The sequence below is a fragment of the Pseudomonas sp. O230 genome (genome assembly GCF_045447035.1).
GTDB lineage: Bacteria > Pseudomonadota > Gammaproteobacteria > Pseudomonadales > Pseudomonadaceae > Aquipseudomonas.
On sequence record NZ_JBJGXN010000002.1, the window covers coordinates 573,621 to 677,719 of the forward strand.

The window sequence follows — 104,099 nt, forward strand, 5'->3', positions numbered from 1 at the left end:
GCCAGGGACAAGTTCACTGACACGTTAGTCTTCCCGACGCCACCTTTGCCGCCGGTCACCGCGATCACCTGTACGGGATGCATGCTGCCCATGTTATTTCTTTACCTTGTCTTGCATAGACGGAGGCCACATTACTGGCTGCGCGTTCATCATCTGAACAATGCATGGCAGACCATCGATGTAGGTACAAAAACTGTTCATTAATACCTCAGCCAACCTGCTTGGTCGGGCTGTGATAAATATCAGCGAACATGTCAGCCATGGCTTCTTCGCTGGGTTCTTCCTGCATTTGCACGCTGACGGCGCGACTGACCAACTGATGACGACGCGGCAGATGCAAATCATCCGGAATACGCGGTCCATCGGTCAGGTAAGCCACCGGCAATTCATGACTGATTGCCAGGCTCAACACCTCACCCAGGCTTGCCGTTTCATCCAGTTTAGTCAGGATGCAGCCAGCGAGCCCGCAGCGCTTGTAACTGTGATAAGCGGCGGTTAGAACCTGTTCCTGGCTGGTGGTTGCCAGAACCAGATAATTTTTTGATTTGATGCCACGGCCAGCCAGGCTTTCGAGTTGCATGCGCAATGCCGGGTCACTGGCCTGGAGGCCCGCGGTATCGATCAGCACCACGCGCTTGCGCAGCAACGGATCCAGCGCCTGCACCAGCGACTGACCCGGATCGACGTGCGTCACCGACACATTGAGGATCCGGCCGAGGGTCTTGAGTTGTTCCTGAGCACCGATACGGTAGCTGTCCATGCTCACCAGCGCGATATTCTGCGCGCCGTACTTGAGCACGTAACGGGCCGCGAGCTTGGCCAGAGTGGTGGTCTTGCCCATGCCGGCCGGGCCGACCATGGCAATCACGCCGCCCTCTTCCAGTGGCTCGACTTCCGGTGTGGCGATCATCCGCGCCAGGTGCGCCAGCAACATGCGCCAGGCCTGACGAGGCTCTTCAATGTCGGTAATCAGCTCCAGCAGGTCGCGGGACAACGGACCGGACAAACCGATGCGTTGCAGGCGACGCCAAAGGTTGGCCTGGGCCGGACGACTGCCTTGCAGTTGGTTCCAGGCCAGGGAGCCGAGTTGTACTTCCATCAGTTCGCGCAGGCTGTTGAGTTCGAAACGCATCGAGTCGAAAGCACGCGGATCAACGCCGGTCGAAGCAGGCGCAGGAGCCGGTGCCGGGCGACGAGGTTCAGTGTACGTAGGCTCGATCAACGGTTCAGCGGCAGTCAGCGGCAGGCCGGCGAACAACTGGCGATTGGTCGACTTGTCGCTCTCGCCCTCGCTGCGCAGGCTCAGTTCGGCCTGGGCGGTGACGATCCGCGACTGAGTCTTGCGCAGCTCGTCCTCGAGTTCCATGTTCGGAACACGCGGGGCCAACGCCGACAGCTTGTAATCGAGCGCGGCCGTCAGCTCGACACCACCGGCGATCCGGCGGTTGCCAATGATGGCGGCATCAGCGCCCAGCTCATCACGAACCAGCTTCATGGCCTGACGCATATCGGCGGCGAAAAAACGCTTAACTTGCATAAACCACTACCTCAGCCGTTGGGCCCTACTGTCGCAACGATGGTCACTTGCTTGTTGTCAGGGATTTCCTGGTAAGCCAACACGTGCAAACCCGGGACTGCCAGTCGGCCGAATCGCGACAACATCGCGCGAACCGGGCCGGCCACCAGCAGAATCACCGGTTGACCTTGCATTTCCTGACGCTGCGCCGCGTCGATCAACGAGCGTTGCAGTTTTTCAGCCATGCTTGGCTCCAGCAGAACGCCCTCTTCCGAGCCTTGTCCTGCCTTCTGAAGACTATTGAGCAATATTTGTTCCAACCTTGGCTCCAAGGTGATAACTGGCAGCTCGGACTCAGTCCCTACAATGCTTTGGACGATTGCACGGGATACGCCGACGCGCACCGCGGCCACCAGAGCGGCAGTATCTTGACTCTTGGCGGCATTGTTGGCGATCGCCTCGGCGATGCTGCGGATGTCACGTACAGGCACCTGTTCGGCCAGCAACGCCTGGAGCACCTTGAGCAGCTGCGACAACGACACCACGCCAGGCACCAACTCCTCGGCCAGTTTTGGCGAGCTTTTGGCCAGCAATTGCATCAGTTGCTGCACTTCTTCGTGGCCGATCAGCTCACTGGAGTGCTTGTACAGAATCTGGTTCAAGTGGGTTGCCACTACCGTACTGGCATCGACCACGGTGTAACCAAGGGATTGCGCCTGTGCACGCTGACTGACTTCGATCCAGACCGCCTCCAGCCCGAAAGCCGGATCTTTGGCGGTAATGCCGTTCAGCGAGCCGTAGACCTGGCCGGGGTTGATCGCCAGCTCGCGATCCGGATAAATCTCCGCTTCGGCCAGGATCACTCCCATTAGAGTGAGGCGATAGGCGCTCGGCGCGAGATCGAGGTTGTCACGGATATGCACAGTCGGCATCAGGAACCCCAGATCCTGGGACAGCTTTTTACGCACGCCCTTGATCCGCGCCAGCAACTGACCACCCTGGTTGCGGTCCACCAGCGGAATCAGGCGATAGCCGACTTCCAGGCCAATCATGTCGATTGGCGTCACATCGTCCCAGCCAAGCTCCTTGGTTTCCTGAGCGCGGGCCGGCGATGGCAGCAATTCCTGCTGACGCTTGACCTCCTGCAAGGCCTGAACCTTGACGGTGTTCTGCTTCTTCCAGAACAGGTACGCGCCACCGGCCGCCAGGGCCGCCATGCTCAGAAAGGAAAAGTGTGGCATGCCCGGCACGAGGCCCATCACCGCCATCAAACCCGCCGCCACGGCCAACGCCTTGGGCGAGGCGAACATCTGGCGATTGATCTGTTTGCCCATGTCTTCCGAACCGGAAGCACGGGTCACCATGATCGCTGCAGCTGTCGATAACAACAGTGATGGCAATTGCGCCACCAAACCGTCACCGATGGTCAACAAGGCATACACCCGACCGGCATCGCCGAAGGTCATGCCGTGCTGGAAAATACCGACCGCCATGCCGCCGATCAGGTTGATGAACAGAATCAGCAAACCGGCGATGGCGTCACCGCGCACGAACTTGCTGGCACCGTCCATGGAACCGTAGAACTCGGCCTCCTGGGCGACTTCCATCCGGCGCAGCTTGGCCTGGTTCTGATCGATCAGGCCAGCGTTCAAATCGGCGTCGATCGCCATTTGTTTGCCGGGCATCGCATCGAGGGTGAAACGCGCGCTCACCTCGGAAATCCGCCCGGCACCCTTGGTGACCACGACGAAGTTGATGATCATCAAAATGGCGAAGACCACGATACCGACCACGTAGTTGCCGCCGATCACCACCTCACCGAACGCCTGGATCACCTTACCGGCGGCGGCATGGCCGTCCTGCCCGTGAAGCATCACCACCCGCGTGGAGGCCACGTTCAGCGCCAGGCGCAACAATGTCGCCACCAGCAGAATGGTCGGGAACACCGCGAAATCCAGCGGTCGCAAGGCGTAGACACAGACCAGCAGCACGACGATCGACAACGCAATGTTGAACGTGAAGAACACATCCAGCAGGAACGGCGGCACCGGCAGCATCATCATGGCCAGCATGACCAGCAGCAACAACGGCACGCCCAGATTGCCCCGACTTAAGTCGGCAACGTTTGTGCGGGCACTGTTGAGTAACTGAGAGCGATCCACCGGTTTTCCCCGTTCCTTTAAAGCAAACTTTTGACGCCTGAAGCAGGCGCAGGGCGGCTATTGCAAGAAACCTTCCAACTTTTGCCGGGGCTTGAAACAGAGGGGGATATCGAGGGGGATTGGTGTTGTTTGAGCTGACGCCTTCGCGAGCAGGCTCGCGCCCACATTTGACGGTGCCCTACCAGAGAAACACGTTCAAAAGTGGGAGCGGGCTTGCTCGCGAAAAGCCCCTTGCTGATAGCACAAAACTCAGGAATCGCGGCGCAGATCCGGTGGAATCGGCAGGTCATCCTTGAGCGGATCCGGCCGCTTGCCCTTGCCGGCACGGTGCTGTCGGATCTGGTAGACGTAGGCCAATACCTGAGCGACGGCCAGATAGAGCCCGCCGGGAATTTCCTGCTCCAGCTCGGTGGAGTAATAGATCGAACGCGCCAGGGCCGGAGATTCCAGCAGCAACACTTCGTTGGCCACAGCGATTTCACGGATTTTCAGGGCCAGGAAATCACTGCCCTTGGCAATCAGCATCGGCGCCCCGCCCTTGTCCGAGTCGTATTTGAGCACCACGGCGTAGTGAGTCGGGTTGGTAATAACCACGTCAGCCTCGGGGATGGCCGCCATCATCCGACGCTGGGACATCTCACGCTGCAACTGACGAATGCGCTGCTTGACCTCCGGCCGCCCTTCCTGATCCTTGTGTTCGTCGCGCACTTCCTGCTTGGTCATCAGCAGCTTCTTGTGGCTTTCCCACAACTGCACCGGCACGTCGACGGCGGCGATGATGATCAAGCCGCAGGCCATCCATAGGGTGCTCCAGCCGACCACCTGCAGGCTGTGAATAATCGCCATGTCCAACGGCTCGTGCGCAATGCGCATCAGGTCGTCGATGTCGGAATTCAACACCGCCAGCGCGACGAACAGCACAATGAAAAACTTCGCCAGGGCCTTGAGCAGTTCCACCAGCGCCTTGGCCGAGAACATCCGCTTCAGCCCGGCGCCAGGGTTCATGCGACTGAATTTCGGCGCCATCGAGCCCGCCGCGAACAGCCAGCCACCAAGGGAAATCGGGCCGAGAAACGCCGCTAGCAACAGGGTGATCATCACCGGCTGAATCGCCACCAAGGCAATCTGCCCCGAGTGCAGCAGGAAGGCGCCCATGCTGCGCTGATCCAGAATCACTTCCCGCGACAGCGTGAAGTTCATCCGCATCAGCTCCATCATGTCCTGCGCCAAAGCCCCGCCGAAAATCAGCAGCGCACTGGCACCTGCGAGCATGATCGCCAAGGTGTTGAGCTCTTTGGAGCGCGCAATCTCGCCCTTGTCCCTGGAGTCCTTTTTACGTTTCTCCGTGGGGTCTTCTGTTTTGTCCTGACCGCTTTCGCTCTCAGCCATGACTCAGCGCGCCCGTGCCAGTTCGCGTAACCACTGCAAGGCCTCGGTGGCCAGCGGTTGATACTGATTGATGATGTCCGCCAGCCCGACCCAGACGATAAACAGCCCGAGCACCAGGGTCAGCGGGAAGCCGATGGAAAAGATGTTCAGCTGCGGCGCGGCGCGGGTCATCACGCCAAACGCGATGTTGACCACCAATAGTGCCGTGATCGCCGGCAGCACCAGCATCAACGCCGCGCCCAACACCCAACCGAGCTTGCCGGCCAGGTCCCAGAATTGTGAAACCATCAACCCGCTACCGACCGGCAACGTGGTGAAACTTTCAGTGAGAATTTCGAAGACCACCAAGTGGCCATTCATGGCAAGGAACAACAATGTCACCAGCATGGTGAAGAACTGCCCGATCACCGCCACCGAAACGCCGTTGGTGGGGTCGACCATCGACGCGAAGCCCATGCCCATCTGAATCGAAACGATCTGCCCGGCGACCACGAACGCCTGGAAGAACAGTTGCAGGGCGAACCCAAACACCGCGCCGATGAGGATCTGTTCGGCAATCAGCAGCAGCCCGCTCAAGTCCAGCGCATTGACCGGCGGCATCGGCGGCAATCCGGGAGCAATCACGACCGTGATTGCGAGGGCGAAATACAGGCGCACTCGCTTGGGCACCAGGGTCGTACCGAAGACCGGCATGACCATCAGCAAGGCACCGATGCGAAACAACGGCAACATGAACGTCGCCACCCAGGTGCTGATCTGGGTATCGGTCAGTTGCAGCAACGACGGCATGACTTAGCCGATGACCCGAGGAATGTTGCCGTACAACTGCAGGATGTATTCCATGAACGTCTGCACCAGCCACGGGCCGGCAACGATCAGCGTCACCAGCATGACCAGCAGGCGCGGCAGGAAGCTCAGGGTCTGTTCGTTGATCTGCGTGGCCGCCTGGAACATCGCGACCAACAGGCCCACCAGCAGGCTCGGAATCACCAGCACCGCGACCATCATGGTGGTCAGCCAGAGCGCTTCGCGAAAGATGTCTACCGCGACTTCCGGGGTCATGGCGAGACACCACCGAAGCTGCTCGCCAATGTCCCGATGATCAGCGCCCAGCCATCCACCAGCACAAACAGCATGATCTTGAACGGCAGGGAAATGATCAGCGGCGAGAGCATCATCATCCCCATCGCCATCAACACACTGGCGACCACCAGGTCGATGATCAGGAACGGAATGAAGATCATGAAACCGATCTGGAACGCGGTTTTCAGCTCGGAGGTGACGAAGGCCGGCACCAGAATCGTCAGCGGTGCCTGATCCGGCGTGGCGATGTCAGTGCGCTTGGACAGGCGCATGAACAGCTCCAGATCGCTGCTGCGCGTCTGCGCCAGCATGAAGTCCTTGATCGGCACCTGAGCCTTGGCCACGGCATCCTGTGCGGTGAGTTTTTCCGCCAGGTACGGTTGCAAGGCATCCTGGTTTACCCGGTCGAACACCGGCGCCATGATGAACAGGGTCAGGAACAGCGCCATGCCCGTAAGGATCTGGTTCGACGGCGTCTGCTGCAGACCCAGGGCCTGACGCAGGATCGAGAAGACGATGATGATCCGGGTGAAACTGGTCATCAGCATGACGAACGCCGGAATGAAACTCAGCGCAGTCATGATCAGCAGGATTTGCAGGCTGACCGAGTATTCCTGAGCGCCATTGGCGTTGGTGCCCAGGGTGATCGCCGGGATCGACAACGGATCGGCGGCGAAGGCCAGCGGCGCGGCCAGCATCAGGGCCAGCGTCAAGATGATGCGTAGCGCACCCATTACTTCTTATCCTTCTGATCCTTGCCCATCAGCTCCATCAGGCGCAGGGCAAACTCCGGGGTCGCTTTTTCGGTGACCGGTACGTGCACCGGCTCCTTGAGCACATGCAGAGCAGTAATGGTGCCAGGGCTCAAACCGAGCAGAATCTGCTCGTTGCCGACCTGCACCAGCATCAATCGGTCACGCGGACCCAGCGCCCGGGAACCGATCAACTCGATCACCTGCCCTTTGCCGGCAGGCCCGGCCTGCTGGACCCGGCGCAGCAGCCAGGCGAGGAAGAAGATCAACCCCAGCACCAGCAGCAAGCCGAGCACCAGTTGCGTCAACTGCCCCGCCACACCGCTGCTGACAGCAGGTGCGACGGTCGTGACGGCCGTCGCCACCGGCTCGGCCGCCAGCACGCTGAACGGCAAGGCCAGCGCCAGCCCCAGCAGAGAACCCGGAACCTGTTTCACTCAGCGCAGCTTCTTGATGCGTTCGCTTGGGCTGATCACGTCGGTCAGGCGGATGCCAAACTTCTCGTTGACCACTACTACTTCACCGTGAGCGATCAACGTACCGTTGACCAGCACGTCCAGCGGCTCACCAGCCAGGCGATCGAGCTCGATCACCGACCCCTGATTGAGTTGCAGCAGGTTACGGATGTTGATGTCGGTGCTGCCGACCTCCATGGAAATCGATACCGGAATATCGAGGATCACGTCCAGGTTCGGACCGTCCAGGGTTACCGGGTCGTTGTTTTTCGGCACGCTGCCGAACTCTTCCATCGGCAGACGGTTGGACGACGAACCGGAAGCGTCGGCAGCCAGCAAGGCGTCGATGTCATCCTGCCCGGCATCACCGGTTTCTTCCAGGGCCGCAGCCCATTCATCAGCCAGCGCCTGGTCGTCCTGGGTATTCATATCGTCAGCCATCTTGTGTCCTCGGCGGGCAGCCCTTCAAAAGGCGCCGTCAGTTAAAAGCGAATGTGGAGAGGCGCCGGTCAACGGCGCTCGATCGGCTCGATCACTTGCAACGCGAGGTTGCCTTTGTGCGAGCCCATCTTGACCTTGAACGCAGGCACGCCGTTGGCGCGCATGATCATTTCTTCCGGCATTTCGACCGGGATAATGTCCCCCGGCTGCATGTGCAGAATGTCCCGCAGGCGCAACTGGCGACGGGCAACCGTCGCACCGATCGGCACGTCGACGTCGAGCACGTCCTGGCGCAAGGCATTGACCCAGCGCTCGTCCTGATCGTCGAGGTCCGACTGGAAGCCGGCGTCGAGCATTTCGCGCACCGGCTCGATCATCGAGTACGGCATGGTCACGTGCAGGTCGCCGCCACCGCCATCGAGTTCGATGTGGAAGGTGGAGACCACAATCGCTTCGCTCGGGCCGACGATGTTGGCCATGGCCGGGTTCACTTCCGAGTTGATGTACTCGAAGTTCACTTCCATGATCGCCTGCCAGGCTTCCTTCAGATCGACGAAGGCCTGCTCCAGCACCATGCGCACCACCCGCAGTTCGGTCGGGGTGAATTCACGCCCTTCGATCTTCGCGTGACGGCCGTCGCCGCCGAAAAAGTTGTCCACCAACTTGAACACCAGTTTGGCGTCGAGGATGAACAGTGCGGTGCCGCGCAATGGTTTGATCTTGACCAGGTTGAGGCTGGTCGGCACGTACAACGAGTGCACGTATTCGCCGAACTTCATCACCTGCACACCACCGACGGCAACGTCCGCCGAGCGGCGCAGCATGTTGAACATGCTGATACGGGTGTAGCGGGCGAAACGCTCGTTGATCATTTCCAGGGTCGGCATGCGTCCGCGGACGATGCGATCCTGGCTGGTCAGGTCGTAGCTTTTGACGCTGCCGGGCTCGGCAGCGGTATCGGTCTGTACCAGACCATCGTCGACACCATGCAACAGCGCATCGATCTCATCCTGGGACAGCAGGTCCTGCACGGCCATGTCGTGTTCCTACTGCAGTACGAAATTAGTGAAAAGCAACTGTTCGATGACCACTTTGCCGAGCTCTTTCTGCGCCACTTCCTGGACGCTCGCCGTGGCTTTCTGGCGCAGCATTTCCTGACCGACCGGCGACGCCAGGGTCGCGAAATCCTGCCCGGAGAACAGCATGACAAGGTTATTGCGGATCACCGGCATGTGGACTTTGAGCGCTTCCAGGTCGGCCTGATTGCGACCCTGCATGGTGATGCTCACCTGCATGTAGCGCTGGCGGCCGTTCTGGTTGTAGTTGGCCACGAAGGCCGGCGCCATTTGCTCGAAAACCGCTGGCTGCTTGCCGATCGGGGCGGTTTCAGCCACGGCGACAGGCTTGCTCTGAGCGCTGTGCATGAAGAACCAGGTCGCTCCCACGGACAAGCCGATCGCCAGCAGCAGGGCTACCACGATCACAATGATCAGCTTGATTTTGCCTTTGGTTGCGGGGTCTTTTACTGCTGCTTCGCTCTTCGCCATGCCAATAATCCGTCACTATTCGGGTTTTCACAGTCGCACGGCAAGGCAAGAGCAAGTGTTATGCCATGTAGGAACGAGCTTGCTCGCGAAAAACCCGAGAACGCCCCGAGATGTCAGGTTTGGCGCGTTATCGTGGGCAACCTTCGCGAGCAAGCTCGCTCCCACAGGGAGGGTGCTGATTCAATCAGGCGTAGTAATCGACAGCGCTGGAACCGATGACGCTGGTCGTGCTGGCCGCCACGTCGGCAACGGTCGGCACGAGCTCTTCATCCGCACCCTCGAGGCGACCGCCGCTGGCGTTGGTGCGCCCGCCCTGCCCCTGTTGAGCCTGTTGTTCCTGACCCTGGCCCTGCCAGCCACGCGACTGGTCGGAAACGTTGACATCGACCTGACCCATGCCCTGCTGCGCGAACATGTCACGCAAGCGGTGCATCTGCCCATCGAGCGCTTCGCGAACGCTTGGATGCGCGCTCATGAAAGTCACTTGGGTCTGCTGATCCGGCACCATGTTCACCCGAATATCGAGGCGCCCCAGCTCGGCCGGTTGCAGCTGGATATCGGCCGCCTTGAGATTGGCGCTGGACAGGTACATGACCCGGTTCACCACTTCCTCGGTCCAGCCGCTTTGATTCATCGTAATCGGCTGATTCACCGGCACCGCGTTGGCGGTTTTCGGTGTGGCAGCCTGGGTCAGCGCCGCCAGGCGGTTGGCGAAGTCGTCGACACGGGTATCACTGCTGGCTGACTTCAAATCCTTGAGGCCATCATCGATCAGGCCACTGAAAGATTTCTCACCGCCCTGGCTGGTACTGTCCTTGTCTGCCTGCACATCGAACATGCCCGCCATGCCGGCGGCAAAGTTCTGCGCCGAGGTGGGTTCGCCGTCAGCCTGGGCCTGAGCAGCCGTTGGTGCTGCCTTGGGTTGCGCCTGACTGGCAGCGGAAATATGACCACCCTGCTCCATGGCCATACGCACGGCCGGCAGCGCATCCAGCGGATCGGCTTCAGGATCGAACGCGTCATCCGCTGGCGCAGCCACCTGTGCCGCCGTCACCGGCGCAGCAACAGGCGCCTGGACTTGCGGCTGCTCAGTGACCACCACTGGCGGCACCTGCGGAGCCGGAGCGGCCACCACGGCCTGCAACGCTGGCAGCAATGAAGGATCGAGGGCCGGATCAACCGGCGCCGTGTCGGCTACCGGGGTTTCTGCAGTATCCGCCGCATCATCGCTGGCGGTCTTGCCGTCGGCCGGTGCCGGTTTATCGGCGGGCAAGGATTTGCCGCTATCGGCAACCGTCGGTTCCGGGGCGGCAGCATTGTCGTTGCCGACGCTCTTTTTATCGGGACTGTCCGGGGTTTTATCGCGCACCGGCTTCGCCGATCCATCGGTGGCCGCAGAGGGCTTGTTCTGGGCTTGATTGGCGTAGACCTGAGCGAAGCTGGACGCCTTGTCCCCGGGCTCAGCGGACAGCGCCGGTGGATTGGCGGAGGCGGCTTGAGTCTTGGCCTGAGCGGCGGCCTGAAGAAGAATATTGGGGGTAACGGGCATGAAACGGTCTCCGCTGCACTGGGATCGTAGGTACAGTTGCGGAGATTACTGCAAGGGTTGCGCCAGTTTTGTCAGGCCAGCGTTAAAAGCGCCGGACGGAGGCACTGTCAGCGAGAGAGCGCTGGCGCTCTGCTTCGTAGAGAGGACGGATAATGGCAAATTCGCCATCGATGGCTCCGACCAGTTTCTCGATGCCTTTCGCAGACGTCTGCTTGCTTAGCTGTTCAAGTTCATCGCACAGCTGCGCGAGGCGAATGGCGCCCATGTTGCTGCAACTGCCCTTGAAACTGTGCGCAGTAGCACCGAGCGTCTCGGCATCAACTGCCTTGTGCAGCAGACTCAAGCGCTCTTGGGAATCGGCGAGGAAGGTATCCAGCAACGTCGGATAATCATCCTCCATGACCTCTTGCAACGCGCTCAGCACGTCGCGGTCCAGGTGTGTGTCAGCCACTTGCTCACTCCTTGATCAAGAATGCGCGGATTATGCCAGAGCCTCCCAGAAAAATTCCACGCGGGCACTACGACCATCGTCGGCCCAGTTGGCGTTACGGCCCAACTGGCGGATCAGACTGACCCCCCGTCCCGATAGACGGGCGCCATCGAGGGGGCGCGCCATCACCTGATCGACATCAAAACCCTTGCCGCTGTCTTCGACACGAATCGTCAGGCAACCGCCCTCATCGTTGGGCACGACCTGAAAATGCACGCGCACGTAGCCATCTTGCAGCGCGTCCAGGCGCGCATTGCGCTGCTGATAATAGCGGGTAAAACCTGACGCATCGCGTTTCAGACTTGAGTCCAGCCCCAGCACGCCATGTTCCAGCGCATTGGAGTACAGCTCCGCGAGCACGCTGTAAAGCGCACCGCTCTGTGCGCGCAAACCATGGACCTCCAACAGTAACTGCAAAAGATACGGCAGTGGATTGAAGCGCTTGAGGGTAGCGGCGCGAAACTCGAAACTCACCGACCAGTCCAGCGGGCAGGACTGACCGCTATCGGAATAAACCGGCGCCGGCGGACTCAGCTGTGCAGCCTCCAACAGGCTGACTTCGACCATGCTGACGTCGTCGCGAGCCTCACCGCGAAAATCCCGCAGCGCCTGCTCGATCTCCTCGAACAGCCGATCGGGCTGACGGTTGGCCGCAAACACCTGCTGCAATCGCTCGACACCGAACAACTGCTCATTGGCATCACACGTATCGATCACCCCGTCGGACAACAGAAACACCCGATCCCCGACCGCCATCGGAAACACTTCGGTGCGGTCATCGAACGTCTGCGGGCTCAGCACGCCAAGGGGCAAATGCCGAGCCGCCAGCGGTGTACGCTCGCCGCTGGCGATAGTGTGCAGGTAACCGTCCGGCATCCCGCCGTTCCAGACTTCCACCGAGCGCCGCTGAAAACTCAGGCACAGCAGCGTCGCACAACAGAACATATCCACCGGCAGGATGCGCTTGAGCTTGGCGTTCATCTCGCGCAGGGTTTCCGATAGGCCATAACCCTTGGCGGTCATGCCGTAGAAGACTTCGGCCAGCGGCATCGCCCCGACGGCGGCCGGCAAGCCATGGCCGGTGAAATCGCCCAGCAGCACGTGCATGTCGCCGGCCGGAGTGAATGCCGCGAGCAGCAAATCACCGTTGAACAGCGCATAGGGCGATTGCAGGTAACGGATGTTGGGGGCGTTCAGGCAGCCAGAGTGGGCGACCTTATCGAACACAGCTTTTGCCACACGCTGTTCGTTGAGCAGGTAATCGTGATGCCGGGCGATCTGGTCACGCTGCTCCAGCACGGTGGCCTGCAACCGGCGCAAGCGGTCCATCGCCTTGATTTTGGCGGCGAGGATCACCTGGTTGTAGGGTTTTGCCAGAAAGTCGTCACCGCCGGCCTCCAGACAGCGCGCCAGGGCTTCGCTTTCGGTCAGCGACGTCAGGAAGATGATCGGCACCAGGGTTTCCCCGGCCAGCGCCTTGATCTGCCGCGCCGCCTCGAAACCGTCCATCACCGGCATCATGGCGTCCATCAAAACCAATTGCGGTCGCTGCTGGCGAAACGCTTCGACCGCTTCGGCGCCGTTGGCCGCCGTCAGGACTTCATGACCCTGGCGACGGACAATGCTCGACAGCAGCATGCGGTCGGCCGCGCTGTCTTCAGCGATCAGGATCGTCAGCGGCTCGAACAACGATTGCACGGCCGTCACGCCACGTCGAAGATCTGTTCGAAGTTAGAGATGGCGAGGATCTTGCGCACATCGGCGTTGGCGTTGGTCAGCGTGATCTCGGCGTTCTCGCCACCGGCGTGATCACGCAACAGCAACAACATGCCTAGCGCGGAACTGTCGAGGTAAGTGGCGTCCTTCAAGTTCACTTCGAAGGACTCGGGTTTTGGCTCAAGATGCTCGTAGGATTCACGAAATTCCTGATGTTTGGCGAAATCGAATCGTCCCTTGATCGATATCGTCAGTTTTTGCCCATTCGGGGAGACTTCTGTAACAACTGACATTGAACGGCTTCCTTGTCATTGGTGAACATACTTGTACAAGGTTTAGCACTTGGTGGAGATGGGGGCAAGGCTGGAAGTTTGTGGAGTTTTCGAGCAGGTCTTCGCGGGCAAGCTCCGAGTGGCGTTCCGACGAAGAACGATAACGCGGTCAGACTGATTCAGTACGGACTCTCGCGCGGCAATCGCTGGGACAACTCGTCCAGCAACTTCTGCTCGCGCTTGTCTTCCAGCTGCCGCGCCTCATCCGCATAGCGCTGAACCAGCTTGCGCAAGCCTTCGACCCGGGCAAACGCCTGCTGCCAGGTTTCCCGAGCCTTGTTCAGATTGTTCTGATGCCACGCCAGGCTTTGCCGCTGCTGATCAATGGCGGTCCCCAGTTGCGCGAGGAAGCCCTGGTAACCCAGCAGCCATTGGCCCGAGACGCCGCTGCTGCCGCGCACGATCCATTGCTCCTGATAATCGAGTCGAAAGGCTTCAAGGTCGGCGAGCTTACTTTCAGCCAGGCGAACCTGACCCTGAAAATGGCCCAACCGCTGGACGGCGGTTTTCTCAGCCTTTTCGGCCATTTCAACCACCGGCGCCAAGCGCCCTGCCCGACTCTGGGCCATGATCGATTAGCCGCCAGCCGCAGGCGCAAAGATCGAGCCGAGATAGGCTTCGCTTTCACCCAGGCTGATGCTGTCGTTCAATCCCTGGCGCAGGTATTTGACCAGCTGCGGTTGCAGGGAAATCGCCAGGTCGGTCTCACGATCACCGCCGGGCACATAGGCGCCAACGCTGATCAGGTCGCGACTCTGTTGATAGCGCGACCACAACTGCTTGAAATACTGGGCGCGGGTCATGTGTTCCGGCGAGACCACCGACGGCATGACCCGGCTGATCGACGCCTCGATGTCGATGGCCGGGTAATGCCCTTCCTCGGCCAGACGCCGGGACAGGACGATGTGCCCGTCGAGGACACCCCGCGCGGCGTCGGCGATCGGATCCTGCTGGTCGTCGCCTTCGGACAACACGGTATAAAACGCGGTAATCGAACCGCCGCCCTTTTCGGCGTTACCGGCCCGCTCCACCAGTTTCGGTAACTTGGCGAACACCGAGGGCGGATAACCCTTGGTCGCCGGCGGCTCGCCAATGGCCAGGGCGATTTCCCGCTGGGCCTGGGCGAAACGGGTCAAGGAGTCCATCAACAACAGGACATTCTTGCCCTTGTCGCGAAAGTACTCGGCGATTCGGGTGCAATACATCGCGGCGCGCAGACGCATCAGCGGCGCATCGTCCGCGGGGGACGCCACGACCACTGAACGCTTGAGGCCTTCTTCACCGAGGATGTGCTCGATGAATTCTTTAACTTCGCGGCCCCGCTCACCGATCAGCCCGACGACGATAATGTCGGCCTCGGTAAAGCGGGTCATCATGCCCAGCAATACGGATTTACCCACGCCGGTACCGGCAAACAGTCCGAGTCGCTGGCCGCGACCGACCGTCAACAAGCCGTTGATGGAGCGAATGCCCACGTCCAGCGGCTCACTGATCGGGTGACGCTTGAGCGGGTTGATCGTCGGGCCGTCCATCGGCACCCAGTCTTCAGCCTTCATTCCGCCCTTGCCGTCCAGCGCACGGCCGGCGCCATCAAGCACCCGTCCGAGCATGCTCATGCCCATCGGCAGACGACCGGTATCGGCCAACGGCACCACTCGGGCACCGGGCGCGATGCCGGCGACGCTGCCGACCGGCATCAGAAAGACTTTGCTGCCGGAGAAGCCCATGACTTCAGCTTCGACCTGCACCGGATGGTAACTGTCGTCGTTGATGACCATGCAGCGGCTGCCCATGGCGGCGCGCAAGCCTTCGGCTTCGAGGGTCAGGCCGACCATGCGCAGCAAGCGGCCTTCAAGAATCGGTGCGCCGGCCAACTCCGTGGCCTCGACGTAACTGCCGAGACGCTTGGCGAAGCTGGTGCGATCAAGGCGCATCGGGAACGTCCGGTTCAGGCTCGACGACAGGCTTGGCGTCGGCCGGCAGCTCCAGGCTCAGGTCCGGCGCGGCAGGGTGCAGCGCCTGTTCGTGCAATTGATCGAACAGCTTGTCCATGACCCGGGCGACGCGGGTTTCAACGGTGGCGTCGATGCGACTGTGCTCAGTCTCGACCCGGCAACCGCCAGGCAACAACGCTTCGTCCTCGACGATGCGCCAGGTTTCTTCATGGCGTTCGCGCAGGGCTTTGACCTGTTCGAAGTCCTGCGGATTGATGTACAGCCGCACGTTGCCCACGCCCAGCGGCAATAGCTTGAGGGCTTCGCGCATGACATGTTCGATCTGCGTCGAGTCAATCGCCAGTTCGCGCTGAATCACCTGTTTGGTGATGTGCTGCACGAGGTCGACCAGCGACTTTTCGATCTGGGTGTCCTGCTCGGCGATGGGTTCGAACAGGTTGGCCATCAACTGCTCCAGGGCAGCGACTTTCGGCGCCAGGATCGCCTCGGCTTCCTGACGGACCTTGAGCGTCGTACTGTGAAAACCTTCTTTTTCACCCGTCGCGAAGCCTTCGTTGTAGGCCTCCTGGCGAATGCTTTCAAGCTCTTCGAGGGTCAGTGGCTGGACTTCGTCCAGCGGCACTTCTTCCATTTCCGGTGGCTCGGGCTCAGGTTCCGGCTCGGGTTCCGGCACATGCGGGTCGAAACTGGGCAGCGACCAGACATCGAAACCACCGACATCCTTGGCACGGATCAGGTCGGTGTTGGACTCATCATGTTTGGACGACATAGTGACCTTAGATCATCTCTTCGCCGCCCTTCCCGCCGAGAACGATTTCTCCGGCTTCGGCCATACGGCGAGCAATGGTGAGGATTTCTTTCTGTGCGGTTTCCACGTCGCTGACACGCACCGGGCCTTTGGCCTCGAGGTCGTCGCGCAACAGTTCGGCCGCCCGTTTGGACATGTTCTTGAAGATCTTCTCTTTAACGCCTTCGTCGGAACCTTTGAGGGCCAGGACCAGCACGTCGGAGGACACTTCGCGCAGCAACGCCTGAATCCCGCGGTCGTCGACATCGGACAGGTTGTTGAACACGAACATGAGGTCTTCGATCTGACCGGACAGGTCTTCGTCGACTTCGCGGATCGAGTCCATCAGCTGACCTTCGATCGAGCTGTCGAGGAAGTTCATGATGTCGGCCGCACGCTTGATGCCACCCAGGGTGGTGCGCGAGGCATTCGAGTTGCCGGAGAACTGCTTCTCGAGAATCTGATTGAGTTCTTTCAGCGCAGCTGGCTGCACGGTGTTCAGCGAGGAAACCCGCAGAATGATGTCCAGTCGCACCTTATGGTCGAAGTTGCCCAACACTTCGCCGGCCTGGTCCGGGTCGAGATACGCCACAACGATCGCCTGGATCTGCGGGTGCTCGTAACGGATCACGTCGGCGACGGCGCGCGGTTCCATCCACTTCAGGCTGTCGAGACCACTGGTGTTGCCACCCAGCAGGATCCGGTCGATCAGGCCGTTGGCCTTGTCTTCGCCCAGTGCCTGAGTCAGCATTTTGCGCACGTAGTCGTCGGAGCCGACGCCCAGGCTGGTCTGGTCGCCGACGATGTCGACGAACTCGCTCATCACCTGCTCGACCTGCTCGCGGTGCACGTTACCCATTTGCGCCATGGCCACACCCACACGCTGGACCTCTTTGGGCCCCATGTGGCGCAGCACTTGGGCGGCGTCGGTCGAACCCAGGGACAGCAGCAGAATCGCGGCTTTATCGACCCGGGACAGTTTGGCGACAGCGGCTCGGTTATCACTCATCTGCGTTAATCCACTCTTTCACGACCTGGGCCACACGACCCGGATCTTCTGCCACCAGACTCTTGATTGCGTTCAACTGTGCGTCATAGCCTTCGCTCGGGCTTGGCAGCAGGATGCTGGTCGGGCCGCCAAGGCTGACGCGGTCGTTGGCCAGTTCGCCATCCAGGCCGCCCATGCCACCGAGTTCCACGTCGCCGCCAAAACCGGCCAGCTGTTTGCCTTTGCCGCCATTGGTGATGTTGTTGAGCACCGGACGCAGCACGCCGAACACCAGTATCAGGATGAACAAGACACCCAGCACTTGCTTGACGATGTCCCAGAACCAGGGCTGGGAGTAAAACGGAATATCGGCAATCACTTCACCGCGCTCGGCGGAGAACGGCATGTTGATCACACTGACACTGTCACCACGGCTGGCGTCGAAACCGACGGCGTCCTGTACCAGACGGGTAAAGCGCGCCAATTCGTCGGCGCTCCACGGGGCACGGGAGGTTTCGCCGTTGGCTGCGTTGATCTTGACCTGATCGTCCACCACTACCGACACCGACAGGCGATTCAATCGGCCCTGCTGTTGCTTGGTATGGCTGATGGAACGGTCGAGTTCGAAGTTCTTGGTGGATTGTTGACGCTTGTCCGCCGGATACGGTGCGAGCATTGGCTGGCCGGTGGCCGGGTCCATGATTTGCTGACCGTTGGCATCCAGCAGTGGCTGGCCTGGCTGCACCATGCCGGCCGACGCCGTAGCGCCCCCGGTGGTTTGCGGCGCCGAGGCTGGCGATGGCGGCTGGTTGCTCAGGGCACCCGGCACGCCTTGCGGGCCATTGCTGGCAGTGCGTTGTTCGTTGACCGACTGCTCGCTACGCAACGCCGGTTGGTCCGGGTTGAATTGCTCGGAGGTCGATTCGACGGCGCTGAAATCCACGTCCGCCGAGACTTCGGCTTTATAGCGATCGTTGCCCAGCACCGGTTGCAGGATGTTGTGCACACGCTGAGTGAGCATGCTTTCCATGCGACGGCTGTAATCGAATTGCTTGCCGGCCATGGTCAGTTCGGAATTCTCCGCCTGATCCGAAAGCAGATTGCCCTTCTGGTCGACGACGGTGATCTGCGATTTGCTCAGTTCTGGAACGCTGGTCGCGACCAGGTTGATGATCGCCACCACCTGACCCGGCTCCAGAGATCGACCGGAATACAGCTCAACCAGCACCGAAGCGCTCGGTTTGCGTTCGTCGCGCACGAACACCGAGCTTTTCGGAATCGCCAGATGCACGCGGGCACCCTTGACGTTGTTCAGGCTGGAGATGGTCCGGGCCAGTTCGCCTTCGAGGCCACGACGATAACGGGTGGCTTCCATGAACTGGCTGGTGCCCAGCCCCTGATCCTTGTCGAGGATCTCGAAACCGATGTTGCCGTCGCTGGGAGTGACACCAGCGCCCGCGAGTTTCAGACGCGCACGGGACAAGTCATCGGCCTTGACCAGCAAGGCACCGGAGTTCGGTTCAACGGTATAGGGAATGTCAGCGGCCGCCAGGGTATCCATGACTTGCTTGGCATCCATACCGGCAAGGCTGCCGTACAGAGGCCGGTAGTCCGGCTGCTGGGACCACAACACCACGGCGAAGCCAATCGCCACGCTCGCAGCCAGGCCGACCAACAGGCCCACCTGACGCAACATGGTCATCTCGGAGAGGTTTTCCAGGAAGGACAAGCCGAACAGCGGCGGTTTGCCGTCTATCGGAGTGGCCTTGGCCGGAACATTATCGGCGACTGCTTCTGCCATGACTCAATCTCGTCCTTAAACCGGCATCTGCATGATGTCTTGGTAGGCCTGAACCAGCTTGTTACGCACTTGGGTCAACGCTTGGAAAGACACGCTGGCCTTCTGCGAGGAAATCATCACGTCCGTCAGGTCGACGCCACTCTTGCCGATCTCGAAGGCACTGGACAACTGACTGGAAGCCTGCTGGGTGTCGTTCACTTTATTGACGGCCTGACCGAGCATGTCGGAAAAGCTGCTGCCACTCATTTCAGGGACGACGGCAGTCGATTTCGGCGCAGACATGGCATCCATTTGCATGGACCGCATGTCCAACATCAACCGATTGAATTCAATACCTTGGCTCATGGTCTACTCTCGTTGGCGACCCGCAATTTTTTGACACTCACTCGGCGGGTAGTGAGGTCTTAGCAACAAGGGTGCCAGCTCCGTGGCCGCTCTGAACAAAAGCCTGTCCTTCGCTTTCGCTCCTACAAAATAAAATCAGGTGGCGAACAAGTACGCTTCAACGTCCATTCCGGCATCACGCATTTGCGCCAGCTTGTAGCGCAGGGTGCGCGGGCTGATGCCCAAACGCTCCGCCGCTTCTTTGCGACGCCCCCGCTCGGAGCGCAAGGTGTCGATGATCATCTGGAATTCGCGGCGACGCAAATCGTCGCCCAGCGCCCCGGCAGACTCGGGCTCGACCTCCAGGACCCGCACCGGCACGGCGGCCAACGCCGGTAACGGCGCACAGGCAACGGGCCCGGCCAGGCAGAAATCCTGCGGCTGGATCACACCGCCCTGCTGCAGAATCAATGCACGCTGAATCGCGTTATCCAGCTCCCGCACATTGCCCGGCCACGGGTAGCCGATCAGGCATGCCTGCGCCTCGGGCGACAGTCGCGCCGCAGCATGCTTCATTTTATTGACGTGTTTGGCCAGCAACCGCTCGGCCAGCGGCAGGATGTCGGCGGTGCGTTCGCGCAACGGACGCCAGGCCAACGGAAACACGGAAAGGCGATAGTAAAGGTCTTCACGGAAACGCCCTGCCGCCACTTCCCCGGCCAGGTCACGGTTGGTAGTCGCGACAACCCGAATATCCAGCGTGATCGGCTTGCGCGCGCCGACCCGCTCGACTTCACGCTCCTGCAACACGCGCAGCAACTTGGCTTGAAGACCCAGGGGCATTTCGGAGATTTCGTCGAGCAGAATGGTCCCGCCGTCGGCCTGCTCGAACTTGCCAGCCTGCGCCGCGATGGCGCCGGTGAACGAGCCCTTTTCGTGACCGAACAACGTGGCCTCGAGCATGTTGTCGGGAATCGCCGCACAGTTGATCGCGATAAACGGCTGACTCGCACGATGAGAATGCCGATGGATGTAACGCGCCAGCACTTCTTTACCGGTTCCGGACTCACCGGAGATCAACACCGTTGAATCACTGCGCGCCACCCGTGCAGCCAATTCCAGCAACTGCGCACTGGCCGGCTCGAATGCTATCGGCCCCTCAGTGTCGGCAGCGCCGAGGCTGCCCAACGCATGCCGCGCGACCAGATCCAGCAACGCCTTGGGCTCGAATGGCTTGACCAGATAATCCGCCGCCCCCTGGCGCATCGCATCGACCGCGCGCTCTACGGCGCCATGCGCCGTCATCAGCAACACCGGCAACTGCGGCTGGCGAGCGCGCAGCAATCCAAGCAGTTGATGGCCGTCCATGCCCGGCATGTTGACGTCGCTGAGCACCAGGTTGAACGCCTCGGCTCCGACGGCGTCCAGCGCTTCTTCCGCCGAACCCACGGCGGTGTAGTCATGCCCCGCGAGCAATAGCGTATCGGTCAGTGCTTCGCGTAATGCGCGGTCATCCTCGACCAGTAAAACCTTGATCCCCATGCCTCTCACTCCGCTCCCCGAGCACTGCGCTTCTCATCAGAAAAAAGCGGCAGGATCACCTGCGCACAGGTGCCGCGACCCAACCGCGAGCGCAGTTGCAATTCTCCCTGATGAGCACGAGCCACCGCCTTGACCACCGTCAGGCCCAGGCCGGTCCCGGTGGTTTTAGTGGTGAAAAATGGTTCGCCCAAACGCGCCAGCACTTTCGTTTCGATGCCGCTGCCGCTGTCGCTGACGCAAACACGCAGGTTGTTGTCACGACTGTAGAGATGGACTTTCAAGCGAACGTCGCCGGCACTGGCCTGGATCGCGTTCTCGATCAGATTCAGAATCGCCCCGACCAGCGTGTCACGATTGCATAGCAGCTCACCCGCGTGACTGTCGCACTGCCAGCGAACCGGCAAATCCTGCACGTGGGTCAGCGCGGCGGCCTGCAAGGACTGCATCAGCATTTTCGGCGTGACGCGATCGGTCAGCGGCAGCTCGCCGCGAGCGAAAACCAGCATGTCACGCACTTGGTGTTCCAGCTCATGCAAACGCTCTTTGAGCCGTCCGGCAAAACGCTGCTGCGTGGCAACCGGCAGCTCTTGCTCGGTCAAATGACTGGCGTAAAGCAATGCGGCGGACAACGGCGTGCGAATCTGGTGAGCCAGCGACGCGACCATTCGACCGAGGGAGGACAGGCGTTCGTGCCGAGCCAGTTGATCTTGCAGATGACGAGTTTCGGTCAGGTCGTTGAGCAACACCAACTGGCCGGGCTCGGCATCCAGCGAGCGAGTGGCGATCGACAGCCGCCGGCCGTCCTTGAGCGATATTTCATGCCCGTCGTCTTCACGCGGCGCAAAGCAACGGGCAATGACATGACGCCACAACTCGCCTTCGAGGGGCAGGCCGAGCAGTTCACTGGCAGCGGGGTTGGCTTCGCGGACGATGCCCTGAGCGTCGATGACGATAACGCCACCGGGCAATAGATCGAGGAGGTTTTGCAGGCGGTTGGCCAGGCGTTCTTTTTCCGCCAGCTCCTGCATGCGCTGAGCGCTGACCACCGCCAGCTCACCCTTGAGCTCGGTGACCCGGGCTTCGAGCATGCTGTAGGAATCGGTCAACTGGCTGGACATCTGGTTGAACAACGCGAAAGCCTGCTCAAGACTAAGCCGGCTTGCCTGCTCTACGGACGACGTTTGACCCGAAGCATCAGGGACAGGAGACATCTGGGCGGCTTGGGGCATCGGGCTCTCTCGCTTGGCTGACCGTCAGTTAAACGGAACGTTGCGAGGGATGTAGCAATACCCGTGCCTAAAAAAAACCGCCTATAAATGAACGACTTGAAAAACAGGCGTCAATCATCCGCCTGTTCATCACCGTCGCGACGGCTCATACCGTACTTGCGCATCTTCTCTACCAGCGTGGTGCGACGGATCCGCAGCCGCTCGGCAGCGCGCGCCACGATGCCATTGGCATCATCCAGCGCCTGCTGAATCAGGCCTTGCTCCAGACCACCGAGGTAGTCTTTCAGGTCCAGTCCTTCCGGCGGCAGCATGGCGCTGGCCGCGAAGTCCGGCGCGTGACCGTTGATGGCCACGCGCTCCTCGAGATCGCTGCGCAGGCTGTCGACCAACTGCTCGTCTTCGTCATCGACGTAGCGGAATTTCTTCGGCAACTCGACCACGCCGATCACCCCGTACGGGTGCATGATCGCCATGCGTTCCACCAGGTTGGCCAGCTCGCGGACGTTGCCCGGCCAGCCGTGACGGCACAGCGACATGATCGCCGCCGAGTTGAAACGGATCGAACCGCGCTTTTCGTGCTCCATGCGCGAGATCAACTCGTTCATAAGCAACGGGATATCTTCGACACGTTCGCGCAGCGGCGCCATCTCGATCGGGAACACGTTCAAGCGGTAATACAAGTCTTCGCGGAAAGTGCCGATCTCGATCATGTTTTCGAGATTCTTGTGAGTCGCCGCGATGATGCGCACATCGACGCTCTGGGTCTTGTTGCTGCCCACGCGCTCGAAAGTACGCTCTTGCAGCACACGCAGCAGTTTGACCTGCATCGGCAGCGGCATGTCGCCGATCTCGTCGAGGAACAGCGTGCCGCCGTTGGCCAGTTCGAAGCGCCCGGCGCGGCTGGTAATTGCCCCGGTGAAGGCGCCCTTTTCATGGCCGAACAATTCGCTTTCCAGCAACTCGGCCGGGATCGCCCCACAGTTGACCGGGACGAACGGCGCGTCACGACGCTTGGAGTGATAGTGCAGGTTGCGCGCGACCACTTCCTTGCCAGTCCCCGACTCGCCGAGGATCAGCACACTGGCGTCGGTGTCGGCGACTTGCTGCATCATCTGACGGACGTGTTGAATCGCCCGACTGGTGCCGACAAGGCTGCGAAAAAGGTTGGGCTCGCGGTGACGGCCGCGCTCGCGGGCCTGGTCGTACATCTCGCGATAGACCTGGGCACGGTGCAGCGAATCAAGCAGCTTGCTGTAGCTGGGTGGCATTTCGAGGGTCGAAAGCACTCGGCGACGCTGGTCTTCGGGCAGGTCAACGGAAGAATTATCGCCCATTAACAAAACCGGAAGGAACTCATCCCAGGTAGAGAGTGTCTTTAACAAGCCCGGAAGTGCACCAGGAGCATTGACCGTCCCGATGAGGACACAGATCACTTCACGACTTGATGACAAAGAGCCGACAGCCTGCTGCCAGTCATGGCTACCGCAGGGTAAATTTTCTTCGCCAAGAAAATTCAAAATCACCGCCAAATCGCGGCGGCGGACGCTATCGTCATCAATCAGCAGAATTTTGGTTTCACGCCACATGCAATAGCAACTTCCCTAGTCAACTCAATGCCCGAAATGATGGGGCAAGCTAGACGCTTGCAGACACGTTATGCCTGTAGACGCCTGAAATCTGGAACCAGCCACTAGTTAAGTCAAAAAACCGTGCACAGTCAAATTTATGGCGCACTATGTTTGGATTAACTGAGGATTAATTAACCAAACAGATGGTAAACCTTTGCCGCGTTCTGTGCTTGATGGATCTGCGACATCTCATCAACTATTGCTTGCCGCTCCCCTGTCGCCGCCTCCAAAAGCTGCTTATACACTCCCAACAGCTCCTCAAGATTGTCGCGCAAGGCGGCTTCGTCCACCGAAACTTCACTCAAGACGTCTTCCATGCAGGAACGACACGCCAGATCCAACTCACCAATGGCTTCCCAATTGCGCTCGGCCAAGGCACCGACGAGGGCATCACGGGTGTGTTCGATACGCTGCAATACAAGACTCATGGTGATCTCCTTAAAACTGCGGACCCGGCGCGGCGATAGCGTCCCAACCTTCTTTCACGGTGCGAAGCAAATCGGCGACTTCGTCGAGAATCTTTGGATCGGTTTTGATGTTGGCTTCTGTCAACCGCTTCATCATGTAGGTGTACAACTTGTCCAGTTCACCCACAGACTCAACAGAATTCTCCAGATCCAGGCCTTCACGCAAGCCACCGATGATCCCGATCGCCTTGCCGATGAAAATGCCTTTGTTGGGGATGTCCTTGCGCTCCATGGCACCTTTGGCCTGAGCGATGCGATCCAGACCGCCCTCCATGAGCATTTGCACCAGGCGATGGGGGCTGGCTTCGGAAGTCTGGGCCTGAGCGCCAATCTTCTGGTACTGCCGAAGGGCTAACATCGGGTTCATGTTGTACCTCATCAAAACTGTGTGATTCGTATAACCAGTGTATCGACACCGCGTCAAAAAACTTTAGATCGAAACAAAAAAAGCCCGACAAGCGGAATTCGCTGCCGGGCTTTTGGCGCATAGGCGCTATCAGGCGTTTTTCTGTGCGTTGATCGCGTCGAACATCGAGGTAATGTTATTCGCCGTTGCCTTGAGCTTGCCGACCAGGGTGTCCATGTCGTTGTACTTTTTGGTCAGCACGGTTGTCAGCGTCGCGACACGACGATCCAGTGCCTCCTGCTGGTTGGCCAGGCTGGTTTTGACCTTCGCCAGGTTGGCCGAACGCGCATCAAGGATGCCTTCGCTGCCAGTGACGGTATAAGGCGTAATCACCGCAGTCATTCGTTCCAGCAGCCCCTTGGCCGCATCACCGGTCGCCGCGGGATCACCCAGGAACAGCTTCTGAATCTCACCACCCAGTTTCTGCGTATCCATCGCCGCAGTGAACTTGGCGCTGTCAAAATCGAGCGCACCGGTTTTCTGGTTGGTGGTAATACCCAACTGCGAAAGTACGGTCAGCTTGTCGCCCGCACCGGTAGTGGCCAACGGTTCACGGATCGACGCCAGGACGCCCCGACCCAGCGAATCGCCGGTCAGTGCCGCGGCAACGGTTGGCTTGCCATCCTTGTCCAGGGTGGGCTTGCTCAGCGTATTGACGGTGGTGACAACCTGGTTGTAAGCGTCGACAAAGGCCTGGATCGATTTTTTCAAACCGTCACTGTTCGGCCCGACCGTCACAGTGGAAGTCGCCCCACCCCCAGCCACCAGATTCAATGTCAGGCCGGAAATGGCGCTATCCACAGTGTTGGATTTGCTGGAGATAGCCAGTCCGTCAACCGTGAAGCTGGCATTCGCAGCGAGTTCGCCGATGGCACCAGCCGAAGTCTCATCAGGCGTGGCACCCATTTTCTGACCCGCGGTAATTTCCAGGCCCGGAATACCACCGAGCGTGATATCGGAACCAAAACCGGTCGCGGTAGACCCCAGGACCAGACGCGACCCGAAGGAGTCAGTGACAATGTTGGCACTGAAGCCATTGGCGCCTTGCTGGGTGTTGATCGCATCCCGCACCGTCTGCAACGTAGCGCCAGGAGGAATGGTGACCGGTCGGGCAATGCCATTTTGAGTGATATTGAGCGTACCGTCCTGAACGGCACTGGTAGGGCCACCGGCAAACGCAGCGGTCGCCACCTTGGATGAAGTCGCAAGGTTGTTGACCTTGATAACATACGTGCCGTTGACCGCCGAGTTGCTGGCGACAGAGGTCAGCACTTTGGGATCGGAACTCGTGGCGTTGTAACCCAGGAACTGCGGGGTCTTGGTATCACCGAGGTTTTTGATCGCGGCCTGGAAATTCGCCAGCACACTCTTGAGGGTCCCGACACCGGAAATCTTCGAGGTATTGGTATTCGTCTGTCGGTTGATCTGACTCTGCTTTGCCGATTTGTCAGCATCAACCAAGGCTTTGACGATAGCCGTGGTGTCAAGGCCGGAGCCTAACCCCAGACCCGGTAGAATTGGACTTGCCATGTTGGACTCCCTTCAGTGTGTCGCCGGCCTTTTGACCATTACAACGCCCAAAAGAACATAGCAACAAAATTCGTGCCAGTTGTCAGGCTTTAGCGCTGAACAACAGACTGCTTGCATCATTCAAACTATTGGCCAACTTGAGCACTTCTTCGTTGGGGATCTGGCGAACCACCTCACCCGACTCGCTGGCGATGACTTTAACGATAACTTTGCCTGAAGGCTCATCGATCGAGAACTCCAGATTGCGCTTGATCGATTGGACGAACTTTTCGATTTCCTGAACGGCCATCTTCAGCTTGTCCTGCTCGGTTTGCGCGTCTTTTGGTTCATCCTTGACCGTTGCCACGGGGGCAGCATCGGTTCGAGGCTTCTCCACCGGATGGTCAGCAACAGTCGTCGCCGGCTTCGCGGCTGGATAAGACAAGTTCAGCTTCACGCTCATATCCATGTCCATCACCTCTTAAACTGAAAAAGCGAGAGAGCACGCGTACGCACTCCCCCGCCAAAACTCAACCGGCTATTACTGAAGCAGTTTCAGTACAGCGGATGGCAGCTGGTTGGCCTGGGCCAGAACCGACGTGGAAGCTTGTTGCAGGGTGTTTTGCTTGGTCAGCTGTGCAGTTTCAGCAGCGAAGTCGGTATCTTGTACGCGGCTCAGTGCAGCACTGGCGTTTTCGTTGATGTTCTGCAGGTTGGAGATGGTGGTGGAGAAACGGTTCTGAGCAGCACCGAGGTCAGCACGAGTGGCGTTGATTTTGTTCAGCGCGTTGTCGATGGCCGAGATGGAAGCCGAAACAGAGTTGTGGTTACCCGAGTTGGAAGTACCGGAGATGGTAGTACCGGTCATGCCCAGGGCGCTTGCGTCGAAGCTCGACGACAGGGTCAGGGTGATCTGGTTGTCGGAAGTAGTACCCGCACCCACCTGGAATTCCATCGCGCCAGCAGTACCGTCGATCAGTGCCTTGCCGTTCAGGTTGGTGGACTGAGCAATACGGGTCAATTCAGCGATCGACTGTTGGTATTCTTTGTCCAGAGCGGTACGGTCAGCAGTGCCGTTGGAGTCGTTACGCGATTGCAGTGCAATTTCACGCATACGTTGCAGAATGTTGGTCGACTCTTGCAGAGCGCCTTCAGCGGTCTGAGCGATCGAAACACCGTCGTTGGCGTTTTTGATAGCCATGGTCTGACCACGGATCTGCGAGGTCATACGGTTAGCGATTTGCAGGCCGGCGGCGTCGTCTTTGGCGCTGTTGATTTTCAGGCCGGAAGACAGGCGAGTCATCGAAGTCGAAAGCGCGTCGGAAGCCTTGTTCAGGTTTTTCTGAACGTTCAGCGACGTAGTGTTGGTGTTTACTGTCAAAGCCATGACGAATTCCTCGTTGGTTGGGTACTGCGGCTTCCGGCCCTGGCAACCGCCGGGTATGGCCTAGAGAACCTTCGTAATAGTTATCGTCGCGAATGCAGGTTGCTTTAGGGGATTTTGAAAAAAAATTGCCATCACACTGCCACCCCTCATGAAACAAGGGCTTGGCGGCAGCTCAATACAAAAGAATGACGTCAGGGAAATGCCGGTAACGGGACAGCGAGGACTCGCCTGTACCGGCACATTGTCAAAAAGTCTTAACCGGCCGTGGGCGCTTCCAGCAATTGGGGCAACTCATAATCGAGATAATCGGCCAGCGCCAACCAATCCTGCGCTTCCTGACAGGCAAGCATGTCAATGAGCACCGCCGTCCAGCGGGATTGGACCTCGACATTTTCACGCCCCATCGTGGATTGCACATCACTGCACACCTGGACCATGAGCAGCGCGGCTTCGACATCTCGCCCCAGACGGAACAAAACCGCACACTGGCGCGCCTCGGCAATCAAGGAAGATTCAGTCATCGCGTGAGCTCCGGGTGAAACGTCGTGCCAACGATCATTGCCCCGGCCCGACTGCTGTTATAAAAAGCCACCCGAGGATGCCCGGCGATGTACCGCTCCAGCTCGCACAAGTAACTGCGGAAATTGAGCTGCGTCTTGACCCGCTCACCGTGGCCATCGAGGACCCAGTGCCGGGCCGCACTCACTTGTGGCCCAAGATCACCGTCATTCCAGCCGGCGTGAGTCTTGTTGTTGGGGAAAGCAAAGTCGGCGCCGAACAGCGTGATCTGGCTGGCCCCCATGTGTACCGCCAGGTCCACCGCAGGGTGAATCACACTGCCACCGACAAAGAGTTGGGCCTTGGGCAACTGCTGGCGCATGTCCTTATAAACAGGACTGGCGGAATAGGCCGCGTAACGCTTGCCCTGCCAGCCCCCCAAAACCTCTGGGTCAGCCATCGGCATGTAGACCAGCGTGATATCGCTCGTGGCATCGGCCGGCAAATGTCGCGTCGAGATGCGCTGATCAATCGTGACCACCACATCCGGTTTGATCCCATGCTCGATAAGCGGTCGGTAGGCGGTATCGACGCAAATGAACAGCGGCCGCTGTGCCTGTTCGCGGACCGTGCGCAGTGTGTCGAAGTGCTGTTCCAGGCTCGGCCCGGTGGCAATGACAAACACCTCCCTGCCGGGACAGCTGGCAAACAGCTCGGCCGCATCGGCATCGGCGCGAACACGCTCGACACACGCCTGCAAACGCTCGGCAATTTCCGGATTGTCGGTATCGAATTCGCGATTATTGAAGGTCAGGTGGGTTTCGCTGATCAGCCGGTCACGGATCTTGGCGTTGAAGTCATCCGCCAGCACCAGCTCAGAAGGCAGCGCGAAATACGGCAACTGGATTTCCGCCAAATCGCCGGCGTACAGCAGCACCACCCGCGAATCGCCGAGCCACGGCAGTTGATCGAGCAGTTGCAGCACCAGGGCAAACACCGCGCCATTCAGAATGTGCACGTACAACCGCTCAAGCCCGACCCGCTCCAGCAATTGCAACTGCAAATCACCCAGCCCGGTGCCATAGACATGCACCACCGGACTGTCCACGGGCAGGCTGTCGGCCTGAAGCAACGCTTCGCGAGTACGGTCATGGCGACTGGTCAACTGAATGCCATTGATGCGCAACGTAGAACCCAGGCCCTCCACCAGATCAGCTTGCAAGGCGGCGCTGTTTTCCACCGACAGTCGATGCCAGACCTTGGGCCAGCGCCGTTGAATCAACTCGCCGTTGTGCTCAAACAACTCGCTCATGGAGCCTCGCTTTTCATTTGGGCAAAAAAATAGCGCTCAAGGTTACACCTTGAACGCTTTTTTTGTGCCTGGCTTTTGAAGGATCAAGGGCGATAGATAATCGCCGACCCCCATGACAAACCAACGCCGAAACCGCTCAACGCTACGCGTTTCCAAGTGGAAGCCAGCACGTGCTTTTCCAGCAGCAGCGGGATGCTCGACGACACGGTGTTGCCGGTCTCGACCATGTCCTTGATGAACTTCTCCGGCTCACCCTCGAAACGTCGCGCTACGGCATCGACAATCGCTGCACTGCCCTGGTGGATGCAGAACGCATCGATATCGTCAGCGGTCAGTTGCGAATCGGCGAGCAGTTCGTGCAAATGCGCCGGAACTTTAAGCAGTGCAAAATTGAACACCTGACGGCCGTTCATGAAGAACACCCCGTCGGTCACCTTCAGGTGCGGCGCGCCGGAACCGTCAGTGCCGAACTTGGCCTTGCCCAGTTGCCATGGCGCGTTTTCACCCATCCAGGTCGCGGTGGCGGCATCACCGAACAGCATGGTGGTGTTGCGGTCTTCCGGGTCGACGATCTTCGAGTACGGATCAGCAGTGATCAGCAGGCCATTCTTCAAGCCTGCGGCTTCCATGAACCCCTTGATGGCGTAGATACCGTAGACGTAGCCGGAGCAGCCAAGGGAAATATCGAACGCAGCCACGGTGGTCGGCAGGCCCAGTTTGTCCTGAACGATGGCGGCGGTGTGCGGCAGACCTTCTTCGTCGCCGTTCTGGGTGACAACGATCAGCACGTCGATGTCTTCACGTTTCAAGTCGGGATTGTTGGCGAACAGCGCGTTGGCCGCTTCGACACACAGGTCCGAGGTTTCCTGACCAGCGTCTTTGCGCGGCAGGAAGGCCGAACCGATCTTGCCCAGGATGAATTCTTCATCCTTTTCGAATTTTGCACCCTGTGCGTAATTGTCCACGCCGGCTACAGGAACGTAGCTCGCAATGCTTTTTATGCCAATCATTACGGCTTCCCAATAAGAAACAGCCCAATACCACCGCTCGTAATGATTCGAGGGGCGCCGACAAACGGAGAAAAACGTCGCCTCATTGAGGCGACAGCGGGAAGAATAAAAGGCTATCACTGGGCCAAAAACAGGCCAGGCGCCACCTTCCCGATTAATACAATACAGTGAAGATGCGCGTTATGACTCGTAGGTCACGCTATTTTGCCGAATCAGCGCCACAAGAGGCTATTCGACCAACGGGGGCAGCGGCCTGAAAGTGTGCGTCCAGGACCCCGGGGAGTGCGTCAAGGTCCGGGATGGATATTTGCGCATCGTAGCCCGGCAACGCCACGACGCTGCGATGTCCACCGGTCTGCACCCGAACGGTCAATGCCCCCAGAGGGTTGAGGTTGACGAAATCCTTGGAGGGGTTGTCACCGACGTACACCATGTCGGCCCAGCGACAGCCTTCTGCCTGGCGAATACGCTCGAAGCAGTGCAGGGACGGCTTTGCATGGCGGATACCAAAACGATGAGTGATCAGGACCCGTCGAAACGTTGAAAACAGCCCCAGTGCATCGACTTTGTTCCTCTGCACGATCTTGTGCCCGTCAGTGACGAGATAGAGCGGCACTTGCCCACGGTAGCGGTCAAGCACGACGCGGGCAGCGGGAAACAATTCGAGGCTCGGGCGATGATGCCGATAAACGTTCACGCACTCGGTCACGCGCGTCTTCGACAACTGTCCATGCGACTCAAGCCATCGGTCGAAAACCCGCCCTCGCCCCTCACGCTCCAGCACGTTCAGCATCAAACCCAGCGAACGTTCAGCGTTCCAGCCGAAGACATCCTCACCATGGCGGGCCACGGCGCCCAGCCCGCTGATGACGAAGCTGGTCTCGTCATAGAGCGTATCGTCAAGGTCAAAAATCAGGATCATGCAGCACCAGATCGGCAGGCAGACGAATCTGTCTGACCTCACCGGCAATACGTTTGAAAACAGGTGGCAGCCCCAGCCCGAAAGCCTCGCCAAGGCTCCAGTAAAGAACGTCCAGCCCAGCCGCGATGGCGGTGGTGGAGGCACCGCCAAATCGAGGATTGCATTCAATGATCCGCAGCGTGTCGTCGATGACGATGGCTTGCATCACCACGGGACCGCGCAGGTCCAGCGCCGCCAGGGCGCGAACCGCTTCATGCTCAAGCACTTCACTGCGAAAAGTGGTCGTTATCTGCGATTCGCCAGCGATCACACGGTCGCGTCGGCGCAGCAGCACGCCCACCACCGAACCACCGCGATCAAGCCAGCCGTCGATGCTGATTTCCGGCCCCGGCACAAACGCCTGAAAGATCGGAGCCACTAGGCTTTTCGCGTGATGACGGGCGGCATCGACAGGCAAATCAAGCCCGATTGCCCGGGAACCCGCGCCGTAACGCTCTTTGACTACGTAAGGTCCGGCTCCGACGGCCTCGGGTGTCATCGCCGCCTCAATGACAGGCAGGCCAACCTCTTTGCCGAAGCGAGCGAACGCGAGTTTATCGAGACAACGTTCAACGGCCTCGGGGTGGGAGACGACGACTGAGATCCCCGCTTTGCAGAGTGTTGCGCGGTGGCGCGCCCAAAAGGCCAACTCACCATCGCGGGTCGGAAAAACCACCGCGATCCCTCGCTCGTGACAGCCTTGAATCAGCCTAGGCAGTTCAGCGTCGGTCACGGGTGGCATCTGCCAGAACCCGTCAGCCACATAGCGTGCCGGCGCGTCAGGATCGAGGTCGCCAGCAATCACGCGAGCCTCGGGATGTATCCGCCGGACAGCGTCCTGCATCGCGCGCACCAGCGGTGCCTTACGCGACGCCGAGGTGATGAGCACGTGGCGAGCCGTGCCTTTCAAGGGAGTCTGACTGTCGCTCACTGGCCATTCTTCCATTCGAAGGCAAGCAAACCGTGGGCGAACGAGTCCGTGGGTGTGCCGTCAATCAGCACATGCTCGCGCAAGCGTCCCTCACAACGAAACCCCGAAGCCTCAAGGATCGCGATGTGGCGAGTGCGGTGCGCAAACGTTTCGGTGCTCAGGCGCCGCAGTCCGAGATCGTCAAAGGCCAGTCGTTTCATCAAGTCCAGGAAACGTGAAAACAGGGCGATGAGTTCGTCTGAGTTCTTTTCGAGCTCCGGGGTGAGCAAAAACGAAACCTCGGCCCGGCGGTTTGCCCAGGAAATGTGGACCAGCCCACCGTACCCGATCAAGACACCTGCACGCTCCAGCGCGACCAACACCTGCGAGGGCTCCAGGCTTTCGGTCTGCGGCCAGACATGCTCGGCAAAATAGTGCGCCTGCTGTTCAGGCGAGATCGGAGCCGTTTGGCGCAGCACGTCCATCTGGGCATTTCGCCATTGCCGGATCGCTTCGATGTCGGCCGGTTGAACCGCTCGAACCTCAAGCACCCCGTCCGATAGCGTCGAGTTCGGCATCACCCGGTATCGCACGGCCGTCGCACTCATTCGATCACCAGATAAGAGGTGAGCGGGTTGGAGGGGTCTCGCCGTATGGCGTAACGAGACAATCCGAGCACTTCGCGCAGGGCGATGGTTTCGCCGGGAAATTCCGGTGTATTGAGTTCGTCGAACGCCAGAATGCTGCCCTTGGTCAGGTACGGCAGGATCGCCTCGAGGCAATCATGAGTCGGCTTGTAGATATCGAAGTCGAAATAGGCCAGCGCCACGATGGTTTCGGGATGCGCCTTGAGATACCCGGGAAGCGACATCGTGGCATCTCCCGTGACCAGTTCGTGCTTTTTCTTGTGTGGAATCGGCGCGTTTTGCGCGTGAAAGTCGAGGATGCCCTCGAGTTCTTCCTTCCAGTTCTCCACGACGCCGTAGTCACCCGGCTGTACGCCGCCACCATCCTGCGGCGCGACCGCAGGAAAACCCTCGAAGGTATCGAAGCCGATGATCTTGCGGTTGTAGTTGAAGGGTTCGTGTATGCCCCGCAACGTGGAGAACAACGCCATGTTCTGCCCCCAACGCACACCAAACTCCATGATGACTCCGTGCACGGGCACGATCATCTGGTAGAGCATCTGCATGAAGTTGATCCGCGACAGCGTCTGTCGCGTGAGGTAAAGGCCGATGTTGTCCAACAGCTCGCGGTCGGGAATCCGTGAGGCGCGAAGTCGATCGACAAGCATCTGCTTGCGCTCAGTCTCGGACTGCGTCGAGCCCACCAGTGTTCGAATGGTTTGATCTGTCATGTAGTGACTCCTCAGGGTTTCGGTCTAAAGAACGCGGTCAGGTTGCGACCGAACCCCACATCAACAAGTGCCGCGTAAAAGCGGTTGGACGCTTCGATGCCTGCCTGGCCGATCAGCCGCTCAAGCATCAGGCGGGCCCGGTGGGCTTGCGCCCCTCGGGAACGATCAGCGACGTAATTCGAGCCTTCATGCGCGAGAAAAAGGTCGATCGGGAAATCGCCCTGAATCGCAAGCCAGTCCCAGTCCGTTGCTTCAGCCGTGCGGCGCAGGCTGTCAGCGGTGAAGTACGACAGGTGATCGGGCATGGCGACCCAGAACCGCTCGGGGATCGCTCCCGTCGCGTACAGCGCCTCGTGATAGGCCGTGCCATCGTTCGGCACCGTCACCACTAGCAGCCCGTCTGGCGCCACTAGACGGCGCAGTGATTGCAGCAGGCTCACGGGGTCCAGGACATGTTCGAGGACGTTGCCCAGCCAGACCAGATCGTATTGTTCTCCAGACGCGATACGCGCCTCGAGCAACTCGAAGACATCACCCTGCTCGACATGGTCGGCGTAGGCCGGATTGACTTGTTGCACGCCTGCGCGGCTGTAGTCGATCCCCTGAACCTGCCACCCGAGTCGCTCGAAGAACCTCAGCACGAAGCCTTCACCGCAGCCGACATCAAGAAGTCTGCCGGGTTGTTCATCACTCAAGAGCGTACGAATCTGCCCCGCCTTTTGCGCGATTCGAAGCTCGATGACCTGAAGTTCTTCTTCAGAATAGGATTTTCGAAAACTGCTACTGGCCGCGTTCTGAAAATAGGCCTGCGCGTAATATTCGCTCAAGGCCTCTGGCGTGGGGCGATCCACGACCTCCAGAAAACCGAACTCGTGCCGGCGTAGACGGGGGTCGTTCATCCAAACATCCTTTCATGTTTCAGCTCGGCAAGCGCCCAGTCATCCTCGGTATCGATATCCTGCACCTGCATGGCGGGCAAAATGATCGATCCGGTGTTCGGCCCCATCAGCACCTGGTCGCGCAGAAACGCCTCAGTGCGAAACCAGTACCACTGACCGGCGTCGTGGTAAGCGACCGGAAGGTCTTGTGACCGGGCGTTGAGGTGCTCAGGGAAGTTCAGGGCGATGCAACCATCGTCCTCACGTTGCAGCGATCGCCAGATCGGATAAGAAAAAGCGGCGACGGGCATGATGACGTCGAACCGGCTTTCCAGCAATTTCGCGCGTCCGTCAGCAAGGTCCTGTGCCCGCACGAACGGCGCCGTCGGATAGAGGCAGCAGGCAAGATCGAACTGCCCCCCCGCCTCGGCGTATTGATCCAGCACTTCAAGCAGAACCTGCGACGTTGTGGCGTGATCGTCCGCCGCCGCTTCCGAACGCAGGAAGGGCACCTCGGCGCCCAAGGCACGTGCGGCTTGGGCAATCTCTGCGTCATCGGTGCTGACCATGACCGTGTCGAAAGCGCCGCAGGCGAGTGCCGCTTCAATGGACCAGGCCAGCATGGGGCGCCCTCGGAACAGGCGGATGTTTTTCCGAGGGATCCGCTTGCTGCCACCTCTGGCAGGAATGATCGCAACGGCGCGAGGTGTGCCAGTCATGGATCAATTCCTCCGTCGATCATCGAGGCGTCGAGTGGCTCGCCAAAGGCCAGCGCGCGCGCGGCCCTGCGCCCAAGCACCCCATCAAGAAATTTGGGTTTGAGCCCGTTACCGGGACGGATGGAGCGCACGTTCGCCTCCGTGAGCATTTCGCCCTTGGCGACCGGTGCCACGACATAAAGCGAACGGCGATTTTTCAGGACAATCTGTTCCGACCGTGTGGGCTCGAATGCTGGAGCGCCGACCGCCACATGGGCAATGCGCGCCGTCGCCACGAGTTCGGCCAGCTCTGCGGGTTCCAGCGAGAAGGCGCTATCGACCCCACCTTCGGCGCGAGCCAGGGTGAAATGCTTTTCAATGAACGACGCGCCCAACCCGACGGCAATGGCCGACACCACGGTGCCGAGCGTATGGTCGGAGAGCCCGGCCACGACGTCGAAACGCCGGGCGATCTCGGCGATTGTTGCCAGGTTCGCCTCCTCTGGCGGCGCTGGATAAGCAGCCGTGCAGTGAAGCACCACAATCTCGGTGGCCCCGGCCGAACGCGCGGCCTCTACCGCTTCAGCGATTTCCTCAAGTGTCGCCATGCCCGTGGACATCACGATGGGCTTGCCCGTGCGCGCCACTTTACGAATGAGCGGCAGGTCGATCAATTCAGGCGAGGCAATCTTGTAGGCGGGTGCGCCAAGGGATTCGAGAAAATCCACCGCGGTGGCGTCAAAGGGCGATGAAAACACGGTAATCCCGACTTTGCGGCCATGCTCAAAGATCGCTTCGTGCCACTCCCACGGCGTGTGTGCTTCTTCATAAAGTTCATAGAGTCGACGGCCATCCCAGAGACCGCCGCTCACCATGAACTCTGGCCCGCAGTGATCGATGGTGATGGTGTCGGCGCGATACGTCTGAATCTTCACCGCATCCGCACCCGCCAGCTTGGCGGCTTCAATAATGCGAAACGCACGGTTGATGTCACCGTTGTGATTACCGGACATCTCGGCAACGATGTAAGGAGGCTCGGCCGGGCCGATGCGACGCCCGGCGATGCTCAGAACCGGTTGCCCAACGCTTGGCGTGCCTGTTCCCCGTGCTGCGTGCTGCCCTTTCACAAAGCCACTCCAGTTGTGTTGGTGATCTAAAAAAGTGTTCACGAGTTGCGGGCTGACACCGCGCGCCGGAACAACTGCCGCTCAAGCGTTTCTACGCTTCGAGCAACAGGCGCCGCAGCTGCGCCACCACATAGTCCTGCTGTTCATCGCTCAGCAAAGGAAACAACGGCAGGCTGATGGCCTCGGCGTAATACTGTTCAGCCTGCGGAAAGTCACCTTCGGCAAACCCCAGGTCGCGATAGTACGGCTGCAAATGCACCGGTATGTAGTGCAGGTTCACACCGACCCCGGCTGCTCGCAAGCCTTCGAACACCTGGCGATGACTGAGGTTGATCCGGTCGGTGTGCAACCGCACCACGTACAGGTGCCACGCCGATTCGGCCTCGGCCTGCGCGCCGGGCAAGGTCAGCGGCAAGTACGCCAGCGACTGCTGATAACGGGCCGCCAGTTCACGGCGGCGCGCGATGAAGCCATCGAGCTTGCTCAGTTGCGACAGACCGAGTGCGGCTTGCAGGTCGGTGATCCGGTAATTGAAGCCCAGCTCCACTTGCTGGTAATACCAGGGGCCGTGACTGGGTTCGGTCATCTGCTGCGGATCGCGGGTCATGCCGTGGCTGCGCAAGCGCTGCAAGCGCTCGGCCAGTTCAGGGCGGTTGGTCAACACCATGCCCCCCTCGGCGCTGGTGATGATTTTCACCGGGTGAAAACTGAACACCGTCATCGCTGCGAATTCACCGCACCCCACCGGACGCCCGGCATAGGAGGCACCCACTGCGTGGGACGCGTCCTCGATCACCGTGAAACCGTAACGTTCGGCCAGTCCGGCGATCATGCGCATGTCGCAGCTCTGGCCGGAAAACGCCACGGCCACCAGCACCTTCGGCAGCGTGCCTGCGCGCTCTGCGGCCTCAAGCTTCGACGCCAGTGCGTGAGCATCGAGATTCCACGTCAGTGGGTCGATGTCGACAAAGTCCACCTCGGCGCCGCAATAGCGGCCACAGTTGGCCGAGGCCAGGAACGTGTTCGGCGTGGTCCATAGCCGATCGCCCGGTCCAAGCCCGGCCGCGAGGCAGGCAATGTGCAACGCCGCCGTGGCATTGCACACCACCACCGCAAAATCAGCCTGGCAACGTTCGGCCATGGCCTGTTCGAAGCGCTCGATGGTCGGCCCTTGAGTCAGCCAGTCCGACTGCAACACGGCGACCACCGCATCAACGTCTGCCTGATCGAGGCTCTGCCGACCGTAGGGAATCATGCCGACAGCTTCGCGTGCAGATCAGCAATCTGGCTGACCGACAGGTAGTGCGGATTGGTGTCGGAACGGTACTCGAAGTCTTCACTGACCGGCCGGCCCTGCTCGCCCAGTTTGTCGACGGCAAAATCGACGTCGACGCTGGTGAAACGAATCGAGGGCTGAATGGTGTAGTGATCGGCGAACTCCAGGGTCATCCGCGCGTCGTCCAGTGGCACCATCAACTCATGGAGTTTTTCTCCCGGACGAATGCCGACGTTCTTGTGTGGCAAATGTTCAGCCATGCCCTGTGCCAGATCGACGATACGAATCGACGGGATCTTCGGCACAAACACTTCACCACCGTGCATGCGGGCGAAGCTGTCGAGCACAAACTGCACACCGTGATCGAGGGTGATCCAGAAACGCGTCATACGCTCATCAGTAATCGGCAGCTCCGTGGCGCCCTCGGCAATCAGCTTGCTGAAAAACGGCACCACCGACCCCCGCGAGCCGGCGACGTTACCGTAACGGACCACCGAAAAACGGGTGTTCTGGTCACCGGCAATGTTGTTCGCGGCAACGAACAACTTGTCCGACAGCAGCTTGGTCGCGCCGTACAGGTTGATCGGGCTGGCGGCCTTGTCGGTGGACAGTGCGACGACTTTTTTCACGCCGTTGTCGATGGCCGCAGCAATGATGTTTTCCGCGCCGTTGACGTTGGTGCGGATACATTCGGTCGGGTTGTACTCTGCCGCCGGCACTTGTTTCAGTGCCGCGGCATGCACCACGTAATCGATGCCGCGCATGGCCTGACGCAAACGGTCGGCGTCGCGCACATCACCGAGGAAATAACGCATGCACGGCGCGTTGAACGTCTGCTGCATCTCGTACTGTTTGAGCTCATCGCGCGAGAACACGACCACCCGCTTCGGCTGATATTGCTCCAGCAGCCGGCGAATGAAATTGCGCCCGAACGAGCCGGTGCCGCCAGAGATGAAAATCGATTTACCGTTGAACATGCCTTGAGTCCTTGTGCCTGTCAGTCAGGCTTATGCGAGCAACTGCGCCCAGTTCACCGGGGCCGGTTCACTCAGGGCAAAGCCCTTGCCGGTCAAGGCCAGGTTGTTGTTGTAAGCCTCGTCGTGGGCAAAACGCGCCTGCCACTTGTCGCGCAAGGCTGCCACTGTCTGAGGTGCGTTCGGCAACGTTCCGGGGTGCGCAATCTGAACCTGTGGCGTCCACACCGTGAGCAACCCGGCGTCGACGACTTTCAGGCACAGATCGACATCGGCGTACGCTTCATCGAAATGCTCCAGATCCAGACCGCCGAGGGCGTCGAATACTTCCTTGCGAATCATCAGGCATGCACCGGAGACGGCGGAATAATTCTGTTCGACGGCCAATCGGCGCATGTAGCCCGACGCATCCTTTTTCTCGCCGATGAAGGGCGAAGCGATCTCGCCGTTGAGCCCAAGAATCAGGCCGGCGCCGGTGACACTGCCTTCGCGATCCACCAATTTGCCACCGACCACGCCGACTTCCGGACGCTGGGCCTGATTGAGCAACGCCTCGATCCAGTTCGCGTTGACCACTTCGGCGTCCGCCGCCAGCAACACCAGGTATTCGCCCTGCGCCTGCTCGGCGGCCAGGTTCAGCAGTGCCGAAGTGCTCAGTCGCTGTTCAGCCTTGACCAGACGAATCCGGCCACGCCCGTTCTGTTCCAGATTGTCGAGCCAGGCGTGAAGCTCGGCGGACTGGCTGTGGTTATCGGCAATGACCACTTCATTGTTTTGATAGCGCGTGCGCTGCAACACACTGACGAGGCAACGCTGCAAATGCTCCAGGTTGTCCTGGCTGTGGATGACGATCGACACTTTCGGGCGATCGGCATGGCGGTAGTCGATATGGTAACCACCCGACGCTTCGGTGTTGACCTGCGCTTGATAACCGCGCGTCGCCAGATGACGAACCAGCGTCTGACGTTCGTGTTCGTTGGCTGCCAACTCCGGTGCTGCGGTGATCAGCAACGGCTCGGCCAGATGCGCAAAACCAGCAAGACCGCCGGTTTCGATCAGGCGCAGCAACAGGTCGAACTCAAGCGCCGAGGCGAACTCGCGGGCAAAACCACCAGCCTCCACCAGTACTTCGCGGCGGATCAGCCAGTGCCGCGCGATCAGTGCCGGCATGCTTTGCAACAGATCAAGGTTGAACGCTGGCCGGAAGACGTCGAGCAATGTGCCGTTGGCCTGGCGATGAATTTCGTCCATCGCCACCGCACGGCAACCCTCGGCGTTCTGCAACTCGAGGCTGGCACGCAGGAAACCGGCAGCGGTGAATTCGTCGCCCGCCTCGGCCAGCAGCAACCAATCCGAGGTTGACTGGCGAGCGATCTGGTTCAGTTTGTCGACGTAATTGGCCGCGCTGACCTTGACGAAATGCAGCGTGTTTTGAGCCGTGGTGACCGCCGGCAAGTCACCCGTGGTGAAGACCACCACTTTGAATGCCCGGAACGCACTCTCCATGAGGCTATCCAGGGTGACCTGGAGCTTGTCCATGTCAGCGTCCATATCCAGCAGCAGAATGCCGAACTGAGGCCCCCCTTCGTTGGCGGCCAGGTGCTGATTGATTTTCCTTACCGCGGTGTCGTTCGGTTGACGGGCCTGCAACCAGTTCCGCACACGGCCCGACGGCATCGTGTCGAGCAACTGACGACTGTCAAAAACGGGCACGCTGTCCAGACGCTGAACCCAGTCGGTCAGCACCTGGGCATCGGCGGCTTTATCCATATCCAGCAGTTGCTGCGCCAGTTTTTGCACCACCCGACGGTTGAAGGCCCCCAGACTAACGGCTTCAAGCAAACGGTACTGAATTGTCTCCGCAGTGTCATTGGAGTAAGTGCGCTGCAACGCCTCCTGCTTGAGCAATGCACCTTCCATTTCTTCAAGCTGCAAGCGCCCGGCCGGCATTGCATGAAGCAGGAACTCGAACTGCGCCAGTTGCTCGAAGAAGGCGCTGTTGTAGAACGGCATTTCGACGTATTGCTCAGCGCCAAAGACCCGTTTCGGCCCCACCGCCGGATCCGTCCAGTAAGACTCGAAAATCGGTTCGATGGTCAGCGCGTTACGGATCGTCAGGCTCTTGGCCAGGGCGGCGAAACTTTGCAGGGCAAGTTGCGCGGTCTGCTGTTCATTCAGGCCACTGATGCCGGTCGGCAGCGCTGCCAGAAACCCGGCAAAGCGCTCACGGTCGACAACAGACCGGGCATCCTTGAAGCTCAGGGTCGTCATGATTTCGGTGTTGTGATCCGAGCGGCCATAGTTGATCTCACGCACCACGTAAGGCATCGGAAGAATCCGCGCCTTGGCCCGGGCCAGCATGTAGTAGACATGCCCGATTTCCTGCCACTGGAAGATCGTGCCTTCCGGCATCGCGTCATACCAGTCACGCAGCAGCGAAGTCCGGTGCACCGCGTAGAACGGCGGAATGTACTGGCTCATGTAATCCAGGACACGATCCTGACCGTGCTCGGCGTTGTAGTCTTCGTGCACTTTCTTGTCACGACGGTAGTACTGCACATAGTTGGAGTGGGTCAGGTACATCAGGCAATAGCCATGGCACAGACCGTAATCGGGGTTGGCTTCGAGGAAGTTCACCGAGTCGGTAAGGGCACCGTGCAACAGGAAGTCATCGTCGGAAGCGAAGACCATGTACGGCGTGGTGACCTGCTCGACGCCGTACACCAGTTTGGCCTGGATGCCCCAGTAGCCAAATTGCGGCAAGTGCCGATAGTCGATGGTGTCCGCAACCGTCGCCGCGCCTTCCAGCGCGATGGCCGATGAATCGAGGACCAGGATCTTGCAAGGCAACGTGCTGTAGAACTGCAATGCCCTGCGCAGGAACGCCGGGCGATTGTGTGTAATCAGCACCAGAGTGAACAGTTCACTCAAGGGCCGCGTGTTTTCAGAACCGTAAATGCCTTGCATATCCTTCCCCACCACAAATCGATTGCCTGATGAACGCTTGAATAAAGGTGTCGCTTAACGCACTCGGCGCAGGTAGCCATCCGGCGCGACAGTGATCAGCAACTTGCTGTGAATGGCCTGGTCGATCTCGAAATCACGGTTCTCTTCCAGGTAGGCCCAGACTGCGGTTTTCGGGTTGTCACCCTTGCCCCACGGACGGTCCGGGAACGCATCTTCCGGCATGTCTTCGACCACGGTGTCCATGACCACGCAATAGCTGCCCACCGAAACCATCGGCGCGTAGAGGCGCAACTCTTCGAGCACGTGTTCGTGGGTGTGATTGGAGTCCAGGACCACCAGCACTTTCTTGCCCTGGATGCGCTCGCGCACCTGGTCGACGATGGCGGTGTCGATACTCGATCCCTGGATCATCTGGATGCGTTTGCTCATCGGGTGCGCTTCGATCGCTTCGCGGTTGTGCGGGCGAATGTCGATGTCGACACCCAGCACTTCACCATGGCCCATCAGTTCGAGGATCGAGGCGTAAAACACCAGCGACCCGCCGTGGGCGATGCCGGTTTCAACGATCACGTCCGGACGCAGGTTCCAGATGATTTCCTGCATCGCGACCATGTCCTGCGGGAACTGAATGATCGGCCGCCCCATCCAGCTGAAGTTGTAGGTGTACTTGTGTTTGGCCGTGGTGCCGACCCAGCCCAGCGACTCGGCTTGCAACGCCTTGTCCTGTTTCAGGCTTTCGATGTTGTCTTTTACTTCTTCGCGAAACTGCTCATGGGGATTCATTGAAACGCTCCAAAAAAATGAGGCAAACGGGTTACTTGAAGACCTTACCGTCGGGGTAAGGCACCGCGTTGGTCTTGATGATCCTGGCGGGATTGCCCGCCACGACTGAATAATCCGGGACATCTTTGGTGACGACGGCACCGGCGCCGATGGTCACCCAGCGACCGATACGCAAGCGCGGCAAAATCGTGGCGTTGGTGCCGATGAACGTGCCGTCGCCGATCTCCACGCACCCGGCAATGCACACGCCGGGCGCCAGGAACACCGAGTGGCCGATCTGCCCTTCATGCCCCACCACGCTGCCGGCGCTGATGCTGGTGTTGTCGCCCAGCGTCACCTCGGCTTGCAGGAGTACGCCTTCCTGCAGATAGCTGCCCTGCCCCAGGCGAATCATGGTCAGGTCGATGCCGGGATGGACGAACTGACCCAGCGTGGCACCGGCCTCGACCAGTTGACGGGTGGTCTCATAGCGCAGTCGGGTGCTGCCGGTGATCAGGTTGACGAAACGTGCGTCCGGCCCTTTGAGCTCACTGACCAACGCCGAACCGCCAATGACCGGTACACCAAAAAACGGTGTCCCGTGTTTGTTCGGGTCATTGTCCAGAAACGCAAACTCGACGTTCGGCGCGCTGCGCTTCACCGCGTGCAACATGCGCACGGCTTCCGGGTTCGCCGCACCCAGCAAGTACATCTTCACAGCGATTGCCTGTTTGCCAGCAGCGCACGGACCACATCCACCACACGCGCCTGATCGGCGTCAGTCATGTCGTGATAGCTCGGCAGGTTGAACGCACGCTCCGGCAGGGCAAACGAAACCGGCGTATCGACCGCGTGCTCGCTGAACATGGGCAACGACGACAGCGGCCAGAAGAACACTCGGGCGTCGATATCGGCAGCCTGGAACGCGGCGATCATCTCGTCGCGATGAATCCCGGTCTCGGCATCGAATACCACGGTGGGCATCCAGTAACCGTTGCGGGCATGGGTCGGTTCGGGGTTCAGCGAAACGCCCGGCAGCGATGCCAGCGCGTGGGCGTAATTGGCGAATATCGCTCGCTTGCGTTCGATCAGCTCATCGATCCGCTCGACCTGAGCGCAGCCGACGGCAGCCTGCAGGTTGCTCATCTTGTATTTGAAGCCGATGAACTCCGGCCAGAATTGTTTGGTGCTGCCGGCGACACGACCATGGTTGGACAAGGTCAGGACCCGCTCGTACAAGGCTTTGTCCGACGTGACGAAAATGCCGCCCTCGCCGGTGGTCATGGTTTTGGTGCCGTGGAATGAAAACGCACCGAATGCCCCCAGCGAACCGGCAGCCTTGCCGCGCCACTGCGAGCCGATGGCTTCGGCAGCGTCTTCGATGACCGGAATACCGTGTTCTTGGCCAATCGCCAGCAATGCATCCATGTCACACAGATTGCCGTACAGGTGCACCGCGAGGATCGCTTTGGTCTTCGGGGTAATTGCACGGCGGACAAGCTCCGGATCCAGGCACCAGCTATCCGCCAGCACATCGACAAACACCGGCGTAGCGCCCAGATACGTAATCGGTGCCGCCGATGCAATCCAGTTAGTGTTGGCCAGGATCACTTCATCACCCGCGCCGATGCCCAGCGCCGCCATGCCCATGTGCAGCGCGCCGGTGCAGCTTGACGTCGCGATGGCGTAGGTCGCACCAAGGTGTTCGGCAAACCCGTGCTCGAAACGCGTCAGGTATTCGTAGCAACGCGCGCCCCAACCGTTCTGCACGGCATCCAGGGCATACCGGGCTTCCAGTTCGCCGACACTCGGTTTGGTGTAGTGAATTCTGCTCATTGAATACTCAACTCCGGAACGGCAACGACAAACTGTGCGCCCCACTCTTTGACCGAGGCGAATTGCTGGGTGATTTCAGTCAACAGATTCCACGGCAGAACCAGGATGTAGTCCGGTTGTTCGAGGGCGATACGCTCGGGCGAAACCACCGGAATCCGGCTGCCAGGCAAGAACTTGCCCTGTTTATGCGGATTGGCGTCGGCGACCCAGGCCAACAGATCAGGCTTGACCCCGGCGTAGTTGAGCAGCGTGTTGCCCTTGGCGGCGGCCCCGTAACCGACCACTCGTTTGCCCTCGGCTTTCGCCTGCAGCAAAAAGCGCAGCAGTTCGTGCTTGATCCGTTCGGCGGCCGGCGCGAGGGTCGTGTAGTACTCGGGGGTTTTCACCCCGGCGACGAGTTCGGCGTGCAGTTGTCGAGCAACCGCAGGTTGCACCTCACGACGCACGCCATCAGCGCGCTGGACGAAAACTCGCAGCGAACCGCCATGGGTCGACAACTGGCTGACGTCGAAGACTTCCAGGCCATTGCGCTCGCACAAGGTGTGCACGGCAGTCAGGGACAGGTAGGAATAGTGCTCGTGATACAGCGTGTCGAACTGTTGCCCGGCCATCAGCGTCAGCAGTTGCGGAAACTCGAACGTCGCCACGCCCGTCGGTTTGAGCAGGGTCGCAAAGCCACCGAGAAAATCATTGATGTCCGGCACGTGGGCCAACACGTTGTTGGCAGCCATCAGGTCTGCAGACCAGCCTTCACCGACCAATTGCGCAGCGGTGCCTCGTCCGAAGAACAACTCGCGGATTTCCAGGCCTTTTTCCCGCGCCGCTTGCGCGGTGCTGCGGGTCGGCTCAACGCCCAGGCAAGGGATGCCGCGACCGGCGACGTACTGCAACAGATAACCGTCGTTGGCAGCGATTTCCACCACCCGGCTCTCGGCGCTCAGGCCGAAGCGCTCGACCATCTCGGCAACGTAGCGATCGGCATGCGCCAGCCAGGTGCTGGAGAACGAACTGAAATAAGCGTACTCAGCGTCGAACAGGGCGTCGGCGCTGGTGTAATCCTCGGTTTGCACCAACCAGCACTGCTGACACACCGCAACCTTCAGAGGCACCCATTGCTCGGCCTGCTCCATCTGATCGGCACGGACGTAGGCGTTCGACGGCGGCGAGGTGCCGAGGTCGATCAGCGGCAAGGCCAAAGGAGTACCGCAACCACGGCAGTTCATAGACGCACTCCAGCGAAGCGTTCATCGAGCAAGGGATGGCTGGCGTCCCTGGCTGACAGATTATTGACAGGCAACGGCCAGGCAATCGCCAGCCGTGGATCGTTCACCGATAAGCCACCTTCATGCTCCTGCGCGTAGTCGGCGCTGTGCAGGTAAAGCAATTCGGCGTCGTCGGTCAGGGTCTGGAAGCCGTGGGCGAACCCGGCCGGAATCAGCAGGCTGCGACCGTCGCCGGCCCGCAGGTGTTCGGCATGCCAGTGCAGAAACGTTGCGGATTCGGGCCGCAAGTCCACCGCCACATCCCAGACTTCACCGCGCAGGCAGGTGATCAGCTTGGCTTCCGGCGCGTTGGCATTCTGGTAATGCAAGCCACGCACACTGCCGCGTGCGCGGGTGCAGGAATGGTTGATCTGGCGAATGGAAAACGCTTGGCCGAAGGCGCTCAGGCTGCCCTCGCAGAACAACCGGGCGAAGTGCCCGCGATCGTCTTCGAAGCGTTTGTGCTGCACGCTGAACAAGCCCGCCAGCGGTAGCGCTTGCACTAAAAATTCGCTCACAACGCGCCTCGGTACAGGTTCAACTGGCCCAAGGTGACATCGCGCATGTCGGCGCCGCTTTTCCAGGCCAGATGCCAATCGAGGGTCTGAGTCAGGCATTGCTGCAACGACCAGCGCGGTTGCCAGGCCAACCGTTGACGGGCGCGGCTGCTGTCCAGGCGCAACAGGCCTGCCTCGTGCAGATCACTCGGCTCGATGCGCAATCCGCGCGCTTGTGGCCAGCGGTTGGCGAGCAGTTCGACCACTTCGCCAACGCTGCACATGTCTGCTTCGCTTGGGCCGAAGTTCCACGCACCGGCAAACTCGGGCCCTCGCTCGTAAAGATTGGCGGCCAGTTGCAGGTAACCGGCCAGCGGCTCCAGCGCGTGTTGCCACGGGCGTACCGCTTGCGGGTAGCGCAGGGTCACCGGCTCGTCGGCGGACCAGGCTTTCAGGACATCGGGAATCAAACGCTCAGGGGCAAAATCACCGCCGCCCAACACGTTGCCGGCGCGGGCCGTGGCCAGCGCCAGACCGTGTTCGGCATATTTTTCAGCCGGGAAGAACGACGCGGCATAAGACTGCGCCAGCAACTCGCAGCAGGCCTTGCTGCTGCTGTAAGGATCATGTCCGCCAAGGGCTTCGTCCTCGCGGTACGGCCACAGCCATTCTTTGTTCGCGTAAACCTTGTCGGTGGTCACCAGCACGCAGGCGCGCACGCCACCGACCTGACGGATCGCTTCAAGCAGGTTCAGGGTGCCCATGACGTTGCTGGAGTAAGTCCCCAGCGGATCGCGATAACCCTCGCGCACCAGCGGCTGGGCCGCCAGGTGCAGGACGATTTCCGGTTGGGTCTCGGCGATCAATTCGAGCAAGGCACCGAGGTCGCGCAGATCGCCGCGCTGATCATTGATGCCCTCGTGAACACGCGCCAGTTCGAACAGGCTCGGCTCGGTCGACGGATCAAGGGAAAACCCGCTGACTTTTGCGCCGAGGCTTTGCAGCCACAACGTCAACCAACTGCCTTTGAAACCGGTGTGGCCGGTCAGCAGAACCCGCTTGCCGCGCCAGAATTCCGGACTCAGTCCCATTGCTTCCATGGGGCCTCCCCGCTCAGCCACAACTGCTCCAGGTGGTTTTTGTCGCGCAGGGTGTCCATCGGGTGCCAGAAACCATCGTGCTGGTAGGCAGCCAGTTGCCCACTGCTGGCCAGGCCGACCAACGGTTCGGCTTCCCAAACCGTGTCGTCGGCGGTAATCAGCGGCAGGACCTTGGGCGACAGTACAAAGAAGCCACCATTGATCCAGCCCCCGTCACCGCGGGGCTTTTCAGTAAAACCGCGGACAAGGTGACCATCGCGCTCCAGGGCGCCGTAACGGCCGGGTGGCTGGACCGCTGTGACCGTGGCGAGCTTGCCGTGGGACAGGTGGAAATCCACCAGGGCACCGATGTTCAAATCAGACACGCCATCGCCATAGGTGAAGCAGAACGCGTCTTCGTTTTCCAGGTAGCGGCTGGCCCGGCGCAAGCGCCCGCCGGTCATGGTGTCTTCACCGGTATCGATGAGCGTGACACGCCATGGCTCGCTGTAGTTCTGGTGAACGTCCATGCGGTTATTGCTCATGTCGAACGTGACGTCAGAGGTATGCAGGAAGTAGTTGGCGAAGAAGTCCTTGATCGCGTAGCCCTTGTAGCCCAGGCAAATCACGAAGTCATGAATCCCGTGAGCGGAATACTGCTTCATGATGTGCCAGAGAATTGGCTTGCCGCCGATTTCAATCATCGGCTTGGGTTTGAGGTGCGACTCCTCACTGATGCGCGTGCCCAGGCCGCCCGCCAAAATAACTGCCTTCATCGTCTCCCCTCTTGTTCGTCACAGGGCTCAGCCAAGCTGTATCAAGCTTTTGCAGGCCTTCTGGATAAAACCTTCGATGCCGCTCAAGGCGCTTCTGGATTCACCGGAAGTGCTCGTTTTATGGCGATATCGGGGGGGCTTGCAGGAAACGCGCCAGCTCTTTCTCTGGGGAGGGGTGGAACGTAAAGCTGGGTTGAGGGGGCTTGCTTTGGGTGTATATCCGTCGTTGCGGTAATGGCTGCTATTGGTTCCGCCCTTACGGCGGGTCACTTGGAAAAGCGCCAAGTAACCAAGCGCTCTTACCCCTTTCGTTCGGCCTCTCGAGGGGGCGTGTACCGCAACAGCCAAAGCCAAAGCCAAAGCCAAAGCCAAAGCCAAAGCCAAAGCCAAAGCCAAAGCAACGGCATCTTCATATGGACGCGCCAATTGGCCATGACCCCCATCAACTGTAGGAGCTGGCTTGCCGGCGATAGCGGTGGGTCAGTCGATTTATTTACTGACTGGAGGGGCGCCATCGCCGGCAAGCCAGCTCCTACAGGGGAAATGCGTACGTGTCCGGAATGAGTTGACCGCAGTAGTGAAGGAGACCGTGTAAGCCTGAAGAACCAGGTCGGCTATCAGGCCGCCTCGCGGCGCTGTTGCGGTAGCCGCCCCCTCGAGAGGCCGAACGACAGGGGCAAAAGCCCTTGGTTACTTGGGGCTTTTCCAAGTGACTCGCTGTAAAAGCGAAACCGCCAGCCGCCATTCCCGCAGCAACGGATATGCCCCCAAAAAATCAGTTAGGCAACCAGGCCTCAGCCCAATAATTCAGGTTATTACCCCGCAGCATATAGTCGCGCAGCACTTCCTCACGCAGCGCGTCACCCATGCGATAACTCGCGTCCGGGTCAGCCAGGTGCTTGCGAATTGCCTCAAGCCATTCCTCGGTACTGTTGCTCACCACCTTGGTACACGGCAGGTAACCGCGATAAGCCTCAGTGTCCGTACAGATCACCGGATAACCGCACGCGCCATATTCCAGCAGGCGCAAGTTGCTCTTGCAGTCGTTGAAGATGTGAAACTCCAACGGCGCCAAAGCCAGATCAAGGTTCAGGCTCGCCAGTTTGGTGGGGTAAGCCTGCAGGCCAACGGCAGGATGGAATTCATGCACGTAAGGCTTGAGTGCCGGCGGGCACATACCGAAAAACACCCATTCAACTTCATCCGCCAGCAGGCGAACAACATCGGCAATGATCGCCAGATCGCCATCATGACTGGTCCCTCCCCCCCAGCCGACCCTCGGCTTGCGCGACGTCCGTCGCTGACTGCTCAGACCGGTCCACAAATAGGGAGCGAGCATGTTCGGCACCACGCGAATATCGTCATGCATGCCCTTGAGCGTATCGGCCAGCGGCTGAGTCGACACCACCACCCGGTCACACAGCCCGATTGCACGCCGCACGAGCTCTTCGACACCCACCATGGCCTTGCGCACGTGAGCATTTTTCTTGGGCACATCGATGACATAGTCATCGAGCTCGAAGATCCGGAAAGCCTTGGAGCTGTTCCTGACCCGCTCCACTTCATTCACCGCGCCCTCACTGTAGCGCCCCTGCAGGATGATGACGTCGGGCGACTGGCGCTCCAGCTCAATGTCCGAGGGCGTATGGTAAGAAAGGTTGCCGAGCACTTGCCCCGCGGCTTCCAGCTCCAGAAATGGCTGGGTGACCCGGTAATGGCCCACGGCGGTCTCGTTGATCGGTATCGCCAGCACCCGCGGCAGCATGTGCCGGGCGAACGGATTCCAGTCATTCTTGAAGCCAGGTTCAAGGCTGAAATTGTTGGTATTGAGGCTCAGGTTGACGTTGTACGCCGGATCTCTGGCAATGATTGGCAACCAGCGCTGATAAAAACGCTTGTGCTCGGCCACCAGTGTTGACGTCACCGGCCCACTCTGCGTCTCGACAACCACGCGGACCGATTCGGCATACGGCGTCCAGACCACCAGATACCCTTTCTGCCTGACACGCAGGCAAAAATCCGGTCCGTTGAGCATGTACGAAAAGGCCTGCTCGTCAAACCCCTGAAGGTCATCGAACACCTGCTTGCGGATCAGCAGGCATTCGGTGCTCACCGCGCTCAGGTTCTGCACCGCTTGCTGGCGCTGCATGTAACCCGGGGTGGTCACCACTTCCCCGCGCCAGGGCACGCCGACAGGACCGCGCATCCCCAGTACCAGCGCCGAACCTTCGATACGGCCCTGCGGGCTGACCATTCGGCCGCCCACCACGCCCACTTCCGGGCGCAAGCCGTGATTCAACAGTTCGCCAAGCCAGTCGCGGTTGACGATCAGGCTGTCCGGGCTGAGCAACAGCACGTATTCGCCGCGAGCCTGAGCCACCGCGAAATTCTGCGCCGCTGCCGGGTTGTCTGGGTAATCGCAGTGCAGCACGCGCAATTTTTCGCCGCCCATTTGCGACATCGCGGCCAGCCAGTTCCGCGCTTCGATCGAGGTGCTGGCATTGTCGACAATCAATAACTCGTAGTGCGCATACGCCGTGTGCTCCAGCACACTCTCGACGCAACGCTGTAGCGAGCCGAGCTGATTACGGGCCACCACCACAATAGACACCAGCGGTTGAAAGCCATGGTGATAGTCAATTCGATTGATCAGCGGCACGTTGCCCTGCCGGACTTCGTGTGCCGCACCGATACGCTCAAGGTGCGCGGTCAGGACACGGGGGTTTTGCTCGATCACTTGCGGCAATGCAAGCCATTGCGACATGCCGAACGAAGACTCGACCAACACCTGGGCGACATGCTCCACGACATGCGGGCCATGGCTTTCGACGAGGCGCCAGAGCAGATCATGAGGACTGAGCTGGGTGAAATCCGGGTTGAATCCACCGGCGTCCACAAAGCGCTGACGCTGAATGGCCAGTGTCCGCCCGATGTAGGGATAACTGCGTAACAGGTCAAGATTGAAATCGGGTTTTAAGATCGGCTCCACCGACAACTCGTTGCGCAGACCACCTTCATCGCTGTAAATGCACATCGCGCCGGCACTCTCGACCATGCGCTCGGCCAAAAGCAGCAAGGCGAGTTCATTCAGACGATCACCCGCCCGCAGGAGATAGAACCAGTCCGCACCGTCCATTTGCATCAGCAGGACATTGAGCTGCTCAAGTCCGTCGCCTTGCAAGGCCACACGAATCACGTGGCCTGCATGGGCACTGGCGCGATCTTCACCGCAGAGCACCAACACCGATTCGGCGGCATAAACCTGCCGTTCGATGCTGTCCAGCGTGACGCCCAGCGCGGCCTCGTCGGCATCAGCATCAATCACCACCGGCACAATGCGCGGTCGCGATGGCCACGAGGCTAGGCGCGCGGGCAACAGGCGCTGCTGGGCCGGGTTCAGGGTGCGACAGGCGAGCCATTGCTGGTACACATCAGCGAAGCTGTCACAGTTTTCACCGACCCGCGAACGTATCAAGGTCTCGGAAAAGCCCAGTGAGCGGCTGAGGGGCATTTCCTCCCAGGCATACGGCTCACCGAGGGCGGCGCTGGGCAGATCGAGGAAGCGCACATGCCCCGGCGCAGGTGCCGGCTCGCCGCTGCGCACCGCGAGCATCTGGGTCAGCCAGCCAAGTTCGACCGCCACGGCCTGCTCGACCTCCGGTTGATTGCTCAGGCGCGCCGGGTGCAAGCGTTCGAAGCTGAGCACCTGCGCTATTACCGCCAGATTGCCGCGACGCAACAGGCAGACAAACAAGGCGAAATCGAGACGCGCGACAAACCCTTCGCCGACCTGGGTCAATGCGGGCAGATACTCCAGCACCTGATGCGTACGCATCAGCGCGCCGCTCAAATTGCTGAGGAAGTTCAGGGCGGTGCTTTCCAGCACGTCCAGCAAGTCTTCGCCCTTGAACAGCGTATCCCCCGAGGCAAAGCTGGAGTTCTCCAGACGCTCGGGCAGCAGCAGGTAGTCGCCGTCGCAATACTGACGCTGGGCAATCACCAGATTCACGTCGTCATGATCGATGAAACCCTGCACCTGACGGGCAATGCACTCAGGCAGCAACTGATCGTCATCACAGAGCAGCTTGAGGTATTCGCCGGTTGCCTGCTCGGCGCAGGCGATCAGGTTCCCCTTGAACCCCAAGTGGCGATCATTGCGCACATAGCGCAGCGTCAAGCCTTGCGGCACCGTGCAGGCCTGGACCAGCTCATGGATTTCGTCGCTGTCGCTGTCGTCGCAGACAATCACTTCAAGCGGCGCATAAGTCTGATTCAGAGCACTTTGCAGCGCTGCCTGAAAGTACAGCGGGTTGTAGGCGGGAATGGCGATGCTGACAAGAGGCGTTGGTTTCACGGCGGGGTAACTCGCGAGCGGCGGGCGCTCACTCTGGAACGAGTGGAGCAGCCCTGAACCGCTGAAAAAAGACGGTTTGCACTCGGTGCCTCAGCCTCCGCGCCCACAGCGCGAAGGCCTCGACTCAGACTTTGTTGAACAGCCCCAACTGAGCGATTTTGCTGAACGCCAGTTGCGAGGCCTGCAGCATGGTTTGCTGCAAGGTCAGGCGGGTCATCACCGAGGCCGGGTCCGAATCACGGATCGCCCCCTGGGTCTGCGTGTTGGCCAGCACCAGGCTCTGGTTGATATCGGTCTGAGTGTTCAGCGACGCACCGCGACCACCCACGGAACTGAGGCCGGAGGTCAACTGGTCAATGCCACTGGCCAGGTTACCGACACCGGAACCAATGGCCGCGTTGAGTGCTTGAATGGCCTGCGGATTGTTGTTGGTCGGCGTCGACAGCGCGGTTTTCAGCTGGTTGACGGTGTCCAGAACGTTCTGCGTCTGGTGAGTGTTGACCGAGACGGAGAACTGGTCACCGGCCAGCATCGTCGGGGCGCCGCTCAGCGTAAAAGCGACACCCGATGCGGTGGCGACGTTGCCCGCCAGAACGCCGTTGGAAACCGGCTTGCTGTTTGCGGTCAGCGGCGCGGCATACAACTCGAAAGCCGTGGGGCTGGTGAACTTGAGAATCGCCCCGCCTTCCGGAAAGCTGGCGTGATAGGCGGCGCTGTTGGTGATTGACGTGTTGGTGACCACATCCGTCGACACGTTGCCTGGCGCGCGAGACGCATTGAAGCTGTCCGGCTTGGCCGCCAGGGTGAAGCTGTAGGCATTGGGGGACGGGGGCGGCGGAAACACGGTCGCCGGAACGTCGCCAGTCTTCATGTTGATGTTCAACTTCAAGTCAACGCCACGGAAATTGATCGTCTGCGTGGCGGCACCACCGGCGGAGCTGAACACGCCATTGCCAGAAGCCTCGGACGTGACGTCATTACCCAGCGAATCGCGGATTTCCAGTTGCGTAGGGCTGAGGAAATTCACGGTGTAGGGCTCGCCGCCGCGGAATTTGGCGTTGTAGGTCACGTCCGAATTCACCTGACCATTGGACAGCACCACACGACCACCATCGACGGCCGGCGTGGGCGAGGTCATGGTGGATTGCGTGCGACTGGTGTTGATGGCTTGCTGGAACACAGCCCAACCGGTGCTGTTGGTGGCCATCGACTGGGTATCGCCAATCGGCAGGTCCAGCGTGACCTGATCACCGTTATAGCTGTAGGTGCCGTCGGTATTGCGCGTGAACGGCACGGTATCGCCCTTGGAACCGGCGAAAATGTATTTGCCGTTTTCGTCCTTGGTGTTCATCAGGCTCAGCAACTGCTCTTCGATCTGGCTGAGCTCCGAAGCGTTGGCCTGGCGGTCGGAATCGGTATAACCGGCGTTGCCGGCACCCAGGGCCAGTTCCTTGGCGCGTTGCAGCACGTTGCCAATACTGGTCATGACGGCTTCAGTCTGGCCAAGCGTGGCTTTGATCGTCGTCATGTTGTTGGAGAACTGATCGAGCATCGAAGCCTGCTGGCCGAGTTGCAGCAGGCGCGAGGCGCCGACCGGATCATCGGCGGCGGTGTTGACGCGAACCAGGCTGCTCGCCTCTTCGCTGCTCTTGACCACGTTGGCGAAGTTCTTCGAATAGTTGGCAGCCGAGGACTCGTAAAACTGGGCGGTAGAAATGCGCATGGGCTACGACTCCTTAAAGACTGTTGATCAGTGTGCTGAAGATTTCCTGCGCAGCCTTGATGATCTGCGAAGACGCGGTGTAGTACTGCTGATACTTGACCAGGTTGCCGGTTTCCTCATCGAGGTCGACACCCGAGAGCGAGTCGCGCGCGCCCTTGGCATTCGCCAGGATGGCGCCAGTCGCCGCGCTGTCGAGCTTGCCCTGTGCGGCTTTGGAACCCACACCCTCGACCAGTTTGCCGTAGGCGTCGTTCAGCGAAATGCCTTTGCTGGCCGACCCGGTGTCCACGGTCTGTGCGGTTTGCAAACCGGCCAGTGCGGTGCCGTTACGGTTGTCCAGGCTGCCCGGCTGACTGAGCGAGACGTTGATGGCCGCGCCGCTGCTCGGAGCGCCGGCGAAGGTCATGCTGAAGGACGCGGTGTACTGAGTGGCAGGCGCAGGCGGGATCGGCGCACCCGTGGCATCCTTGAGCGGAATGCTCAGGTTCAGGGTGTTGCTCTCACCTGGCTTGATGGTACCGCCGCTGATCAACCCGCCCTTGGCATCCAGGAACTGGTAGGTCTGGCTGGTGCCGTCGGCGGAGACCGCACCAAAGACTACTTTGGTCGGCGTGGAGTTTTTCAGGCCGTTCTGCATCGCGGTGGCGGTCGCCGCGTCGTAGATATCGAACTTGGTGGTCAGGGTCGGTTGACCGCTGGCCGGGATCGTCAGGGTGCCGCTGCCACTGCCGCTCGCCGCAATCGCCGCGCCCAGCGGTGCCGCGATGGCCAGACGCTTGGAGTCGGTCATCTCGGTCTTGATGTTCGCCGCAGCATCGCGGGTCGGAGTGATCCTGAAGGTGTCGCCCGCCGTGGCAGAAGCCGCGTTGAACTTCATCTCGACGCCGTCGATGACCGGTGCCGTTGCCGGCGCTACCGTGCTGAAGGAGCCCATGGGCGTGTTGTCTGGCAGGCGCTGAACGGTGTAATCAGTCGCAGTGGTGAACGTGACCTTGTAATCGTTGATGGTCAGCTTGCCAGTGTCCTTGATGGTCACATCAAAGTTACCGGCGCCCACGTTGTTCAGGCTGGCAACGCTGCGTTCAGAGACCAGCTTGGCCGAATTGATATTGTTGAACAGGTTCGAACCGAAGGCGCCGTTCTTGTCGATGCCCTGGGCCTGCAGGCTGTTCATCTGATCGGCGACGACCAGGGCCACACGGCCCAATTCGTTCATGGCCGGGTCCAGCACGGTGCTGCGATAACGCAACAGCCCGCCGATCTCGCCGCCAGTCATGATCGAGGTGATATCAATGGTGCTCGAACCACGATTGAGCTGCAGCGACAAGCGGCCCGGATCGTCTTTGCCCGGTACCACTTCAAGTTTGTTGACCGTGTTACCCATGACCAGCGGCTGACCGCTGCCCAGATAAATATCGAGACTGCCTTCACGCTCCACCACTTGCGCACCGGTGAAGGTCGACAGCTGGCGCACGGTTTCGTTACGCGCATCGAGCAGATCGTTGGGCATGCCGCCGGAGTTGGAAACCTCAGAGATCTTCTGGTTCAACTGCGCAACGGTAGCGGCCAGCTTGTTGACCTGATCGGCCATGTTCGTCAGGTTGCCGTTGATGTTGGCATTCTGCTGGGTCAACTGCGTGGAGATCGAGTTGAACCGGTTGCTCAACGCCTGCGCATCGCTGAGCAGCAACTGGCGGGAAGCGTCGTCACCCGGCTTGGCGTTGACGTTCTGCACCGAGGCAAAAAACTTGGTCAGCGCGCCGTTCATGCCAGTGCTGGTGTCGGAGAGCAGTTTGTCCAGCGGCGTGACCTGATTCAGGTAAGCGGCCGAATCGCTGTTGAGCGAGGTGGTGGTCTGCAATTGCGCATCGAGGTAGCTGTTGTACACGCGACGCACATCGGCCAGGGTTGTGCCGGTGCCGATGTAGACATTGCCGAACTGCTGCGAGGCCTTGGTGCCCTGCACTGTTTGCTGGCGCGAGTACCCGGCGGTGTCGACGTTGGCAATGTTGTTGCCGGTGGTCATCAACGAGGATTGGCCAGCGGCCAGACCCGACATCCCGATATTGAGCAAACTCATGGTTCGACCTTAATCCTTGTGCCTATAAAGGCGTGGTGGAAACGCCCGCCGCAGCGTAGTTCTGGTAACTCGTCATCTGCTTGGCTATCTGCGAAATCTTGCTCGCGTAGTCCGGGTCGGTTGCGTAACCGGCCTTTTGCAACTCGCGTACAAACTGTTCTGGGTTATCGGCCGACTTCAGGACATCTTGATAGCGATTGTTGGTTTGCAGCAAAGTCACAAGGTCATGGAAGCTGTCCTTGTAAGAGTCGTAGGAACGGAACTCGGCCGTCTCCTTGACCATTGCGCCATTCCTGAATTCACTGGTAATCGCGCGCGCCGAATTGCCCTTCCAACTGCTGCTGGCCTTGATGCCGAACAGGTTGTGGCTGCTACTGCCATCCTGTGCGCGCATGACCGATTTGCCCCAACCGGTTTCCAGCGCCGCTTGAGCCACCAGGTAACGCGGATCGACGCCGATGCGCTCGGCGGCTTCCTTGGCCATCGGCAACATGGTGTTGACGAACTGGTCGGCAGAACTGAAGGCTTTCTTCGCGGGCGCCAACGGTATCTGAGCGATGGCACGACCATGAATCTGCAAGCCGGCGCCCGATGACGCTTGCGCAGTGGCCAGCCAATCACCGTTGAACAAAGGCCCCGCTCCGGTCGGCGTGGTGCGTTCGGGCTGTCGAGTGTTGTTGAGCGTCGCGGCGGTCGTCGTCGCCGAAGGCACCAGGCCTGCCAGCAAGCGGTCAGCCAGTTTCGGCGGCAACGCCAGGCGCCGCTGATTGATCAGCGCCATGTCGTTGCGATGTGCACCCTCGCCTGCCGCCTGTGGAGCGCTGATCGAGCGCGAAGCCCACAACGGACGCTGGCCATTGACTCGCGACAGCGGCCCATTGGTGCCGATCGTGCCGGCAGCCACCGGTGTCTGCGCCGCCGCTTTTGCCGCTTCCTGCTTGGCCGCCGACAGCGTTGCCGCTTCGCCCGGCGCCAGTGGTTTGTTCTTCGACATCTGACGCATCAGCACGTCCGCCAGACCAATACCACCGCCCTCGCGGGACATGGAAACGGCTAACTGTTGGTCGTACATTTCCTGGTACTGCTTGGCTGCCGGGGTGTTGAGCGGATTGCCCTCACCCAGCGTGTCGGTCGCCTTGCGCATGGACTTGAGCATTTCACCGAGGAACAGCGACTCGAATTCCTGCGCCACTTTGCGCAGGTTCTGGTCACTGTTCTTGTCGCCGACCTTGAGCTGGTTCAGGCGATTGAGGTCCGAATAGGAACCCGAATCGGCGCTGCTGACCAGACCACTCTTGTGCATATCCATGGTCGCTGGCCTCAGATCACGATCAGGTCGGCTTGCAACGCGCCGGCCTGTTTCAGTGCTTCAAGGATTGCCATCAAGTCACCTGGCGCCGCGCCGACCTGGTTCACCGCACGCACGATCTCGTCGAGGGTGGTGCCTGGGCCGAACTTGAACATCGGCTTGGCTTCCTGCTGAGCGTTGACCCGCGAACGCGGCACGACAGCGGTCTGACCATTGGACAGAGGGCCGGGCTGGCTGACGATCGGGTCTTCGGTGATGGTCACGGTCAGGCTGCCGTGGGTTACGGCCGCCGGGGACACCTTGACGTTCTGGCCGATCACGATGGTGCCGGTGCGGGAGTTGATGATGACTTTCGCCACCGCCTGACCCGGATCGACTTCAAGGTTTTCCAGGATCGACAGGTAGTCGACGCGCTGGCTCGGATCCAGCGGCGCACTGACGCGAATCGAACCGCCGTCGATGGCCTGGGCAACGCCAGGGCCGAGCAGGTCGTTGATCTTGTCGACGATGCGCTTGGCGGTGGTGAAGTCGGAACGGTTGAGGTTCAACGTCAGGCTATTGCCCTGATTGAAACCGCTCGGCACCGAACGCTCGACCGATGCACCGCCGGGAATACGACCGGCCGACGGAACGTTGACGGTGATTTTCGAACCGTCGCGACCTTCAGCATCAAAACCGCCGACCACCAGGTTGCCCTGGGCGATCGCGTAGACGTTGCCGTCGATACCCTTGAGCGGCGTCAGCAGCAAGGTGCCCCCGCGCAAGCTCTTGGAGTTACCGATGGAGGCCACGGTGATATCCACCTGCTGACCCGGTTTGGCGAAGGCTGGCAAATCGGCACTGATCGACACTGCCGCGACGTTCTTCAACTGCACGTTGCCCGAACCGGCCGGCACCTTGATGCCGAACTGCGAGAGCATGTTGTTGAAGGTTTGCAGGGTGAACGGCGTCTGCGTCGTCTGGTCGCCGGTGCCATTAAGCCCGACCACCAGGCCGTAACCGATCAATTGGTTGGAACGTACGCCGGAAATACTGGCGATATCCTTCAGCCGCTCGGCTTGAGCACCGAAGGCTGCGGACATCAGGAGCGCAGCCACCATCAGGTGTTTGAAATTCAACGTAGCCACCTAGAAAGGGAACAGCGGGCTGAGGAAGAAACGGTCGAACCAGCCTGGCTGACTCGCATCGGCAAACGAACCGGTGCCCGAATAGGTGATGCGTGCATCGGCGATGCGTGTCGACGAAACCGTGTTGTCGGTGGCGATGTCATCGGCCCGGACGAGGCCGGCGATTCGTACCAGCTCATCACCGGTATTGAGGGTCATCCACTTCTCGCCGCGCACGGCAATGATGCCGTTGGGCAAGACGTCGGCGACGGTCACGGTGATCGAACCGGTCAGGCTGTTGCCCTGCCCGGCCTTGCTGTCACCCTTGGTCGCGCGGTCGCCGCTGTAACTCGCATTCAGCGTGAGGTCGCCTTCACTCAACGGATTGTTGGTGTTGGGGATTGCGCCGAACAGCGACGTCAGGCCAATGCCGGCCTTGCTGTTCTTGGCCACTTGCGAGTTGGCGTTTTTACTCGCCTGGGTTCTTTCGTTCAGGGTAATGGTGATGATGTCACCGACCCGGAATGCCTTGCGATCGCTGTACAGGTTCTGTTCGAAACCGGCCTGGTAGATCGAGCCGTTATTCGCGGCGGCCGGCAACGGCGTACGCGGCAACACCGGGGCGTAGTAAGGGTCATTGGGCTTGGGCGTCGGACCGACGCAACCCGCCAGCGCGGCGACGCCACTCAGTGCCAGAACAGATACAAAGCGATTCATGACCCTACCTCACGGTGTTGCAGGCGACCTCATGGCCGCCTCATAGACTTGATTACAGATTCTGCGTTACGAACGAGAGCATCTGGTCGGCGGTGGAGATCACCTTGGAGTTCATCTCGTAGGCGCGCTGAGTGGTGATCATGTTGACCATCTCTTCAACGGTGCTGACGTTGGAGGTTTCCAGGGTGTTCTGCAGCGTGGTGCCAAAACCGGCCAGGCCTGGCGTACCGACCTGCGGCGCGCCGCTGGCGGCGGTTTCCAGGAACAGGTTGTTACCCACCGCTTGCAGGCCAGCCGGGTTGATGAAGTCGGCGGTTTGCAGGTTGCCGATCACCTGGGACGCCGGGTTACCGGCAATGGTGATGGACACGGTGCCGTCACGACCGACCGTGAAGGTCTGCGCGTCGTTCGGGATAACAATGGCCGGTTCCAGGGCGAAGCCGCTGGCGTTAACGATCTGGCCGTTGGAATCGAGGTGGAACGTACCGTCACGGGTGTAGGATGTGGTGCCGTCCGGCTGCAGAATCTGGAAGAAGCCGCGACCGTCAATGGCCATGTCCAACGGCTGCTCGGTGGTTTGCAGACTGCCGGCGGTGAAGTTCTTCTGGGTGCCGACAATGCGTACACCGGTACCCACCTGCAGACCCGACGGCAGTTCGCTGTCCTGGGTCGACTGGGCGCCAGGCTGGCGTTTGATCTGGTACAGCAGGTCCTGGAACTCGGCGCGATCACGTTTAAAACCCGTGGTCGAAACGTTTGCCAGGTTGTTGGAAATGGTCGTCAGGTTGGTGTCCTGGGCGGACAGACCTGTTTTGGCAACCCATAGAGCCGGAAGCATTCGATTCTCCTCGTGCGCCTGTTTTACGGCGCGACGTTCTGATAATTAGCTGATCTGCAAGACCCGAGCCATGGCCTGGTCATCGTCTTTGGCGGTGTTCATCATCTTGATGTGCAGCTCGAACTGCTTGGCCAGCGCCAGTACCGAGGTCATCTCTTCCACGGCATTGACGTTGCTCGACTCAAGGAACCCGGACACCAGTTTGACGTTGGCATCGGCTTGTGCCGGCTTGCCGTCCTTGGTGTGGATCGAACCGTCCAGGCCTTTGGTCATGTTCTTGAAGTCGGGGTTGACCAGCTTGATGCGGTCGACTTCGGCCATCACGCGCGGGCCTTCGCCCATCGCACGAATGCTGACGGTGCCGTCTTCACCCACTTCGATTTGCTGCTCGGGCGGCACGGAAATCGGCCCGCCATTGCCCATCACCGGCATACCGTTGCCGGCCCGCAGCACGCCCAGCGCGTCAACGTTCAGGCTGCCGGTGCGCACGTAGCTCTCACCGCCATCCGGGTTCTGCACCGCGATCCAGCCGTTGCCCTGCACCGCGACGTCGAGGTCGCGACCGGTTTGCACCAGGGAGCCCGCGGAGAAGTCGGTGGCCGGACGCTCGGACATCGCAAACGCACGCGCCGGAAAGCTGTCACCGAACACCGGCATCGAACGCGCCTGTTCCAGGTCTTTCTGGAAGCCGTTGGTGGAGATGTTCGCCAGGTTGTTCGCATGAGCCTTCTGCGCCAGTGCATTCTGGCTGGCGCCGGTCATTGCCACATAAAGGTACTTGTCCACACTCTTTCCTCTGCATGCCGGACGTTTGCCGCCCACCGCTGTACTGCTGAGCGATAAGCAATTTGCAGACCAACTTTTTTCTGGCGGCGCGAGGCCCGGCAAACAAAGGACTTGGGGGTTTCAGAGGGGAATGAGGGAATGTGTCAAAGACGAAAAACCGGCGGTGTTATGCCGTTATGTGGCAAGGCACGGCCTCTTCACTGACAGGGCTGACGCATTCGCGGGCAAGCCCGCTCCCACAGGGTTGTTGGTAGCTCACAGATTGAGTGACCACTGAAGATCCTGTGGGGGCGGGCTTGCCCGCGATGGGGCCGTCGAAGGCAGCACAGTTACTGGCTAAGACTCAGTCTTGCCGACTTCATACTCACGCAATTTGTTGGCAATGGTCGTATGCGAAACCCCCAACCGCTTGCCCAATTGCCGACTGCTCGGATGCTCGGAATACAGTCGCTCCAGCACCGCTTTTTCAAAGCGCCCGACAATCGCATCCAGCCCGCCCTCGAGTGAAAAATCGCCAAGCGGCTGACGCACGCCATAGTCGGGCAGTCGAATATGTTCAGCCTTGACCGTCCCGCCCTCGCACAACGAAACCGCCTGGAACAACACGTTTTCCAACTGCCGGACGTTCCCCGGCCAATGGTAGTGACTGAGCCGGTCCATGGCCGCCGGCGCCAGTTTTGGTAGCGGACAACCAATCTGCCGACTGGCCTGATCAAGGAAATGCTCCACCAGCGGCGTCAAACCATCCAGGCATTCACGCAGTGGCGGAATGTGCAGCGAAAGCACATTCAAGCGGTGATACAAATCCTGGCGAAACTCACCACGAGCGCAGAGTTCCGACAGGTCGACCTGCGTGGCACAGATCACTCGCACATCGAGATAAACCTCTTCATCACTGCCTACACGACGAAAGCAACCGTCCTGCAGGAAGCGCAGCAGTTTCACCTGTAGCCGCGGGCTCATTTCTCCCACGCCGTCGAGAAACAGCGTACCGCCCGCCGTCAGCTCCAGCAGCCCGAGCTTGCCCTCGGCCCGCGCCCCTTCAAACGCACCCGGGCCGTAGCCAAACAATTCGGTCTCAGCCATCGACTCTGGCAGGCCGGCGCAATTGAGCGCCATCAGCGGCGACTGCCCCCGCGGGCTGGCCAGGTGGCAGGCCCGCGCCAACAATTCCTTGCCGGTGCCGGTTTCGCCTTCTATCAATAGCGGCGCATCCAGCGGCGCCATGCGCCGGGCTTCACGCACCACCGCAGCCATGACTTTCGAGCTCTGGAAGATGCTGTCGAACCCGCGCAATTCCTGTTTGCGCACGTTGTAGATGCGCTCCCCCACCCGATCAGCGCGGTGCAGCGTCAACACCGCACCGGCCATCGCTTCGCTGTCGTCATGCTCCGATTGCAGCGGCGCGATATCGGCGAGAAACACGTCGCCCTTGACCTTGACCCGCAGCCCGTTGATCCGCGATTTGTTGGCGCGCACCAGCTCCGGCAAATCGAAATCCTCGGCATAACGCGACAAGGGAATGCCCGGCACCTCGTCGACACGCACGCCGAGCAACTGTGCCGCTGCGCGGTTGGCCGCGACAATCGAGCCGCCCATGTCGATCGACAACACCGGAAACTCCAGGGCGCCGAGCAAGGCATTGAGCTCCATGTGCCGACGCTCACTGGGCATCAGCCCTACACGCTTGACGCCGAAGACCCCGGCAATCGACTCGAATTTCGGACGCAGCGCCTGGAACTGAATGTTGATCAGGTTTGGGCAATGCAGGTAGATCGCGTTGCCATGCTCGCCACCCACTTCACCGCGAGCGACGTTGATTCCGTACTCGACCAGCAAGTTGAGAATGTCGCGCAGGATGCCGATGCGGTTCTGACAGTGGACTTTGATACGCATATAAAGACCCGAAACAGGAGTGACCGAGGTCCCGCGCGAGGAATTTTCTGCGTCGAGGCCAAGTTAGTCGTCAAGATTATGTGACACCCGTGCGCCTTTTCACACCCGAAAATCTCAATCACAGCGCCACAACGGCACATCCGTAACGAAAACTTTACGAAAATCGACGAATTTTCCTACGCACTGCGGCTTTCGTTTACTGCAACTGCGCATTGCCTGAGGTATTTCTAGGTCCATAGCAGGACATAACAAGAACGAAATCCCCTAGCAGGAGAGCAGCATGAAGCAGACGCAGTACGTGGCTCGCGAGCCCGATGCGCAAGGTTTTATCGACTACCCCGCCGAAGAACACGCGGTGTGGAACACGCTGATCACTCGCCAACTGAAAGTGATCGAAGGGCGTGCGTGCCAGGAATACCTGGACGGTATCGAAAAACTCGGTCTGCCCCACGACCGCATTCCGCAACTCGGCGAAATCAACAAGGTGCTCGGCGAAACCACCGGTTGGCAGGTTGCCCGAGTCCCCGCGCTGATTCCTTTCCAGACGTTCTTTGAATTACTGGCAAACAAGCAGTTTCCGGTGGCGACGTTTATTCGTACCCGCGAAGAGCTGGATTACCTGCAAGAGCCGGATATTTTCCACGAGATCTTTGGCCACTGTCCGCTGCTGACCAACCCTTGGTTTGCCGAATTCACCCACACCTACGGCAAACTCGGCCTGCAGGCCTCCAAGGAAGAACGCGTGTACCTTGCGCGCCTGTACTGGATGACCATCGAGTTCGGTCTGGTCGATACACCAGAAGGCCAGCGCATTTACGGTGGTGGCATTCTCTCCTCGCCGAAAGAGACCGTTTACTGCCTGTCGGACGAACCTGAGCATCAGACGTTCGATCCGCTGGAATGCATGCGCACGCCTTACCGTATCGACATCCTGCAACCGTTGTATTTCGTCCTGCCAAACCTCAAGCGCCTGTTCGACCTCGCCCACGAAGACATCATGGGCATGGTCAAGCAAGGCATGCAGCTGGGTTTGCACGCGCCTAAATTTCCGCCCAAAAAAGCCGCGTGATCCGCAGCTTTTAGAATCAAGTGAGCCTGTCAGGAATCGACGCTTTGGTTTAGCGTGGTTGCACTGACGGCCGATTTCCAATCATTCGAATTCAGGAACAGATCATGTCCACATTGAACCAAGCCCATTGCGAAGCCTGCCGCGCCGATGCCCCTCAGGTCAGCGACGAAGAACTGCCGGTGCTGATCAAGCAGATCCCGGACTGGAACATCGAAGTCCGCGACAGCGTCATGCAGCTGGAAAAGGTTTTCCTGTTCAAGAACTTCAAACACGCGCTGGCGTTCACCAACGCCGTCGGGGAAATCTCCGAGGCCGAAGGTCATCACCCAGGCCTGTTGACCGAGTGGGGCAAAGTCACCGTGACCTGGTGGAGCCACTCCATCAAAGGCCTGCACCGCAACGATTTCATCATGGCCGCGCGCACTGACGAAGTGGCCAAGGACGCCGAGGGCCGCAAATAATGCATTTCGACGCCATAGGTCGAGTACCCGGCGACCCGATTCTCGGCCTGATGGAGGCCTATGCGCAGGACCCCAACCCGCGCAAATTCGACCTTGGCGTAGGCGTTTATAAAGATGCCTTTGGCCTGACGCCGATTCCCCAGGCCGTGAAGCTCGCCGAGCAGCGCCTGGTGGATCGCCAGACCACCAAGACCTACATCGGTGGTCACGGCGAACCGGCGTTCGGCAAAGTCATCAATGAGTTGGTGCTCGGCGCCGACTCGGCGCTGATCGCCGAACAACGGGCCGGCGTCACCCAGACGCCAGGCGGCACCGGTGCGCTGCGCTTGAGCGCGGACTTCATCGCCCAGTGCCTGCCGGGCTGCGGCGTGTGGCTGAGCAACCCGACCTGGCCGATTCACGAAACCATTTTCGCCACGGCTGGGGTCAAGGTTAACCACTACCCTTATGTCGGCAGCGATAACCGCCTTGATGTTGAAGCGATGCTGGCAGCGCTCAACGAAGCGCCGAAGGGCGATGTGGTTTTACTGCACGCCTGCTGCCACAACCCCACCGGTTTCGATCTGTCCCACGACGACTGGCGCCGGGTGCTGGAGGTCGTGCGCAGTCGCGATCTGGTGCCGCTGATCGACTTCGCGTATCAGGGTTTCGGCGACGGGCTGGAGCAGGATGCGTGGTCGACCCGGTTGTTCGCGGCTGAATTGCCGGAAGTGCTGATCACCAGTTCCTGCTCGAAAAACTTCGGCCTGTACCGCGACCGCACGGGGGCGTTGATTGTCTGCGCGAAGACCGCTGACAAACTGGTCGATATCCGCAGCCAACTGGCCAATATCGCCCGCAACTTGTGGTCGACGCCGCCGGATCATGGCGCGGCCGTGGTGGCGACGATCCTCGGCGACCCGGAGCTGAAAAGCCTTTGGGCCAACGAAGTGGAAGCCATGCGCTTGCGTATTGCCCAACTGCGCAGCGGTCTGGTCGAGGCGCTGGAGCCTCATGGTTTGCGCGAACGCTTTGCGCACATTGGTGTGCAACGCGGGATGTTTTCCTACACCGGGTTGACGCCTGACCAGGTTAAACAATTGCGTGATCATCACAGCGTTTACATGGTCGGTACCGGCCGTGCGAACGTCGCGGGAATTGATGCGACGCGTCTTGATTTGCTGGCCGAGGCAATCGCCGAAGTCTGCAAATAACCCGCCCTGCAGGAGCGAGCTTGCTCGCGATAGAGTTTCAGTCGACACCCAAGTGTCTGACACACCATCGCGAGCAAGCTCACTCCTACACACACCTGTCTAGACAAGCCCACCCGTCGAAACAAATAGATATAAAAGTCTATTTGTCATTTCTCCTGCTGTATCCTGCCCAAGCTTTGTAAAAGCGCGGATCTACCAGATCTATCAACAGACTTTGCGAGGAGCGCGAAACATGCACGAGATCCCTAATCTCCCCTTCCCAAGCCTGCACGAAACTGAGCAGACACCCACGCAACAAGCCGGCGCCCAACAGCCCGAGCCGAAAGAAGCCACTGAACGCCGCCAGGCCGACAGCGAAGACTGAAACACCCGCAATGCCAGACCGTGTGGAAAGCGCTAACATGCGCTTTCCACACCGCCTGAACTGTGAGCCCCGCACCATGACCGATGATTTTAGCGAGACCCAGGCCAGCGTCCTGATTGGCACCGCCGAGAAGATGATCGAGATCTGGAATCGCCTGTCCCCCGAGAAACAAGCGGCATTGCTCGCCCGTTTCGGCAGCGAAGAAAATGCCCTGGCCGCCCTGGTCACGACGCAACTGGTCGCCCCCGCCAAACCCTGATCCGCCTCCACCTGGCAAATAGTTTTACTTTTCCACGCCCCGCCACCGCTCACGCCGCTATCATAAGCAGCCTATCTATCCTGCTTTCCCGTGGACCTTTACCCATGTCTGAAAACCAGCGCCCCCTGGCGGTCACGCTGCAAGTTGTTTCCATCGTCCTGTTCACTTTTATTGGCTACCTCAATATCGGCATTCCCCTGGCCGTGTTGCCCGGCTACGTCCACAGCGACCTGGGTTTCGGCGCCGTGGTCGCGGGTCTGGTGATCAGCGTGCAATACCTGGCCACCCTGCTCAGCCGTCCCTACGCCGGAAAAATCATTGATAACAAGGGCAGCAAACTGGCGGTGATGTATGGCCTCGCCGGTTGCGGCCTGAGCGGCGTATTCATGCTGCTTTCGGCCTGGACCCAAAGCCTGCCGATGCTGAGCCTGATCAGCCTGTTGATCGGCCGCCTGGTGCTCGGCAGCGCGGAAAGCCTGGTGGGCTCTGGCTCGATTGGCTGGGGCATCGGCCGGGTCGGCGCGGCGAACACCGCCAAAGTGATCTCGTGGAACGGCATCGCCAGTTATGGCGCACTGGCCGTTGGTGCACCGCTCGGCGTGCTGCTGGTCAGTCAGTTGGGCCTGTGGAGCATGGGCGTGAGCATCGTCTTGCTGGCCGTGCTGGGTCTGGCGCTGGCGTGGCCGAAGACCGCCGCACCGATTGTGGTCGGGGAGCGATTGCCGTTCATGCACGTGCTGGGTCGAGTGCTGCCGCACGGTTGTGGCCTGGCGCTGGGTTCGATCGGCTTCGGCACCATCGCCACCTTCATCACCCTGTATTACGCCACGCAACACTGGGACAACGCGGTGTTGTGCCTGAGCCTGTTTGGTGCGAGCTTCATCGGCGCGCGACTGCTGTTCGGCAACCTGATCAACCGTCTCGGTGGTTTTCGCGTGGCCATAGCCTGCCTGTCGGTGGAAACCTTGGGGCTGTTGCTGCTGTGGCTGGCGCCGGATGCTCATTGGGCACTGGCCGGTGCGGCGCTGAGCGGTTTCGGTTTTTCGCTGGTGTTCCCGGCGCTGGGCGTGGAAGCAGTCAATCTGGTACCAGCGTCGAGCCGTGGCGCAGCGGTCGGCGCTTACTCGCTGTTCATCGATTTGTCGCTGGGGATTACCGGGCCGTTGGCGGGCGCGATTGCTGCCGGATTTGGATTTGCCTCGATCTTCCTGTTCGCCGCCATCGCCGCGTTAAGCGGGTTGATGCTCAGCGTTTATCTGTACCGACAAGCGCCTAAGTATCGAGAAGAGCGCGACGCCCGCTAGAAGTCGATCTTGCCGCGTCCAGCCTTGATGCTGCCGCGCTTGGTCTTGGATTCGAGCCGGCGCTTCTTCGAGCCGAGGGTCGGTTTGGTCGGACGGCGTTTCTTTTCGACCTTGGTCGCGCTGAGGATCAACTCGGTCAGCCGCTCCAGCGCATCGGCGCGATTGGCCTCCTGCGTGCGGTATTGCTGGGCCTTGATGATCAACACCCCTTCGCTGGTAATGCGGCTGTCCCGCAACGCCAGCAGCCGCTCCTTGTAGAATTCGGGCAAGGACGAGGCCGGAATGTCGAAGCGCAGGTGCACGGCACTGGAGACCTTGTTGACGTTCTGCCCACCGGCGCCCTGGGCACGAATGGCGGTCAATTCGATCTCGGCATCCGGTAGGTGCACGTTGTTGGATATCACCAGCATAGGTATTTCACAGAGGCTCAGTCAGGCAGCGGCCATTATCCCTGTGTTTGATTCCATAGGCGTACTTTTTCATGGATGACCGAAAGTCAGACCTTCTGGCAACTTGGTTCTACGCTAAAGAATTCAGATCACGCCGGTCTGGTTTTTCAATCGGAGATACCTATGCCTCGTCGCTTGTTTGCCGCTTTGTGTTTGCTGATGTCATTCAGTGCTGTTCATGCCGAGCAACGCTGGGAAACACTGCCTGCTACCCCCGCACCGATCACCAGCGCAAAAACGGGGCATGCCGACGTCAACGGTATTAAGCTTTACTACTCGATAACCGGTCATGGATCGCCTGTCGTACTGCTCCACGGCGGTCTGGCCAATTCCGATTATTGGGGCCATCAGGTCAAGGCCCTCTCGGCAAAACACACCGTCATCACCCTCGACAGTCGAGGCCATGGCCGCAGCTCGCGAGATGCGCGACCTTTTGGTTATGACCTGATGGCGGATGACGTCATCGCAGTGCTCGATAAACTGAAGATCGCGCGGGCCGACTTCGTGGGCTGGAGTGACGGCGCCATTCTCGGGCTTGATCTGGCGATGCGTTATCCGCAACGCGTTGGCAAGGTTTTCGCCTTCGCTGCCAATACCCAGACGTCGGGCGTCAAGGAAGGTGTCGAGAAGAACCCAACGTTCGCCGCCTACATAGAACGAGCCGGCAAGGAGTACGCGAAGCTGTCGCCCACCCCCAAAGAGTACGACGCGTTCGTCGAGCAAATCAGCCATATGTGGGCGAGCCAACCGAACTGGACCACGGAAGATCTGGCGAAGATAAAAAGCCCGGTATTGATCGTCGATGGCGACCATGACGAAGCCATCAAACGCGAACACACCGAATACATGGCCTCGGCCATTCCCGGTGCGGGCCTGCTGATCCTGCCCAATGCCAGCCATTTCGCCTTTATCCAGGACCCGGAGTTCTTCAACGCTTCGGTGCAGAGCTTTCTGGACCACCCGTAAACGCTGATGCAAAAACGACAAACCCGGCACATGGCCGGGTTTGTTGTTTCTGCGCGTTGCGTTATTTCACAGCCACCTGCAACGCATGTTGAGCACTGCGTTTGTTCTTGATGCCGTAGCAAATCCACATGAACGCGACCCACACCGGAATCGCGTACACCGACACTTGGATGCCCGGAATCAGCAGCATCACGCCGAGAATGAACACCACGAAGGCCAGGCAGATGTAGTTGCCGTACGGATACCACAGGGCCTTGAACAGCGGCGTCTGCAGGGTCTTGTTCATGTGCTGGCGGAACTTGAAGTGCGAATAGCTGATCATCGCCCAGTTGATCACCAACGTGGCCACCACCAGCGACATCAGCAGTTCCAGCGCGTTTTGCGGGATCAGGTAGTTCAACAACACCGCAATCAATGTCACCGCCGCCGAGGCGAGGATCGAGCGCACCGGCACGCCACGCTTGTCGATTTTCGCCAGGGCTTTCGGTGCATCGCCCTGCTCGGCCATGCCCAGCAGCATGCGGCTGTTGCAGTAGGTGCCGCTGTTGTATACCGACAACGCCGCAGTCAGAACCACGAAGTTTAGGATGTGCGCGGCGGTGTTGCTGCCGAGCATCGAGAACACTTGCACGAACGGGCTGCCGCTGTACGAATCGCCAGAGGCGTTCAGGGTCGCCAGCAGGCTGTCCCACGGCGTCAGCGACAGCAGGATGACCAGCGCGCCGATGTAGAAAATCAGAATCCGGTAGATCACCTGGTTGATGGCTTTCGGGATCACGGTTTTAGGTTTGTCGGCTTCGGCTGCAGTGAAACCGAGCATTTCCAGGCCACCGAAGGAAAACATGATGATCGCCATGGCCATCACCAGACCGCTGACGCCATTCGGGAAGAAACCGCCGTGGGACCACAGGTTACTGACCGATGCTTGCGGGCCACCGTTGCCACTGACCAGCAAATAGCTGCCCAGGGCAATCATGCCGACGATCGCCACGACCTTGATGATCGCGAACCAGAACTCGGCTTCGCCGAAGACTTTGACGTTGGCCAGGTTGATCAAATTGATCAGCACGAAGAACCCGGCTGCCGAGACCCAGGTCGGGATGTCCGGCGCCCAGTAGTGGATGTATTTGCCGACGGCGGTCAGCTCCGACATGCCCACCAGAATGTACAGAATCCAGCAGTTCCAGCCCGACAGGAAACCGGCGAAACCACCCCAGTACTTGTGCGCGAAGTGGCTGAAGGAACCGGCCACAGGCTCTTCGACGATCATTTCGCCGAGTTGGCGCATGATCATGAAGGCGATGAAACCGCAGATGGCGTAGCCGAGGATCATCGACGGGCCAGCGGATTTCAGCACACCGGCCGAGCCCAGGAACAGGCCGGTACCGATCGCGCCACCGAGGGCGATCAGTTGAATATGACGATTCTTCAGGCCGCGTTTCAGCTCGCCTGAATGCGAGTTTTGTCCACTCATGAAAAGGGTCTCACGCAAGGTTTGATGATGTTCAATAGACGTTGCTGCTCGGTTGCGACGTTAAGCAGCGCCGATCAAACCCCAGCGCAGGCACCAGGAGTTCAGCGTATTTACAACGGTCATGCGTCACCTGTTTGTTTTTATCTGTGACGAAATCGAACCCGACACGCTCGTGACGCGGCGGAGTGAACAAGGCGGATAGCCTTGAAGTTTGCGCAGATGCGCAGGAGGTCACAGGTAAAACGCGGCGCATTGTACACCGCTAACCCCCTGCTGCCAGACACCGCTGGATCAGCGTGTCGGTTGCCGGGGTTGCACGTGTCCACCTCGAAGCGCTCGGGCGGCTGCAAAAAGGGAGTCAGACCTTTGCGGGTCGTCGGCGTGAGCGATAGGAAAGCCGCCCCGCGGGGAGAAGTGGAAATGAGTCACGGCGTACATTGCGCCTCCTTTTTGTTATGCACCTGCACGACAGGCATGGGGCGCATCTCACCCTGCATGGGGCGGTGAAACAAGCGGGCCAGAGCGCTGAAAAAGTTCTAAAGGCTCATAGAGCGGAAGATATTTCTTACAGTTATCGCCCAAGGTGGGTTTCTCGAGGGCAAGCCGGACAAATCGTCAGGTTTTCTTTACGCGGCGTAACATCTGTTTTCCATCCGGACTTTGGCAGTGCCCTCACTGTCGCCTTCGCGGGCAAGCCCGCTCCCACGGTTGACCGGGTTGTCGCACTGAAACGCGATCAAAATGTGGGGCTTGCCCGCGAAGAGGCCCTCAAGAACAACACCCAGCCAAAACCAGCGCAAAAAAAAACGCCAACCCCGAAGGTTGGCGTTTTTTAGTAGCGCTTACCGATTACTCAGGCTTGCGCCGACCGAAGCCCGGACGCTGGCCCGAACCGGCTGGCGCGCCGCGACGCTTGCCCGATGGCTTGTCTCCCTCGACCAGCTTGATGCCCGGACGTTTTGGCGCTGGCTTTGCCGGACGCTTGGTGTCCGAAGGACGATCGGCCACTGGCGTACCGCGACCCGACTCTCCACGACCAGCAGGAGCACCACGATCGCTGCGACCACCGCTTGGCGCACCGCGGCCTTCGCCACGTTCAGTGCGACCGTTGGCTGGACGCGGTGTGCGTGGACCGCGCTCGCCATCAGCACGTGGCGCTGCTGGTTTGCGGGCTGGACGCTCGCCTTCGATTTGCGGTTCACGGGAGTCACGCGGCGTCGCAGCGGTCTGGTTACCGATTGCTGGACGCAACGAACGCACGCGTTCGGTCTTGCCCATCGGACGCGACGATTTACGCTGCATGCGGTCGAGCTTGTCTTTGCTCTTGGCGTTCATCTGCGGCATGGCCACCGGCGTCAGGCCGACTTCCGCACTCAGAATGTCGACTTCGTACTGGCTCATTTCGCGCCAGCGACCCATCGGCAGGTCGGAGTTCAGGAACACCGGACCGAAACGCACGCGTTTCAGACGGCTGACCACCAGGCCCTGGGATTCCCACAGACGACGAACCTCACGGTTACGCCCTTCCATCACCACGCAGTGGTACCAGTGGTTGAAGCCTTCGCCACCGGGTGCTTGCTTGATGTCGGTGAACTTGGCCGGGCCGTCTTCGAGGACGACGCCTGCTTTCAAGCGCTCGATCATCTCGTCATCGACTTCGCCACGCACACGTACCGCGTACTCACGGTCCATCTCGTAGGAAGGGTGCATCAGGCGGTTAGCCAATTCACCGTCAGTGGTGAACATCAGCAGACCGGTGGTGTTGATGTCCAGACGACCGATGTTGATCCAGCGACCTTCTTTTGGTTTCGGCATCTTGTCGAAAACGGTTGGACGGCCTTCCGGGTCAAGGCGGGTGCAGATTTCGCCGTCAGGCTTGTTGTACATGATCACGCGGCGTACCGACTCGGCGGCTTCTTCGCGCTTGATCACCTTGCCATCAATGGTGATGGCGTCGTGCATGTCGACGCGCTGCCCGAGGGTGGCGTCTTTGCCATTGACCTTGATGCGGCCGTGGCTGATCCAGGCTTCTACGTCACGGCGCGAGCCGACGCCGATACGGGCGAGGACTTTCTGCAGTTTTTCGCCTGCTGGGCCGATTTCCTGGTCGTCTTTCTGGTCGTTGATACTCATCTGGGCACCTCCCGGTGTGGTCTGTTCAGGCTGCTCTGAAGTGAGGGTCCTGAAGCGTTGAAAGCTTGTACTCGGGCGAAGGGATCGCTCGAGGGCCGTGAATCATACGCTCATGGGAGCGTTTGCGCATCAGAGACTAGCTGATGAATGGCGAGTTACCTGGATTTCCGCCGACCGGTGGCGCCGAGTTTGATCAAGCGCAACGCCGCTTCGGTGAGGACGGTGCGTTTGTCGGTCTTGTCGAGTTTCTTCCAGGCCTTGATTTCGCGCTTGCTGCGGCCGCAATCGAGGCAGATGTCATCGGTGAATTTGCAGACGCTGATGCAGGGGGCTTTGGTTCAGCTCATCAAATCCTCGACCACACACACCCCTTGTAGGAGCTTGCCGGCGATAGCGGTGCGTCAGTCGAAATGTTTGGTGCCTGGAACACCGCTATCGCCGGCAAGCCGGCTCCTACGGGGAATTTCGGTGTCCACGGGGCTGGCAATCAATCTTCGAATTCGCGGCGTTCGGCTTCGATGGCTTCGGCGAGGGCCCGGGCTTCGGCTTCTTCGTCAGACAACTCGGGCTCGGGTTTCGGCTGTTCGAGCGCAGCGACGGCGGCCAGGAGTTTTTCGCGCGCCTCGGCGACGCCAAGCACGTCATCTTCCTGCTCTTCTTCGACAGTGGCTTCGGGCTCAACCGGAAGTTCAGCTTCGATCTCAGGCTCCGGCAACTCCAAAACCTCCTCGGTGCCGGTCACCTCGCCATCGCGCAGGATGTCATCAAAGTCGGTCTTGAGCCCCTCCTCCATGGTGTCCAGCTCCAGCAACAACGTATGGAAACTGGTTTCTTCCTTCGGCTCTTCCGGCTCGGCGCTGGCATCCGCCAGTTCCTGCAACCCGGCCGGCACTGGCGCGTCGTCGAAGTCGAGCACCGGGTCAGGCTCCAGCTCGCGCAGTTCAGCCAGCGGCGGCAGATCGTCGAGGTTTTTCAGGTTGAAGTGATCGAGAAACGCCTTGGTCGTGGCAAACATCGCTGGCTTACCGGGCACATCGCGATAACCGACGACGCGAATCCACTCCCGCTCCAGCAACGTCTTGACGATGTGACTGTTGACCGCCACGCCCCGCACGTCTTCGATCTCGCCCCGGGTGATCGGCTGGCGATAGGCGATCAGCGCCATGGTTTCGAGCATGGCGCGGGAATAACGTTGAGGCCGCTCTTCCCACAAACGCCCGACCCATGGCGAGAATTTTTCGCGGATCTGCAGGCGATAGCCGGAGGCGACTTCCTTCAGCTCAAACGCCCGGCCATCGCAGGACTTGGCCAGAATCGTCAGGGCTCTCTTGAAAACCGGTGGCTCTGGCCGCTCGCCCTCTTCAAAGAGTTCGAACAGGCGTTCAAGCGATTGCGGTTTTCCCGAGGCCAACAGAAAGGCTTCAAGCAGTGGCGCCAGCTCGCGGGGTTCAGTCAGGTTCATGATTCAACTCGTTATTCGGCTCGGGCTCGCACGTGGATGGCCGCGAACGGCTCATTCTGCACCAGCTCGACCAAAGATTCCTTGACCAGTTCGAGGATCGCCATAAAGGTCACCACGACACCCAAGCGCCCTTCTTCGGCAGTGAACAGCTCGATAAACGGCACGAAACCGCCGCCCTTGAGCCGCTCCAACACGTCGCTCATGCGTTCGCGCGTTGACAGCGCCTCGCGACTGACCTGGTGACTTTCGAACATGTCGCCACGGCGCAACACCTCGGCCATGGACATCAGCAATTCGTCCAGACTGACGTCGGGCAACAGCTTGCGCGCCCGGGCCTCCGGGGCATCCAGCTTGGGCACCACCACGTCACGACCGACGCGGCTCAGGCCATCGATGCCTTCGGCAGCAGCCTTGAAGCGCTCGTATTCCTGCAAGCGACGGATCAGTTCGGCACGCGGGTCGTCTTCTTCGTCTTCGATGGTTTCGGCGCGGGGCAACAGCATCCGCGATTTGATCTCGGCCAGCATCGCGGCCATCACCAGGTACTCGGCGGCCAGCTCCAGGCGCACCGACTGCATCAACTCGACGTAGCCCATGTACTGGCGGGTGATTTCCGCCACCGGGATGTCGAGGATGTTGATGTTCTGTTTGCGGATCAGGTACAGCAGCAGGTCGAGGGGGCCTTCAAAGGCTTCGAGAAAGACCTCGAGCGCATCCGGCGGAATGTAAAGATCCAGCGGCATTTCCAGCACGGCCTGGCCATAGACCATGGCGAAAGGCAGTTCTTGCTGGGCACCGGCTTGACTGTCGACAACGGGTTCTACTGCAGACATCTACGCCTCGGCCATGAACGGCGTCGGGTCGCCGCAACCGACACGGATCACTTCAGGCTCGCCGTCGGCGAGGCTGATCACGGTGGACGCCTTGATGCCGCCGAAACCGCCGTCGATGATCAGGTCAACCTGATGCTCGAGCAATTGGCGCATTTCGTACGGATCGGTGAGCGGATCGGTATCGCCGGGCATGATCAGCGTCACGCTCATCAGCGGCTCGCCGAGTTCCTCCAGCAGCGCCAGGGCAATCGGATGGCTGGGTACACGCAGGCCGATGGTGCGTTTTTTCGGGTGCAACAACAGCCGCGGGACTTCACGGGTGGCGTTGAGAATGAAGGTGTAAGGCCCCGGCAGATGCGCCTTGAGCACACGGAAAGTGCCGGTATCGATCTTGGCGAACAGCCCGAGTTGTGACAGATCGCTGCAAATCAGCGCGAAGTTGTGTTTCTCATCCAGTTGACGCAACCGGCGCACGCGCTCCACGGCATTCTTGTCGCCAATCTGGCAACCAATGGCGTAGGACGAGTCTGTGGGATAAATCACCACCCCGCCGTTGCGGATGATCTCGACTGCCTGTTTGATCAGGCGCGCTTGCGGGTTTTCCGGATGAATCTGGAAAAATTGACTCACATTCTCTACCTGTTCAGACGGCGGCAATAATTGGGTCATGTTTGAATCGACACCACAGTGGTGGCAGATCCTCCGGGAGCGGGCGGTATTCACCGATCTCGGACCAGCCTCCAGGGCCATGAAAATCACTGCCGGCGCTGACCAGCAGACCGAACTCGCGGGCGAGAATCGCCAGGCTGCCCACTTGTTCGGCGGGCTGATGGCCATTGACCACTTCGATAGCGTGGCCCCCAGCTTGAATATAGTCAGAAATCAGGCGGCGGCGCTTGCTGCGCGTGAAATCGTAGTGCCAGGGATGCGCCAGGCTCACCCAGGCCTTGGCTGCGCGCAGGGTTTCGACGGTTTCTTCCAGGGTCGGCCAGTGTTGCTTGACGTCCCCCAGCTTGCCGGCGCCCAGCCATTTGCGGAACGCTTCGGCGCGATCCTTGACGAAACCTTCGCGCACCATCCAGTCGGCGAAGTGCGGACGAGCCGGCGCGTTGCCGCTGTCGCCCAGTTCCTGCTGAATCGCCCGAGCACCTTCAAGTGCGCCCGGCATGCCCTTCAACGCCAGTTTGCGGCTTATTTCTTCGGACCGTAGCCAGCGGCCATCGTGCAATTTGGCGATGGCTTCGACCAACGGTGCAGCATTGACATCAAATCCGTAGCCCAGCACATGAATGGTCGCACCGCCCCAAGTGCAGGATAACTCGACGCCGTTGACCAATTGCATCCCCAGAGCCGTGGCCGCACTACGGGCCTCGTCGAGGCCTTCAAGGGTGTCGTGATCGGTCAAGGACAGCACTCGCACGCCTTTTTCGAATGCACGCGCAACCAGAACCGCAGGCGCCAGGGCGCCATCGGAGGCCGTGCTATGGCAGTGCAAATCAACATTCACAGGGATGTGTAACCTCAAATCAGCTGGCGCTATCGCGCGCCCATATGTTTGTTATTATGCCGCCACATCCTGCTTCTGGCTGCCACTGTGAAACAATTCATCGATTTCATCCCGCTCCTGCTGTTTTTCATCGTATTCAAAATCGATCCACGGGTCGTCGACATCGTCGGTCATCCCGTGACTGTAGGCGGTATTTACAGCGCCACCGCGATGCTGATCATCAGCTCGCTGGTGGTGTACGGCACGCTGTTCATCAAGCAGCGCAAGCTGGAAAAAAGCCAGTGGCTGACGCTCATCGCCTGCCTGGTCTTCGGCAGCCTGACGTTGGCGTTCCACAGCGAGACCTTCCTGAAATGGAAAGCCCCGGTGGTCAATTGGCTGTTTGCCCTGGCGTTCATCGGTAGCCACTTCATCGGCGATCAACTGCTGATCAAGCGCATCATGGGCCACGCACTGACCCTGCCGGACGCTGTCTGGACTCGCCTGAACATCGCCTGGATCGCATTCTTCCTGTTTTGCGGTGCCGCCAACCTGTTCGTCGCTTTCACGTTTCAGGATTACTGGGTCGACTTCAAAGTCTTCGGCAGCCTGGGCATGACCCTGTTGTTCCTGGTCGCTCAGGGTATTTACCTGTCCCGCCACCTGCACGACGCCGATACCACCACGCCAAAAACCGAGGACTGACATGCTTTACGCAATCATTGCCACAGACGTCGCCAACTCCCTGGAAGCCCGCCTGGCCGCACGGCCTGCACACCTTGAGCGCCTGCAAGTGCTCAAGGGCGAAGGTCGTATCGTATTGGCCGGCCCACACCCGGCGGTCGACAGCAATGATCCGGGCGCAGCGGGTTTCACCGGCAGCCTGATCGTCGCCGAATTCGACTCCCTGAGTGCCGCCCAGGCCTGGGCCGACGCCGATCCGTACATCGTCGCAGGTGTCTACGCCAACGTTTCGGTCAAGCCGTTCAAGCAAGTCCTCCCGTAAATGCCTCCCGCGCGATGAACCTTATTGGTTCATCGCGCGCTCAATCGCTCATTATTCTCGTTTGCCTGCCGACAACCTGCCCAATAATCGATTGGATTCAGGAGCTCCGATGCGCAAAGGTCCGTTGTGTCTGATGTTGGTCACGTTGTCGATCGTGGCGCCCGCCCACGGTGAGGAAAGTGCCGCCAGTGGCAATTCGACGCCTCTGTCCTTGAGCGCCGGGAGCCAGATCAGCGAGTTGCAGCAACGCTTGAAGGTGAGCGAACAGCAACGAGAAGAACTGAGCAAACAACTGCAAAGTGCCGATGGCGAACGCGAAAGCGCCCAGTTGAGCCGGTTGCGCCAGGAGAATCAGCGTCTGAAGCTGCAACTCAAGGAAGCCCAGGCCAGCAGTCCGCTGCCGCGCTTTTTGACAGACCAGCAGCAATGGTTCGTGATCGGTGCGGGAGTTGCGCTATTGGCCCTGCTCTGCGGTATCTTCGCCAGTGGTGCAAGTCGAAAACGTCGACAATGGCTAAATTGAGTGAGTCATGAGCGAGCTGTTATTAATTGATGACGATCAGGAGCTGTGTGAGCTGCTGGTCAGTTGGCTGAGCCAGGAAGGCTTTCAGGTCCGGGCTTGCCACGACGGTCAGAGTGCTCGTCGTGCGTTGGCCGAAACATCCCCTGCGGCGGTGGTGCTGGATGTGATGCTGCCGGACGGCAGCGGCCTGGAACTGCTCAAGCAATTGCGCAGCGACCACCCTGAGTTGCCGGTGCTGATGCTTTCGGCCCGCGGCGAGCCCCTGGACCGCATCCTCGGCCTGGAACTCGGCGCCGACGATTACCTGGCCAAACCGTGCGATCCACGGGAACTCACCGCCCGCCTGCGCGCCGTTTTGCGCCGCAGTCATCCGGCGGCGGTGTCCAGCCAGCTCGAATTGGGCGACCTGTGTTTCAGCCCGGTGCGTGGCGTCGTCAGCATCGATGAACAGGAATTCACCCTCACCGTCTCCGAAAGTCGTTTGCTCGAAGCATTACTCAAACAACCGGGCGAGCCGCTGGACAAACAGGAACTGGCGCAGATCGCCCTCGGTCGCAAGCTGACCTTGTACGACCGCAGCCTGGACATGCACGTCAGCAACCTGCGCAAAAAAATCGGCCCCCACCCCGACGGCCGCCCGCGCATCGTCGCCCTGCGCAGCCGCGGCTACTACTACAGCCTCTGAAATCCTCTGCCCCCTGTAGGAGCTGGCTTGCCAGCGATAACGGTGTATCTGACACACCCCGTCGTCTGCATCGCCAGCAAGCCGGCTCCCACAGGTCAGGTGCTGCTTCAGGCAGAGTTTGTCAGGAAGGTACAAAACCGTCTTTACCGAAGCTTTACGCTCCGCTGACCGCCGCTGACCTTGATCTCCGTAATCTGTATTCATCCGGAACGTACCGGGAACGAGACAAGGAGATTCACCATGCGCAAGACTCTTATCGCTCTGATGTTCGCTGCCGCCCTGCCAACCGTTGCCATGGCCATGCCTGAAGGCGCCGGTCCGATGGGTGGTCCGATGGACGGCCCGCGCCACGGCGGTCAGATGCACGAGCACGGTAAAGGTGGCCCGTACAGCCAACTGGATTTGAGCCGCGAACAGCGCGAGCAGATCCGCAAGATCATGGGCGAACAGATGCATGATCGTAAGCACCTGGTCGACAAATACCTGGAAAAACTCTCGCCAGCCGACCAGAAAGCCATGAAAGACGAAATGGTCGCTAAACATCAGAAAGCTCAAGCCGATGTGCGCGCCGTGCTGAAACCGGATCAACAGAAGAAATTCGACGAGATCGAGAAAAAACAGGCTGAGCGCCGTGCCGAATGGGCTGAGTTCAAAGCGTGGAAAGCGCAGCAACCGCAAAAAGCGCAATAATGCGCTGACCCAGGACCCAACGGCTGAACCACCGTTGGGTCTGACACCACTCGATTTATGTGGGAGCGGGCTTGCTCGCGAAAGCGGTGTGTCAGATACGGAGATGTCTACTGATACACCGCCTTCGCGAGCGAGCCCGCTCCCACACTGGTCTGTGTTTTTTGAGGATTTTCTGTGCGCTCATTGTTCTGGCGTATCCTGGCCAGCTTCTGGCTGGCCATCGCTCTGGTGGCAGGGCTGTCCATTTTGCTCGGACACATGCTCAACCAAGACGCGTGGATTCTCAGCCGCCACCCGGGCCTCAACACCCTGGCCGAAGAATGGACGCAAACCTACGAAGCCCAGGGCGAAGAAGCCGCCCAGGACATTCTCGAACAGCGCAAACGCCAGTATCACATCGACGTTCAGGTACTCAACGAAAGCGGCGACCCGGTCGTTCGCGGCACCTTTCCGCGCCGCGCGGCCGCCTTCGAAGCACGGCAGAACAACGATGACCGGCGTCTGCCGTGGCGTCGCCTGACGGCGGAGTACACCAGCGAAAAAACTGGCGACACCTACCTGCTGATTTATCGCATTCCGCACCCGGAGCTGGACTCATGGCACCGCGAAAGCCTGCTTTGGCCACTGAGTGCACTGGGCATCGCGCTCGTGGTGCTGACCCTGTTCAGCCTGTTCGTGACCCTGTCCATCACCCGACCGCTAAGCCGCTTGCGCGGCGCGGTGCACGATCTTGGGCAAACCACCTATCAACAGAACAGTCTGGTGAAACTGGCCAACCGTCGCGATGAGTTCGGCGTGCTCGCCAACGATTTCAACCGCATGGGCTCACGCCTGCAAAGTTTGATCGGCAGTCAGCGCCAACTGTTGCGCGATGTGTCCCACGAGTTGCGCTCCCCTCTCGCCCGGCTGCGCATAGCGCTGGCACTGGCCGAACGGGCCAACCCTGAGGAACGGGAAAAACTCTGGCCGCGCCTGACACGCGAGTGCGACCGACTGGAAGCGCTGATCAGCGAAATCCTGGTACTGGCGCGGGTCGATGCCGACAACGCCAGCGCGGAAGACGTTGATCTGAATGCGCTGCTCAACACCCTGCAAAAGGATGCACAACTGGGTTCGCCGGAGCAGAACGTTCGCCTCGACGCAGAACCGCAGCTGAATCTCAAAGGCTGGCCGACGATGATCGAGCGTGCCCTGGACAACCTGCTGCGCAACGCCCAGCGCTTCAACCCGGTGGGGCAATCGATTGAAATGCAGGCGGTGCGTCAGGGTGAGCGGATTGTGGTGAGTGTGCGCGACCATGGACCCGGCGTGGATGCCGAGCATTTGAGTCAGTTGGGTGAGCCGTTTTATCGGGCGCCGGGGCAGACGGCGGCCGGGCACGGTTTGGGATTGGCCATTGCACGCAGAGCGGCGGAGCGGCATGGCGGGAGCCTGGTGTTGGCGAATCATCCGGATGGCGGGTTTATCGCCAGCCTCGAATTACCGTTAGTGCCGGGGGCCGTCGTCCAACCGTGATCCTTTGTGGGAGCGGGCTTGCTCGCGTAGGTGGGTCAGTCGACATCATTGTTTTCTGACACACCGCCTTCGCGAGCAAGCCCGCTCCCACATTGATCGGCGGTGTCAGGCCTTGCCGGGCCAGGCGCTGACAAATTCGGCCAGATCAGCCTTCTCCGCTACCCGCGGTTCTTTCTGCGGCGTGCCCAGATACAGGAACGCAATCACCTCTTCCCCTTCCGCCAAGCCCAAGCCTTTGGCCACATGTGCCGAATACGCCAACTCACCAGTGCGCCAAACCGCGCCAATCCCTTGCGCGTAGGCCGCCAGTAAAATCCCGTGCGCCGCACAACCCGCCGCCAGCAACTGCTCGGACTTTGGGTACTTGGCGTGATCCTGCAACCGCGCGATCACCACGACCACCAGCGGTGCGCGCAGCGGACCATTGCGCGCCTTGTCCAAGGCCGCTTCGGACACATCACTGTCTTGCAGTTTCGCGGCTTCGGCCAGCAACTCGCCCATTTGCTCACGCGCAGCGCCTTCGACTGTCAGGAAGCGCCAAGGCTGCAAGTGGCCGTGGTCAGGCGCCCGCATTGCGGCGTTAAACAGCACTTCGCGCTGCTGCACGGTAGGGGCCGGGTCGATCAGTCGTGGAACGGAAACACGGTTGAGCAAAGCGTCGAGAGCCTGCATCGGCCACCTCCTGAAAAAAATGTCTGGCCATTCTAGCTGCAAGTGCCACGGGGATGCCGGTTTACATGCCCTGCCCCACGGGTAGAATGGCGCCCTTCCTACTTTCAGCCCGAGCGGACTTCATGGCGTTGCCGACCTTACGTCTCATTGGTTTCATCATCGGCCTCTTCCTGATCACGCTGGCGATCGCCATGGTCGTGCCCATGGCCACCCTGGTTATTTTCGATCGCACCGGCGACCTGCCGTCGTTCCTCTGGGCCAGCATGATCACCTTTGTCGCCGGCTTGGCGCTGGTGATCCCCGGTCGCCCCGAGCAGGTGCACCTGCGCCCGCGGGACATGTACCTGCTGACCGTCAGCAGTTGGCTGGTGGTGTGCATATTCGCGGCGCTGCCATTCCTGCTGACCCAGCACATCAGCTACACCGACTCGTTCTTCGAAAGCATGTCCGGGATTACGGCCACCGGCTCAACGGTGCTCAATCATCTCGATGACATGTCTCCCGGCATCCTGATGTGGCGCTCGTTGCTGCACTGGATCGGCGGCATCGGCTTTATCGGCATGGCCGTCGCGATTCTGCCACTGCTGCGCATCGGTGGCATGCGGCTGTTTCAGACCGAGTCGTCGGACCGTTCCGAAAAAGTCATGCCCCGTTCGCACATGGTGGCGCGGTTGATCGTCGCGGCCTACGTCGGCATTACCATTTTCGGCAGCCTGGCGTTCTGGTGGGCCGGGATGAGTCCGTTCGATGCGATCAACCACGCGATGTCGGCGATTTCCACCGGCGGTTTTTCCACCTCCGATCAGTCACTGGCCAAGTGGACGCAACCGGCGGTGCACTGGGTGGCGATCGTCATCATGATTCTCGGCAGCTTGCCGTTCACCCTGTACGTGGCGACCTTGCGCGGTAACCGTCGGGCGCTGATCAAGGATCAGCAGGTGCAAGGCTTGCTCGGCATGTTGCTGGTGACCTGGCTGGTGCTAGGCACCTGGTACTGGTGGACCACCCAGCTGCATTGGCTGGACGCATTGCGGCATGTGGCGCTGAACGTGACGTCAGTGGTAACGACCACCGGTTTCGCACTCGGGGACTACAGCCTCTGGGGCAATTTCTCGCTGATGCTGTTCTTTTATCTGGGTTTTGTCGGCGGCTGCTCGGGATCGACTGCGGGCGGGATCAAGATTTTCCGTTTCCAGGTCGCCTACATTCTGCTCAAGGCCAACCTTAACCAGCTGATTCACCCGCGCGCGGTGATCAAGCAGAAGTACAACGGCCATCGCCTCGACGAAGAGATCGTGCGTTCGATCCTGACCTTTTCGTTCTTCTTCGCCATTACCATCTGCGTGATCGCCCTGCTGCTGTCGCTGCTCGGCGTCGACTGGATGACCGCGCTGACCGGCGCCGCCAGTACTGTTTCCGGGGTCGGCCCGGGACTGGGCGAGACCATTGGCCCGGCGGGCAACTTCGCCACCCTGCCGGATGCCGCAAAGTGGATTCTGTCGTTCGGCATGCTGCTCGGCCGACTCGAGATCATTACGGTGTTTGTTCTGTGTATTCCGGCGTTCTGGCGTCACTGACCGGGTTCGGCGAATCCATCAGCCGCACCCGGTACTCGCCGGGGGTGGCATCGAACCAGCGTCGGAAGGCGCGGAAGAAGTTGCTCGGATCAGCGAACCCCAACAGGTAGGCAATTTCCAGCAGGGTCATGCTCGGTTGCGCCAGATACTGCTCCGCCAGTTCGCGCCGGGTGTCATCGAGCAACGTCTGAAAACTCGTGCCCTCTTCCTGCAAACGCCGCTGTAACGTCCGTTGCGACAAGTGCAGCGTCTGCGCCACGGTATCGCGCTTGGGCTCGCCCTGGGGCAGTAAACGGCACAATACCTGACGCGCCTTGTGGGTCACGCGGCTTTCGGAAAACCGCGCCAGGTATTCCCCGGCAAAGCGGTCATGCAGCAGCGCCATGGCCTCGTTGGCGGTCGGCAACGGTGCCTCCATGTCAGAGCGCTCGAAAATCAGCGCGTCATAGGGCGCGTTGAACACCAGCGGCGCATGGAAGGCTTGTTTATACGGTTCGAGATCGGCGGGCTGTTCGCCCTGCACCAGCACCTTGCGCGGTTGCAGGGTGCGCCCGGTCAGCCAGCCGCACAGCGCCAGCGCGCAGGCCAGCGAGGCTTCGGCACTTTGCCGGGTCGGCGGCAGGTGGTCGCCGTGGACCGTCAGAATCAGTGCATACCCTTCATCCAGCAGACGGAAACTCAGGTCGGCACTTTCGGCGATGATCCGCTGATAACGCACCAGCCGCTGAAAGCCTTCGGCCAGGGTCTGACTGGACATCAAGGCGTACCCAGCCACGTGGAAGGACGCGGGCCTCACCACCTTGCCCATGTTCAGGCCAATCGCCGGGTTGCCGGACAGCTCGACCGCGCGCTGCCACAGTCGTGTCATGGAATCTTGCGGGAAGCGCGCATCCGGATCGTCCAGGGACGCGTAGTCGAGCCCCAGCTGTTTGAACAGAACCCGGCAATCCAGGCCGTCCATCTCCAGTGCTTTGACAATCCCCATCGCCCAGCTTGCAGAAGTCGTTCGTTCGCTCATGGCGTTTACTTACATGGTGAGCCGCATGCTACGGCCAATTTCCGAAGGATACTAAAGTGGCGCCCATTGTCACTGGCTGATACCAATGATCACTCTAGACTCAAATAAGCTACCCGCAGAACAACTTGCAGCCAGAACAGCAACCACAGAGATCGCAGTCGTGGAAAACATCAAGCGTTTCAACAGCTTCGCTGAGTTTTACCCGTATTACCTCAGCGAACACAGCAACAGTACCTGCCGACGATTGCACTTTATTGGCACAACGCTGGTTATTTTCATTCTGGCGCTGACCATCGGTAAAGGCGCCTGGTTGCTGCTGCTGGCCATTCCGCTGGCGGGCTACAGCTTCGCCTGGTTCGGGCATTTCTTTTTTGAAAAGAATCGTCCTGCAACCTTTCAGCATCCGTTTTACAGCCTGCTCGGCGATTTCGTGATGTACCGCGACATGATTCTAGGTCGCGTACCGTTCTAGGTGCAGCCGCTGTTCAGAAATAAAAACAAAGAGAGACTAGCCGATGAATGCCAACGCCCGTTTCACCCACATGCAGGACGGCACGCAAGAAGACTGGGCGATCATCGCCGCCGACTTCAGTGCCTACGCGAGGCAATTACCGACACGGATTGTGGCGCACCTGAAATTGCTTGAGGGTGATTTTGGCGGCTTCCCGGTGGATCGTCTAACTCACTCCCTGCAAACCGCCAGCCGCGCCTGGCGCGATGGTCGCGACGAAGAGTACGTGGTGTGCGCCCTGCTTCACGACATCGGTGACACGTTGGGCTCCTACAACCACCCGGACATCGCGGCGGCGATCCTCAAGCCATTCGTCAGCGCCGAGAATATGTGGATGGTGGAGAAACACGGGATTTTCCAGGGTTACTACTTTTTCCATCACTTGGGGATGGACCGGCATTTACGCGAGCAATTCAGCGGGCATCCGCAGTATCAGGCGACCATCGAATTCTGCGCGAAGTACGATGCGGCGGCGTTTGATCCGGCGTATGAAACGCTGCCGCTGAGTTTCTTTGAGCCGATGATGGAGCGGTTGTTTGCTCATCCCAAGCATTCAATTTACACAGCGGCGATGGAGGAGCACGCGCCGGCCTGATGAATCAGGGGTGTCTGGTCTGGCCTCATCGCGGGCAAGCCCGCTCCCACAGTAATTGGGGTGAACCCAAAATCTGTGAACGCCCGAGAATCCTGTGGGAGCGGGCTTGCCCACGATGAGGCCAGCGCCGACATCCTGACTTTCAAGCCGGCTCCGCGATTTTAACGGTTTTCAACTCCGCCTCCCGCGCCTGGGCATCCGCCAACCGGTACAACTCGATCGAACCATCCCAGTGCTCGATCAGCGCCGTGCACGACTCCACCCAATCCCCGCAATTGAGGTAATCCACCCCGCCGACCTTGCGAATCTCGGCATGGTGAATGTGCCCGCACACCACACCGTGCAACTCGCGTTTGACGCATTCGTGGGCGATGGCTTCTTCAAAATCGCTGATGAAGCTGACCGCGGTTTTCACTTTGTGCTTGAGGTACGCCGACAAGGACCAGTAGCCGTAGCCATAGCGGGCGCGCCAATGGTTGAGCCAGCGGTTGAGGGTCAGGGTGAATTCGTAGGCCGAGTCACCGAGGAACGCCAACCAGCGGTGATAGCGAGTGATCACGTCGAACTGGTCGCCGTGGATCACCAGCAAATGACGGCCGTCGGCGGTCACGTGCACCGCTTCGTCCACCAACTGAATGTTGCCCAGAATCAGCTTCGAGTAACGGCGCAGGAATTCGTCGTGGTTGCCGGTGACATAAATCACCTCGGTGCCGCGCTTGCTCATGGTCAGCAGGCGACGGATCACGTTGGTGTGCGCCTGAGGCCAGTACATGCCACCGCGCAGTTTCCAGCCATCGATGATGTCGCCGACCAGATAGATCTTGTCCGCGTGGTAGCCCTTGAGAAATTGTGACAAGTGCTCGGCCTGGCAATCCCGTGTGCCCAAATGCACATCGGAAATCCACAAGGTCCGCACACGTTGCTTACGACTGGGTTTGGCGAGCTCGGCGCTGGTCATGGGCAACCCTCTGCGATTGTTTTTGCAAGCTTGCGCCGGTCGGGTTAATCGCCCATGACAGTGACAAGTCAGTCCGGTGACAACGCACGTGAGTGCTCGCGGTGTAGACTGGCGCCCTTAATCGGGAGACCTGCGATGAGACCGATTCTCACGCTGCGCCAATACACTCACGACCTGATCGTCCACAGCCACGACCACGCGCAACTGGTGTTCGGGTTGTCGGGCGCGCTGGATTTCGAAGTCGACGGGCGTGGCAGTCAGGTGGTTCAGCAGAGTTTCGTCGTGGTCCCGTCCGGTTTCCATCATGCCTGTGGCAGTGCCAATGGCAGCCGCTGCCTGGTGCTGGACGTACCGAGCGATCAATGGGTGGCTCAGTCCCTTGGCGAGCACGCCGATGCCAGCCGCCGTTTGCTCGACAACGCCGGGCGCCTGCCGCTGGATGCCGGGCAAAGCCAATTGGTCAGTTGGCTGGCGGGCAGTCAGATCAGCGACCCGCTGATTGCGCAACAAGGCGCGGTGCTGTTGTTGGCCAGTCTCAACAACGCCAAAAGCGCAGGGGTGGGCGGCCGGCGTCTGCCATACGCCGCATTGAATGCGCACATCGATCAATACGCGGCCTACCCGCTGCAGGTGGCCGATCTGGCGCGGATTGCCGGTCTGTCCAGCGCTCGGCTGCATGCGCGGTTTGTCGCGGAATGCGGGCAGACGCCGATGGACTATATCCGCAGCCGTCGCTTGCACCGGGCCGTGGCCATATTGCGCGATTCGACGTTGCCCATAGGCGAAATTGCCAGTCGGGTCGGTTACAGCTCTCAAAGTGCATTTTCAGCTGCAGTGTTGCGGGAGTTCGGTGCCTCGCCCGGCAAACTGCGGCGCGAGGCTGGCGACAAATGATGCGAGTCTGGCGACAGACAGGCGTGCCGGCAGCGCTCTAGACTGCACCACTGTCGGTTGTGTTTATTAAGGATCGCAATGACTCCCCGTACCGCCCTGGGCGCACTGCATATCGGCGCATTGATGTTTGGCCTGACCGGTGTGTTCGGCAAACTGGCCGCCGCCTCCCCCGCCGTTATCGTCTTCGGTCGTGCGGCCTTTGCCGTGCTCGCCCTGGCCATTTTCGCGAAGTTCGCCAGCCACACCCGCTGGCAAAAACTCGACGCCGTGGACTGGCGCCGATTGCTGCTCAGCGGTTTGCTGCTGGCCGGGCACTGGGTGAGTTTCTTCATTGCGGTAAAGGTGGCGGGCGTGGCGATCGCGACCCTCGGTTTCGCCAGTTTCCCCGCGTTCACCGTGATCCTGGAAGGGTTGATTTTTCGCGAGCGGATTCGCGCCAATGAAATCTTGCTGGTGGTGCTGGTGAGTGTCGGGCTGGTGCTGGTCACGCCTGACTTCGATCTGGCCAGCGGCGCCACCACCGGCCTGTTATGGGCGGTAGGTTCAGGTCTGCTGTTCGCGTTGCTGTCGCTGACCAACCGCGCCAGTTCCGGACGAATTCCGCCGGTACAGGCTGCGCTGTGTCAGAACGTGGTGGTCGCGTTGTGTTTGCTGCCGGTGGCCGCACCGCAACTGAGCGAAGTACGCACCATCGACTGGCTGTGGATCGGCCTGCTCGGGGTATTCTGCACCGGTGTCGCTCACAGTCTGTTCGTCGCCAGCCTCGCGGTGATCAAGGCGCGGACCGCTGCGGTGGTGTTCGCCCTGGAGCCGGTTTACGGCATCACCATGGCTTGGCTGCTGTTCGATGAAAACCCGACGCTGCGGATGTTGATCGGCGGCGCGTTGATCATCGTCGCGATCGTGGTGTCCAGCAGACTCTCGGGCGGTTCAAGCAAGAAAGCGGTCGCTGCCGAAGCCGCGTCTCACTGAGTGCGGTCGTTGTGCCCAAGGTCGCGGCCCGGATCGATCTGATCGCGGACCCGCTGCTTGAGCACCTTGGCCTCAGGGAAACCGCCGTCAGCCTTGCGCTCCCAGATCTGCACGTCGTCACAGACAATATGAAAAACCCCACCGGTGCCGGGCACCAGCGACACCTTGCCCAAATCGTCGCCAAAGGTACTGAGCAGTTCTTGCGCCAACCAGGCCGCACGCAACAGCCATTGGCATTGTGTGCAGTAAGTGATGACGATTTCCGGTTTATGCGCGGTCATGACGGGCGAAACTCCTGAGCCAAGGGGCCGCGCCATGATAGAGCGTCAGCGGATACCGGCCAACAAAGTCCGCGCAGTCTGTTTGAGTTGCTCATCACCCTCTTTGAGCAACTCGTTGAGCAGCTCGATGGCGCTGTCGAGATCGCCTTCATCGATACAGGTCTGGGCCTGTTCGAGCTTGCCCGCGCGGGTCGGTTCCCCCGGTTCCAGGTTCAGAGGTTCAAGGTCAAGCGACTGACCGCCATCACTGAACCCCTCAAGAAAATCATCGTCCAGAGACTGTGCGTGCGGTTCAGCGATCCATTCCAGCTCGGGCTCGTCCAGGGTCGGTTCTTCGGGCATCTCCAACACATCGGGCAACTCGTGCAGGTTCGAGGTGAACGCCGGCTCCTCTGCCTTGGGCGGTCTGTCCGTGGGTTTAGTGTTTTCGAATGGACTGATCAGGTCCCAACTCGAATCCATCGACAGGTCATCCAGATTCAGCTGGAACTCATCGCCGGGCGCTTCTTCGGTTTTTACCGGTGTTGCGATAACTGTCGTCGCAGCCTCGGGCACCGCGCTGTTCAGTTTCGGATAGCGGGCACGAATTTCCTGAAGTTGCCGAGAATCGAACCCGGCGTCACGCAGGCTGTTTTCCTGAGCGTCATAGGCTGGAACATCCCCCTGCTTGCCGAGGACTTCCAGCAATTGCACGGCCAAGTCCGTGCGTTGTGGCGCCTTCTCCAAGGCATCGCGCAACAAACCCGCTGCTTCGGAAAAGCGGCCATAGGCCAGGTAGATACCCACACCTTCCAGCACATCGCCTGACGGCGTCTCGTCATGGTGGTCGAGCGCCGGATTCGACGGAGTGGGCTTCGCCACCGGCGCCACGGTTGGATTGAGCACCGGTTCCTGTCGCGGCGGTAAAACCGGGGGATCTTCGGGCAACGCCTGAACCTGCTGCCGTTGCCGACGAACAAACAGCCCCAGCAACAGTAACCCCAGCAGCGCCAGCAACCCGATAATCAGCGGCCAGTTGAAAGCCTCGGGCTCCTGCGCCACGACCGGGGCGGGCACCACTGCTTGCGGCGTGACCGACGGCGCTTGCTGGACCTCCGCCAAACGGGTTTGCAGCTCGGTGAGCTGTTTTTTCTGACCGGCGATCTGTTCGTCCTGAGCCTGCAGCTTCGCATTCAACTCATCGACGGTTTTTTGCAGTTGCTGATTTTGCAGCACGCTGGCAGCCAGCTGTTCTGCGGCAGGATCAATCACCGGTACAGCGGCCGGTGGCTCGACCTTCGGCTGGGCAATTTTCTTCGTGGCGGGTGGAGGCGCAACGGCAGGTGTAACGCTCGGGAACGGAGAGTTCGGTGAACGGGCGGCCGGTTCGTCAGCGACCGGAACAATGCCCGGAGCTCCCGGAGGATCAATCAGTACGGTGTACTCGCGCAGCACGCGCCCGTTGGGCTGATTCAGCTGCACGAGGAAATTCAGAAAGGGTTCGTCGACCGCCTTGTTGGAACTGACCCGGATCAGGCTGCGGTTGCCCCGCAGGATCGGCGTGAACTTCAGGTCATTGAGAAAAAAGACCCGCTCGATACCGGCACGGCTGAACTCGTCTGCCGTCGCCAGGCTGACGGACAGCTCGCCCTCCTCAAGGCCGGCGGCATCCACCAGGGCGATGTCGGCGCGCAACGGTTGATTGAGCGCCGAATGCAGGGTGATCTCACCCAGGCCCAATGCAGGCGCCAATGCCGAGTAGGTGACCGCCCCACCGGCCAGCAGCAGCCTGGCGCAACACCGCAATACAACGTGCCAACTCTCGAGCATGAGCATCCCTTAGATAACCAGACCAACCAGTGCGTGTTCGCACATCCGGTACGAACACGATATCGCCTTGTAGTTCTTTATAGTCTGCCCAACGGGGTATCTCAAAAAGCTGGCGCCTGCTTATGCCTCAAGATTTTTCCAGATTGGCCAGAATGTGCCCATGAACACGCATGCAGACCTTCAAATCCGCCTCATCGACGCCATCGAACAGCTCGTGGCGCAGTTGCGTGGCAATGGTTTCAATTTGTTCGATCAGAGGACGGGCCGGGGCACAGAGGACGATTTTTTTCGCCCGACGGTCTTCCAGCACTGCCTGGCGCTGAACCAGGCCCTGGCTTTCCAGGCTGTCGAGCAGCCTTGCCAGGGTCGGGCCTTCGACGCCGACGCTTTGCGCCAATTCACGTTGGGTCGGCGCCTCCTCGAAACGCGCCAGGTGCAGCAGCACCAGCCAGCGCGCCTGGGACAACCCCAGGCCGGCCAGACGACGGTCCAGTTCGGCACGCCACCCGCGCGACATCTGGGCCAGTTGCATGCCAAAGCGGTGTTGATCGGTTAACGGCATAAAACACTCATGGTTAGACTGAAATAGAGAAAAACTAATTATTAGTCAGCTAAGCATGACCCTTAGTCAGAGGCAAGGCTTGCTCTGTACTGAATCGTTACATCAATACATCCCTGTCCGGGATTTGAAACTCAGATCTCGAATTCCGACTGCAGCGCGGCTCGAACACAGTACAAAACACCTTCCGGCACGCGACCGGCGAACAGCGCAGCAATCTCCGCCACGGGCGGCAATTCACCCTCGCCGTCGAGGAACGCGTCCTGCACTTCACCCATCAAGTCTTCGGGCAGATCCAGCGCCTGCTCCAGCGACAACTGCTGCTTGCCAATGGCCTCGGCGAGCATCGTGTAAACATTCTTTTCCGAACATTGCAGCTGTCCGGCGATTTGCAGCGGTGTCATACCGGCCCGGGCGAGCGTTATCAATTCGTGGCGCACGTCGGCCACCACTTTGGGTGCCTCGACCTGGCCACCGAGGACTTCGAGGAAGGCCTCGCCGTAACGCTCCAGTTTGCGCGCACCGACGCCGCTGACCGTGGCCATTTCCGACAGCGACGTCGGCTGGCTGCGGAGCATTTCCAGCAAGGTCGAGTCGGGGAAGATGACGTACGGCGGCACCCCATGTTCCTCGGCGAGCTTGCGGCGCAAGGCGCGCAAGGCTTCCCACTGTTCGCGTTCTTCGCCGCGAACCAGTTGGCTTGCCTGGCTCTTGCTGCTTTTCGCGGTGGTTTGCGGTTTGAGGTCGCGGCGCAATTCCAGGGTCACTTCGCCCTTGAGCAGCGGCCGGCAGGTGTCACTGAGACGCAAGCCGCCATAGCCTTCAAGGTCGATGTCGGCCAGACCGCGAGCCACCAACTGCCGGAACAACGAACGCCATTCGCTCTCCCCCATCGCCTTGCCGACGCCGTAGACCGACAGATGCTGATGGCCGAAGCTGCGGACCTTTTCGTTGTCCTTGCCCAACAACACATCCACCAGGTGCCCGACGCCATAACGCTGACCGGTGCGATAAATCGCCGAGAGCGCCTGTCGCGCCGGTTCGGTAGCGTCCCAGGTCTGCACGCCATCAACGCAATTGTCACAATGGCCGCACGGCTCGGGCATGTCTTCGTCGAAGTAGGCGAGCAAAGTTTGACGACGGCAGCGGGTTTCTTCACAGAGCGAGAGCATGGCGTCGAGCTTGTGCTGCTCCAGACGCTTGTGGCGCTCGTCACCTTCGGAGTTCTGCAACATCTGCTTGAGCATCACCACGTCTTGCAGGCCGTAAGCCATCCAGGCATCCGCCGGCAGACCGTCACGGCCGCCACGACCGGTTTCCTGGTAGTAAGCCTCAAGGGATTTCGGCAAATCGAGGTGCGCGACGAAGCGCACGTTGGGCTTGTCGATGCCCATGCCGAACGCCACGGTGGCAACCATGATCAGGCCTTCCTCGTTAAGGAAGCGCTTCTGGTGATGGGCTCGTGTGTCGTTGGGCAGCCCGGCGTGATAGGGCAGCGCCGGGAACCCCTGTTCGCTGAGGAACACCGCCACTTCATCGACCTTCTTGCGCGACAGGCAATAGACGATGCCGGCATCGCTGCGCCGCTCGGCGAGGAACGCCAACAACTGCTTGCGGGGCTGCTCCTTGGGCACGATGCGGTAAAAAATATTCGGCCGGTCGAAGCTCGAGAGGAAGCGCTCGGCATTCTGCAGATGCAGGCGATCGACGATTTCTTCCCGGGTGCGTTTGTCGGCAGTCGCGGTCAGGGCGATGCGCGGGACGTTGGGGAACAGCTCTGCCAACTGGCCCAGTTGCAGGTATTCGCGGCGGAAGTCGTGGCCCCATTGGGACACGCAGTGGGCTTCGTCGATGGCGAACAACGCAATTTCAAGGCTTTGCAGGAAGGCCAGCATGCGTGGCTGGACCAGACGCTCCGGCGCGAGATAGAGCATCTTCACTTCGCCGCGTTTGATCCGCGCGGCGAGATCCCGCTGCTGCTCGGCGCTCAGGGTGGAGTTCAACGCAGCGGCAGCGACGCCCAACTCTTCGAGGGTCGCCACCTGATCGTCCATCAGCGCGATCAGCGGCGACACCACCACCGCCAGCCCTTCGCGCAACAACGCCGGCACCTGGAAGCACAGGGATTTGCCGCCACCGGTAGGCATCAGCACCAGGGCGTCGCCGCCACTGGCCACGCGCTCAATGATTGCACCCTGGCGGCCACGGAAACTGTCGTAGCCGAAGATGTCCTTGAGGACGCGTTGAGCCTGTTCGAGCATAAAAACTCCAAAAATCACCGAAACATCCCTGCAAGGCTGGTCCAGAACCACGCAGGCTGCACCGACAAATCGTAAGTGCACGTTGCATGACGCTTCACATTTCAGCCGCGACGCCAGCAGGGCATCACAAAACGCGGGAGTATACCCGAGGGCTTCCTTGCAAAGGGCGCCGCTTAGAAGAGGATCACGATGTAAAGTCCGTGGGATATTTCATGTTGCACCGCGATCAGGGGGGTTGGGGTTGGGGTTGTTTACATATCCGTTTCTGCGGTAACGGCTGCTATTGGTTTCGCCCTTACGGCGAGTTACTTGGAAAAGCGCCAAGTAACCAAACGCTCTTGCCCCACCACTCGGCACCTCGCTTGAGCTCGGTGCGCCCTCACTCCGGCATTGCTCCGCGGGTCGCCGCGATGGGCCATCCCTGGCCCAGCGCGGCTAAACCGGCATCCTTGCCGGTTTCCCCGCTGCGCAATACCTGCGTTCGGCCAGCGAGGTTTAACGGGGCGCCCAAAATCAAAACCGAGGCGGCCTTCGGGCCGACCTGCTTTCACGCTCACGCGGTCCCCTGTAGGAGTTGGCTTGCCAGCGATGGACGTCAACGATAATGCGGGCTGTCTGGATGAACGCGGTGTCTGGGCGTTTTTCGCCGGCAAGCCGGCTCCTACAGAGATCGGCGTACGCTTTTGCTTCTCACCACTCATCAGGCCGAGCGTTAGCTCGCCTTCAGCTTTTGATCTGAGCGCCCCCTCGAGAGGCCGAGTGGAGGTTCTGCGCAGTGGGCAACCCGGCATGGATGCCGGGTTAGCCGCCCCCGGCCATGGATGGCCGATGGCGGCGGGCCCACGGAGCAGGACCGGAGCGAGGGCATGCCGAGCCATGGCGAGGCACCGAACGAAAGGGGCAAGAGCGCTTGGTTACTTGGCGCTTTTCCAAGTGACTCGCCGTAAGGGCGAAACCGATAGCAGCCGTAACCGCAGGAATGGATATGTACACCCGAAAGAAAATGGTCGCAGGATAAACCGCCATCGCCAGCAAGCCGGCTCCTACAGGAAATGCACTGTTCCGGAAGGTCGCAGGGGGGCAAATATCCCGCGCGGCTGGCCTGAGTGCTCAAGAAGGCCTAGAATTCCCGCATCTGTTAATTCCCAAGGTAGCCCTTTAATGTCCTTCGCTGAGCAACTAACCCGCCTGCAAGTCTTCCTCGACGCCGATGAACTGCATGACGAGGCGCTGGACTACGTGGCAGCCCACGGCTACCTCACCGCGCTGTCGATCTGTTCCGAAAGCGTTCCCGACCGTGAGTGGATCGACGCCCTCTTCGCCGAAGAGCCGCATTACGCCGACGACACCGAGCGTGAAGCCATCGAATCCACCCTGCTGGCCCTCAAGGCTCACATTGCTCGCCAACTGGCGTCCGATGAAGAATTCGAGCTGCCGTGCGAACTGGACCTCGGCGACGACCCGGACGATTCCGACCTGCGTGGCTGGTGCATCGGCTTCATGGAAGGCGTGTTCCTGCGCGAAGCGGCCTGGTTCGAAACGGCCGAAGATGAAGTCAGCGAAATGCTGCTGCCGATCATGGTCGGTTCGGGTCTGTTCGACGAACAGCCAGAGTTCTCCGACATCGCGGCCGACGCCAACCTGATGGACGACATGATCGTCCAGATCCCGGAAGCCCTGACTGCGCTGTACCTGCTGTGCAACGCGCCAGACGAAAAACCGGCAATCCTCAAGCCACGTCACCACTAAGGTTTTGCCTATGGACAACCCCATAGGCAACCGCTCCCTGATGTTGCGCTACGTACTGCTGGCCATCGGCTGGCTGAGCGTGGCGCTGGGGGTGATCGGGATTTTCCTGCCAGTATTGCCCACCACGCCTTTCCTGCTGCTGGCGGCCGCCTGCTTCGCCCGTAGTTCACCACGCTTTTACAACTGGCTGGTGGAGCACCCACGGCTGGGTCCGTGGATTCGCGACTACCTCGACGGCAACGGTATTCCGCTCAAGGGCAAGGTGTATGCCATTGGCCTGATGTGGGTGAGTATTCTGTTTTCGTGCTATCTGGTGCCCCTGCCGTGGGCACGCGGTTTTATGCTGACCAGCGCAACGCTGGTGACGGTATACATTCTTCGGCAGAAAACGCTGCGCAACCCCTGAACACCTCCCTCCTCCTGAGTCGTTAGCTCATCCAGACCGTGGTGCCCTCCTTAGTTGAAGAATCAAACGGCGACGTTGCTCCACTCGTCGGGAATACCGTAAAACCTGTTAGTTATGACAGTAGTCAACCCGACACTTCCCTCTTTAAATCACTCCGTCATCCCCCTCTTCAACGACTGGAGTCGTCGCCATGACCGCCACCCCCCCGCTCCCCGGAAAAACCGCTACTGTGACTATCACTGAGATCCGTGATGAACGTAATAATCTCGTTGGGGAAAACGTAACCACCGAAAGTTTGACCCTGACCGTCAGGGGCACCGCGGCACCGAACACCGCACTCTGGTTGCGCGATAGGGTCAGTCAATTTACTGATGTAACAAGCGGTCCTGGCGGAGTTTGGACCAAAACGTTCACGCTGACGCAATTCAAATGCGTCGTCCTTTCCGCTATAGAAAAAAATCTACCCTATGATTTTTCCAGTGCCAGGAGATTCACCACAATAACCACGACACCCATCACTAACACCGTTACAGGTGATGGGAAACCCATTGAAAACGGTGGGAGCTACGATGGCGCCTCCGCCGAATTCATCGGCAATGCTCCTCCGCGCGCAACGCTCAAGGTAATTGATGGCACCACTGAGTTAAGTGAAACGGCGACGGTAGATGCCTGCGGTCTCTTTAAATTCACCTTGAGCGGGCTGGAAGAAAAGAAATACGAGATTAAGTTCCAGGCTCCTGATGGAAAAGAGTCCCAGGCCTTCACCTTTACAAAGGGAAAAGTTGTCCAGCTGAGCATTGATGACGTGCTCACTGACGAAAACATCAGCGTGCCTGAGGGCGCGAGCACCCTCGAGAAAAACCTGACCATCAAAGGTAAAGCCAATACGAACGAAGGCATCAGGATAGTGGGCGGCGTTCCAACACCAGTCACGACGAAGGCCAATGAACACGGCGACTGGGAATACGCTTTCAAAGGCTTATCCAACCGCCCTTACAGTGTTACCGCATCATCGATCGATAACCCGTCTAATACCTCGCCCCCTCGGACATTTAGTGTAAGAGCCGCTATCCAGATCACCCTCGTCAACATCACCGACGCTGACGGCGAGGTCATTACAGAGGGCAGCACCACATCCACCAATGTCTTGTTCGTCAACGGCAAAGGCGAGAAAGGCAAAAAGTTCCAGGTACTGGACGATGGCACCGCATTGGGTGAAGGCGACGTGAAAGAAACGGGAGACTACCGATATCAGATAGGTCCTCTGTCCGCCAAGTCCTATAACCTTGTCACCAAGGCCCTCTATGCTGAAGGTGGTGAATCCGCCCCATATGAATTCACGGTAGCGACAATAGAGGAACCGGAGATCACTTCCATCTATGGCGCAGGTAATGAAGTCATCGAAGACGGGGGCAAAACCACGAGTAGTTACTTAGTCATCAGAGGTACAGCCGCCGAGAATGCGGAGGTCCAGCTAAATGGCACCGCCACCAACCCGCCGCCTAAAGATCAGTCCAATGACAAGGGTGTATGTGTCTTCCTCATCTCCGGGTTGAGACCCGCGGTCTATCGATTCACCCTGCAGGGATTGTATGGGTCAAACCCCAGCTCCAAATCCTGGACGATTTCAGTTCTACCCGCGTGAGCCATCGACAATGACGAGCACTGTAATTGCGTGAATCAGGGGAGATGTTCAGCGACATAAAAAAACCGCATTCCAGCGGTTTTTTTATGAGCAGCCATCAGAACCTGTAGCTCAAGCCTACGCTCACAGCGAAAGGCGCCTCAAAGTTTTTACCCTTGGCATAATCGAACCCCGCATCCAGGCGAATGTTTTCCGAAAACGAAACAGCTACCCCGGCACCGCCCTCAAAACCGGAACCCGACAAATCGGTATCAAGATCGTTACCGTTGACCTGCACATCGTCGTTGTTAGCGAACTCATGAAGCAACGCCACATGAACGTACGGCTGCACAACTGTATCGTTGCCAACACTGAATTGACGACCCGTCGCGACGCCCAACTTGCCGCGCAACGAGCGCGTATTCTCGCCATCCACTTCCATTTCATTGTCGAAATCGTACTTCGCGCCTTCTATAACAGCCGTCGATACCTGCGCAAACGGTTTGATAAAGGAGTTATTACTCAGCTTGATGTCCTGGCCGACCTCCACAAAGGCGCTCACCCCTGAGTTGTTGTAATCGCCTTCGGCACGGGTGCTGTCGCTCATGCTGACTTTGGATTCATTTCGAAAACGGTTGAACTTGAGTACGCCGTTGACATAAACGCCGTTGTCCGGGTTTTGCCAGTTGAAGTAAGGGCCTGCGAAAACGCTGTCGACCGTCGCGGAGGTGCCGCCATTGAGATCCATATCGGCATGGCTGTAACCCGCCATTACACCGACGCGCCACGGACTATCGCCCAGCCGGTTATCAATACCCAGGGAAAGGCCCTGCTGACGCTGTTGATATCCGACCCCTGAAACATTGTCGACGTTGTATTTGTTGCTGAACGGCCTGATCCAGAAGCCCTGCAGATTGGCGTCCGTTTGCAATTCATCCATGCGCTTTTCCAGCACTGTCAGCTCGCCATAGACGATGGTAGGTGCCGTTTTAAACAATGCCACCACCGATTGAGCACCGGGGCTGATAGTTCTGGAGTTGGGGTCCAGATACCAATCGGTGCCACCCGTGGCATTGGTGGAACTGGCCAGCGAATAAGACCAGGCACCATCGTCCACTCGACCACCCACCAGCGAGAAGGTTGCGCTGCCGGAGTCCATGTGCACCAGCGTCAATTGTTGCGGCGACACGGTGTCCTTCCCGGAGGCGCTGACTGCTAGACCGAATTGGCCATTGGCCGCGCCGTTAATGTTCAGTAAGTCCCGTTCGCCCGTGGCGAAATTAACCTTCATGACGAACGTGCCGTTGCCGTTGAGGCTGCCCAAGTTCAGTTGATAATAAGTACCCGGCGCACTGGCGGTGCCGAAACGCACTATGCCATCCGCCATGTTCAATGCGTCGACGGTGTCGTTACCAGTCATGGTCCATTCCGACTGGTTGATTGACAGATTGCTGACCCCGTCGAGACGCCCGATAAAGCGTGATTGGTTTCGCAAGTCGAGATTGCCGGTGGAACCGCTTCCGATATTGAAGACGCCAGTCCATTGAGCGCCATCAAGCGTGAGATTGGCGATACTGTTGCCGTCAACCTCCACATTGCCTTCCAGGATACTGCTGCCGACCAGCATGTTCGCTGTCGAGGCACCTTGCACCTTTAGCAGATTGCCGTCGGCGGCAATCAACCTGGAGCCGTTCAATACCTGAATACTGGCGTCGACACCCTGATCGACCAGAATCGCCGGGCCTCGGAGGCCTTCAGCGCTGGAGTTATCCAGTACCAGCGACGGGTTAGCGCCAAGCGGGTCGTCGTCCATCAATACGCCCGAAGCATCACCGCTGATGCGAGTATCGGCTGTTGCACGTACCGCCCCCCCGGAGATGATCAGGCCGGAGCTGCCTGCGTTTGTTCCTGTCAGTACGCTGTCGATGAGTTCGAGTGTGCTGAATGCCGTCACAGCAGCGCCGGCGTTACCGCCTGTGAACTCACTGTTGGCAGCGGTAACCGTCGAGCCCTGATTGGATGCGGGTGGTCGGTTAACCATTAACGCATAGGTGTCACTGGAGACTATTGCACGGGCAATAGTCGCCTGGCTGCTGTTGATCGTTAAACCCGAATTCCCCGGATTGCCAACAATGGTGGCGCCATTGATGTTCAGGGTAGAGCCCGACTGGACCTGGACACTTTGGGTTGTCGCTTGCGTCATGTTCAGCACACTGTTGTTACGCACTACGTAATCGATAGATGCATCATTTGAATCGATATCCAGTGTGGCGCCGTTATCAACAATGACCGCTGCCAAAGCGGAGGAACTCATCAATAAAAATGCCGGCATAAGTGCCAACATGACAATGGCATCTGTAGTGGTCAGTGAACGTGTCTTTGGTTTGTCAGTCGTCAAGGCTTCATGTCCTGTTCATCGTTACCTCCTTGTCGGTCAACGACAAAGGGAGGACTGTGAGGGGGGCGGACAATAGCGTTTACCCCTACATATGGATGTAGGATTAATCTCTGTTCAGCTGAGTGAAAAAACCCTGACGCCTGCCAATCCGCCCCCCCCCAAAAAGGGCACTATGAAAAAAAGGAGGCGAATAAACGCCTCCATTTGTCGATCAGGGAATATTGCAGAAAGCTCCCCCGGGGCGCTCCATACCTACCCGGAACAAACGTGGTTCAGATGGCGTCGCATAACCGTCCTGTTTGGTAGCAGTGGTGATTTCACACCAACCGTTCTTGATTTTCTCAAAGACGTGATAAGTAAAAAACGCGCTCTTAGCGCTTCCGCTAGCGTCTAACGTTATCTCTACCGTATCTAATGCGTCATGAATGATCAGGCCGGGCACATTTTTGCCGGTGGGATCTTGCGTATTTGCAAATCCCTGGACGTGGAACTTAACAATCGAATTCGCGAATTGACTACCTCCAGCAAACGTAGCCTCAACCGCCATCGTGCCCAAATCACCATTATGTTTTAAGGATCCGCAGTACAACTCTGGACCATCGCCAGCGTCACCGGTAATTGCGAAGTCGGCCTGCGGCATAGAGGCAGGATTGATATAAGCTTCTACATACTGGACATTTGAGCGAATGACCGTGGCGTTCAAGTCATGACTCAAAAAGTACTCAACCCGTATCTGCTTATTGTTACCTCCACCCTTAATATAATCGGACGGGATATCAAACCACATAACAGTGTCATCATCGTGGCTATCGGTCACCGTAAAGACACCTCCTTCTGCCTCTTCGATTTCGACGCCGTGAAAGACCAAATGTACTTGCTCACCTGCTTTATGGTCTTTATGTATTTTAACGAACGCCTTCGCCCCAGCTTTTGCATCTGCCGCGATGAGGTAGTTATACCGCGACTTATCCACACCTTGGACCGTGATCAGCCCCAATCTCGAATCAGGCGTGCCTGGTAATCCCGGATTGTCGGGATCAGGTTGTTCACCCGGTGTCCTCGGGTCAATCGTCAATTTTTTGGAATGTGCCACTGTAGGATATAACTTGTCTCCACGTCTGATTTGCCAACGAAAATCAGCCTCTCTCTCATCGTTGACACCATTGTGCAAATATTTATAGGTGAACGAATGGGTGTATGAACCGCTTGAAAGATTCAGCTCCTGTACCGGGGTCTGACCATCTACGGATAACCGCCACTTATCGTCAGTTTTGAAATTGAGATAGCTGAGAACTGTCGCCGTAGGCGCTCGTAGATCCTCAAATAAGAGAACACCATCATCATCATGCAGATCGACCGTCGCCGCCTCGCTCCGGGGAGCAGGAAAGAGTGACACATCAAGTACCAGCAACGGAGAGGTTTGACTTACGTTGCCTTTACGATCAGTGGCCACCGCATAAACATCAACCTTCCCTTCTTCGATCCCGACCAACGCCTTGGTAAGTTTCTCGGTGCTCAATGGAACAGTAAGAGTGGTACGCACTATGGTGTCAATCAGCGTAGCGCTTGCTGTCGGCTGACCCGCCTCTTTAATAAAATATTTAATGGTGTCGCCAATTTTTGCGCCGGTATAGGTACTGGCCAAACTCAACGGTACGAAATTGGAACCATCAAAAAATTCAGCGGTAATACCCCCACTTTTAATTGCCTCGGGAACGATGACTTCCGCCGAAAGTACAGGGGGGGTATTGTCGACCCTAACGGCTAACACCAGCGAATCATCTTCATTCAAGCGATACTTGACGCGGATTTGCACTTTGTGTTCACCCGCAGTGTTTGTATGACCTGCCGGTATCGTTAATGTCTGATTGAAAAATTCATCCTTCAGCGGCGTTTTCTCCGTCAAAATGTTGCCTACCGGGGAGCCGTTAAACAGTGCCTGAACTGTGATGGTTGAATCATCCGGATAATCTGCCGTTGGAAATCTTGCAAACGACAGAGCCATTGCCAGACCACGATCCCTGGAATGCAGCTGATTACCCAGGTCGTCCGCCGTCGCCGGCAGCAATACAATTGTTTTTAATGTCGGAGCTTCGATGTCAGCCTGGGCAAAACGACGCTTTTTCCTGTAGCTCTGCGATCTCTGTTCTTTTGCGGCTGGCTTTTCAAGGATGGTCATTTCACAGCTCCTTTCCGTCATCGGGCGTTCTGCCCATTTAGCGATTCAATGCCCGATCCACAGTGACCCGGCGCCTGTTCGAGAACCTGATTGACATTTTTCACAGCGTTGAATCGAGAGCGCGATACAACAGTGACTCCACGCGTGGTTGGACTAACCGATAACTTGATTTAAAGGCAGGGGCAGGTCGCTGGCTACTGTCAGAAATTACAGGTTTTGCTACCGCTGGTCGGACACTTCGATAAATCGCACACAACAAAAAACCCGCCATCCTTGACACAGGGATGGCGGGTTTAGTGTTTAAGGTTTCAGGTCACACGGTATCCACCTTCAACGAATGGTCATTCAACATCCCGTTGATAATGGTCGCCGTATCCGCCCCGCCGGCAATCACCCCACCAGCCCCTGGCGTGACCCCGTAATGGCTGGCCAGGTTCACACCCGCAAGGTCGATGGTCTGGTTCGGCGCGGCGCCAGCCATGCCGCTGACGTCGATGCTGGTGACCAGCGAATCGCCGCTGCCGGTGACTTTGAAGTGCAGGTAGTCATCCAGCGACGCGGCGCTGCCGTTCTCGCCTTGCAGCAGTTGTGACAGGTCGAGTTTGTCGGCGCCCGGCGTGAAGTCGGTGACCACGTCGTGGCCGCTGTTGCCTTTTAGCCATTGGAAGGTGTCAGCGCCTGCGCCACCGGTGAGTGTGTTGTTGCCCAGGCCACCGATGAGAAAGTCATCGCCACCGCCGCCATTGAGCACGTCATTGCCGAGGCCGCCGGTGATGATGTTGTTGTGGCTGTCGCCGGTGAGCTTGTCGTCGTAGTCAGAGCCGGTAAGGTTTTCGATTGCGCTCAGGGTATCGGTGCCGGCGCCGAGAGTGTTTTGCGCGCCGAGCAAGCTCAGATCCACCTTGACCCCGGCGGTCGCGTGGGCGTAGCTCGCGGTGTCGTTGCCGCTGCCGCCGTCGAGCAGGTCGTCGCCCGCGCCGCTGTAGAGCAAGTCATTGCCGGCCCCCCCGTGCAGTTCGTTATTGCCTGCACCGGCGGTGAGCACATCGTTGCCGTCACCCGCGTTGATCACGTTGTTGCCGGTGCCTGCCACCAGCACGTCATCGCCCGTCGTACCGGTGAGGGTGTGGCCGTCTTGATAGCTGATGGTCACCGCCGCGTTGTCGCTGCCGCCATGGTGGTCGTTGGCGGTGTAGGTGCCGTGGTAATCCGGGGCGATATCATGCGCGCCGGAGTAATCGACGGTCAGGGTCAGTTTGTAGTTTTCCGCGCCCTTCCCGCTGTTGCCCGACCCACCGTTGTCGATGTTGGTGATGTGGATCTGGTAGCTGCCATTGGCCGCCGCGGTAATGGTCTGGCCATCGCCGATGGCAATGAACGCGCCACCGTTGACCGAGTACTCCATGACGACGTGACCGGCCGCCAGGTCGTGATCGAGGTTGAGGGTTTCACCCTGTTTGAGGGTGACGGTGATGCGATCTTCGTCATTGGTGCTGTTGTTTTTGACCTCGCCCAACGCTCCGCTGACCACCAGCACCGCGGTCATGGCCGCCGTGTTGGCGACGAAGGCGCTGCGGGCGATGCTCACCGATTGAGCGTTGCTGCCGTTGAAACTGTAGTTCTGGTTGCTGCCGGTAAAGTCCGCGCCTTTGGCAATCCAGCCGGTAGTGAAGGTCGTTGGCGAGGCTGTGAGCGGATCGCCGTTGGGGTCGGTGTCGTTGGCCAGCAACAACTCGCCTGGCACGCTGATATTGCCCGACAGCACGTTGGTGATGACGTGGTCATCGACCGCCACTGGTGGCGCGTTTGGAACCACCTTGACCACCAGGGTCGAACTGGCCAGGTCACCGTCGTTGTCGCTGACGGTGTAGCCGATGTTTTCGCTGATCACCACCGAGGTGGCTTTTTGCGAGGTGTAGGTGTATTCGCCAGTGTCGAGATTCACCACCAGGGTGCCTTTGCCGTCGGTGGCGATACTCAGGGTGTTGTTGGCCGTGTTGAAGGTGCCGTGGTTGGCGCCGCCGCTGAAGTTCAGCGAACCCTGGTTGCTGTTGCCTTTAGGGTCATAGGTGTACGTGGTGCCGTCGACCGTGATGGCTTTGACGAAACCGCCATCGGCGCCGAATGTGCCGCCCTCGCCCAGCAGCGAACCGGTGACCGGCGCACCGACCACGGTCCCCGACAGTACCGAGTTGAGCTGGTTCAGATCGTTGACGATGGCGGCGTTGGTGTTGGTGCCATGTCCGGTGCCGGCGCTGCCGTCATAGGCGAGCGGATCGAGGTTGGAATTGCTGACTCCATTACCCAGGCCGATCGCGTAGTTCTTGATGTGATTCTCTTCGAGGAACGCTTTCCAGTTCGCCTCATCCGTTTTGCCAATGTCCCCTTCGTTGGGTTTGCCATCAGAGAAGAAGTAGCCGACGTTCTGCGCACCGGTCAGTTTGCCGTTGGTGTCGAATGCCGTTTGCGCCACCGCCACCGCCGCGTCGTAGTTGGTATTGCCACCCGCTGTCAGTCCGGAGATGACCGACTTGGCCGTTGCTACATCGACCCAGACCGAGGTCTTGTCAGTGGCACCGCTGCTGAAGGTAACGATCTGCACTTTGACATCGCCGAGGTCGTCGTACTTGTTGAGCAAGGCGCTGATTGCCTGCTTGGCCAGTTCCAGTCGCGACAACCCATCCACTCCGGAACCGTCTTTCATGCTGCCGGACACGTCGATCACCAACAGCAGGTTGGTGTCGATTTCTGCGGCGACCACCGAACGTTCCGAGGCGACCGCTTTGGGCACGTCATCGACGATGTTGACTTTGATCGTGCTGAGACTGGAATTGCCCAGGGCGTCGGTGGCTTTGTAGGTGAAGCTTTCGCTCAAGGTATTCGCGCCGTTGTTCGCGTTCGGGGTGGTGCTGGCCGGCGAGGTCAGAGTGTAGGTGTACGTGCCGTTGGGGTTGAGCAGGATCTGGCCATACGTCCCGTGATCGCTGCCGATCAGGGTGTAGGTGACTGCGCCGGTGGCACCGGTGACCGAGCCGACCAAGGTGCCACTGGCGGTTTCGCCGGTGTGGCTTGGCTCGCTGCCGGTGACGGTGCCCGGCGCCAGGTCCTGGCCGTCCTTGCTCAGGTCCAACGCTTTCTCGTAGACGGTGACGTCGTTGTCGGTGGCTGCCGTGATGCAGCTGTTGTGCACGTCGATGGTGATGGTCGTGGTGCTTTGATCGCCGTCGTTATCGCGCAGGGTGTAGGTGAAGGTGTCAGTCGCGCCCGGGCCGTTCACGCCGTTCGGGTAGCTGTGGTATTCGGCGTTGCCTTGGGCATCC

Annotated in this window: 98 protein-coding genes (1 of these 98 only partly in view); 22 read left to right on the forward strand and 76 right to left on the reverse strand. The window is 59.6% G+C overall.

The genetic code is table 11. The features are described 5' to 3' along the window. From fleN to ACI77H_RS06260, 58 genes are all read right to left on the reverse strand, one after another. Positions 1 to 92 carry the beginning of a flagellar synthesis regulator FleN gene (gene fleN, locus ACI77H_RS05975; RefSeq protein WP_008001746.1) on the reverse strand. Its footprint begins 739 nt before the window's first position, so the window shows 92 of its 831 coding nt (coding positions 1-92); the start codon lies at positions 90 to 92; the stop codon falls past the left edge of the window. A gap of 116 nt (positions 93 to 208) precedes the next feature. Beyond that, positions 209 to 1,537, reverse strand: a complete 1,329-nt coding sequence (flhF, locus tag ACI77H_RS05980; protein ID WP_407010916.1) for a flagellar biosynthesis protein FlhF — start codon at positions 1,535 to 1,537, stop codon at positions 209 to 211. Positions 1,538 to 1,548: 11 nt separating this feature from the next. Beyond that, a complete protein-coding gene (gene flhA, locus ACI77H_RS05985) occupies positions 1,549 to 3,678 on the reverse strand; it encodes a flagellar biosynthesis protein FlhA (RefSeq protein ID WP_407010918.1) in 2,130 nt (709 codons plus the stop codon). Between the two features lie 249 nt (positions 3,679 to 3,927). Continuing rightward, on the reverse strand, positions 3,928 to 5,067 hold the full coding sequence (flhB, locus tag ACI77H_RS05990; RefSeq protein ID WP_407010919.1) for a flagellar biosynthesis protein FlhB: 1,140 nt from the start codon (positions 5,065 to 5,067) through the stop codon (positions 3,928 to 3,930). Between the two features lie 3 nt (positions 5,068 to 5,070). After that, positions 5,071 to 5,856, reverse strand: coding sequence for a flagellar biosynthetic protein FliR (gene fliR, locus ACI77H_RS05995; protein WP_150630224.1), 786 nt, complete (start codon positions 5,854 to 5,856; stop codon positions 5,071 to 5,073). Positions 5,857 to 5,859: 3 nt separating this feature from the next. After that, on the reverse strand, positions 5,860 to 6,129 hold the full coding sequence (gene fliQ / locus ACI77H_RS06000; RefSeq protein WP_008024593.1) for a flagellar biosynthesis protein FliQ: 270 nt from the start codon (positions 6,127 to 6,129) through the stop codon (positions 5,860 to 5,862). After that, entirely contained in the window at positions 6,126 to 6,884 is a 759-nt protein-coding gene (gene fliP, locus ACI77H_RS06005) for a flagellar type III secretion system pore protein FliP (protein WP_407010921.1), read from the reverse strand. Before fliP ends, fliQ begins: the two co-directional genes overlap by 4 nt. Further along, positions 6,884 to 7,339, reverse strand: coding sequence for a flagellar biosynthetic protein FliO (fliO, locus tag ACI77H_RS06010; RefSeq protein WP_407010923.1), 456 nt, complete (start codon positions 7,337 to 7,339; stop codon positions 6,884 to 6,886). Before fliO ends, fliP begins: the two co-directional genes overlap by 1 nt. Next, on the reverse strand, positions 7,340 to 7,798 hold the full coding sequence (fliN, locus tag ACI77H_RS06015; protein ID WP_407010924.1) for a flagellar motor switch protein FliN: 459 nt from the start codon (positions 7,796 to 7,798) through the stop codon (positions 7,340 to 7,342). A 68-nt stretch (positions 7,799 to 7,866) separates the two neighbouring features. Next, positions 7,867 to 8,835, reverse strand: a complete 969-nt coding sequence (gene fliM, locus ACI77H_RS06020; protein WP_008024584.1) for a flagellar motor switch protein FliM — start codon at positions 8,833 to 8,835, stop codon at positions 7,867 to 7,869. Positions 8,836 to 8,844: 9 nt separating this feature from the next. After that, positions 8,845 to 9,345 carry a flagellar basal body-associated protein FliL gene (fliL, locus tag ACI77H_RS06025; protein ID WP_407010926.1) on the reverse strand — a complete coding sequence of 167 codons (501 nt, stop codon included), beginning with the start codon at positions 9,343 to 9,345 and terminating at the stop codon, positions 8,845 to 8,847. Positions 9,346 to 9,529: 184 nt separating this feature from the next. After that, positions 9,530 to 10,894, reverse strand: coding sequence for a flagellar hook-length control protein FliK (locus tag ACI77H_RS06030; RefSeq protein WP_407010927.1), 1,365 nt, complete (start codon positions 10,892 to 10,894; stop codon positions 9,530 to 9,532). 82 nt (positions 10,895 to 10,976) lie between these two features. Continuing rightward, positions 10,977 to 11,345 carry an Hpt domain-containing protein gene (locus tag ACI77H_RS06035; protein WP_407010928.1) on the reverse strand — a complete coding sequence of 123 codons (369 nt, stop codon included), beginning with the start codon at positions 11,343 to 11,345 and terminating at the stop codon, positions 10,977 to 10,979. Positions 11,346 to 11,375: 30 nt separating this feature from the next. Then, a complete protein-coding gene (locus ACI77H_RS06040; RefSeq protein WP_407010929.1) occupies positions 11,376 to 13,082 on the reverse strand; it encodes a SpoIIE family protein phosphatase in 1,707 nt (568 codons plus the stop codon). 5 nt (positions 13,083 to 13,087) lie between these two features. Then, complete coding sequence (locus tag ACI77H_RS06045; protein WP_407010931.1) at positions 13,088 to 13,393, reverse strand: STAS domain-containing protein; 306 nt, start codon at positions 13,391 to 13,393, stop codon at positions 13,088 to 13,090. Positions 13,394 to 13,551: 158 nt separating this feature from the next. Continuing rightward, a complete protein-coding gene (gene fliJ, locus ACI77H_RS06050; RefSeq protein WP_150630232.1) occupies positions 13,552 to 14,001 on the reverse strand; it encodes a flagellar export protein FliJ in 450 nt (149 codons plus the stop codon). 6 nt (positions 14,002 to 14,007) lie between these two features. After that, positions 14,008 to 15,366, reverse strand: a complete 1,359-nt coding sequence (gene fliI / locus ACI77H_RS06055) for a flagellar protein export ATPase FliI (protein ID WP_407010933.1) — start codon at positions 15,364 to 15,366, stop codon at positions 14,008 to 14,010. Then, complete coding sequence (gene fliH, locus ACI77H_RS06060) at positions 15,356 to 16,156, reverse strand: flagellar assembly protein FliH (protein ID WP_407010935.1); 801 nt, start codon at positions 16,154 to 16,156, stop codon at positions 15,356 to 15,358. The genes fliI and fliH overlap by 11 nt, the downstream gene beginning before the upstream one ends. 7 nt (positions 16,157 to 16,163) lie before the next feature. Then, complete coding sequence (gene fliG / locus ACI77H_RS06065; protein WP_003184041.1) at positions 16,164 to 17,183, reverse strand: flagellar motor switch protein FliG; 1,020 nt, start codon at positions 17,181 to 17,183, stop codon at positions 16,164 to 16,166. After that, entirely contained in the window at positions 17,176 to 18,963 is a 1,788-nt protein-coding gene (gene fliF, locus ACI77H_RS06070; RefSeq protein WP_407010936.1) for a flagellar basal-body MS-ring/collar protein FliF, read from the reverse strand. Before fliF ends, fliG begins: the two co-directional genes overlap by 8 nt. A gap of 15 nt (positions 18,964 to 18,978) precedes the next feature. Continuing rightward, positions 18,979 to 19,308, reverse strand: a complete 330-nt coding sequence (fliE, locus tag ACI77H_RS06075; RefSeq protein ID WP_407010938.1) for a flagellar hook-basal body complex protein FliE — start codon at positions 19,306 to 19,308, stop codon at positions 18,979 to 18,981. A 135-nt stretch (positions 19,309 to 19,443) separates the two neighbouring features. Next, entirely contained in the window at positions 19,444 to 20,829 is a 1,386-nt protein-coding gene (locus ACI77H_RS06080) for a sigma-54-dependent transcriptional regulator (RefSeq protein ID WP_407010939.1), read from the reverse strand. A 5-nt stretch (positions 20,830 to 20,834) separates the two neighbouring features. After that, positions 20,835 to 22,040: a sensor histidine kinase gene (locus ACI77H_RS06085; protein WP_407010941.1), complete on the reverse strand. Its 1,206-nt coding sequence runs from the start codon at positions 22,038 to 22,040 to the stop codon at positions 20,835 to 20,837. A 128-nt stretch (positions 22,041 to 22,168) separates the two neighbouring features. Further along, positions 22,169 to 23,644: a sigma-54 dependent transcriptional regulator gene (locus tag ACI77H_RS06090; protein ID WP_407010943.1), complete on the reverse strand. Its 1,476-nt coding sequence runs from the start codon at positions 23,642 to 23,644 to the stop codon at positions 22,169 to 22,171. Positions 23,645 to 23,817: 173 nt separating this feature from the next. Beyond that, positions 23,818 to 24,114: a hypothetical protein gene (locus tag ACI77H_RS06095; RefSeq protein ID WP_008035226.1), complete on the reverse strand. Its 297-nt coding sequence runs from the start codon at positions 24,112 to 24,114 to the stop codon at positions 23,818 to 23,820. A gap of 10 nt (positions 24,115 to 24,124) precedes the next feature. After that, on the reverse strand, positions 24,125 to 24,520 hold the full coding sequence (fliS, locus tag ACI77H_RS06100; RefSeq protein WP_407010945.1) for a flagellar export chaperone FliS: 396 nt from the start codon (positions 24,518 to 24,520) through the stop codon (positions 24,125 to 24,127). Positions 24,521 to 24,649: 129 nt separating this feature from the next. Then, complete coding sequence (gene fliD / locus ACI77H_RS06105) at positions 24,650 to 26,089, reverse strand: flagellar filament capping protein FliD (protein WP_407010946.1); 1,440 nt, start codon at positions 26,087 to 26,089, stop codon at positions 24,650 to 24,652. Between the two features lie 82 nt (positions 26,090 to 26,171). Continuing rightward, positions 26,172 to 26,537: a flagellar protein FlaG gene (locus tag ACI77H_RS06110; RefSeq protein WP_407010947.1), complete on the reverse strand. Its 366-nt coding sequence runs from the start codon at positions 26,535 to 26,537 to the stop codon at positions 26,172 to 26,174. 72 nt (positions 26,538 to 26,609) lie between these two features. Further along, positions 26,610 to 27,455, reverse strand: coding sequence for a flagellin domain-containing protein (locus tag ACI77H_RS06115; protein ID WP_407010948.1), 846 nt, complete (start codon positions 27,453 to 27,455; stop codon positions 26,610 to 26,612). A 254-nt stretch (positions 27,456 to 27,709) separates the two neighbouring features. Then, positions 27,710 to 27,976, reverse strand: coding sequence for a hypothetical protein (locus tag ACI77H_RS06120; RefSeq protein ID WP_407010949.1), 267 nt, complete (start codon positions 27,974 to 27,976; stop codon positions 27,710 to 27,712). Continuing rightward, on the reverse strand, positions 27,973 to 29,265 hold the full coding sequence (locus ACI77H_RS06125; RefSeq protein WP_407010950.1) for a motility associated factor glycosyltransferase family protein: 1,293 nt from the start codon (positions 29,263 to 29,265) through the stop codon (positions 27,973 to 27,975). Before ACI77H_RS06125 ends, ACI77H_RS06120 begins: the two co-directional genes overlap by 4 nt. Positions 29,266 to 29,348: 83 nt before the next feature. Next, positions 29,349 to 30,275 carry a ketoacyl-ACP synthase III gene (locus ACI77H_RS06130; RefSeq protein ID WP_407010951.1) on the reverse strand — a complete coding sequence of 309 codons (927 nt, stop codon included), beginning with the start codon at positions 30,273 to 30,275 and terminating at the stop codon, positions 29,349 to 29,351. Positions 30,276 to 30,474: 199 nt separating this feature from the next. Beyond that, a complete protein-coding gene (locus ACI77H_RS06135) occupies positions 30,475 to 31,197 on the reverse strand; it encodes an HAD family hydrolase (RefSeq protein ID WP_407010952.1) in 723 nt (240 codons plus the stop codon). Then, on the reverse strand, positions 31,181 to 32,182 hold the full coding sequence (locus ACI77H_RS06140; protein WP_407010953.1) for an ATP-grasp domain-containing protein: 1,002 nt from the start codon (positions 32,180 to 32,182) through the stop codon (positions 31,181 to 31,183). Before ACI77H_RS06140 ends, ACI77H_RS06135 begins: the two co-directional genes overlap by 17 nt. Next, positions 32,164 to 32,754, reverse strand: a complete 591-nt coding sequence (locus ACI77H_RS06145; RefSeq protein WP_407010955.1) for a GNAT family N-acetyltransferase — start codon at positions 32,752 to 32,754, stop codon at positions 32,164 to 32,166. The genes ACI77H_RS06140 and ACI77H_RS06145 overlap by 19 nt, the downstream gene beginning before the upstream one ends. Then, positions 32,751 to 33,503, reverse strand: a complete 753-nt coding sequence (locus tag ACI77H_RS06150) for a crotonobetainyl-CoA--carnitine CoA-transferase (protein ID WP_407010956.1) — start codon at positions 33,501 to 33,503, stop codon at positions 32,751 to 32,753. Before ACI77H_RS06150 ends, ACI77H_RS06145 begins: the two co-directional genes overlap by 4 nt. 11 nt (positions 33,504 to 33,514) lie before the next feature. Next, the gene (locus ACI77H_RS06155) at positions 33,515 to 34,402 is read right to left on the reverse strand and encodes a class I SAM-dependent methyltransferase (protein ID WP_407010958.1); all 888 of its coding nucleotides are present in this window, start codon (positions 34,400 to 34,402) and stop codon (positions 33,515 to 33,517) included. Then, positions 34,399 to 35,100 carry a pseudaminic acid cytidylyltransferase gene (gene pseF, locus ACI77H_RS06160; protein WP_407010959.1) on the reverse strand — a complete coding sequence of 234 codons (702 nt, stop codon included), beginning with the start codon at positions 35,098 to 35,100 and terminating at the stop codon, positions 34,399 to 34,401. The genes ACI77H_RS06155 and pseF overlap by 4 nt, the downstream gene beginning before the upstream one ends. Beyond that, on the reverse strand, positions 35,097 to 36,206 hold the full coding sequence (gene pseI / locus ACI77H_RS06165) for a pseudaminic acid synthase (RefSeq protein ID WP_407010960.1): 1,110 nt from the start codon (positions 36,204 to 36,206) through the stop codon (positions 35,097 to 35,099). Before pseI ends, pseF begins: the two co-directional genes overlap by 4 nt. Positions 36,207 to 36,297: 91 nt before the next feature. Continuing rightward, positions 36,298 to 37,461 carry a UDP-4-amino-4,6-dideoxy-N-acetyl-beta-L-altrosamine transaminase gene (gene pseC / locus ACI77H_RS06170; RefSeq protein WP_407010962.1) on the reverse strand — a complete coding sequence of 388 codons (1,164 nt, stop codon included), beginning with the start codon at positions 37,459 to 37,461 and terminating at the stop codon, positions 36,298 to 36,300. After that, positions 37,458 to 38,459 carry a UDP-N-acetylglucosamine 4,6-dehydratase (inverting) gene (gene pseB, locus ACI77H_RS06175; protein WP_407010963.1) on the reverse strand — a complete coding sequence of 334 codons (1,002 nt, stop codon included), beginning with the start codon at positions 38,457 to 38,459 and terminating at the stop codon, positions 37,458 to 37,460. The genes pseC and pseB overlap by 4 nt, the downstream gene beginning before the upstream one ends. Before the next feature lie 30 nt (positions 38,460 to 38,489). Beyond that, complete coding sequence (locus tag ACI77H_RS06180) at positions 38,490 to 41,423, reverse strand: TIGR00180 family glycosyltransferase (RefSeq protein ID WP_407010964.1); 2,934 nt, start codon at positions 41,421 to 41,423, stop codon at positions 38,490 to 38,492. Positions 41,424 to 41,477: 54 nt separating this feature from the next. Next, positions 41,478 to 42,206 (reverse strand): cephalosporin hydroxylase family protein, encoded by a 729-nt coding sequence (locus tag ACI77H_RS06185; RefSeq protein ID WP_407010965.1) that lies wholly within the window; start codon positions 42,204 to 42,206, stop codon positions 41,478 to 41,480. Between the two features lie 31 nt (positions 42,207 to 42,237). Continuing rightward, a complete protein-coding gene (locus ACI77H_RS06190; RefSeq protein ID WP_407010967.1) occupies positions 42,238 to 42,903 on the reverse strand; it encodes an acetyltransferase in 666 nt (221 codons plus the stop codon). Next, positions 42,900 to 44,021, reverse strand: a complete 1,122-nt coding sequence (locus ACI77H_RS06195; protein ID WP_407010968.1) for a DegT/DnrJ/EryC1/StrS family aminotransferase — start codon at positions 44,019 to 44,021, stop codon at positions 42,900 to 42,902. The genes ACI77H_RS06190 and ACI77H_RS06195 overlap by 4 nt, the downstream gene beginning before the upstream one ends. Continuing rightward, positions 44,018 to 45,244 carry a methyltransferase domain-containing protein gene (locus ACI77H_RS06200; protein WP_407010969.1) on the reverse strand — a complete coding sequence of 409 codons (1,227 nt, stop codon included), beginning with the start codon at positions 45,242 to 45,244 and terminating at the stop codon, positions 44,018 to 44,020. The genes ACI77H_RS06195 and ACI77H_RS06200 overlap by 4 nt, the downstream gene beginning before the upstream one ends. Further along, positions 45,241 to 45,801: a dTDP-4-dehydrorhamnose 3,5-epimerase family protein gene (locus ACI77H_RS06205; protein WP_407010970.1), complete on the reverse strand. Its 561-nt coding sequence runs from the start codon at positions 45,799 to 45,801 to the stop codon at positions 45,241 to 45,243. Before ACI77H_RS06205 ends, ACI77H_RS06200 begins: the two co-directional genes overlap by 4 nt. Then, positions 45,798 to 46,880, reverse strand: a complete 1,083-nt coding sequence (gene rfbG / locus ACI77H_RS06210) for a CDP-glucose 4,6-dehydratase (protein ID WP_407010971.1) — start codon at positions 46,878 to 46,880, stop codon at positions 45,798 to 45,800. The genes ACI77H_RS06205 and rfbG overlap by 4 nt, the downstream gene beginning before the upstream one ends. Further along, positions 46,862 to 47,635 (reverse strand): glucose-1-phosphate cytidylyltransferase, encoded by a 774-nt coding sequence (rfbF, locus tag ACI77H_RS06215; protein WP_407010972.1) that lies wholly within the window; start codon positions 47,633 to 47,635, stop codon positions 46,862 to 46,864. The genes rfbG and rfbF overlap by 19 nt, the downstream gene beginning before the upstream one ends. Positions 47,636 to 48,410: 775 nt before the next feature. After that, positions 48,411 to 51,989 (reverse strand): glycosyltransferase, encoded by a 3,579-nt coding sequence (locus ACI77H_RS06220; RefSeq protein WP_407010974.1) that lies wholly within the window; start codon positions 51,987 to 51,989, stop codon positions 48,411 to 48,413. 124 nt (positions 51,990 to 52,113) lie between these two features. Beyond that, the gene (locus tag ACI77H_RS06225) at positions 52,114 to 53,712 is read right to left on the reverse strand and encodes a flagellar hook-associated protein 3 (protein ID WP_407010975.1); all 1,599 of its coding nucleotides are present in this window, start codon (positions 53,710 to 53,712) and stop codon (positions 52,114 to 52,116) included. Between the two features lie 13 nt (positions 53,713 to 53,725). Continuing rightward, positions 53,726 to 55,792 (reverse strand): flagellar hook-associated protein FlgK, encoded by a 2,067-nt coding sequence (gene flgK / locus ACI77H_RS06230; protein WP_407010976.1) that lies wholly within the window; start codon positions 55,790 to 55,792, stop codon positions 53,726 to 53,728. 22 nt (positions 55,793 to 55,814) lie between these two features. Then, positions 55,815 to 57,101 (reverse strand): flagellar assembly peptidoglycan hydrolase FlgJ, encoded by a 1,287-nt coding sequence (gene flgJ / locus ACI77H_RS06235; RefSeq protein WP_407010978.1) that lies wholly within the window; start codon positions 57,099 to 57,101, stop codon positions 55,815 to 55,817. An 11-nt stretch (positions 57,102 to 57,112) separates the two neighbouring features. After that, entirely contained in the window at positions 57,113 to 58,201 is a 1,089-nt protein-coding gene (locus ACI77H_RS06240; RefSeq protein ID WP_407011046.1) for a flagellar basal body P-ring protein FlgI, read from the reverse strand. A gap of 27 nt (positions 58,202 to 58,228) precedes the next feature. Further along, on the reverse strand, positions 58,229 to 58,924 hold the full coding sequence (gene flgH, locus ACI77H_RS06245) for a flagellar basal body L-ring protein FlgH (protein ID WP_407010980.1): 696 nt from the start codon (positions 58,922 to 58,924) through the stop codon (positions 58,229 to 58,231). A gap of 52 nt (positions 58,925 to 58,976) precedes the next feature. Further along, positions 58,977 to 59,762, reverse strand: coding sequence for a flagellar basal-body rod protein FlgG (gene flgG, locus ACI77H_RS06250; RefSeq protein WP_407010981.1), 786 nt, complete (start codon positions 59,760 to 59,762; stop codon positions 58,977 to 58,979). 45 nt (positions 59,763 to 59,807) lie between these two features. Continuing rightward, on the reverse strand, positions 59,808 to 60,548 hold the full coding sequence (locus ACI77H_RS06255; RefSeq protein WP_008030482.1) for a flagellar basal body rod protein FlgF: 741 nt from the start codon (positions 60,546 to 60,548) through the stop codon (positions 59,808 to 59,810). A gap of 336 nt (positions 60,549 to 60,884) precedes the next feature. Further along, positions 60,885 to 62,444, reverse strand: a complete 1,560-nt coding sequence (locus tag ACI77H_RS06260) for a sigma-54-dependent transcriptional regulator (RefSeq protein ID WP_150653809.1) — start codon at positions 62,442 to 62,444, stop codon at positions 60,885 to 60,887. Positions 62,445 to 62,724: 280 nt separating this feature from the next. Here ACI77H_RS06260 and phhA point away from each other — a divergent pair, with 280 nt between their 5' ends. From phhA to ACI77H_RS06290, 6 genes are all read left to right on the forward strand, one after another. Continuing rightward, the gene (gene phhA / locus ACI77H_RS06265) at positions 62,725 to 63,513 is read left to right on the forward strand and encodes a phenylalanine 4-monooxygenase (protein ID WP_407010983.1); all 789 of its coding nucleotides are present in this window, start codon (positions 62,725 to 62,727) and stop codon (positions 63,511 to 63,513) included. A gap of 104 nt (positions 63,514 to 63,617) precedes the next feature. Beyond that, entirely contained in the window at positions 63,618 to 63,974 is a 357-nt protein-coding gene (locus tag ACI77H_RS06270; RefSeq protein WP_008030478.1) for a 4a-hydroxytetrahydrobiopterin dehydratase, read from the forward strand. Further along, the gene (locus ACI77H_RS06275; protein WP_407010984.1) at positions 63,974 to 65,167 is read left to right on the forward strand and encodes an amino acid aminotransferase; all 1,194 of its coding nucleotides are present in this window, start codon (positions 63,974 to 63,976) and stop codon (positions 65,165 to 65,167) included. The genes ACI77H_RS06270 and ACI77H_RS06275 overlap by 1 nt, the downstream gene beginning before the upstream one ends. Before the next feature lie 232 nt (positions 65,168 to 65,399). After that, entirely contained in the window at positions 65,400 to 65,531 is a 132-nt protein-coding gene (locus ACI77H_RS06280) for a hypothetical protein (RefSeq protein WP_008030474.1), read from the forward strand. Between the two features lie 76 nt (positions 65,532 to 65,607). Continuing rightward, the gene (locus ACI77H_RS06285) at positions 65,608 to 65,790 is read left to right on the forward strand and encodes a hypothetical protein (protein WP_008030471.1); all 183 of its coding nucleotides are present in this window, start codon (positions 65,608 to 65,610) and stop codon (positions 65,788 to 65,790) included. Between the two features lie 104 nt (positions 65,791 to 65,894). Next, positions 65,895 to 67,094: an MFS transporter gene (locus ACI77H_RS06290; protein WP_407010985.1), complete on the forward strand. Its 1,200-nt coding sequence runs from the start codon at positions 65,895 to 65,897 to the stop codon at positions 67,092 to 67,094. Here ACI77H_RS06290 and arfB read toward each other — a convergent pair. After that, complete coding sequence (gene arfB / locus ACI77H_RS06295; protein ID WP_123364512.1) at positions 67,091 to 67,504, reverse strand: alternative ribosome rescue aminoacyl-tRNA hydrolase ArfB; 414 nt, start codon at positions 67,502 to 67,504, stop codon at positions 67,091 to 67,093. The two genes, ACI77H_RS06290 and arfB, sit on opposite strands and share 4 nt — an antisense overlap. Before the next feature lie 162 nt (positions 67,505 to 67,666). Between arfB and ACI77H_RS06300 the strand changes: the two genes are divergently transcribed. Continuing rightward, positions 67,667 to 68,509: an alpha/beta fold hydrolase gene (locus ACI77H_RS06300; protein WP_407010986.1), complete on the forward strand. Its 843-nt coding sequence runs from the start codon at positions 67,667 to 67,669 to the stop codon at positions 68,507 to 68,509. 61 nt (positions 68,510 to 68,570) lie between these two features. On the opposite strand, the gene ACI77H_RS06305 is transcribed toward ACI77H_RS06300, so the two are convergent. Beyond that, positions 68,571 to 69,983, reverse strand: coding sequence for an amino acid permease (locus tag ACI77H_RS06305; protein ID WP_407010987.1), 1,413 nt, complete (start codon positions 69,981 to 69,983; stop codon positions 68,571 to 68,573). Between the two features lie 455 nt (positions 69,984 to 70,438). Here ACI77H_RS06305 and ACI77H_RS06310 point away from each other — a divergent pair, with 455 nt between their 5' ends. Next, positions 70,439 to 70,819 carry a hypothetical protein gene (locus ACI77H_RS06310; protein ID WP_407010988.1) on the forward strand — a complete coding sequence of 127 codons (381 nt, stop codon included), beginning with the start codon at positions 70,439 to 70,441 and terminating at the stop codon, positions 70,817 to 70,819. A 13-nt stretch (positions 70,820 to 70,832) separates the two neighbouring features. Here ACI77H_RS06310 and rluB read toward each other — a convergent pair whose 3' ends face one another. The 6 genes from rluB to ACI77H_RS06340 form a co-directional block, all read right to left on the reverse strand. Then, positions 70,833 to 72,116 (reverse strand): 23S rRNA pseudouridine(2605) synthase RluB, encoded by a 1,284-nt coding sequence (rluB, locus tag ACI77H_RS06315; protein WP_407010989.1) that lies wholly within the window; start codon positions 72,114 to 72,116, stop codon positions 70,833 to 70,835. A 155-nt stretch (positions 72,117 to 72,271) separates the two neighbouring features. Continuing rightward, positions 72,272 to 72,439, reverse strand: a complete 168-nt coding sequence (locus ACI77H_RS06320) for a DUF1289 domain-containing protein (RefSeq protein WP_407011047.1) — start codon at positions 72,437 to 72,439, stop codon at positions 72,272 to 72,274. 164 nt (positions 72,440 to 72,603) lie between these two features. Continuing rightward, entirely contained in the window at positions 72,604 to 73,578 is a 975-nt protein-coding gene (gene scpB, locus ACI77H_RS06325) for an SMC-Scp complex subunit ScpB (protein ID WP_407010990.1), read from the reverse strand. Positions 73,579 to 73,589: 11 nt separating this feature from the next. Continuing rightward, positions 73,590 to 74,411: a segregation and condensation protein A gene (locus ACI77H_RS06330; protein ID WP_407010991.1), complete on the reverse strand. Its 822-nt coding sequence runs from the start codon at positions 74,409 to 74,411 to the stop codon at positions 73,590 to 73,592. Further along, positions 74,412 to 75,041, reverse strand: coding sequence for an L-threonylcarbamoyladenylate synthase (locus ACI77H_RS06335; protein ID WP_150630275.1), 630 nt, complete (start codon positions 75,039 to 75,041; stop codon positions 74,412 to 74,414). A gap of 13 nt (positions 75,042 to 75,054) precedes the next feature. Continuing rightward, entirely contained in the window at positions 75,055 to 75,918 is an 864-nt protein-coding gene (locus tag ACI77H_RS06340; RefSeq protein WP_407010992.1) for a PHP domain-containing protein, read from the reverse strand. Between the two features lie 87 nt (positions 75,919 to 76,005). Between ACI77H_RS06340 and ACI77H_RS06345 the strand changes: the two genes are divergently transcribed. From ACI77H_RS06345 to ACI77H_RS06370, 6 genes are all read left to right on the forward strand, one after another. Next, a complete protein-coding gene (locus ACI77H_RS06345) occupies positions 76,006 to 76,602 on the forward strand; it encodes a septation protein A (protein WP_407010993.1) in 597 nt (198 codons plus the stop codon). A gap of 1 nt (position 76,603) precedes the next feature. Further along, complete coding sequence (locus ACI77H_RS06350; protein ID WP_407010994.1) at positions 76,604 to 76,903, forward strand: YciI family protein; 300 nt, start codon at positions 76,604 to 76,606, stop codon at positions 76,901 to 76,903. A 109-nt stretch (positions 76,904 to 77,012) separates the two neighbouring features. Beyond that, entirely contained in the window at positions 77,013 to 77,426 is a 414-nt protein-coding gene (locus tag ACI77H_RS06355) for a translation initiation factor 2 (RefSeq protein WP_407010995.1), read from the forward strand. Between the two features lie 7 nt (positions 77,427 to 77,433). Beyond that, positions 77,434 to 78,111 (forward strand): response regulator transcription factor, encoded by a 678-nt coding sequence (locus tag ACI77H_RS06360; protein ID WP_407010996.1) that lies wholly within the window; start codon positions 77,434 to 77,436, stop codon positions 78,109 to 78,111. 240 nt (positions 78,112 to 78,351) lie between these two features. Continuing rightward, positions 78,352 to 78,801, forward strand: a complete 450-nt coding sequence (locus ACI77H_RS06365; RefSeq protein ID WP_407010997.1) for a Spy/CpxP family protein refolding chaperone — start codon at positions 78,352 to 78,354, stop codon at positions 78,799 to 78,801. Positions 78,802 to 78,975: 174 nt separating this feature from the next. Further along, positions 78,976 to 80,316: a sensor histidine kinase gene (locus tag ACI77H_RS06370; RefSeq protein ID WP_407010998.1), complete on the forward strand. Its 1,341-nt coding sequence runs from the start codon at positions 78,976 to 78,978 to the stop codon at positions 80,314 to 80,316. 105 nt (positions 80,317 to 80,421) lie between these two features. Here ACI77H_RS06370 and ACI77H_RS06375 read toward each other — a convergent pair whose 3' ends face one another. After that, positions 80,422 to 80,988, reverse strand: coding sequence for an NAD(P)H nitroreductase (locus ACI77H_RS06375; protein WP_407010999.1), 567 nt, complete (start codon positions 80,986 to 80,988; stop codon positions 80,422 to 80,424). Positions 80,989 to 81,110: 122 nt separating this feature from the next. Between ACI77H_RS06375 and ACI77H_RS06380 the strand changes: the two genes are divergently transcribed. Further along, positions 81,111 to 82,565, forward strand: a complete 1,455-nt coding sequence (locus tag ACI77H_RS06380) for a TrkH family potassium uptake protein (RefSeq protein ID WP_407011001.1) — start codon at positions 81,111 to 81,113, stop codon at positions 82,563 to 82,565. Here the strand turns inward: ACI77H_RS06380 and ACI77H_RS06385 are convergent. Then, entirely contained in the window at positions 82,522 to 83,583 is a 1,062-nt protein-coding gene (locus ACI77H_RS06385) for an AraC family transcriptional regulator (protein ID WP_407011002.1), read from the reverse strand. The two genes, ACI77H_RS06380 and ACI77H_RS06385, sit on opposite strands and share 44 nt — an antisense overlap. Positions 83,584 to 83,743: 160 nt before the next feature. Here ACI77H_RS06385 and ACI77H_RS06390 point away from each other — a divergent pair, with 160 nt between their 5' ends. Then, positions 83,744 to 84,055 carry an Mpo1-like protein gene (locus ACI77H_RS06390; protein ID WP_407011004.1) on the forward strand — a complete coding sequence of 104 codons (312 nt, stop codon included), beginning with the start codon at positions 83,744 to 83,746 and terminating at the stop codon, positions 84,053 to 84,055. Positions 84,056 to 84,098: 43 nt separating this feature from the next. Beyond that, positions 84,099 to 84,689: an HD domain-containing protein gene (locus ACI77H_RS06395; RefSeq protein WP_407011006.1), complete on the forward strand. Its 591-nt coding sequence runs from the start codon at positions 84,099 to 84,101 to the stop codon at positions 84,687 to 84,689. Between the two features lie 142 nt (positions 84,690 to 84,831). Here ACI77H_RS06395 and ACI77H_RS06400 read toward each other — a convergent pair whose 3' ends face one another. After that, positions 84,832 to 85,647, reverse strand: coding sequence for a UDP-2,3-diacylglucosamine diphosphatase (locus ACI77H_RS06400; protein WP_407011007.1), 816 nt, complete (start codon positions 85,645 to 85,647; stop codon positions 84,832 to 84,834). Positions 85,648 to 85,782: 135 nt separating this feature from the next. Between ACI77H_RS06400 and ACI77H_RS06405 the strand changes: the two genes are divergently transcribed. Continuing rightward, positions 85,783 to 86,541, forward strand: coding sequence for an AraC family transcriptional regulator (locus ACI77H_RS06405; protein ID WP_407011009.1), 759 nt, complete (start codon positions 85,783 to 85,785; stop codon positions 86,539 to 86,541). A gap of 78 nt (positions 86,542 to 86,619) precedes the next feature. Next, positions 86,620 to 87,513: a DMT family transporter gene (locus tag ACI77H_RS06410; RefSeq protein WP_407011011.1), complete on the forward strand. Its 894-nt coding sequence runs from the start codon at positions 86,620 to 86,622 to the stop codon at positions 87,511 to 87,513. Here ACI77H_RS06410 and ACI77H_RS06415 read toward each other — a convergent pair. From ACI77H_RS06415 to recQ, 4 genes are all read right to left on the reverse strand, one after another. Beyond that, the gene (locus tag ACI77H_RS06415) at positions 87,507 to 87,794 is read right to left on the reverse strand and encodes a SelT/SelW/SelH family protein (protein ID WP_407011012.1); all 288 of its coding nucleotides are present in this window, start codon (positions 87,792 to 87,794) and stop codon (positions 87,507 to 87,509) included. The genes ACI77H_RS06410 and ACI77H_RS06415 overlap by 7 nt on opposite strands. Before the next feature lie 45 nt (positions 87,795 to 87,839). Then, entirely contained in the window at positions 87,840 to 89,603 is a 1,764-nt protein-coding gene (locus ACI77H_RS06420) for a FimV/HubP family polar landmark protein (RefSeq protein WP_407011014.1), read from the reverse strand. A 127-nt stretch (positions 89,604 to 89,730) separates the two neighbouring features. Beyond that, on the reverse strand, positions 89,731 to 90,165 hold the full coding sequence (locus tag ACI77H_RS06425; protein ID WP_407011017.1) for a MarR family transcriptional regulator: 435 nt from the start codon (positions 90,163 to 90,165) through the stop codon (positions 89,731 to 89,733). Between the two features lie 131 nt (positions 90,166 to 90,296). Continuing rightward, on the reverse strand, positions 90,297 to 92,423 hold the full coding sequence (gene recQ / locus ACI77H_RS06430; RefSeq protein WP_407011019.1) for a DNA helicase RecQ: 2,127 nt from the start codon (positions 92,421 to 92,423) through the stop codon (positions 90,297 to 90,299). 1,161 nt (positions 92,424 to 93,584) lie between these two features. Between recQ and ACI77H_RS06435 the strand changes: the two genes are divergently transcribed. The 3 genes from ACI77H_RS06435 to ACI77H_RS06445 all read left to right on the forward strand — a co-directional run bounded on the left by ACI77H_RS06435 (position 93,585) and on the right by ACI77H_RS06445 (position 96,223). After that, positions 93,585 to 94,172: a YecA family protein gene (locus ACI77H_RS06435; RefSeq protein WP_008035840.1), complete on the forward strand. Its 588-nt coding sequence runs from the start codon at positions 93,585 to 93,587 to the stop codon at positions 94,170 to 94,172. 10 nt (positions 94,173 to 94,182) lie between these two features. After that, positions 94,183 to 94,578: a YbaN family protein gene (locus tag ACI77H_RS06440; RefSeq protein ID WP_407011020.1), complete on the forward strand. Its 396-nt coding sequence runs from the start codon at positions 94,183 to 94,185 to the stop codon at positions 94,576 to 94,578. A 190-nt stretch (positions 94,579 to 94,768) separates the two neighbouring features. Continuing rightward, the gene (locus tag ACI77H_RS06445) at positions 94,769 to 96,223 is read left to right on the forward strand and encodes a hypothetical protein (RefSeq protein ID WP_407011022.1); all 1,455 of its coding nucleotides are present in this window, start codon (positions 94,769 to 94,771) and stop codon (positions 96,221 to 96,223) included. 97 nt (positions 96,224 to 96,320) lie between these two features. Here the strand turns inward: ACI77H_RS06445 and ACI77H_RS06450 are convergent, their stop codons facing one another. The 3 genes from ACI77H_RS06450 to ACI77H_RS06460 all read right to left on the reverse strand — a co-directional run. After that, positions 96,321 to 98,600, reverse strand: a complete 2,280-nt coding sequence (locus ACI77H_RS06450) for an autotransporter outer membrane beta-barrel domain-containing protein (RefSeq protein WP_407011023.1) — start codon at positions 98,598 to 98,600, stop codon at positions 96,321 to 96,323. Positions 98,601 to 98,811: 211 nt separating this feature from the next. Next, positions 98,812 to 100,779, reverse strand: coding sequence for a hypothetical protein (locus tag ACI77H_RS06455; RefSeq protein ID WP_407011024.1), 1,968 nt, complete (start codon positions 100,777 to 100,779; stop codon positions 98,812 to 98,814). Between the two features lie 313 nt (positions 100,780 to 101,092). Next, a partial coding sequence (locus tag ACI77H_RS06460; protein ID WP_407011026.1) for a type I secretion C-terminal target domain-containing protein occupies positions 101,093 to 104,099 on the reverse strand: 3,007 nt, incomplete at its 5' end.

Bases quoted from the DNA above. Each gene is read 5' to 3' on its own strand.
- ACI77H_RS06385 (WP_407011002.1), bottom strand. From the start codon at position 83,583: ATGAGCGAACGAACGACTTCTGCAAGCTGGGCGATGGGGATTGTCAAA.
- fliP (WP_407010921.1), bottom strand. From the start codon at position 6,884: ATGGGTGCGCTACGCATCATCTTGACGCTGGCCCTGATGCTGGCCGCG.
- ACI77H_RS06200 (WP_407010969.1), bottom strand. From the start codon at position 45,244: ATGAACTGCCGTGGTTGCGGTACTCCTTTGGCCTTGCCGCTGATCGAC.
- ACI77H_RS06260 (WP_150653809.1), bottom strand. From the start codon at position 62,444: ATGCGTATCAAAGTCCACTGTCAGAACCGCATCGGCATCCTGCGCGAC.
- ACI77H_RS06280 (WP_008030474.1), top strand. From the start codon at position 65,400: ATGCACGAGATCCCTAATCTCCCCTTCCCAAGCCTGCACGAAACTGAG.
- ACI77H_RS06285 (WP_008030471.1), top strand. From the start codon at position 65,608: ATGACCGATGATTTTAGCGAGACCCAGGCCAGCGTCCTGATTGGCACC.
- fliS (WP_407010945.1), bottom strand. From the start codon at position 24,520: ATGAACCCGATGTTAGCCCTTCGGCAGTACCAGAAGATTGGCGCTCAG.
- rfbG (WP_407010971.1), bottom strand. From the start codon at position 46,880: ATGGAAGCAATGGGACTGAGTCCGGAATTCTGGCGCGGCAAGCGGGTT.
- ACI77H_RS06120 (WP_407010949.1), bottom strand. From the start codon at position 27,976: ATGACTGAATCTTCCTTGATTGCCGAGGCGCGCCAGTGTGCGGTTTTG.
- ACI77H_RS06405 (WP_407011009.1), top strand. From the start codon at position 85,783: ATGAGACCGATTCTCACGCTGCGCCAATACACTCACGACCTGATCGTC.
- flhF (WP_407010916.1), bottom strand. From the start codon at position 1,537: ATGCAAGTTAAGCGTTTTTTCGCCGCCGATATGCGTCAGGCCATGAAG.
- ACI77H_RS06435 (WP_008035840.1), top strand. From the start codon at position 93,585: ATGTCCTTCGCTGAGCAACTAACCCGCCTGCAAGTCTTCCTCGACGCC.
- ACI77H_RS06115 (WP_407010948.1), bottom strand. From the start codon at position 27,455: ATGGCTTTGACAGTAAACACCAACACTACGTCGCTGAACGTTCAGAAA.
- flgJ (WP_407010978.1), bottom strand. From the start codon at position 57,101: ATGGATATGCACAAGAGTGGTCTGGTCAGCAGCGCCGATTCGGGTTCC.
- ACI77H_RS06125 (WP_407010950.1), bottom strand. From the start codon at position 29,265: ATGAGCGAGTTGTTTGAGCACAACGGCGAGTTGATTCAACGGCGCTGG.
- ACI77H_RS06355 (WP_407010995.1), top strand. From the start codon at position 77,013: ATGCGCAAAGGTCCGTTGTGTCTGATGTTGGTCACGTTGTCGATCGTG.
- ACI77H_RS06090 (WP_407010943.1), bottom strand. From the start codon at position 23,644: ATGTGGCGTGAAACCAAAATTCTGCTGATTGATGACGATAGCGTCCGC.
- fliL (WP_407010926.1), bottom strand. From the start codon at position 9,345: ATGGCGAAGAGCGAAGCAGCAGTAAAAGACCCCGCAACCAAAGGCAAA.
- ACI77H_RS06360 (WP_407010996.1), top strand. From the start codon at position 77,434: ATGAGCGAGCTGTTATTAATTGATGACGATCAGGAGCTGTGTGAGCTG.
- fliE (WP_407010938.1), bottom strand. From the start codon at position 19,308: ATGAGCCAAGGTATTGAATTCAATCGGTTGATGTTGGACATGCGGTCC.
- flgG (WP_407010981.1), bottom strand. From the start codon at position 59,762: ATGCTTCCGGCTCTATGGGTTGCCAAAACAGGTCTGTCCGCCCAGGAC.
- ACI77H_RS06400 (WP_407011007.1), bottom strand. From the start codon at position 85,647: ATGACCAGCGCCGAGCTCGCCAAACCCAGTCGTAAGCAACGTGTGCGG.
- ACI77H_RS06045 (WP_407010931.1), bottom strand. From the start codon at position 13,393: ATGTCAGTTGTTACAGAAGTCTCCCCGAATGGGCAAAAACTGACGATA.
- ACI77H_RS06240 (WP_407011046.1), bottom strand. From the start codon at position 58,201: ATGGTGGCTGCGCTCCTGATGTCCGCAGCCTTCGGTGCTCAAGCCGAG.
- ACI77H_RS06440 (WP_407011020.1), top strand. From the start codon at position 94,183: ATGGACAACCCCATAGGCAACCGCTCCCTGATGTTGCGCTACGTACTG.
- fliD (WP_407010946.1), bottom strand. From the start codon at position 26,089: ATGGCAAGTCCAATTCTACCGGGTCTGGGGTTAGGCTCCGGCCTTGAC.
- ACI77H_RS06180 (WP_407010964.1), bottom strand. From the start codon at position 41,423: ATGCAAGGCATTTACGGTTCTGAAAACACGCGGCCCTTGAGTGAACTG.
- ACI77H_RS06415 (WP_407011012.1), bottom strand. From the start codon at position 87,794: ATGACCGCGCATAAACCGGAAATCGTCATCACTTACTGCACACAATGC.
- ACI77H_RS06270 (WP_008030478.1), top strand. From the start codon at position 63,618: ATGTCCACATTGAACCAAGCCCATTGCGAAGCCTGCCGCGCCGATGCC.
- ACI77H_RS06225 (WP_407010975.1), bottom strand. From the start codon at position 53,712: ATGCGCATTTCTACCGCCCAGTTTTACGAGTCCTCGGCTGCCAACTAT.
- recQ (WP_407011019.1), bottom strand. From the start codon at position 92,423: ATGCTCGAACAGGCTCAACGCGTCCTCAAGGACATCTTCGGCTACGAC.
- ACI77H_RS06310 (WP_407010988.1), top strand. From the start codon at position 70,439: ATGCACCTGCACGACAGGCATGGGGCGCATCTCACCCTGCATGGGGCG.
- ACI77H_RS06445 (WP_407011022.1), top strand. From the start codon at position 94,769: ATGACCGCCACCCCCCCGCTCCCCGGAAAAACCGCTACTGTGACTATC.
- ACI77H_RS06095 (WP_008035226.1), bottom strand. From the start codon at position 24,114: ATGAGTCTTGTATTGCAGCGTATCGAACACACCCGTGATGCCCTCGTC.
- fliQ (WP_008024593.1), bottom strand. From the start codon at position 6,129: ATGACCCCGGAAGTCGCGGTAGACATCTTTCGCGAAGCGCTCTGGCTG.
- ACI77H_RS06395 (WP_407011006.1), top strand. From the start codon at position 84,099: ATGAATGCCAACGCCCGTTTCACCCACATGCAGGACGGCACGCAAGAA.
- ACI77H_RS06155 (WP_407010958.1), bottom strand. From the start codon at position 34,402: ATGAACGACCCCCGTCTACGCCGGCACGAGTTCGGTTTTCTGGAGGTC.
- ACI77H_RS06330 (WP_407010991.1), bottom strand. From the start codon at position 74,411: ATGTCTGCAGTAGAACCCGTTGTCGACAGTCAAGCCGGTGCCCAGCAA.
- fliH (WP_407010935.1), bottom strand. From the start codon at position 16,156: ATGTCGTCCAAACATGATGAGTCCAACACCGACCTGATCCGTGCCAAG.
- ACI77H_RS06135 (WP_407010952.1), bottom strand. From the start codon at position 31,197: ATGATCCTGATTTTTGACCTTGACGATACGCTCTATGACGAGACCAGC.
- ACI77H_RS06455 (WP_407011024.1), bottom strand. From the start codon at position 100,779: ATGACCATCCTTGAAAAGCCAGCCGCAAAAGAACAGAGATCGCAGAGC.
- ACI77H_RS06425 (WP_407011017.1), bottom strand. From the start codon at position 90,165: ATGCCGTTAACCGATCAACACCGCTTTGGCATGCAACTGGCCCAGATG.
- ACI77H_RS06080 (WP_407010939.1), bottom strand. From the start codon at position 20,829: ATGGGGATCAAGGTTTTACTGGTCGAGGATGACCGCGCATTACGCGAA.
- pseC (WP_407010962.1), bottom strand. From the start codon at position 37,461: ATGATTCCCTACGGTCGGCAGAGCCTCGATCAGGCAGACGTTGATGCG.
- ACI77H_RS06110 (WP_407010947.1), bottom strand. From the start codon at position 26,537: ATGGATATGAGCGTGAAGCTGAACTTGTCTTATCCAGCCGCGAAGCCG.
- ACI77H_RS06380 (WP_407011001.1), top strand. From the start codon at position 81,111: ATGGCGTTGCCGACCTTACGTCTCATTGGTTTCATCATCGGCCTCTTC.
- scpB (WP_407010990.1), bottom strand. From the start codon at position 73,578: ATGAACCTGACTGAACCCCGCGAGCTGGCGCCACTGCTTGAAGCCTTT.
- ACI77H_RS06195 (WP_407010968.1), bottom strand. From the start codon at position 44,021: ATGAGCAGAATTCACTACACCAAACCGAGTGTCGGCGAACTGGAAGCC.
- fliJ (WP_150630232.1), bottom strand. From the start codon at position 14,001: ATGGCCCAGAGTCGGGCAGGGCGCTTGGCGCCGGTGGTTGAAATGGCC.
- ACI77H_RS06085 (WP_407010941.1), bottom strand. From the start codon at position 22,040: ATGTCTCCTGTCCCTGATGCTTCGGGTCAAACGTCGTCCGTAGAGCAG.
- fliN (WP_407010924.1), bottom strand. From the start codon at position 7,798: ATGGCTGACGATATGAATACCCAGGACGACCAGGCGCTGGCTGATGAA.
- ACI77H_RS06410 (WP_407011011.1), top strand. From the start codon at position 86,620: ATGACTCCCCGTACCGCCCTGGGCGCACTGCATATCGGCGCATTGATG.
- ACI77H_RS06420 (WP_407011014.1), bottom strand. From the start codon at position 89,603: ATGCTCGAGAGTTGGCACGTTGTATTGCGGTGTTGCGCCAGGCTGCTG.
- fliF (WP_407010936.1), bottom strand. From the start codon at position 18,963: ATGGCAGAAGCAGTCGCCGATAATGTTCCGGCCAAGGCCACTCCGATA.
- phhA (WP_407010983.1), top strand. From the start codon at position 62,725: ATGAAGCAGACGCAGTACGTGGCTCGCGAGCCCGATGCGCAAGGTTTT.
- fliG (WP_003184041.1), bottom strand. From the start codon at position 17,183: ATGAGTGATAACCGAGCCGCTGTCGCCAAACTGTCCCGGGTCGATAAA.
- ACI77H_RS06145 (WP_407010955.1), bottom strand. From the start codon at position 32,754: ATGAGTGCGACGGCCGTGCGATACCGGGTGATGCCGAACTCGACGCTA.
- ACI77H_RS06140 (WP_407010953.1), bottom strand. From the start codon at position 32,182: ATGGAAGAATGGCCAGTGAGCGACAGTCAGACTCCCTTGAAAGGCACG.
- ACI77H_RS06275 (WP_407010984.1), top strand. From the start codon at position 63,974: ATGCATTTCGACGCCATAGGTCGAGTACCCGGCGACCCGATTCTCGGC.
- rluB (WP_407010989.1), bottom strand. From the start codon at position 72,116: ATGAGTATCAACGACCAGAAAGACGACCAGGAAATCGGCCCAGCAGGC.
- ACI77H_RS06185 (WP_407010965.1), bottom strand. From the start codon at position 42,206: ATGAATCCCCATGAGCAGTTTCGCGAAGAAGTAAAAGACAACATCGAA.
- ACI77H_RS06030 (WP_407010927.1), bottom strand. From the start codon at position 10,894: ATGCCCGTTACCCCCAATATTCTTCTTCAGGCCGCCGCTCAGGCCAAG.
- ACI77H_RS06150 (WP_407010956.1), bottom strand. From the start codon at position 33,503: ATGACAGATCAAACCATTCGAACACTGGTGGGCTCGACGCAGTCCGAG.
- flhB (WP_407010919.1), bottom strand. From the start codon at position 5,067: ATGGCTGAGAGCGAAAGCGGTCAGGACAAAACAGAAGACCCCACGGAG.
- ACI77H_RS06350 (WP_407010994.1), top strand. From the start codon at position 76,604: ATGCTTTACGCAATCATTGCCACAGACGTCGCCAACTCCCTGGAAGCC.
- pseF (WP_407010959.1), bottom strand. From the start codon at position 35,100: ATGACTGGCACACCTCGCGCCGTTGCGATCATTCCTGCCAGAGGTGGC.
- ACI77H_RS06290 (WP_407010985.1), top strand. From the start codon at position 65,895: ATGTCTGAAAACCAGCGCCCCCTGGCGGTCACGCTGCAAGTTGTTTCC.
- fliR (WP_150630224.1), bottom strand. From the start codon at position 5,856: ATGCCGTCGTTGCTGCAACTGACCGATACCCAGATCAGCACCTGGGTG.
- fliI (WP_407010933.1), bottom strand. From the start codon at position 15,366: ATGCGCCTTGATCGCACCAGCTTCGCCAAGCGTCTCGGCAGTTACGTC.
- ACI77H_RS06130 (WP_407010951.1), bottom strand. From the start codon at position 30,275: ATGATTGGCATAAAAAGCATTGCGAGCTACGTTCCTGTAGCCGGCGTG.
- ACI77H_RS06365 (WP_407010997.1), top strand. From the start codon at position 78,352: ATGCGCAAGACTCTTATCGCTCTGATGTTCGCTGCCGCCCTGCCAACC.
- ACI77H_RS06300 (WP_407010986.1), top strand. From the start codon at position 67,667: ATGCCTCGTCGCTTGTTTGCCGCTTTGTGTTTGCTGATGTCATTCAGT.
- ACI77H_RS06305 (WP_407010987.1), bottom strand. From the start codon at position 69,983: ATGAGTGGACAAAACTCGCATTCAGGCGAGCTGAAACGCGGCCTGAAG.
- fliM (WP_008024584.1), bottom strand. From the start codon at position 8,835: ATGGCCGTGCAGGACCTGCTGTCCCAGGATGAGATCGATGCGCTGTTG.
- rfbF (WP_407010972.1), bottom strand. From the start codon at position 47,635: ATGAAGGCAGTTATTTTGGCGGGCGGCCTGGGCACGCGCATCAGTGAG.
- pseB (WP_407010963.1), bottom strand. From the start codon at position 38,459: ATGTTCAACGGTAAATCGATTTTCATCTCTGGCGGCACCGGCTCGTTC.
- flgH (WP_407010980.1), bottom strand. From the start codon at position 58,924: ATGAATCGCTTTGTATCTGTTCTGGCACTGAGTGGCGTCGCCGCGCTG.
- ACI77H_RS06375 (WP_407010999.1), bottom strand. From the start codon at position 80,988: ATGCAGGCTCTCGACGCTTTGCTCAACCGTGTTTCCGTTCCACGACTG.
- flgK (WP_407010976.1), bottom strand. From the start codon at position 55,792: ATGAGTTTGCTCAATATCGGGATGTCGGGTCTGGCCGCTGGCCAATCC.
- arfB (WP_123364512.1), bottom strand. From the start codon at position 67,504: ATGCTGGTGATATCCAACAACGTGCACCTACCGGATGCCGAGATCGAA.